Source organism: Deinococcus ficus (genome assembly GCF_003444775.1).
In the GTDB taxonomy this organism is placed as follows: domain Bacteria; phylum Deinococcota; class Deinococci; order Deinococcales; family Deinococcaceae; genus Deinococcus; species Deinococcus ficus.
The window spans coordinates 469,232-580,018 of sequence record NZ_CP021081.1; the positions used below are offsets into that span (position 1 = coordinate 469,232).

A 110,787-nucleotide genomic window follows, 5' to 3' on the forward strand; every position below is an offset into this window, starting at 1 on the left:
GATCGGCCGGGGCCGGCGGTTCATCGGCGGGGTCCTGGCGACGGGCGCGCAGGTGAGCGCGGACGCGCTGTTCGCCCGGGCGGCGAAACTGCCGCGCATCACGCTCACGGCGCCCGGCTCGGCGATCGGGAAGAACACCACGCACGCGTTGCAGTCCGGGCTGGTGTTCGGGTACGCGGAGATGGTGGACGGTTTGCTGCGCCGCATTCAGGCGGAATTGCCCGGCCCGGCCGTGAACATCGCCACCGGGGGCTTCTCACGCACGGTGCAGGGGTTGTGCCGCGAGATTCACCATTACGACGACACGCTGACCCTGCGCGGCCTGGTGGAGATGTGGGCCAGCCGCCCTGGGCGCTGAGGGGGATGGGCTCAGGTCAGCTGAGGGTGCACTGGTAGGTGCGGCCGTCCAGGTCGAAGCGCATGCCCAGCACGCGGCTGAGGCTGATCAGGGCGTTCATGGTCCATTCCTCGAACACCTCGCCGCGCGTCATGTACTGGTCGTAGTAGCGGTTCAGCACCGGGAGTTTGCGGGCGACCAGCACGCTGCGCAGCGCCGGTGTGTAGTCCACGCGCGCCACCCGCAGGCGCCGGCCCACGCGGGTCATGTACACCCGCGCGGCCAGGTCGGCTTTCTCCGGGGCGCGGCAGGTGACGCGCTTGAGCACGTTCAGCGGCGTGCCCTCGGGCACGAAGGTTTCCACGTACATGGGCGCGGCCTCCTGGGCCCGGGCGCTGCCGGGCAGGGCCGGCGGGAGCGGCAGGGTCAGGGCCAGCAGCGCGAGCAGGGAGTGCGGGGCGCGGCTCATGCCCGAGCATACCGTCCGGCCGGGGGCGACCGGTGAGCGGCATGAAAAACCCTGCCCCGGTCGCGTCCGGGGCAGGGGAGAGGGGGGGTCAGTTGAACAGTTCGGCGATCTGGAAGCACAGCCAGCCCAGGGCGATGCACACCGGGATCGTGAAGATCCAGGCCTGCACGATCCGCCCGGCGACCTGCCACTTGACTTTCTTGAAGCCCTTGGTGGTGCCCACGCCCATGATCGAGCTGCTGATGGTGTGGGTGGTGCTCACGGGAATGCCGAGGCGGCTGGCGGTCTCGATGATCAGGGCGGCGCTGGTTTCGGCGACGAAGCCGTCCACGGGTTTGAGGTCCACGACCTTGAAGCCCATGGTCTTGATGATCCGCCAGCCGCCCAGGGCCGTGCCGGCGCCCATGGCGGCGGCGGCCGAGAGAATCACCCACAGCGGCACGATCTCGATGGTGGTGTTGTAGTACGCGGCCAGTGCGAAGGTGATGATCCCCATGGTCTTCTGCGCGTCGTTGCCGCCGTGGCTGAAGGCCATGAAGGCCGCGCTGAAGATCTGCAGCCAGCGGAAGTTGCGGGTGACCGCCCGGGGCCGCATGCGCCGCAGGACCACCCAGCTGAGGATGAACATCAGCACGATGGGCACCAGGAAGCCCAGCACGGGGCTGGTGAGCAGACCGGTAATGGTCTTCTCCACGCCCTTGGGAATGATGATGCCCCACCCCCCGGCGGCGACGCCGGCGCCCACCAGGCTGAAGATCAGGGCGTGGCTGGAGCTGCTGGGCAGGCCCTTCCACCACGTGAACAGGTTCCAGAAGATCGCGCTGACCAGCGCGGCGCCCACCAGTTCCAGGGTGGCGTACTCCTGCGGGACGATGTCCTTGCTGATGGTCTTGGCGACGGCGGTGCCCATCAGGGCGCCGACGACGTTCAGGATGGCGGCCATGGCAATGGCCTGCGCCGGCGTGAGCACCTTCGTGGCGACGCTGGTGGCGATGGCGTTGGCGGTGTCGTGGAATCCGTTGATGAAGTCGAAGGCGAGGGCCAGGGCGACGACGACGATCAGGCCGAGCAGTGAGGCTTCCATTCAGTGGGCCTCAGGCGTTCTTCAGCAGGATGCTGGCGACCGTCTTGACCACGCGCTGGGCCTGGTCGGTCGCGTCTTCCAGCAGCCGCACGATCTCGCCGCTGCGCATGGCGGCGATCATGGCGGGCACGTCCTGCACGCCGTCGTACAGCGTCCGCTCGACCTGGTCGGCCAGGGCGTCGCCCTCGTCTTCCAGCGCGCGGATCTCCTTCTCGATGCGGCGCAGGTCGCCCATCTTGCTGTGCGAGTCCTCGATCAGGGGCATGCCCTGCGCGAGCAGCGCGCACTGCCGCTCGGCGATCCGGGCGATCTGCACCATTTCGGGCATGGGGCGCGCCAGGCGGTAGAGGCTGAGCTTGACGGCCGCTTCCTCCATGTCGTCCACCAGGTCGTCCAGTTCGCCGTTCAGGCTGATGATGTCCTCGCGGTCGAAGGGCACGATGAAGGACTCGGCCAGCAGGTCCGTCACCTCGCCGCTCAGGCGGTCGCCCTCGTGCTCCAGGTCCTGGATGCGCTGCACCTTGGCGTCCACGTCGGTGTAGTTCTCCAGCAGGTCCACCAGGGCCTGGGAGGTGGCGTGGGCGTTGCGGGCCATCGCGGCGAAACGCTCACTGAACTTGTGGTTTTGCGGCATGAATTTTGACAAGACCATGACAATCCTCCTGATTCTTCCCCCGAATGTCATGGCAATGTCAGGACACCCGGGCCGGGAAGCAGCGGGAGCCGGACCCGGCCGGCCTCCCGCGCGCTGCACACGTACTGTATCCCCCCTCGGCCGGGCCGGCTCTCCCCCCGCCGGGGGGCCGGGGGAGGCGCGGCTCAGGGCACCCGGACGGGCTCGGTGAAGGTCGCGCGGCGCTGCTGGGTGTCCGCGCCGATGGTGTTCGCGCCGGCCGGGGTGCTGCCGGCGTCCGGGATGATGTCCCCGGCGCCGTAATTGTCCCCGCCGAAGATGCCGCCCACCACGCCCACGCCGCCGGCGGGCGGGCCGCTCAGGCCCAGCGCCGTCCAGGGAATGGCGAGTTCCACGGTCTGCGCCGGCAGGCTGCCGGTGGCCGCGAACTGGTAGGCCGCGCCGTCCACCTGGGACACGGCCGCAGTGCTCTGCACCGTCCACAGCTGCGCCTGCTCGCCGCCGTACCGGGCGATGAAGGCGTCCACGCCAGGAATGCCCCCGGTGAAGGTCGCCGCGCGCGGCCAGGCGTTGAAGCCGTCCGCGGCCGTCGCGCCGCCCGCGCCGGTGTCCAGGTACAGGATCGCGCTGTTGCCGTCCACGCGGTACGTGTACGCGAGGTACAGGTACGTGGCGTCACTGTCGGCCTGCAGGGTCAGCCAGTTGTTGTTGTCCCCGAACACCCCGGCCGCCGGGCTCTGCACGTTCACCTTCGGGGCCGTCCAGTCGCCGAGCTGCCCGTCGATCACGTACCGGCTGGCGGTCACCGGGCGGGTCAGGGCGAAGTCCACGCCGGTCGCGGGGGCGGTCACGGTGCGGCCCGCGTCCGCGAAGCTGGCCGCCGACGCCCGGAGCGTCTGCTCACCGGCCGGGCTGAGCAGCGTGTACGTTCCGTCACTGAAGGTCAGGGCATAGTTCAGGTTCGGGTCGGCCGTGGTGGCCTCCACCAGCGCGTTCGCCAGCGGCTGCCCGGCGCCCGTCACGGTGCCCTCGATGGTGGCAGCCGGGACCGGCACCGTGATGAAGTCGTACGTGCCCGCGTACGTGGTGTCCGGCGCGCCCACGATCAGGCTGCGGTCCGGCTGGCCGGGGCCCTCGTACCCGCTGTTCCTCGCGCCGGCCGCGTCGTTGCCGAACTTGAACTTCACCTCGCGGAACAGCGGCAGGTCGATGTCCGTCTTCCAGACCCCGCGGCTCACCTGCGTCATCGGGTATTCCACCTGGCTGCCGGTGTCGAAGCGGCGCAGTTCCACCGGGCCGTTGCCCTGGCTGCGGGCGTCCACGGTAAAGGTCACCTTCGCGGTGTACTGCGCGCCCGGCGTCGCCGTCACGGCCGCGCCGCGGCTCTCGGCGCCCTGCGCGTCCACCGTCACCACCCGGAAGGTCGTGGCCGCGCCATTCGGCAGGCCCCGCACCAGGTAGCTGCCCTGCTCGCGGCCCAGCGGCGCGAAGTTCAGCAGCCGCTCGGTGCCGCCCGCGGTGCTCGCGTAGATGCGGTATCCGGTCACGGCCGCGTCGGTGCTGGGCGTCCAGGACAGCCGCGCGGCGCTGTCGCCGGGCTGCGCGGCCAGGTTCTGCACCTCCGGCAGGGCCGGGTTCACGGTGCCCACGCTGCCGCTCCCGGCCGGGGCGGTCACCGCCAGGGCTGTGCGGGCCGGCACGGTCCCTACCAGCTTCCCGCCCTCCACCTTCAGGCCGTGCGTGCGCCCGGTCACCTCGGTCAGGGCGGTACCCGCGAAGGTACCCAGCAGCGGAATCCCGCCGCCCGGCAGGCTGGCGAGGTCCACGGCCGCGTCCCCGCCGTTCACCACGAACACCACCGGCTGCCCCGCCGCGCCCGTCACGCCGCTCACCACCCGGCGGTAGGCCAGCACGGGCGCGCCGCCGTTCGGACGCCACAGTTCCTGCTGCGCGCCGCGCGTCAGCGCCCGGAAGGTCCACCGGGCCCGGGCCAGGGCGCCCAGACGCTCGTCCAGCGCCGAGGCGCCCAGCTGCGAGAAGTCCATGTCCTGCCGGTTGCTGTTCTCGGTGGTCTGGTTGTACGGGTCGCCCTCGCCCGGCTGGGCGATCTCGGTGCCCTGCCACACGCTGGGCGTGCCGCGCGAGAAGTACATCGTGGACAGCGCCAGGTCCAGCCGCTCCACCGCCTGTGCCCGGGTGCCGCCCCGGGAGGTGACCTCGTTCACGAAGCGCCGCACGTCGTGGTTGTCCACGAAGGTCGTCAGGCGCGTCGGGTCGCGGTACGCGCCGTCCTGCGCGAACACGTCCGCCACGCGGTCCAGGTTCCCGCCCGCGCTGCTCAGGTGGTCTTTCATCGCGAAATACAGCGCGAAATCGAACACGCTGGGCGACCCCAGCTCATCCATGAAGCGCGCCAGGTACGCGGGGTTCCCGTCGAACACCTCGCCCACCGACCACAGCTTCGCCGGGTCACCCACGCCGCCCGCCGCGAAAAACTGCGTCCAGTAGCTGTCCGGCACGTGCTTCATGGTGTCCAGGCGCAGGCCGTCGATGCCGGTCGTGTCCCGCCAGTACTTCACGAAGCTGTTCAGGTACGCCGTGACCTCCGGCAGCTCCTGCTTGAAGTCCGGCAGGCCCGCCAGCGGGCAGTCGGTGACCGGGGACGTGCTCGCGGCGCACTCGGCGTCGGTGTGGAACCATCCGGGGTTCGTCTTGGTGAGGGTGGCGCCGTACCCGGCGTGGTTCACCACGATGTCCTGAATCACCCGTATGCCGTTGCGATGCGCGGCCTGGATCAGCGCCTTGTACTCGTCCAGGGTGCCCAGGTGGGGGTCCACCTTGAAGAAGTTCTCGGCCCAGTAGCCGTGGTACCCGGCGAAGGCCTTGCCCTGGTTCAGGCCGTCCCCGGCGGTGATGGCCGGCACCTGCAGCACCACCGGCGTGACCCACAGGGCGGTGAAGCCCATGCGCTTGAAGTAGCCTTCCTCGATTTTGGCCTTGAGGCCCGCGAAGTCCCCGCCGTGCCACGCGAGGGGGTTGCTGCGGTCGGCGACGTCCCCGGCGTCGCGGTTCGGGCCGTTGTCGTTGGCGGGGGTGCCGTTGGCGAAGCGGTCGGTCATGGCAAAGTAGATCGTCTCGTCCCGCCAGTCGCGGGCCAGGGGGCCGTCGGGGTCGGGCGTGGGGGCGGGGGCGCAGGCGGCCAGGGACAGCGTGAGCAGGGCGAGCAGGCCGGGACGGGCCACAGACTGGAAGCGCTTCATTTCCGGGATCACTCCTTCGGCCAGGGGCGGCGCGGGCCTCATCCCCCGCGGCCACGTCCGGTTCCGGCCGGATGAATTGTCAAGCAACCCCCAGTATGCGCCCGTCAGCACGGGCTCCAAATCCGTTCAACCTTCCTGATCCGTTCATTCATGCCCGGCCCGCACACCGTCAGCGCGCTGACGGTCCCCGCCCGCCCCGCCCGCCTACCCTGGGGCATGAAAGCCACCTGGAACGGCACGGTCATCGCCCAGTCCCCCGACACGGTCGTCGTGGAAGGCAACCACTACTTCCCCGCCGACAGCGTGAACCCCGCCTACCTGCGCCCCAGCGCCACGCACACCATCTGCCCCTGGAAGGGCGAGGCCAGCTACCACACCCTGGTCGTGAACGGCCAGGAGAACCCGGACGCCGCCTGGTACTACCCCACGCCCAAAGACGCCGCGCGGCAGATCAAGGGCCGCGTCGCCTTCTGGAAGGGCGTGCAGGTCAGCGAGGACTGAACGGCGCCGCCCACCCTTCGGGAAGGGCCACGCCGGCCAGCTGCGCCGCCAGCCGGTACGCGGTGCTGAGGCCCAGTGTGTCCGCCTGCGGGCCGCCCAGCAGCAGGTGCACGCCCGGCGCGACCTCCCCGTGCCAGGGCAGGCCCGCCGGGTCGCCGTGCGGCAGGGCCAGCCAAGCGCCGGGTACGTCCGCGAGGCTCCGGCCGGTCTCCAGCGCGTCCGTGCCCAGGGCTGGCAGCACCTCCAGGGCGGAGACGAGGTCCTCCAGCGTCTCGCGGCGCAGGCCGGTGGGCACGCCGGTCAGCTGCCCGCCCTGCGGCGCGTAGCCGTGCGGGTCACGGTGATGCACGGGCGGGATGATGGTGACCCCGCCGCTCTGCGGGCGCAGCGTCAGGCCCGCCGCGTGAAGCACGGGCGTGGTGTCGGTGGTGGGCACGTTCAGGCGCGGCGTCTGCCGGTACGCCCGCGCGTGCCGGGTGTGCACGCCCAGGCCGTGCTCGGTGGCGTGTGGGCCGGCCGCGCCGAGCGCCACCACGACCCGCGGCGCCCGGACCTCGTGCGTCTCGTGCGTCACGATCTGGTGCGTGTTCGTGACCGTCAGCCGTTCCAGGCACGCGCCGCCCGGGATCAGGCTCGCGCGGGTGTTGAGCAGCAGGTCCGCGCCGGCCCGCACCGCCGCCTGCCCGGCCGCCAGGGCCAGCGCGCCCGGCCGGTACGTGAACGCCTCGTGCACGGCCGCGCGCGGCGCCCCGGCCGGGTCCACCACGCCGGCCAGCTCCGGGTGACGGGCCAGGACGGTGGCCGTGTCCTCCTCGCCGTCCTGGCCCAGGCTCAGCAGCGTCCGGGCCTGCCCCCCGGCCCCGCCGAAGCGGCCTTCGAGCTGCGCCCGCTCCCACTGGGCCTCGGCGTGTCGGGCTTCGGGCAGACCCGCCAGGGTCCAGAGGCCCGGCGCGAGGATCGTGGCGCCGTCCTCGTTCGGCAGGCCGCCCTCCTCGACCAGCAGCACCCGCCACTCGGGTTTCAGGTCCCGCAGGAAAAGCGTGACGGCCGTGCCCATGCGGCCGGCGCCCAGCACCAGCACGTCCCAGCTATCCGGCGTGAAGGGCTGCCCCACGTGCGCCCAGACCTGTCCCGCAGTGGCCGGGGCCATACCCGGCGTGTGCCCTGTCATCCCCGCATGATGCCGTCCCGGCGGGGAGTTCTCACGCGCCTGTCAGACGGCCGGATTCACGCGAAGTTTATACTTGCTGGCGTCATGCCCGTCCGCAACCCACTGCCCGGCCGCGCCGCCCTGCCGCTTCTGGCCCTCACGGCCGGGCTGGCCCACACCGCCCCGGCCCACGCCGTGACGCTGCGGGTCCTGGTGTCCAGCGGCGAGCAGGTCACCCTGAAAACCCCCGTGCAGACCCGCGCACCCCAGACCACCCCGGACCTGTCGGCCCCCGGGCTGCCGGCCGCGCCGGCCCCCGTGACCTTCACCACCTGGAAGGTCGGCGTGCTGGGCGGCAAGAAGGGCGGGAACCTCACCCTGAACGGTCAGGACGCCGGGAACACCACCCTGTACCTCGCGCCCACGCCCGGCAGCGTGGTGGAGATCAGCGGCAGAAGCTACCGGGGCGGCGTGCTGCTGCGCTCCCTGGACGGCGGCGTGCAGGCCATCAACGTGGTGGACCTGGAAGACTACCTGCGCGGCGTCGTCCCGGCCGAGATGCCCGCTTCCTGGCCCGCCGCGGCCCTGCAGGCGCAGGCGGTGATCGCCCGGACGTACGCGGCTGCGCGCGTGAACCCGGCCGTGCCGTACGACACCTGCGCCACCGAAAGCTGCCAGGTGTACCAGGGCGTCGCCGCCGAGAAGCCCGGCAGCGACGCCGCCATCCAGGCCACCGCCGGGCAGGTCATCGCGTACGGCGGCAAGGCGGCCACCACGTACTTCAGCAGTGACTCCGGGGGCTTCACGGCGTCCGCGAAGGAGGCCTGGAACATGGACCTGCCGTACCTGCCCGCCAAACCCGACCCGTTCAGCGTCGGGCCGCGCTCCCGCTGGCAGCTGGACCTGCCGGCCGCGAAGGTGCAGGAGCTCGCCGTGAAGTACGGCGCGAAGATCGGGACGCTGCGCGCCGTGACCGCCTCCCGCGTCAGCGAGTCCGGGCGGCCCAGCGAACTCACCCTGACCGGCAGCGCCGGCACGCACCTGATCCAGGGCGCCAAGGCCGGCGGGTTCATCCGCGCGCTGGGCGCCCCGAGCAGCCGCGTGAACCTGGGCATGCAGGGCGGCACCCTGACCCTGCAGGGCGCCGGCGCCGGGCACGGCGTGGGCCTGTCGCAGTACGGGGCGCTGGGCCTGGCGAACGCCGGGTACGACGTGCTGCACATCCTGGGCTTCTACTACCCGGGCACCCTGCTGAGCCGCCTGGCCGCCGCGCCGCGCGCCGATACGCCCCTGCTGGCGCGCACGCCCACGGCCGCCCCGGCCGTGCAGCGCCCGGCGCTGCATGCCGGCACCGCCCTGCCGGCCCTGCCCGCCAGCCCGCTGCTGGCCCGCGCGGCGCGCGGGACCGCCGAATGAGGGCGCTGCGGGCCCTGACGTCCCGCCTCGCGCTGCGGGCGCGGCCGCTGCTGCTGGCGGCCGGGCTGCTGGGCGCCGGCCTGTTCGGGCTGGCCGAGGCGCGCACCGTGAAGATCGTCAGCGCCGACACCCTGGAACTCAGGCAGGTGGATGGCCAGGAACTCGTGGTGATCACCGGCGAGGTCGTGGAGCTCCGCGTGGACGACGACGTCGTCAAGGCCCGCCGCGTCGAGTACAACCGCACCCGCCGGACCCTCACGCTGGTCGGCGCGGCCAGCTACTACAACGCCGCGGAAAAGCAGACCCTGACCGGCGAGAACCTGATCGTGAGCCTGGGCGACGAGCAGATCAGCGGCGAGGACGTCCTGATCAGCGACGCCGTGCTGGAGATCCGCGGCGCGGAAGTGGACCGCATGCCCGGGCAGATCCGCGCCAGCAGCGGGTACTTCACCACCTGCGCCCGCTGCGGGCGCACCGTGAACGACTTCGCGTTCCGCGCCGAGAAACTCATCGTGTACCCCGGTGACCGGCTGGTCGCGTACCGGGTGCAGGTGCTGATCCTGGACGTGCCGGTGCTGTTCCTGCCGGTGTTGGTCCTGCCCCTGAACGAGGAGGACCGCCAGCCGCGCTTCAGCGTTGGCCAGAGCGCCCAGGACGGCTTCACGGCCCTGGCCGACCTGCCCTTCAGCATCGCGGACAACACGCTGGGCACCACCCTGCTGCGCTTCTACCAGAACCGCAGCCCCAACTTCGGGGTGGGCGTGGCCCTGCGCTCGTACGCGCCGCAGCCCTACATCGACCGGCTCACGCTGTACACGCTGCTGAACCCCAAGCCCCTGAACCCGGACGGCACGCAGAACCCCGGAATGGACCTGGACCTGAACTTCAGCGTGACCGGCCGCTTCGCGCTGCCCAGCGCCGAGAAGGACGGCACGTACACCCTGCAGGTGGACCGCCGTGACATCGGCCTGGCCGAGACCGACCCCCTGAAGGGCGTGACCGACATCCGCTTCGGCGTGCATGCCGAGTACCCGCGCTTCACCGCCGACCTGAACTACGTGGACCGCTTCAGCCCCCGGCCCATCACCGGGCCTGGCGCGGTCAGCCTGGGCGGCACGGTCCTGCGGCAGCCGGAACTGATCATCGACCCCCGGCCGTACACCTTCGGGAACTTCAGCCTGGACTTCCGGGTCAGCGCCGGGCAGTACACCGCCGCCAGCAACCCCCTGTCCCGCAGCGCGCTCAGCCAGGGCCTGAACATCACCACCACCCGCCTGGAGGAAACGCACGACCTGAACTACACGGCCACGCCCTGGCGGGACGCGACCTTCAGCGTGCGCAACACCTTCACCGGCCGCTACTACGGCACCGGCGCGCGCACCGTGGACCTGAACCTCACCGCGAACCTCACGCAGCGCTTCAACGTCACGAACACCCTGAGCCTCAGCGCCGGGTACCTGCGCCGCGAGGGCACCAGCCCCTTCCAGTTCGACGCCATCAGCGGCCGGCTCCTGAGCGCCCCGGTCGCCCTGACCCTCAGCACCGTCCCGCTGAAGAACACCACCTTCGGCGCCACGTACAGCTACGACCTGTTCCGCCCCTGGGAGGAGCAGCGCCTGGCCTTCAACGTGGGCGTGACCGGCCCGCCCCTGAGCTTCAGCAGCGCCCTGAGCTACCAGCCGGTCACCGGCGTGATCGAGAGCTTCACGTACGACGTCACCCTCAGCGACCCGGAAGCCGGCACGCCCAAGGTCACGCCCGCCCGGCCCGCCACCGAACCCGCCGCGCCCGCCCGCATCGAGTACAGCAGCCGCTGGGCCGCGCCCCGCCTTACCCTCAATGCCCGCGGCGGGTACACCAGCGCGCAGGGCCCGCAGCCCTTCACGCTGACCGCCACCGTGACCGGCGAGGACCGCACCGACAACGTCAGCGCGTATCTCGTGCACGACCTGATCACGCCCGGCCTGCGCGAGTTCGGCGTGCGCTTCAACCTCAGCCCCGCCGAGGACGTCGTCCTCAACCCCATCCTGGTCACCGGCAGCGAGGCGTTCATCCTGGAACCCGCCGCGCGCATGGTCGGCACGTACACCGCGCTGTGGCGCGGCGAGTACCAGTTCCGCCACACCCACGACCTGCTGATGGTGACCCCGGAAGGCAGCCGCAGCAGCGGCACCATGACCTTCTCCGTCGGCACCGTGGACGGCCGCGCCACCGCCTGGAGCGTCACCTACGGCGGCGCGTACGACCTGCGCCGCACCGGCTTCATCGCCCCCACCCTGGACGCCGTCGTGCGCACCGACTTCGGCCTGCCGGGCGCCGGCCGCACCCTGGGCCTGCGCACCATCGTGGCGATCCCGGGCCTGGACCAGCCGCGCCTGGAAGTGCGCCGCGCCGAGGTGCAGACCGCCTGGCAGTTCGGCAGCCGCGCCGCCCTGAGCGCGAACGTGGTGTACAACCGCACCCGCACCGGCACGTACCCCGACGACACCGCCACCGAAACCCTCACCCTGGCACCCCTGCGCGTGGCCTTCGCGTTCGGCCGGGTCGAGCAGCCGGACGTGTACCTCACCGCCCGCCTGGAACAGACCTACACCTGGGTGAACGGCATCCGCACCGACACCAGCCCCATCACGCCGGTGGTGGGCGTCATCCTGAACCGCTGCTGCTGGGCGGCCTCCGCCGAGGCCGACTTCGCGCAGGGCCGCTACCGCCTGGCGATCGGCCTGCCCGGTCAGAGCTTCTACCCGCTGCTGGACCTCGTGGACGGCACCTTCCGCTTCCCGCTTCTCACCCAGCCGTGACCCCCACCCCGGAGGTGCCCATGCCCCACCCAACTCCCGCCTGCCCGCGCCTGCTGGGCCTCACCGCGCTGCTGGGCGCCCTGCTCACCGCCTGCACCGGCACCACCGAGGACCTCCCCGTGATCCGCCTGGCCCTCCTGACCGACGGCGGCCAGACCCTGCGCACCCTCACGCCCGGCCCGGAAAGCGCCGCGAACACCGACGACGCCACCCTGCCCATTCAGAACGGCGTGAGCGTGGACGTGCTGGCCAACGCCACCCGCTACGCCCTGACCCGCCGCGCCGGCATCGAGGCCCGCCCCGCACCCAATACCCCGCCCGCCGAGGGGCAGGCCTTCACCGCCCCGCCCGCCGCGCAGTTCCCGGCCGGACCGTGCTTCACGGCCGTGGCCCTCAGCGCCGGCCGGGACCGGCTGCTGGCCCTCAGCGACTGCCCGAACGACGTGCAGCGCCTCGCCCTGTACCGCGCGGACGGCAGCCTCGTGTGGACCGCGCGGCTCCCCGTGTACCTGCCACCCTCCGGTCAGGAGGACGTCCCGCCCGTGCGGCTGGCGGTCCTGACCGGCCCCGGCACGGAACTGGGCGTCGTGGCGCGGCCCGTGCTGGGCGGCGGCAGCGAGGTGCTGCGCGTGGCCCCCGCGCAGGTCGGGAGCCTGGTCGCGGACGTGGTGAGCACCGTGAACACCCCGGTGATCCGCGACCTCGCCCCGTACGCGGGCGGCGTGGTGGCCGCCACCGACACCGGCCTGCAACCCCTGCGGGACACCGGCGCCCTGAACCCGGAAGCGACCCTGCGCGCTTTCGGCACCACCCGGTACGACCGGGTGTGGAGCGTGCCCGTGGGCGGCACCCCGCTGCTGGCCGCGTGGCGCAGCAACATCCGCGCCGGCACCACCTCCCAGCCCCTGCGGCTCTGGGACGGCCGCGCCACCCAGACCGACAACTCCGCCGCCACCGTGGACGCGTTCGTGGCCGACCTGCGCGACGTGACCGTGGACCCCCAGGGCTTCCTGTACGCCCTGACCGCCACCACCCTGACCCGTTACGACACTGCGCTCGGGCTGGCGCAGGGCAGCTGGCGGTCCCGGCTGCTGCTGTCCGGCCTGACCGACGCCCGCAGCGTCACCTGGGTGCTCCCCTGAGGTCACCAGGCCGGATCAGCCGTTCCTGACCCTCACCTGCGGCGGGCCCAGCAGCGCCAGCAGCAGCGCCGGGACCGCGCCCCGCGCCCCCAGCACCGGCGGCCCGCCCCGCACCAGCAGCGTGATCACCACCCCGCTTCCCGGGTGAAAGCCCAGGGCCGCGCGGGTGCCGCGCGCCACCCCGTCGTGCCAGCGGACGTCCCCGGACACCAGCCAGCCGGGCGCCACGCCGCTCAGGTGCGCCGGGCGCGGCCGCGGGTGGGTCACCTCCGCCCAGTGCAGGCCCGCCCGGCCGTCCAGGTGCGCCTGCCCGAACCGCAGCAGGTCCGCGGCTGTGCCGTACAGGCCCCCCGCGCCCGCCAGCGGCCCGAAACCGGTCACGGCGGTGGGGCCTAGCGGCCCGGTGGGGCGCACCACCCCGGGCGGCGGGGCCAGCGTGAGGCCCGGCAGGCCCAGCGGCCCCGTGACCAGGCGCGCCAGGGCCCGTCCGTACCCGGCCGCGCTGGTCGCCTCCCCGGCCGCGTGCGCGCAGGCCAGGGCCAGCAGGCCGGCGCCCAGGTTCGAGTACACCAGCCGCCCGGCCGCGCGCAGGTTGGCCCAGCGGGCGGCGCTGGCGATGACGTCCGCGGCGCTCATGCCGCCGTAGGGGTCGTGGTACCGCGTGAAGGTCGTGACCATCGCCCGCGCCGGATGCATCGGCAGGCCCGCGGTGTGGGTGGCCAGCGCCCGCGGCGTGAGGGCGCCCGGCAGGCTCCGGAACGGGCCCCCCAGGGCGCGCAGCGGCGCGTCCCAGGCCAGGGCGCCCTCGCGCACCAGCGCCCCGGCCAGCGCGGCCGTGACGGGCTTGGTCACGCTCGCCAGCTCGAACACGCCGTCGGCCGGGACACCGCCCAGCGGCACGAGCACGCTCTCGTCGCCTCGCGTCATGCCCAGCACGCCGCCCCGCGCGTACACCGCCCCCACGGCCGGCAGGTCCGGGCCCACGTCGCGGCCCAGCAGGCGGGTCAGGTCCGGCTGCGCGGCGCGCAGGGGATCACGGCGGAACATGCCCGCAGCGTACGCCCCCACCCCGGCTCGCCGCCCCGGCCGGTCCCTTCACGAATGGCCCTGCGCCGCTTTCCTGATCCCCCGCCGCTTGACATGGCGGGCTGCGGCCCTTAACCTTCTCTCCGCTGGTCCGCCAGCCGCAGTCTCAGAATGGTCCGGTAGTGTAGCGGTTAGCATATCTGCCTGTCACGCAGAAGGTCGCGGGTTCAAATCCCGTCCGGACCGCCAGAAAGAGAGAACGAGACCCCACCGGGGTCTCGTTCTTCCTGTGCGGCCCGCCCGGACTTGCGCCATCTGGCCGATGCCCGCCCCGGCCGCCCTGAGGGACACTGCGCGGCATGCCTTCCCCCGACTGGCCCGCCGACCCGCAGCAGCTCCGCCTGGAGGTGCACGCCCTGCGGGACGCGCTGATCGCGGCGCTGGACGCAAGGGTGCCGGCACAGGCGGTGCGGGGCGTGTACTTCAAGGGCAGCGCCAGCAAGCCCTGGTACGCGCCGCTGGATTACGTGCCGGAACTCTCGGACCTGGACCTGCACGTGTGGTTCCACGACGACGCGGCCCCCGCGTGGCTGGCGCGATTCCGGGAGGCCGTGTTCGCGCTGGAGTTCGCGCAGGACGCCGAGGACCGCTTCTTCCAGGCGTGCCCGGCGCCGCTTCACATGCCGCGCCCCCAGCTGCTGCTGCTGAACGGGGTGGCCCTGAGCGGCTGGACGCGGTCGCACGTGCAGGTGCTGCGCGGCGAGCCCTACCCCGGCGCGGAGGCGACCGCCACGGAGGACCGCGCCCGGCTGCTGGAGGTGAGCGCGCAGGCGGCCGGGCTGGGCCTGGACCTGCTCGACAAGGTGGGGCCGCAGCTGTGGACGGCGCTGCGGCAGCTGAACTGGCGGGTGTCGCCGCTGCCGGCCCGACTGCTCAGCGCCGCCGGGGCGGGCCCGGGGGTGTGGCACGCGCCGCGCAGCGTGCTGCTGGCCGACCTGGACGCGCGGGCGCTCGGGGCCGTGGCGGATGAACTGCGCGCCTACTACGCGCACACCTGGGCGGCCTTCGAGACCGGCTGGCGCGACGCGGCCCTGATGCGCCGGGCCGTGCTGCACGCCCTGGAGGCCCTCCGGCAGGCGGCGCGGGCGGTGGATGGGGGAGAAGGGGGGAACGCTTAACGCTTTTTTTTCGCTGCGTGGCGTATCATGCGCCCCGGTTTCGCACGGCGTCCGTGAGCAGTGTCTGTTCCGAACCCCGCGCACGGCGAGCCTACCCCTGCCCCGGAGGACGCCTGCACATGACGACTGTTCCTGACCCCAGCTTTTCCACTGTTGACGCCGCCGAACTGTACCAGGTGCCGAACTGGTCCGGCGGCTGGTTCCGCGTGTCCGACAAGGGCCAGGTGGAAGTCACGCCCAGCCCCGGCCTGCACGCCCCCCTGCGCGCCATCGTGGACGAGATCGTCGAGCGCGGCGAGAGCCTGCCCGTCATCCTGCGTTTCCCGCAGGTGATCGCCGGGCGGGTCAAGCACCTGAACGAGGCCTTCCAGAACGCCATCCAGGAGTACGGCTACAGCGGGCACTACCAGGGCGTGTTCCCGATCAAGGTCAACCAGCGCCGCATGGTCGTCGAGAGCGTGGCGGCCGCCGGGTACGACTACGCGCACGGCATGGAGGCCGGCAGCAAGGCCGAGCTGGCGCTGTGCCTCGCGCAGCGGATGCACCCGGACGCCTTGCTGTGCTGCAACGGCTTCAAGGACGACGGGTTCATCAAGCTGGCCCTGTGGGGCCGGACGCTGGGCAAGAACGTCGTGATCACCATTGAGAAGTTCACGGAACTGGACCGCATCCTCAAGCAGGCCAAGGCGCTGGGCGTCAAACCGGTGGTGGGCGTGCGCTTCAAGCTGCACGCGCGCGGCTCCGGCCAGTGGGAGGAGAGCGGCGGGGACCAGGCGAAGTTCGGCCTGAACGCCTACGAGCTCCTGCGGGTCGTGGAGCGCCTGAAAGAGGAGAACATGCTGGACAGTCTGGTGATGCTGCACACCCACATCGGGTCGCAGATCACCGACATCCGCCGCGTGAAGGTCGCCGTGCGCGAGGCGGCGCAGACCTACGCCGGCCTGATCGCCGCGGGCGCCGACCTGAAGTACCTGAACGTCGGCGGCGGCCTGGGCGTGGACTACGACGGCTCCAAGACGACCTTCTACGCCAGCATGAACTACACCGTCAAGGAGTATGCCGCCGACATCGTGTACACCGTGCAGGAGGTCTGCAAGGCGCGCGAGGTGCCCGAACCCGTGCTGGTCAGCGAGTCCGGCCGGGCCCTGACCGCGCACCACGCCGTGCTGATCCTGCCGGTCGTGGACGTCACCGGCCCCACCCGCAACCTGGAAGCGCAGGAGATCGCCGAACCCGGCGAGGACAGCCACCAGATCGTGCGGGACATGTACGAGATCCTGCAGAACATCAGCATGCGCAACTACCGCGAGATGTACAACGACGCGGTCGGCGACAAGCAGACCCTGCACAACCTCTTCGACCTGGGCTACGTGACCCTGCCGGACCGCGCGACCGGCGAGGCGCTGTTCAACGCCATCCTGCGCAAGATCGCCAAGCTCATCCAGAGCGAGAAGTACGTCCCGGACGAACTGGAGGACCTGCAGAAGGTCCTGGCGGACAAGTACATCTGCAACTTCTCCCTGTTCCAGAGCCTGCCGGACAACTGGGCCATCCAGGCGCTGTTCCCGATCGTGCCGCTGGACCGCCTGAACCAGAAACCCACCCGGCAGGCCACCCTCGTGGACATCACCTGCGACAGCGACGGCAAGATCGAGAAGTTCATCGACCTGCGCGACGTGAAGGCCACCCTGCCCCTGCACGAGCCCGGCGACACCCCCTACTACCTGGGCGCCTTCCTGATGGGCGCCTACCAGGACGTGCTGGGCAGCGCGCACAACCTGTTCGGGAAGGTCAGCGAGGCGCACGTCACCGTGCGGCCCGGCGGGCGCTTCAACATCGACCTGTTCGTGCGCGGCCAGAAGGCCCGGCGCATGATCGAGTCCATGGGCTACGAGGAACCCATGCTGCGCGACAGCATCGAGGACCAGGCCGACGCCGCCATCAAGAAGGGCACCCTGACCGACGAGCAGGAACACGAACTCCTTGAGGACTACGGCGAGGAACTGCTCGGGTACACCTACCTCGAATACGAGAGCTGAACCCCATAAGTGGCCCTGCGGCGCGCCTGACCTCCGGGTCTCGTGCGCCGCCTTGCACGTGCCCGGGCCCGGCATGTGAGGGCCGCGTCAGAGTCCGCGTGCCACACTTGAACCGTGCTCCGCTTTCCGGTCCGTTCAGCGCCCCTCCCCTCCGCCTCCCCCTGAACCCATGACCGCTGCCCAGGACCCCACCCCGACCCCCCCGGCCTGCCTGCTGCACCGGGCGCAGGCCGCCCGTGCCGACTGGCTGAGCGGCACGCACGACCTGCACCCCTTCGCGGCCCTGTTGCAGGAAGCGCGCGACCTCGGGGAAGAACACCTGGAGATGGAGATCCTGTCCCTGTACAGCCGCTGCCTGGGCGAGCAGGCCGGGGACGTGGCCGTGCACGCCCTGTACGAGGACGCCCACCGCTACGCCCGCGCGCACCTCACCCCCACCCGAGGCGGGTACCGGCTGGCCCGCACCCTGAACGCCCTGAGCACCGTCGAACGCCGCCAGGGCCGCCTGGACGAGGCGATGGCCCACGTGCTGGAGGCGCACGAGTACGCCCGCCAGCACGGCGACCTGGAACTGCGCTTCCTGATCATGAACAACCTGGGCGGGTTCCTGCAGTACACCGGCGACGACCGCCACGCCCTGGCCCGCCACGAGGAAGCGTACGACCTCGCCTGTCAGCTGGGCCGGGTGCGCTACCGCTGCATCAGCCTGACCAACCGCATGATCAGCGCCGCCCGCCTCGGCGAGCACGAGGCCGTGCAGGCCCTGCACGACGAACTCGAGGCCTGCCTGAGCGACCCGGCGCTGACCCAGGACCCCCGCGAATTCCGCTCCCGCGCCGCGCTGGCCCTGCACCTGAGCCTGCACGCCCAGCAGCGCCCCCGGGAGGCGCTGGCCTGCACCGACCGCGGCCTGGCCTGCATCGCCGGGGACGAGGCCGGGGCGGGCCGCATCGCGTCGGAATTGCACTTGGCGCGCGCCGCGAACCTGCGGCAGCTCGACCGGCACGCCGAGGCCCTGACCGCCGCTGAGACCGCCCTGAAGCTCGCCGAGGCGCGGCAGGAACCCCTGGACCAGCTCGCCGCGCACGAGGAACTCAGCCGCCTGCACGAGCAGCTCGGGGCCCCGGTGCTGGCCCTGGCGCACCTGAGGTCGCACCACACCCTGCAGCAGGCCCGGCAGGAACAGCAGCGCCGCGCGCACCAGCACGCCCTGGACGCCGACCTGCGCCTGCACCGCCTGGAGATGGAGATCCAGCTGGCGCACGGCCGCAACGACGAACTGCAGCGCGCCAACCGCGAACTGCAGCGCCTGCAGGACGAGCTGCGCACCCGCATCACGCACGACTCGCTGACCGGTCTGCTGGAACGCGAGGCCTTCCGCGCGCAGGTGAATGCCCACCTGCAGACCATGCCTGCCCACGCCCAGGCGGCCATGCTGTTCATCGACCTGGACAGCTTCCGCGCCATCAACGACCTGTACGGCCACCAGGTCGGGGACCTGCTGCTGCGCGCCTTCGCGGAGCGGCTGGTGGCCGCCACGCCCCCAAACGCGCTGAGCTCCCGGCTGGGCGGGGACGAGTTCATGGTGTTCCTGCCGTCCCCCATGACCGAAGAGAGCGTGGAGCACCTCGCCGCGGGCCTGCTGGGCGCGCTGCGCGAACCGTACCGCGCCGCCGGGCGCCTGATCGAGATGGGCGCGTCCCTGGGATACGCCCTGGCCCCCCGCGACGCGCACACCGCCGCCACCCTGCAGCGCCAGGCGGACCTCGCCATGCACCACGCCAAACGCAGCGGGCGGCACGTGCTGAACTTCACGCCGGAAATGCAGCGCGAGCGCGACGAGCGCCTGTACCTGGAACGCGAACTGCAGGGCGCCCTGGCCCGCGACGAGTTCACTCTGCACTACCAGGGCCGCTTCGGCCTGCCGGCCTGCGGCCTGGCAGGCTTCGAGGCGCTGCTGCGCTGGGACCACCCGGTGCAGGGACGGATCAGTCCGGACAAGTTCATCCCCCTGGCCGAGCGGTCCGGGCTGATCCTGCCGCTGGGCGCCTGGGTGCTGCGCCGCGCGTGCGAGCAGGCGGTCACCTGGAACTTCCCCGCGCGGGCCCTGAGCATGTCCGTGAACGTCTCGGCGCTGCAGTTCGAGCAGCCGACCTTCGTCCAGGACGTCCGCGCCGCCCTGCAGGAAACCGGCCTGCCCGGCGCGCAGCTCGTGCTGGAACTCACGGAAAGCATGCTGCTGCGCGACCTGGGCCTGGCCCGCCAGCACATCCAGGCCCTGCGGGAACTGGACGTGCAGGTCGCCCTGGACGACTTCGGGCAGGGCTACAGCAGCCTGAGCGTGCTGCAGGACCTGCACTTCGACCACCTGAAGATCGACCGGGCGTTCATCCGCAGCGCCAGCACCGCCGACCCCGAGCAGAGCGGCGGCAGCCGCAACGCCCGCACGGTGCTGGAGGTCATGCTGCACCTCGCGCACCGCCTGAACATCCACGTCACCGCCGAGGGCGTGGAGACCGAGGAACAGCTGCAACTGCTGCACGAACTCGGCTGCGATGACGTGCAGGGCTTCCTGCTGGGCCGCCCGGTGCCCGCCACGGCCGCCGGCGACCTGCTCGGCCCGCTGCCCTGAAAGGAGCCGGGGGCGCCCCGGTCTCCTTTTCCGGCGCCCGCATCGGCTAGGCTGTGCCGTATGTCAGACGCACCACTCACGCTGGAAATCGAGAAACTGGTCGCCGGAGGTCTGGGGCTGGCCCGTGACGAGTCCGGCGTGATCCTCGTTCGCGGGGCCCTGCCCGGCGAGCGCGTGACCGTCCGCGTCCGCACCGGCCGCGGCGTGCGCCAGGGCGAGGTCATCGAGATCCTGCGCCGCAGCCCCGACCGGGTGGACCCGCCCCACGGCACGGCCCTCCCCACCGCCGACCTCGCGCACGCCACTTATGAAGCGCAGCTCGCCTTCAAGAAAGCCTTCGTGGAAGAAGCCCTGACCCGCATCGCCAAGGTCCGGCACGGCGTGAACGACACCGTCCCCAGCCCGGAAGCGTGGCACTACCGCAACGCCGCGCAGTACCTCGTCACCCCCCAGGGCCTCGCGTACCGTGAACGCCGCGGGAACGACCCCCTGGTCGTCGGACAGGACCCGCTGGTCATGCCGGCCATCCAGGCCGTGGTGGACCGCCTGGACCCCGCCCTGCTGGACCCCGCCACCGAGATCGCCTTCCGCGCCAGCCGCCTGACCGGCGAGGTCGTCGCCGCGATCATCGGCAGCGGCGAACCCCGCGCGTACCTGCGCGCCAGCGACCACCTGATGGACGCCGGCGTGGTCGGCGTGTCCCTGGCCCAGCCGGCCGGGCGGCGCTTCAGCGCCGGCGTGCAGCTGATCGCCGGGGAACGCGACATCCTCGAACAGTTCGGCGACGTGCAACTGCGCGTCTCGGCCACCGGCTTCGCGCAGGTCAACCCCCAGGCGGCCGGGCTGGCCTACACGCACGCCGCCCGCCTCGCCGGGAAAGGCGACCACGCCGTGGACCTGTACGGCGGCTCCGGCGCCATCGCCCGGCACCTCGCGCGGAACTTCCGCCGCGTCACCGTGCTGGACTCCGCGCAGGAAGCCCTGGCCCGCGGCCGGCAGGACGTGGAAAAAGCCGGCGAGTCGAACGTCACCTACCGCCACGGGGACGCCGCGAACTTCAGCGAACTCGGCACCGACGTGATCGTCGTCGACCCCCCCCGCGCCGGGCTGGACGAGGAAGCCCGAGACCAGATTCACGCCAGCACCGCCGACCGCCTCGTGTACGTCTCCTGCGACCCCGCCACCTGGGCCCGCGATGTCGGCGACCTCGTGCGGCGCGGCTGGAAACTCGGCGAGGTCACCCCGCACGACTTCTACCCGCAGACCAGCCACGTGGAGATCGTCAGCGTCCTGAACCGCTGAGCCCAGGAACGCGGGCGGAGGTCACGCCGTACCGGGAAGTATGCGACCCCCGCCTGGAGCCGACGTCTTCCCCTCTTTCTCCCCGCGTTTCCGGACAAAGCTCTCCCGGCGCTGGCGGACCGGCGCCCTCCTGGGCGGTCTGGCGGTGACCGGCCTGCTGAGCGGGTGCACGTCGGCAGAACAGGTAAAGAAGGACCGGCAGGCGCAGACGCAGCGCATTCAGGCCACCCGTTACCGGCAGCTGTGTGTGGCGGCCATCGAGCGTTACCGCGTGGCGGATGGCCGCTCCGGTCAGGACCTCTCCCCGCTGAACGACCAAGGGTGTAGCTCCCCGCTGCTCGCTCCTTTCGGCGCGGTGCAGGAGCGGGCGGCCACGGTGCAGGACAGCCGCATTTCCATCGATCCGGAGCGCCTGAGCGACTACACGGTCCGCATCACGGGGCTGGACGGGCAGGCGTACGTGTACCGCGACGACGGGAAACGCGCTGCGGCTTTGCAGGAGGCGGCTGAGTCTCTGCCGCTCGATGAACCGGTGGACGCCGGCGGCGGCCAGCGGCCCGAAGCAGAGTGAAGTCCTGACCCATTATCCAAAGCGCCCTGGATCCCGGTTCAGGGCGCTTTCGGGTTCACGCTCCAGGCCGCGGCAATGGCGGCGTATCCATCAGGGTCAAGGGCCTTCAACGCAGCCGGGGTGTTGGGCGGCGCCTTGTCCTTGGTCAGGCCGAAATAGATCTCGCTGAGGGTCGCGAAGTATTCGCGCGGGTTGCGGTCGGCGTAATGATCGCTGGTCAGGTCGTCGCGGTACAGGCGGGCGGCGTGGGCCCGGTCATAGGCCGCCTGGATGGCAGGGCTGGCGAAGTTGAACTTCAGGTCCTCGAAGGCGTGGGCGAACTCGTGCAGCATGAGCGTCGGGTGCCCGGCGTGGCTCTGGATCAGCGTGCTGGGGTGCGGAACGGTGATGGCGCCCACATCGCGGGGCACGCCTTCACGCAGGACTGTCCAGGTGTACTGAAGGGACCTCCATGGCAGGAAGCGCCCCCGGTAGTAGGCGAGGTATTCGTTGCCAACACGCATGCCGTCCGAGTCCCGTTCCCAGTCCGGATCAAGTTCCAGGTAGATCGGCGTTTCTTCCCGCAGCAGGCGCACGTGCGGTGCGGGCAGCGTGCGGCTCACCAGGGCGAGCTGTTCGTCCAGGCGCCACTCCAGGCGCTCCATCAGGTCGGGGTGGTCCTGCAGTTCCGGCGAGACGAACAGCTGAAAGCCCTGCAACGTGCGGGCCTCGTATCCGAGCGCAATCGGGTTCGGGGCCCGCAGGCGTTGCGTGGCGACGCCGGCCGCGCTGAGCAGGGCGAGGGCCGAGAGGGGCAGGAGAAGGCGGAATCGGCGGCTCATTGTCACCGGGTACGACGTGAGGAACGCGGTCGTTCCCCTCGGGTAGGCTCGGGGCATGCTGAGGGTGCAGGTGCTGGGTGAGCCCGGCGGGGACAACGCGCTGTTCGTGACTGCCGATGGGGGGCAGGGTCTGACCCGGCTGCTGCTGGATTGCGGCGGGCGCACCGTGGACGCCCTGCCGTTCGGTGAGGTGCAGCAGATCGATCACCTGCTGTTCTCGCACCTGCACATGGATCACGTGGCGGGGTTCGATGCGTTTTTTCGCGTGAACTTCGAGCGGACCGCGCGGGAGAATCATTTGTGGGGCCCGCCGGGTGCGGCGCGCATTCTCTCGCACCGGTTCCAGGGGTTCTGGTGGAATCACGCGCCGGACCTGCGGGGCACGTGGTTCGTGCACGAGGTGGGGGAGGGGGCGGTGCAGTCCTTCCGGTTCGAGGCGCACGAGGCTTTCGAGGTCCAGCACGAGGCCGGGCGGCGGCCGCACGACGGGGTGATTCTGTCCACGCCGCAGGTGAGCGTGCAGGCCGTGTCGCTGCGGCACCAGGGCGTGAGTCTGGGTTTCATCCTGCGCGAGCCGGAGCGGGTGAACGTGAACGCGGCTGCGCTGGCGGCCCTCGGGGTGCCGGGGGGGCGGTGGCTGGCGCAGCTGAAGGCCGGCGTGACCGGGCAGCTGGACGTGAACGGCGTGCTTCATGACGCCGCAGAGCTGCGCGCCCGGCTGTTGCAGAGCGAAGCCGGGGAGAGTGCCGCTTACTTCACGGACTTCCTGCTGGACGAAGGGGAAGTGCAGCGGCTCGCGCCCCTCCTGAGGGGCGTGCAGACGCTGTACGTGGAGGCGCAGTACGCGCCTGCGGACGCGGCCCTGGCCGCCCGGCACCACCACACGACGGCCGTGCAGGGCGCGGCCCTGGCGCGCGCGGCGGGCGTGCAGGCCCTCGTGCTGCTGCACGTCTCCCGCCGCTACGACCCTCCGGCGTGGCAGGCCATGTTGCGGGCGGCTCAGGAGGTCTTTCCTGCGGCGCGGTTCCCGGACGGCTGGTTCCGCGGGTCCTGAGGGGCCGAGCATGAATGCGGCCTGAACCCCGACTGACAGGCAGCGGACCGGGGCGGGTGCAGACTGGGCGCAATGCGAATCCAACCCTATCGGTGTCTCCGGCAGGCCAAGAGCGAGTGGCGCGTGAAGTACGGGTGCCGCAGCAACGGGGGACGCACCGGGCGCGTGATGGTCAGGCGGACCCGGCGCCGGTAGGCCCGCGGTCGGCCAGCCGGAACAGCGCGCCGGCCGGGGTGTGCGCGCAGGCCACCTGACCGCCCGCGCGGCGGGTACGATTCGGGCATGAACCACACCCGCACCTGGACGGACATGTACGGCAGCGCCTGCGCCAGCTTCGAGGGCCGCGCCGGAGGCCACACCTGGCTGGTGGCCGCGCCGCCCGATCTCGCGGCCGCCGTGCCCGCCCAGCTGGAGGGCGTGGACGGCAAGGGCACCGTGGAGCTGCTCGTCCACGAGGGCCTCACGCCGCTGCTGGCCACCGCGCGGGAGATGCAGCCCCGCGGCGTGCTGATCGTGGCGCCCGAGGCCTTCCAGGCCGGCCCGGCCGTCACGGTGGAGGCCCGCACGGTGGAACACGCGGAGAACGCCGCGTACCAGGAGGGCGGCGCGTTCCCCGCCTGGACCGCCGCCGGGCCCCAGAGTGGCTCGGCGCAGGGCGAGTGCCCGGCCGCGAGCGCGGTGGCCTCGCTGGACCTGCCGGTGCGGCTCGCCACGCCCGGCACGGTGCGGGAGGTGCTGGAAGCCTGGATGGACGCCACGCCCCACGGCCGCTGAGTGCCGTGACCATTCGGGCCGGGCGGGGCGGGGTACACTCCGCCGCGTGACGGCCCCCGCTGCCCCTCTTCCGGACCAGGTGGTGCGGCACCTGTACGTGCACGTGCCCTTCTGCCCGAGCATCTGCCCGTACTGTGATTTTCACGTTCTGACCCGCCGCGCCGGGATGGTCGAGGCGTACCTGGCGCGGCTGGAGCAGGAGGCGGCCGAACTGGCCGGGCAGTACGACGTGCAGCTGGACACCGTGTACGTGGGGGGCGGCACGCCCAGCTTCCTGCGGGACGCCGAGATCACGCAGCTTGCGCGCAGCGTGCAGCGGCACCTCGGCTGGGGCGGCGTGGAGAACACCCTGGAAATCAATCCGGGTACGGTCAGCGCGGACCGCGCGGCGCTGTGGCGGGACCTGGGCTTCACCCGGGCGAGCGTGGGCGTGCAGAGCCTGCACGATCCCACCCTGAAGTTCCTGGGCCGCACGCACGACGCGCAGCAGGCCCGCCGGGCCGTGCAGACCCTCACGGCCGCGGACTTCCGCGTGAGCGGCGACCTGATCACGGCCGTGCCCGGTCAGCCGCTGGAGGCCGACATTCACGGCCTGGTGGACCTGGGCGTGGGGCACGTGAGCGCCTACACGCTCACCATCGAGCCCGGCACTGAGTTCGCGCGGCGCGGCGTGACCGTCCAGGAGGACGACGAGCGCGCCGGCTTCGAGCGGACCGAGGAACTGCTCTCGGCGCGGGGCTTCACGCGTTACGAGGTCAGCAATTACGCCCTGCCCGGGCAGGAGTCGCGTCACAACCTCGCGTACTGGCACGGCCGCACGTACCTGGGCCTGGGGCCCGGCGCGGCGGGGCATTACCCGGCGCCGGCAGGCCGCGGGCTGCTCACCACGCGCCGCACCAACCCGCACCTGCACGACTGGCTGACCGGCGCGGCCGGGGAGACGCTGCCGGTGGACGCGGTGGAGTACGTCACGGACGCCCTGTTCATGGGTCTGCGCCTGCGGGAGGGCCTGGACCTGCGGGCCCTGGCGGCGCGCAGCGGCGTGGACGTCGCCGCGCGGTACGCCGCCGTGATCGAACGGAACGTCCGGCGCGGCCTGCTGACCCTGCACGGCGCTCAGCTGCGGGCCACGCCGGACGGCTGGTGGGTCCTCAACCGCGTTGTCGCGGAATTTCTGGACGAGGACGGCTGAGCGCCCCGCGCGGCCGAATTCACCATTCCCGGTTGTCAGTCCTGCGCGTCCATCTATCCGGTCAGGTCAGTGGCGGACCCGGTAGACTGCCCCCATGACCAAGTCCTATGACTTTGACGTGCTCGTCATCGGTGCCGGCCCCGGCGGGTACCACGCCGCCATCCGCGCCGCGCAGCTGGGGCTCAAGACCGCCTGCGTGGAACGCGAGGCGGTGGGCGGCGTGTGTCTCAACTGGGGCTGCATCCCCACCAAGGCCCTGCTGCACGCCGGCGAGATGGTTCACGAAAGCAAACAGGCCGCCGACTTCGGCCTGACCTTCAGCGGGACCAGCCTGAACATCGGCAAGCTCAACGGCTGGAAAGAAGGCATCGTCAAGAAACTCACCGGCGGCGTCTCCGGCCTGTTCAAGGCGAACAAGGTCACCCTGCTGACCGGGCAGGCGTCCTTCGTGGACGACCACACCGTCAAGGTCGGTGACCAGACTCACACCGCCGCGAACATCATCATCGCCACCGGCAGTGAGCCCGCCACCCTGCCCGGCATCACCGTGGACCAGCAGGTGATCGTGGACAGCACCGGCGCCCTGAACGTTCCCGACCCCATCCCCGGCCGCATGCTGTGCATCGGCGGCGGCGTGATCGGCTTCGAGTTCGCGCACATCTACAACAACCTCGGCAGCGACGTGAAGGTCATCGAGTTCCTTCCCACCGTCATCCCCGGCGCGGACACCGACGCTGTCGCCGCGTTCCGCAAGAGCATGGAAAAGCAGGGCATCAAGGTCGCCACCCAGACCAAGGCGAACAGGGCCGAGAAGAAGGCCGACGGCGTGCACGTCGAACTGGAGGACGTCAAGACCGGCGCCAAGACGGTGGAGGTCTACGACCGCGTGCTCGTCGCCATCGGCCGGCGCCCCCGCACCGACGGCCTGAACCCCGAGAAGGCCGGCGTGACCGTCACCGACCGCGGCTTCATCCCCGCCGACCGCAAGCAGCGCACGAACGTCCCCCACATCTACGCCATCGGCGACGTCGCCTCCAACCCCATGCTGGCCCACAAGGCCATGAAAGAGGGCCTGGTGGCCGCCGAGGTCATCGCCGGCAAACCCGCCGAACAGGACGCCGTCGCGATCCCCGGCGTGGTGTACACCAGCCCCGAACTGGCCTGGGTGGGCCTCACCGAAGCCGAAGCGAAGGAAAAAGGCTACGAGGTCAAGACCGGCAACTTCCCCTTCGCTGCCTCCGGCCGCGCCATGACCCTCCAGAGCACCGACGGTTTCGTGAAGATGATTGTCGAGAAGGACACCGACCTGCTTCTCGGCGTGCACATCGTCGGGCCGCATGCCAGCGACATGCTCGGCGAGGCCGGCCTCGCCCTGGAGATGGCCGCCACCGCCACCGACATCGCCCTGACCATCCACGCCCACCCCACCCTGGGCGAGAGCGTCCTGGAAGCCGCCGAGGCCGTGCACAAGCAGGCCATCCACATCGTCAACCGCTGAGTACCGCAGGCCGGGTCCGCCTGTCCCATCGGGGCAGGCGGGCTCTGCATTGCCGCGGCCTTACTCGGGCGGCGTGTCGCGGGTCAGGGCGATGTGCAGGAAGTAGTTGTCGTCGTTCGGGTCCTCCGACTGCTCCTGGAACGCCTCCAGCACCACCGCCATCAGGGCGTCCGCGAGCCGCTTGGCCTGCCGGCGGTTCAGGCGGATCAGCCCGAAGGTGTCCAGCGGCAACTGCTGCCGGATCTCCTCCGGCAGCGCGGCCTGGGTGGGGAACGGCGAGGGCACCAGTTCCTGGCGCAGCAGGTTGTTGCCGTCCACATAGATGCGGATCATCCAGTCCTCGGAGATGCGCTGGTACTGCTGCGTGATGGAGTGGCTGAGGCGGTCGGTGCCCGGCTGGTTCATCTGCGCGATCACGGCGTCCAGCGGCGCGGTGCGGCTGAGGTCCACCATGAATTCCGCACTGACCGCCTGGTACGTGTGGGGTTTGCGCTCCCCGACCTGCCGCAGCAACCCCAGGTCCACGAAACGCCGCACCCAGTACGCCAGCGCGCTGGGGCTGCTGCGGGCGTACCTCGCGGCTTCCGGGATGGTCATGGGCCGGGCCATGAACGGCGCGAGCAGCCGCGCGCGGGAGAAATCCAGCAGGACCCGGCCGGCTTCCGAATCCAGTAGTGTGGCACCTGCCATTCTCAAACTCTACAGGCGTTTTTTTTTCGGACGGGCGCTAACGTATGCGCAGCAGTCCAGCACCCCACGGAGGACCGATGATGAACCGCCGCACCCTACTGCGCTCCGTACTGCTCCTCTGCCTGTGCGTCTCCACGGTGGACGCCACAGACAGCTCGGCGGCATCCGGTTACCCCGGCTGGATCTGCCACATCCTGAACTGCGCCGTGACCCCCTGACCCCACGCCCCTGAGCGTTCCGGCTCCACCCGGACCGGACCGCACTGGGAACCGCTGAGACATCGTCTTCTTCCGCCTTGCTCCCGCTCTCACCCGTTCTCTCCGCCTCAGCGCGGCATGCCCCTGGCGAAAGCCAGGGGTGTGTTCGTGTGGGTCAGGGCACCTCCGCGGTGCCGGCCGCCGGCTCGGGAGTGGGGCGGCGCAGCACGCGGTCCATGCGGCTGTGCTGACGATCCAGCTGCGCGGTCCGGTCCGCAGCGGCGCGGCGCAGGAACCAGGCGCTCAGGCCGGAAGCGACCAGGGACAACGTGACCATGATCAGCAGCGGTTTCTGCTGCGCGATCACGGTGCGGTCCAGCGCGGTGGACACCGTTTCGGCCTTGGGGTGCGGGGCGTCGATCAGCACCATCGGGACCAGCAGCAGCCCGGCCATGAGCAGCAGCGCGGTGAGCAGGTGCCAGCTGCTGTTCAGCTGGCGGAAGAGCCGCTGCAGCCGCCCACTCCCGGACCCGGCGGTCCAGGTCAGGGCCTCGGCCGTCCAGCGCGTGAAGCGGCCCACGGCCGTCCACACCAGGAGCAGGGCCGGCAGGCCCAGCACGGCCGTGAGCAGCAGCCCCAGGATGGCCCGGGCCCGGCCATCGAAGTACCCGGGGGTGGTCACGGCCTGCCACTGCGGCACCACAAGCACCAGCGCCACGATCAGGGTCGTCAGGCGCAGCAGCCACCCCGCCCCGGCCAGGGCAGCGCGGACAGGTGCCGAGGGGCGCGCGGTCCACGCGGCGGCTGTGAGCGCGAAAAGGGCGCCGGCCGCGGTGAAGCCGGCCAGCCCGCGCAGCATCAGCAGGTGGGTCCGGATCTCGCCGGGGGAGAGGTTGGGCGTCTCCGGGTTGACGGGGGTGCTGAGCAGCGGCTGCAACTGGCCCAGGAAGGCCAGGAGCAGGGCGCAGCAGGCGAGCAGGGCGGCGCCGGGCAGGCCGACCTTCAGGGCGGAGGACATGCGCCGAGTATGCCGCCAGGGATGCGGAGCGGGGGACGCATCTGCGGTCCCGGCGTGGGGCAGCCGTTAGGGGAGGGGCGTCCGGCCAGGGGTGGACACGGGCCCCGCGGTCGGGCCAGGTTCCTGTGCTCTGCGCGGGGCGCCCCGTACACTGCGGGCATGGCGACTTCCCTCTCGGACCGGCTCTCCACCGAACTCGCGGGCCTGCGTGACGCGGGCCTGCTCATCTCCCCGCGCGTGCTGGAGGCCCCGCAGCGCGCCCGCACCCGCGTGGACGGCCGCGCGGTCGTGAACCTCGCCAGCAACAACTACCTGGGCTTCGCCGACCACCCGAAACTCAAGGCCCGCGCGCAGGAGTACCTGGAAAAGTGGGGCGCCGGGGCGGGCGCCGTGCGCACCATCGCCGGCACCATGCAGATTCACGAGGACTTCGAGCGGCAGATCGCGGCGTTCAAGCACACCGGCAGCGCGCTGGTCCTGCACAGCGGCTTCACCACCAACCAGGGCGTGCTGGGCGCACTGCTGCAGGAAGGCGACCTGGTCGTCAGTGACGAGCTGAACCACGCCAGCATCATCGACGGGCTGCGGCTGACGAAAGCGACCCGCAAGGTGTTCCGGCATGCCGACCCGGCCGACCTGGAACGCGTGCTGCGCGAGAACCCCACCGACGGTCTGGTGATGGTCGTCACGGACGGGGTGTTCAGCATGGACGGCGACGTCGCCCCGCTGGATGAACTTGTGGCGGTCGCGCGGAAGTTCGGCGCGGTCACGTACGTGGACGACGCGCACGGCTCGGGCGTGATGGGCCCGCAGGGCAGCGGCACGGTGCATCACTTCGGGTTCGAGTACGCCGACGACGTGATCCAGGTCGGCACGCTGAGCAAGGCCTGGGGCGGCGTGGGGGGCTACGCAGCCGGGCACGGGGACCTGCGGCAGCTGCTGATCAACCGCGCGCGCCCGTACCTGTTCTCGACCGCCATGGCCCCTGCCACGGTGGGCGCGCTGGCCGCCGCGCTGGACGAGGTGCAGGCCGATCCCAACCTGATGGAGCGCCTGTGGGACAACACCCGCTTCTTCAAGGCGGAACTGCACCGCCTGGGCTTCGACACCATGGGCAGCGTGACGCCCATCACGCCCGTGGTGTTCGGCGAGGCGCCCGCGGCGTTCGAGGCCAGCCGCCGCCTGTTCGACGAGGGCATCTTCGCGGTGGGTCTGGGCTTCCCGACCGTGCCGCGCGGCAAGGCCCGCATCCGGAACATCGTGACCGCCGAGCACACCCGCGCGGACCTGGAGCAGGCCCTGGGCGCGTATGAGAAGGTCGGCCGGGCGCTGGGCATCATCTGAAGGGCCCCACACGGGCAGGCGGGGCGCGCGCCCTATCATCCTGGGCATGACCAACCGGCCGCCCGTGGGCGACAGACAAGACAAGGGGGCGCAGGTGCAGGCGATGTTTGCCAGCATCGCGCCCCGCTACGACCTCCTCAACCGCGTGCTGAGCCTGGGCGTGGACCGCTCCTGGCGCCGCGCGGCCGTGACCGAGGCCCTGGCGAAAAGCCCCGCCCGGATCCTGGACGTGGCGACCGGCACCGGCGACTTCGCGCTGGAACTCAAGACCCGCGCCCCGCACGCGCAGGTGGTCGGCAGCGACTTCGTGCCGGAAATGCTGGAGATCGCCCGCGGGAAGGCCGCCGCCCGCCACCTGGACGTCCAGCTGGAGCAGGGGGACGCCCTGAGCCTGCCCTACCCGGACGGCAGTTTCGACGTGGTGACCTGCTCGTTCGGGTTCCGGAACTTCGCGGATTACGCCCGCGGCCTCGCGGAGATGTGGCGGGTGCTGGCGCCGGGAGGGCGGGCCGTGATCCTGGAGTTCCCGCCGCCCGCCCCGGGCCTGTTCGGGCTGCTGTTCCGCTTCTACTTCCGTCAGGTGCTTCCGCGGATCGGGGCGCTGGTCAGCGGGAACGGCGGGGCGTACACGTACCTGCCGGAAAGCGTGCTGGCCTTCCCCGACCCGGAACGCCTGGCCGGGCTGATGCGCGCCACGGGGTTCCGGACCCGCTACCGCCTGCTGACCTTCGGAATCGCAGCCATCCACGTCGGCGACAAGACCTGAGCCTCCCCGCGCTTGACATGGAAGGAGAAGTCCTGTACACTTCTCCTTCTGGTCAGTTGCTTGACCATGCAGGCCCAGCATGCGGTTGCGCAGCGGGCCCCTCCCGGGTGACCGGGGAAGGCAGTGCGAATCTCACGAAGTACCGCTGCACTTGAGGGAGACGCCCACCTCCAGGATAAAAAACGGGCGTGCGACTGGCAGAATGCGGCAAGACCCGCAGCGCCGGACCACACAGGAGACCTTTGCGGGTCTCCTTTCTCATGTCGGTAAGGGAAAACAGTACTGATAATCCCCTTCTGATGGGCCCGCTGGACCCTGAGACGATCCCGTCCATGCCCCCACTGGCTGGTCTGATGGGGGTGTCATTTCCAATGTGGCTCACACTTCGCTGACGTGAGAAGTCTAAACTCCATGAGGTTTTTTCAATTTAGAGTGTGTTCAAGGAGAACCTCATGTCTAGCCAGCAGGGCCGACAGGCCCCTCAGCCGCCCCGTGCAGACCGCCCTCCGTACCGCGCCCCCCAGGTCACCAACCTGGGCCCCTGGGCCCAGCTCACCCTGGCCTACTCCGTGCCTATCGTGCCCCCCGCCGGAGGCCCCCAGTGACCCTGCGCACCAACACCCTGCTCCTCGCCGGCCTGCTCACCCTCAGCGCCTGCACCACCAGCCCCACCCCCCCCACACAACCCCAGACCGGCGCCAGCACCAAAGCGGCCCTCGGCGTATACGAACTCAGCCTCAGCGGCGACGGCAAAACCGCCAAGCAAGCCAGCGTCCGCGCCCAGGCCAACGAGGTCGGCGGCCTGAGCTTCCAGAGCGTGCAGTACGGCTACACCGTTGACAGCCAGAGCAACTCCACCGTCGCCTACGCCACCTTCGACGTCACCAACAACAGCGGCACCGACATCACCGCCCCCACCCTCGTGCCCATCGACACCGCCGGCACGGGCGGCACCGTCGGCTACACCGCGTTCCGTGAACTGAAAACCTTCGGCGGCGCCGACGCCTCCAGCAAGGCCGCCGGCCTCACCTACACCCAGGGCACCAACCAGCAGGGCCACACCACCCCCCTCGTCGCCAGCCTGGACAGCGGCAGCATCACCGGCATCAACACCGGCACCACGCAACTCGCCGGCACCGCCCGCAGCGGCTGGGTCATGCCCGCCCTCACCAACGGCGCCACCGGCCGCGTCACCGTCGCCATCCGCATCCCCGGCACCGACGCACAACAGAACCCCTTCTCCTTCAACATGGTCTTCACCGTCGCCGACAACGTGCCCCAGACCAGCACCCTGACCAACATCGGCACGGTGCAGGGCGCCACTCCCAGTGGGGACGCCCCGGCTGCCCTGACCGGTACCCAGACGGTGGAAGGGGTCATTACGGCCTACTACCCCAAACTCAGCGGTTTCTTCGTTCAGGAAGAAGGCATGGACGCCGACGCCGACCTCACGACCAGCAACGGCGTCTTCGTGTACTGCAACACCGCCTGCCCCACGGACCTTCAGTCTGGGGAACGGGTCCGCGTGACGGGCACCATCGCGGAATACAACAAGGGCACCCAAATGGCTTCCCCCACCATCACCCGCCTGATGGCTGGCCTCGCCCTGCCGGACGCGATCACTGTGACCCTGCCTGTCGTGGATACGCAACTGGAACGCTACGAAGGTATGCGTCTCACGTTCCCGGAAACCCTGACCATCACGAACAACTACCCCTACGGTCAATACGGTGAACTGGGCCTTTCCAACGCCGGACGCATGTTCAACCCCACGAACGGCAATGCCGCCAGCACCGCACAGGCCCAGATCCTGCTCGACGACGGCGTGAGCAACTCCTACCCCAACCCCCTGGCCTACCTGAGCAGCGAGAACACCCGCCGCACCGGCGATACCATCACGGGCCTGAACGGCATCTGGCACACCATCGCCAACCTGCCCATGCTGGAACCCGAGGGCACGGTCAACTTCCAGAGCGTGAACACCCGCGCCGGCAACCTCACGCCCAAAGATGTGGGCGGCACCCTGAAAGTCGGCGGCGCGAACGTCCTGAACTACTTCACCACCTTCGGCAGCCGCGGCGCGAACAACGCCACGGAATTCGCCCGCCAGCGTGCGAAGACCGCCTCCAACCTGGTGGCCCTGAACGCCGACGTCCTCACCCTCATGGAAGTGCAGAACAACGGTGACACTGCGCTTAACGACCTCGTGGCCGCTCTGAACGAGAAGGCCGGCGCCGGCACCTACGCCGCGATCCAGACCAGCACGGTCGGTACCGACGAGATCAAGGTCGCCATCATCTACAAACCCGGCAAAGTTACCCCCGTCGGCACGTACCAGCTCGACACGGACAGCATCCACTCCCGCCCGCCCGTCGCCCAGACCTTCCAGGACAACACCACCAAAGGCGTATTTACGGTGGTGGCCAATCACCTGAAGAGCAAGGGGTGCAGTGGCGCGACTGGCGCCAACGCCGACCAGGGCGACGGTCAGGGGTGCTGGAACGCCCTGCGCGTACAGCAGGCCACGCAGCTCTTGAACTTCGTCAACACGCTGAAAACCAGCACCGGCGACCAAGACGTCATTCTGATGGGCGACTTCAATGCATACGGTGCTGAGGATCCCATCAAGACGATTCAGAATGGCGGCTTTGAAAGCCTCAACCTCCGTATCCCCGCCGAGGACCGTTACAGCTACCAGTTCAACGGCACGTTCGGATATCTCGACCACGCCCTGGCCAGCAGCAATCTGAGCGCGCAGGTCACCGGCATCACCGAGTGGCACGTCAATAGCGACGAACCCATTGCCGCCGACTACAACACCGATGACGGTGCCGTGGATCTCTTCGACCCCATGACCCCCTTCCGCGCCAGCGACCACGACCCTGTTCTGGTGGGCCTAAACCTGAACGCTGACACGATTGTCACCCCTCCCCCTGCTCCGACCACTAGTCTCAGCGCCAACCCGACTACCCTGAGCGTCACGGCGGACGGAACCAGCAGCGCTAGCAGCACCGTCACGGCCAACACCCAGAACTACAACGGGGCTGACCTCGCCATCACCACCAGCAACGCGGCGGGCCTGAGCGTTACCACCTCCTCCGCCACTGTGGCCCCGATCGGCACCTTTACGGTGACTGTTAAGGCCCCTGTTGGCACGACATCCGGCAGTTACCCGGTGACCGTCACCACAACCGGCGACAACGGTCTGAGCGCCAGCACCACCATCAGCGTGACCGTTACCGCCGCGCCCACCACTGGGCCTGTGAACCATCTCGTGATCAGCCAGGTCTACCCGGGCGGCGGCGGTGGCAGCGCCACAGCTTCTTACAAGAACGATTACGTGGAGGTGTTCAACCCCACCGGCCAGAGCATCAATCTGACCGGCTACAGCCTCCAGTACTACTCCGCTGCGGGGACCACCACCAGCAATACCTTTAACCTAAGTGGGACCCTGACCGCCGGACAATACCTGCTCGTGAAGACGGGTCAGGCCGGCACGGGGGGGGCAGACCTGACCGGTGCGGACCTCACGACCACCAACCTGAGCATGGGCGGAAGCGCAGGTAAGATCGCGCTTGTTCAGGGCACAGCTGCCGTAACCTCCACCGATGCCAGCATCGTAGATGCCGTCGCCTGGGGATCGGTGACCTCCCCGTACGAAGGAACGTACAGCACTGCCCCTACCGTTGCCCAGGCACTGTTCCGCCTGCGGAACGGCTGCCAGGACACCAACAGCAATGCAAGTGACCTGACCATTCAGGCCACGGCGCCGCGTAACAAGAGCACGCCCGTCAACGTCTGCGCGACCCCCTGAACTCTCTGCACTCAAGACCGCCCTCAAAGGAGGGCGGTTTTTCTGTTCTTACGCGTTGGGTGATGTGCTTGGGATCGAGACTGATGGTCAGGCTGGTAAAAACTAGAAGACGAACTGCTGTAACAGGGACGTTGAGAGCGGGAACTTGCCGATTTTCAGGATGTAATGCCGCCTGCTGGACCAAGCTGACGCTCCACTTCGTCCAGCAGGCCTTCCCGACCCGTTCCCCTAATGTGCAGATGACGAATCACTGGGCTGATGGCATGTGCAGTGGCATGCTGGCCGGTAAGCGTGAGGGGCAGGCCGCTGGCCTCCCAGACAAGTCGAGCAACATGCGCGGCAGGGATTTCTATAGGCTGGCCCAGGAACAGAAGGGCCTCCAGAGCTGCGGGTTCCCGGGTGCGACTGAGGCTCAGGAGGTGTTTCCCATACACGTCCGTGCCCTGGGTGTGTGGCAGCAACTGCGGGGCGAACCGTTCCAGGCTGTCGCGGTAGGCGCGCAGCCAGCGGTCGAGGCCGTGCACACGGCGGGTTCCGGGGTGTAGCCAGGTCTGGTCCTCGGCGAGGATGGTGTAGCCGAGGCCGGCGAGGCGCAGGGCGGCGGTGCTTTTGCCGGCGCCGCTGGGCCCGGTGATGCTGACGGCGCGGCCATTCAGGGCGGCGGTGCTGGCGTGCAGGGGGAGCCAGCCGCGGGCGCGGTGCAGTTCGGAGAAAAGGAGCAGCGCGGTGAGTTCGGAAAGCTCCGGGGTGCGGAGGGTGAGGGTGGCGTGGCCGGGGGTGAGGTGCAGGAGGGCTGGGCCGATCTGCACCTGATCCTTGGTGGTGTGCAGGGCCGTGGTGGCGTTGGAGACGGTGACGGTCCGTTCGGGAGCGGTGAGATCGGGGAAGTCGGCCACCTGCACCGTGACGGGGTATGGGGATGGCGTGCCGGAATGGGTTTCCCAGCGGTCGCGCAGAGCGGCCTCCAAGTGATCTGGCAGTATGCCGGTGTCGAGGGTGAGGTCCAGGGAAGTCCAGGTGCTCACGACCGGGTGATCAGGTGCCGGGCTTCCAGACTGGTCAGCAGGGCGTGGACGTCCGCCTGGGCCTGCTCATGGGGGAGGCCGTACTCGCCTTCGAGTAGGGCGGTCAGGTCGTTTTCGGGGGCGGGGAGGGCCTGCCAGAGGAGGCGGCCGGTGTCGTTGAGGCTGAACATCTCGCTGCTGGCCGGGTCGAGCAGCACGAGTTCGTCGCCGAGGTCGGTGACGAGGACATCAGGAACGGCGGACCACATGCGGTCAGGGTAGCGTCCCGGCGTCAGGCAGGCGTGCCCGCAGGGTGCCTATGAGTTCGGCGGGCGTGGCGTGGGCGGTGTCCAGGCGCAGGACGGGTGCGGTCCACGGTTCGTAGTGGTGTGCGGCGGCCTGCACGTCGGCCCAGGTGGGCGGGGCCCAGCGGCCCGCGTGGGTGTCGGGGGCGGTGTGGCGGGTTTCGACGCGGCGGCGGTGTTCGGCCGGGTCGGTGCAGGTGACTTCCACGTTCACGAGGGTCGCGCCGGCCCGGGCGGCCACGTCGGCCCAGGCTTCACGGGTGGCGGTGACTGGGTTGACGAGGTCCACGATGACGGGGAGGCCCGCGCTGAGCTGGTCGGCGGCGACGGCGTACAGGGCGGCGTAGCCTTCCACGGTCACGCGGTCCAGGCCGGCGTTCAGCAGGGCGGCTTCCACGCTGTCCACGCGCAGGTGGGCGGCGCGCAGGTCCCGGGCGAGGGCGCGGGCCAGGGTGCTTTTGCCGGTGCCGGGCAGGCCGGAGAGGACGATCAGCATGCGTGCAGGCTACGGCGCCGGGCGGGGTAGGTGACCGTCTAGACCTCTGGGCGGAACGGCTGAACAAGGACCCCTGTATAGGTATGCATGGGCGGGTACGGTGGGACTCATCGCCCGCAGCAGACGGGCGGGGTGCGTGTCGTCTGGGGGTGCAGGGATGAAGCATGATCACAAGCGGGCCGCCCCGAACGACGGGCCGCCCATCACCGCGAACACCATGAACACCGAGCTGGCGCAGGCCGCGGCCGCCGGGCTGTACTCCGGCGCGGAGCATGACGCCTGCGGCGTGGGCATGGTCGCCCACATCCGGGGCGTGAAGTCGCACGGGATCGTCGCGCAGGGCCTGAAGATCCTGGAGAATCTGGACCACCGGGGCGCGGTGGGCGCCGATCCGCTGATGGGCGACGGGGCCGGCATCCTTATTCAGATTCCGCACGAGTTCTATGCAGCGCAGATGCGCGCTCAGGGCGTGGAACTGCCACCCCCCGGGGATTACGGCGTGGGCATGATCTTCCTGCCGAAGGAGATCGCGTCCCGCCGCGCGTGCGAGCAGGAACTGGAACGCGCCACTCGCGCCGAAGGGCAGGTTGTGCTGGGCTGGCGAGACGTGCCGGTGAACCGTGACATGCCCATGAGCCCGGCCGTGCGCGAGAAGGAGCCGGTGATCCGGCAGATCTTCATCGGGGCCGGGCCGGACACGCTGGTGCCGGACGCGCTGGAACGCAAGCTGTACGTGATCCGCCGCCGCGCCAGCAACGCGATTCTCGCGCTGAACTTCACGCACGGTGCCGAGTACTACGTGCCCAGCATGTCGTGCCGCACGGTGATCTACAAGGGCCTGCTGCTGGCCACGCAGGTCGGCGAGTATTACCTGGACCTGCAGGACGACCGGGTGGTGTCGGCGCTGGCGCTGGTGCACCAGCGCTTCTCCACGAACACCTTCCCGGAGTGGCGCCTGGCGCACCCGTACCGGATGGTGGCCCACAACGGCGAGATCAACACCGTGAAGGGCAACTTCAACTGGATGCGCGCCCGCGAGGGCGTGATGCACTCGCCGGTGCTGGGCGACGACCTGAAAAAGCTCTACCCCATCTCCTTCGAGGGCGAGAGCGACACCGCCACCTTCGACAACGCGCTGGAACTGCTGACGCTGGCCGGGTACCCGATGGCGCAGGCGGCCATGATGATGATCCCGGAAGCCTGGGAGGGCAACACCCTGCTGGACGACCGGCGCCGGGCGTTCTACGAATACCACGCCAGCATGATGGAGCCCTGGGACGGCCCGGCCGCGATGGTGTTCACGGACGGCCGGCAGATCGCCGCGACCCTGGACCGCAACGGCCTGCGTCCCGCGCGGTACGTGCTCACCCGGGACGACCTGGTGGTGCTGGCGTCCGAGGTGGGCGTGCTGCCCGTGCCGGAGTCGCGCATCGTGAAGAAGTGGCGGCTACAGCCCGGAAAGATGTTCCTGATTGACCTGGAGCAGGGCCGGATCATCGAGGACGACGAGCTGAAGATGCAGTTCGCGTCCGCCAAGCCCTACCGGCAGTGGGTGGAGAACACGAAGTTCCGCCTGGACGACAGCGACGAGACCGGCACGGTCGGCGAGTTCGACGAGCCGCTGCTGAGGCGCCAGCAGGCTTTCGGGTACACGCAGGAAGACCTGAAGTTCCTGATGGGCCCCATGGCCAAGACCGGCGAGGAAGGCATCGGCAGCATGGGCAACGACAGCCCCCTGGCGGTGCTGTCCGAGCGCACGAAGCCGCTGTTCCATTACTTCCGGCAGCTGTTCGCGCAGGTCACCAACCCGCCCATCGACCCCATCCGCGAGTCGGTGGTGATGAGCCTGGTGTCGTACGTGGGCCCGCGTCCGAACCTGCTGGACGTGAACGCCGTGAACCCCCAGATGCGCCTGGAGGTCGAGCAGCCCATCCTGGACTTCGACGACATGGCCCGCGTGCGCGCCATCAGCGAGCACACCCGCGGCAAGTTCCGCGCCTTCGACCTGGACATCACGTACCCCGCCGAGTGGGGCGCGCGCGGCATCGAGGCGAAACTGGCGACCGTGAACGCCTGGGCGGTGGACGCCATCGAGAACGGGCACAACATCATCGTGATCAGCGACCGCCGCGTGAACGCGGAGCGGGTCGCGATTCCCAGCCTGCTGGCCCTGAGCAGCATCCACCACCACCTCGTGAAGAAGGGCCTGCGCATGCGCGCTGGCCTGATCGTGGAAACCGGCGACGCCCGCGAGGTGCATCACTTCGCGGCGCTGGCCGGGTACGGCGCCGAGGCCATTCACCCGTACCTCGCGCTGGAAACGCTGGTCAGCCTGCACCGCCCGGTGCCGGGCCTGCCGGAACTCGCGGAGGTCACGCCGGAGAAGGCGGTCGCGAACTACATCAAGGCGGTCGGCAAGGGCCTGAGCAAGATCATGTCCAAGATGGGCGTGAGCACGTACATGAGTTACTGCGGCGCGCAGCTGTTCGAGGCGGTGGGTCTGCAATCCGAATTCGTGAACAAGTACTTCTACGGCACGTCCAGCCAGGTGGGCGGCATCGGCGTGTTCGAGGTGGCCGAAGAGGCCCTGCGCATGCACGCCGCCGCCTTCCGTGACCCTGACCAGGTGCCAGGCAACCCGGCGCGGGGCGACCTGGACGCCGGCGGCGAGTACGCCTGGCGGGCCGGCGGCGAGGAGCACCTGTGGACGCCGGACGCCATCGCGAAACTGCAGCACAGTGCGCGCAGCGGTTCGTACGCCACGTACGAGGAGTACGCCCGGATCATCAACGACCAGAGCCGGCGGCACATGACCCTGCGCGGGCTGTTCACCCTGAACACCGCCGGGCTCACGCCCGTGCCGCTGGACGAGGTGGAGAGCGCCGCGGAGATCGTGAAGCGCTTTGCGACCGGCGCCATGAGCCTGGGCAGCATCTCCACCGAGGCGCACACGTCCCTGGCGATCGCCATGAACCGCATCGGCGGCAAATCCAACACCGGCGAGGGCGGCGAGGACCCCGCGCGGTACGAACGGGAACTGCGCGGCGAGGCCATCGGGGCGGGGGAGAGTCTCACTTCGGTGCTCGGGCAGGGGCCGGACGGCACGCGGCGCGTGGAGGTGGACTTCCCGCTGGAACCCGGCGACAGCCTGCGCAGCCGGATCAAGCAGGTGGCGTCCGGCCGCTTCGGGGTGACCACCAATTACCTCGTCAGCGCCGACCAGATCCAGATCAAGATGGCGCAGGGCGCCAAGCCCGGGGAGGGCGGGCAGCTGCCCGGCGGGAAGGTCAGCGAGTACATCGGGTTCCTGCGGCACAGCGTGCCCGGCGTGGGCCTGATCTCCCCGCCGCCGCACCACGACATCTACAGCATCGAGGACCTCGCGCAGCTGATCCACGACCTGAAGAACGTCAACCCGCGTGCGGACATCAGCGTGAAGCTCGTGTCGGAAGTCGGGGTGGGCACCATCGCGGCCGGCGTGGCGAAGGCCAAGGCCGACCACATCGTGATCGCCGGGCATGACGGCGGCACGGGTGCGAGCCCCTGGAGCAGCATCAAGCACGCCGGCACGCCCTGGGAACTGGGCCTGGCGGAAACGCAGCAGACCCTGGTCCTGAACAGATTGCGTGACCGGGTGCGCGTGCAGACCGACGGGCAGCTCAAGACCGGCTGGGACGTCATGGTGGCCGCGCTGCTGGGCGCCGAGGAGTTCGGGTTCGCGACCGCGCCGCTGGTCACGCAGGGCTGCATCATGATGCGCAAATGCCACCTGAACACCTGCCCGGTCGGGGTGGCGACCCAGGACCCCGCCCTGCGCGCGCGCTTCACGGGCCGGCCCGAGCACCTGATCAACTACCTGTTCTTCGTCGCGGAGGAGGTGCGCGGGTACATGGCGCAGCTCGGCATCCGGCGCTTCGACAACCTGATCGGCCGCAGCGACCTGCTGGACACCCGCGCCGGCATCGAGCACTGGAAGGCGAGCGGGCTGGACTTCAGCCGCGTGTTCTACCGCCCGGACGCCGGGGACGCCGCGCCCCGCCAGATGGTCACGCAGGACCACGGCCTGGACCGCGCGCTGGACCTGAGCCTGATCGAGAAGTGCCGCCCCGCCATCGAACGCGGCGAGAAGGTGCACTTCCTGCAGGACGTCCGCAACGTGAACCGCACCGTGGGCGCGATGCTGAGCGGCGAACTGATCCGCGCCCGCCCGCAGGGCCTCCCGGACGGCACCGTGCACATCCAGATGGAAGGCAACGGCGGGCAGAGCTTCGGCGCGTTCCTCGCCCCGGGCCTCACGCTGTACCTGATCGGGGACGCCAACGACTACACTGGCAAGGGCCTCAGTGGCGGAAGAATCGTGGTGCGCCCCACCATCGAATTCCGCGGCAAGGCTGAGGAGAACATCATCGTCGGGAACACCTGCCTGTACGGCGCCACCGCCGGCGAGGCGTACTTCCGCGGCGTGGCCGGCGAACGCTTCGCGGTGCGCCTGTCCGGCGCGAAAGCCGTGGTGGAAGGCACCGGCGACCACGGCTGCGAGTACATGACCGGCGGGACCGTGGTCGTCCTGGGCCGCACCGGAAGGAACTTCGCGGCCGGCATGAGCGGCGGCGTGGCCTTCGTGTACGACGAGGACGGCACCTTCGCGCAGCGCTGCAATCAGAGCATGGTCAGCCTGGAACGCGTGCTGCCCGACGACGAACAGATGCAGGCCGCCCACCCCCGCACCCTGCACTTCGGGCAGAGCGACGAGGCGCACCTGCGCGGCCTGATCGAGGAACACCACCGCTACACCGGCAGCGCCCGCGCCGCGTACCTGCTGGACCACTGGGACGCCGCCCTGAAGCACTTCGTGAAGGTCATGCCCCACGAGTACCAGCGCGCCCTGCGCGGCCGCGCCCGCACGCCCGACGCCCCCGGCCAGCCGGCCGGTCAGGGCACCCTCACCCCCTGAGTCACGCACGGAGAGAGCAATGAGCAAGATCACCGGTTTCCTGGAGCAGCCGCGCGTGAAGGAGGCGTACGCCCCGCCCGCCGCCCGGTTGAAACACTACCGCGAGTTCGTCACGCCGCTGGACGCCCCGCAGGCCCGCCGGCAGGCGACCCGCTGCATGGACTGCGGGATTCCGTTCTGCAACAACGGCTGCCCGGTGAACAACATCATCCCGGACTTCAACAACCTCGTGTACCAGGACGACTGGCGCGCGGCGCTGGACGTGCTGCACCGCACGAACAACTTCCCGGAGTTCACGGGCCGCATCTGCCCCGCGCCGTGCGAGGCGGCCTGCGTGCTGAACATCGACGGTGACCCGGTGGGCATCAAGAGCATCGAGCTCGCCATCATCGAGCGCGGCTGGCAGGAAGGCTGGGTGGCGCCGCAGCCCCCGGCCGTGAAGACCGGGAAGCGCGTGGCCGTGGTGGGCAGCGGTCCGGCCGGTTTGAGCGCCGCGCAGCAGCTTGCCCGCGCCGGGCACGACGTCACGGTGTTCGAGAAGAACGACCGCGTGGGTGGCCTGCTGCGTTACGGCATCCCGGACTTCAAGCTGGAAAAGGCGCATATCGACCGCCGGGTGGCGCAGCTGGAGGCCGAGGGCGTCACCTTCCGCACGGGCGTGCTGGTGGGCGCCTGGGACGAGAAGAGCCGCGTCACGAACCTCAGCCGCGAGACCGTGACGCCGGACGCCCTGCGCGCCGAGTTCGACGCGGTGCTGCTGGCCGGCGGCGCCGAGGTGCCGCGCGACCTGCCGGTGCCGGGCCGCGACCTGGACGGCGTGCACTTCGCCATGGAGTTCCTGCCGCAGCAGAACCGCGTGAACGCCGGCGACAAACTGAAAAAGCAGCTGCGGGCCGACGGGAAGCGCGTGATCGTGATCGGCGGCGGCGACACCGGCAGCGACTGCGTGGGCACCAGCAACCGGCACGGCGCCCTGAGCGTCACGCAGTTCGAGGTGATGCCCCAGCCGCCCGAAATGGAAAACCGTCCCCTGGTGTGGCCGTACTGGCCGCTGAAGCTGCGTACCAGCAGCAGCCACGAGGAGGGCGCCGTGCGCGAGTTCGCCATTGCCACGACCGCCTTCACCGGCAAGGGCGGCAAGGTCACCGGCCTGAAGACCGTGCGCATGGAACTGCGGGACGGCCGGTTGCAGGAAGTGCCCGGCAGCGAGGAAACCCATGAGGCCGACCTGGTGCTGCTGGCCATGGGCTTCACCAACCCCATGGGCCCGGTGCTGGACGCGTTCGGCGTGCAGAAGGACGCGCGCGGCAACGCCCAGGCCAGCACCGACGAGGACGGCGGCTACGCCACCAGCGTGGACGGCGTGTTCACCGCCGGGGACATGCGCCGCGGGCAGAGCCTGGTCGTGTGGGCGATCCGCGAGGGCCGGCAGGCGGCGCGCAGCATTGACACTTTCCTGATGGGCCGCAGCAGCCTGCCGCGCTGAGCGGCGGGCGTCAGTCCTCCTCGGCGGGCAGCTCCTCCCCGCGCATCAGCCGCTCGAACTGCTGCGTCAGCTTCTCCGGCGTGACCCGCGCGCCGCCCATCCGCTTCGGGCCGGCCGGGGTGTGCAGCAGCAGCGTGGGGTACCCGGGCACGGGCAGAGTCTTGCGGCGCTCGAAGCCCGCCTGCGCCTCGGCCAGCACGGCCGGGTCGGTGGCGTCCTGCGCGGCCTGCTCGGGGTCCAGGTGCAGGTCGCGGGCCACGCCGGCCAGCACCTCGGGCCGGGCGAGGTCCAGGCCGTCCACGTACCACGCCTTCTGCAGGGCGTGCGCGATGTCCAGCGGGCGCTCCGGCGCCTGCCGCCGGAGCGCCCAGAAGGCCACGGCGGACACCGTGGAGTCCAGCACCGTGCTGCCCTCCCGCACCGCCGCGCGGAAGTCGTCCCCGAACTGCGCGCCCGTCATCTCCGTGACCCGCTCGGCGCCTTCCAGCACGCGGTCCTTCTGCCCGACCGGCACCACCCGTTCCCCCACCAGCATGCCGGCCGGCAGCACGTCCACGCTCAGGCGGTCCCTGTTCGCCTCGGCGAACTCACGCAGGGCGTCCCCGAAGGCCCAGCACCAGATGCAGTACGTGTCGGTGACGTAGGTCAGCTGCGCTTTGTCCGTGGCGGTCATGCCGGCCAGTCTGGCACGCCTTCAGTTGCTCACGGGCGCGCCGCCCGCGCGGTGCAGGGTGTTGTCCGCCCACAGGTACCGGGCGGCCAGGGTGCGGTACGGCCGCCACAGGTCCAGCACCTCGTACGGCTGCGCGTTCGGATGCAGCCGGCTCAGCCCCTGCCGCAGGCCCAGGTCCCCGATGCTGAACACGTCCGGGCGGGCCAGCGCGAACATCAGGAACATCTCCCCCGTCCACCGCCCGATGCCCGGCAGCGGCAGCAGTTCCGTGATCACCTGCTCGTCCGGCAGCTCCGAGAGCCGCGCGAAATCGATCCGGCCGCTGTGGGCGGCCTCGGCGATGGCCTTCACGGTCCGCACCTTCGCCCACGACAGGCCCAGGCCGCGCAGGTCCTCCCCCTCCGCGGAGAGCAGCGTGTCCGGCGTGACCTCGCCCAGGTGCGCCACCACGCGCGCGTGGATGCTGTCGGCGGCCTTCACGCTCAGCTGCTGTCCGGTCACGTTCCGCACCAGCGTCCCGAACGGGTCCGGCGTGGGCGTCAGGACCGCCAGGTCCCCCACCCGGGCGATCACCTCCCGCATCACCGGGTCGCGGCCCAGGTGCGCGGCGGCGTCCGCGTGGTGCCGCAGCGGCGGCAGAGGAGCAGGGGACGCGGCGGAATCGGGCATGCCCCAGCTTACGCTGCCGGCCCTGGGGCGCGGCCCGCAGCGTCAAGGCCACCTAAACGGCGGCCCGGCCCGCCGTCCGGCCCGCTGGGGGAACATAGCCCCATGCCCCGCCCCCTTCCTGCCCTGCTGCTGGCCGCCCTGCTGGGGGCCGCGTCCGCCCAGATCCGGGTGGGCAACGTGATCATCTCCCCGCCCGGCCAGACCCCACCCCCCCGCACCGGCGGCGCGCCGAGCGCCGCGCCCAGCCCGGGAGTGCCGGCCGGCATGCAGGAGGTGCGCGGCACCCTGACCGGCCCGGCCGCCGCGCGCCTGCCCGCCGGGGCGCAGACCACCGTCACCGTGCAGGACGCCGCGCCCGGCCGCGCCGCGCCGCTCGTGAACGTGAACTTCCGGATGAGCCGGCTGCCGAACACGTACATGGTGTACTTCAGCCCCGGCCGCCTGGGCGCCGGGAAACGCTACGTGGTCACCGCGATCGTCCGTGACGCCCAGGGCCGCACCCTGTACCGCGGCGTGGCCGACCTGGGCCCCCGCACCGGCAAGCCGCTGACCGTGAACCTGCGGCTGCAGCCCGCCCGCTGACCCACGCCGGCCGTCAGCGGCCGACCTGCAGGGCGCGGTCCACCAGCGTGCGCGTGAAGGTGTTCAGCGGGTACTCCAGCGCCTCGTCCAGCGTCACCCACGCCCAGGCCTCGATCTCCTCGTTCGGGGTGACGGCGTGCGTGTCCGCACTGGCGAAGTAGTCCACCAGCAGCAGGTGCGCGGGCCGCCAGAACTCCTCGCTCAGCACGGCCTCCTGCGTCTGCGCGTACAGCACGTCGAAGAGCTCCAGGCCGACCTCCTCGCGCAGTTCGCGTTTCACGGCGTCCACCAGGGTCTCGCCCCAGTCCACCTTGCCGCCCGGCACGCCCCACGCGCCGCGCCATTTCGTGGTGCGGACCAGCAGCACCCGGCCGTCCGGTCCCCACACCAGCGCCCCCACGCACACCACCGGTTTTTCCATGCCCACAGCCTAGACTGCCGGCGCGGGCCGGCGGTACCGGGTCACAGCCAGGGTTTCTTGCCGATCAGGTACTCACGCTGGAATTCCGCGTCGGATTTCGTCAGCAGGATGAGTCCCTCGACCAGCCCGAACACGCCCAGCGCCGAACTGACCAGCATCGCCAGCGGAATGGTCAGGGCCAGCCCCACGATGAACAGCAGCGTGCCCAGCACCAGCGCCACCACCCACGTGCCGATGTGCAGGCCCAGCAGCGTCAGGCCGGGCGTGGTCATGCCCAGGTAGAACTTGTGCACGCCGAACGCGCCCAGGAAGATCGCCAGCAGGCCCGCCACCAGCCGCTTCTGCCCCACGTCCCCCAGGGCCACCGGCGCGTCCGGGTGGCCGTAGCGGTCCAGCGGCTGCGTCGTCAGTGGCGGGGTGGGCACGGCCTCGCCCCAGGCGTCCGTGCGCGGCGCCCAGGGGTCCGGCACGTCCGCCACCGGCTGCGGCACATGCCCCTGCGGCGCGGAGGCCCGCTGAGGGGTGGGCACGGCCGGGTTCTTCACGTGTCCGCCGGTCGCGCGCGCCACCCAGTCGTCCGGGTCGAAGCGGGAGCCCTGCGGAATCGGCAGGTCGTCCGGCAGGCGCAGCTCATCGGCCGGGTCCGGCGTGAGGGGCGCCGCGGTGGGGGCGGGCGCGGGCGGCGTGAGGTCCGGCGTGACCGGCGGCCGGGTGGGCGCCGGGGTCGGCGTTCCGGCGCGGGAGGCGTTCAGGACGTCGTCCACCCAGGCGGGCGCGTTGCCACTCGGGGTCCGCTCGTTCCCGGACGGGCCGCCGGCCCCCCCGGACTCGGGTGCATCAGACTTGGTCATGCCCCATTGAACCACTCCGGCATGCGCCGGGGCGTCCACCTAAAGTCAGGGCCCGCCCGGTGCCCGGCCGCGCGCGAGCAGCACCGGCACGGGCACCGTGACCGGCCCGGCCCGGAACAGCGGCGCGAGGTCGTGCAGGTGCGCGTCCCGCAGCCGCGTGACCGTCCCGGCGTCCAGGGTCCGCAGCGGGTCGCCCTCCAGGCCCGCCTCGATGTCCGCCCAGCGGGCCTCCGCCGACGGCACCACGTACGGCAGGGGAGCCACCCCCGCCTCCACGGCCACGAACCCGGCCGCGCGCAGCAGTTCCAGGGCCGAGGCCACGTCCGGCACGCGGCCCAGCGGGGGAGAGGCCGGCGTCAGGCCCTCCCCGGCCAGCCGCTGGCGCCACAGGCCCGGGAAGTCGCCCAGCAGGCCCCGCCCGAAGGTCGTGAACGCCACCTGCCCGCCCGGGCGCAGCACCCGCCGCCACTCGCGCAGCGCCTCTTCCATGTCCGGCATGAAGAACAGCCCGGCGCCGCAGGTCACCACCTCAAAGGTGGCGTCCGGAAAGGGCAGGGCGCCGGCGTCCGCCACCTGAAACTCTGCCCGGCCGGCCGCGCGGGCCTGCGCCACGCGGACCATCTCCGGCGAGAAATCGGTGCCCACCACGCGTCCCGCCTGCCCCCGCGCCGCCACGCCCAGCGCGACCTCGCCGGTGCCGCAGGCCACGTCCAGCACCGCGCCGCCGGCCGGGACCTCCACCTGCGCCGCCAGGTGCCGGGCCGCCAGCGTCAGGAAGCCCAGCCGGTCGTAGCTGGCCGCCACCCGCCCGAACAGCGCCCGGTTGCGCTCTGCGTGCCCTGCCCCGCCCGTGTCCGTCATGCCCTCAGCGTACCCGTGCACAAGGAACCGCCCCGGCCGAGGAGGCCGGGGCTGGAACAGGGGGGGCCTGCTCAGGTCCGCTCAGACCTTGCGGTCGGCGTCCATCAGGTCGCGGTCGGCCTGGTCGTTGTTCATGTTGGCCTTGGCGCGGTCCTCGGCGGCCAGGGCGTCATGCTTGGGGTTGCCGGTGACGGCGCCGGCGACCTCGTGGCCCATGGCGCGCAGGTGGTCGGCGCCCTCTTCCAGCTTGTTGCCCGCGGCGCTCGCCACGTCGCCCGCCGCGCTGCCCACGCGGGTCGCGCCGCCAGCCACCGCAGCCCCCGCGCCGGCCACGCCCGCGCCGCTCACGTAGGAGCCGTTGTGGCGGCGCACGGCGGCGTCCAGCACGTCGGACGGCACGTGCTCGTCCACGGCCACGGCGCGCCCGCCGCCGCTCACGCTGGTGTGCATGTGGTCGTAGTCGGCGTCGTCCACGGCGTACCCGTCGGCAGCGGTGCGGCCGTCGGCGTTCTCGTCAATGCCCATGGCGCCGCCGGTGGCGCCCACCGCCGCGCCCACGCCGGAACCCAGCGCGGTCATGCCCAGAATCACCGGGAGAGCCAGGCCGCCGCTGGCGACCACGGCGCCCGCACCCAGGATGCCGGCGGCCGCGCCGACCAGCGCGCCCACGCCGGTGCCCTTCACGGCGCCGGCCCCGGCGTCCTCCGCCCCGGCGCCCGCGTCGCCGGCGTAGGTGTCGTTGCTGTAGGTGTCGGTGGTCATGCCGCTGCGGCGGGTCACGTTCGTGGTGCCCACCTCGGGCCGCACGACGCCCTGGCTCTGCAGGTCGGCGATGAAGGCGTCGGCGTCGGCCACGGTCGGGAAGACAATATGTTTCATGCCTGTCATTGTTCCGGCCGCCTGAAGTCCCGGTGTGAGAGGACAACCGTGCAATCCCCACCCTTCCCGTAACCAACCCATAACTTCCTTCACGCAACCCCGGTCCACGCTCAGGCCACGGTGGGTGCCCGGGCCGTCAGGTATACTTGTCCGTTGCTGCGGCCTGCCCGCGCCCTCCTGCGCGGCCCGGCCCGCTGATTCTCTCCTCACGCCCACGGTGCCCGCACCGTTCAAAGGACGCCATGACCCGAACCCGCCGCTCCACCCCCGACCGCTCCCCGGCTGACCCGGCCCGTTCCGCACCGGACCGCAGCCCCGCCGCGCCCCGCGCCGCCACCGGCCTGCCCCTCCAGGACCTCACCCAGTGGCCCACGCTGCTCGGCGGCCGCACCCCCACCCCCGTGCAGGCCGGCGCGATTCCCGCGCTGCTGGCCGGGCGGGACGTGATCACCACCGCCCGCACCGGCAGCGGCAAGACGCTGGCCTTCCTGATCCCGGCCGCGGCGCGCGGTATCGGCCTGAGCGAACCGCGCGGCATCCGTCCGGAAGTGCTGATCATCACGCCTACCCGCGAACTCGCCGTGCAGATCCGCGACGTCGCCCGCGAACTCGGCCTGCGCGCCGGGCGCATCACGGGCGGCATCACCCCCGGCCAGACCCGCACCGAGGCGAGCGGCAAGGGCGTGATCGCCGGGACCCCCGGGCGCCTCAAGGACCTGATCGGCAAGGGCGAGCTCTCCCTGGCAGGCCTGAAATACGTGGTGCTGGACGAGGCCGACGAACTGCTCTCCCTGGGCTTCCTCAAGGACGTGGGTGACATCCTGCGGTCCGCGCAGCGCGCCGCGCCGCAGCAGCTGCAGCTCGCCATGGCCAGCGCGACCTTCCCCGCCGCGATCCGCAAGGTCGCCGAGACGTTCATGCACCACCCCGAGCGCATCGACATCGCACCCGACCCGCAGACCATCACGCAGGAGGACGAGGACATCCTGGGCGGCGCGACCGGCGCCACGCACCTGCTGGTGAACACCAACCGCAACGACGTGCTGGACGTCACCGCCACCCACACCCGCGACGCCCTGAAAACCCCGGGTGGCTGCGTGGTGATCTTCTGCCGCACCAAGCACATGGTCAAACGCCGCGCCGAACAGCTGCAGGCCATGCTGCCCGGCGAACTCGTCAGTCCGCTGCAGGGCAACATGGACCAGAAGAAGCGCGAGAAGACCATGCAGCAGCTGCGTGACGGCGAGTCCCGCGTGCTGATCGCCACCGACATCGCCGGGCGCGGCATCGACCTGCCCGAGGTGCGCGTGGTGATTCACATGGACGTGGCCGCCACCGCCGAGGACCACGTGCACCGCTCGGGCCGCACCGCCCGCGCCGGCCGGCCCGGCACGAACCTGGTGCTCCTGATTCCCGAACAGCGGCAGCTGTGGCAGAACGTCCGCCGCGCCCTGCCCGAGGCCCTGCACCCGCCCCTCACCCGCGAGGAAAAGGACATCGACCGTGAGATCCAGGAAAAGCAGGGCGGCAACCGCGGCCAGGGCGGGGGTGGCCGGGGCGCCCAGGGGGGCGGCCTACGCCCGGCGCAGGGCAGCAACCGGGGGCAGCAGGGCGGCCGCAGTCAGCAGGAGCGGGGCCAGGGCGGCCACCAGGGCCGCGGGGGCCAGGGGGGCGGTCAGCGTCCCGCCCGTGACAGCCAGGCCCGGGACGGCCAGTCCCGCGGGGCCCGCCCGGAGCGGGGCGCCACGCTGGAGCGCATGACCTTCGACGCCCCGGACTTCTCGTCCTCGGGCAGCCGGGACCGCAGTGGCCCGGCCTCAGGGACCGGCGCCGGGCGCGTGGGACCCCGCCCGGCCCGCCGCCGCCGCTGACCCAAAACCCGACCACGCGCCCGCCCCGCCCGCCTTGCCGGCGCGGGGCGTTTTTTTGCGCTGCTGCTTGCCCCCGGTGGGGGCAGGCGGGGCCGACGTCCTCACGTTCAGGCGGTAGACTGCCCGGCACATGGAATCGAAGGTCATCGTCGTCACTTCAGGCAAGGGGGGCGTGGGCAAGACCACGACCACCGCGAACATCGGGGCGGCGCTCGCCAAGCTGGGCGAGAAGGTCGCCGTCATTGACGTGGACGTCGGCCTGCGCAACCTGGACGTGGTCATGGGCCTGGAATCCCGCGTGGTGTTCGACCTGATCGACGTGCTGGAAGGCAAGTGCCGCATGAACCAGGCCCTGATCCGCGACAAGCGCGTGGAGAACCTGTTCCTGCTGCCCGCCTCCCAGACCCGCGACAAGGACGCCCTGGACCCCGAGGTGTTCAAGGGCGTGATCCGCCGGCTCATCGAGGAAGACGGCTTCAACCGCATCCTGATCGACTCCCCGGCCGGCATCGAGTCCGGCTTCCGCACCGCCGCCGCCCCCGCCGAGGGCGCCCTGGTGGTCGTGAACCCGGAGGTGTCCAGCGTCCGTGACGCCGACCGCATCATCGGGCTGCTGGAGGCCGCGCAGGTCAACGACATCCGGCTGGTCATCAACCGCCTGCGCCCGAAGATGGTCGCCAGCGGCAACATGCTGTCCGAGGCCGACATCCTGGACATCCTGGGCGTGAAACCCATCGGCATCGTGCCCGAGGACGAAGGCATCATCGTGAGCACGAACGTGGGCGAGCCGGCGGTGCTGGGCCGCACCAAGGCCGGCGAGGCGTTCATGGCGACCGCCCGGCGCATGAAGGGCGAGGACGTGCCGTACCCGAAGTTCGAGGAGAAGAGCGGCTTCATGGAAGCGCTGCGCCGCCTGTTCGGAGGGGCCTGACATGTTCTCCTGGCTGAAAAAGGGCCGCAGCAAGGAAACGCTGAAAGACCGCCTGGAACTGGTCCTGGCGTACGACCGCGCGCAGATCCCGCCCGGCAAGGTGGACGCCCTGCGCAACGACCTGCTGGAGGTCGTCAAACGCTACTTCCCCACCGGGAACAGCAGCGTGGAGATCGAGCAGCGCGGGGACATGGTGGTCCTCATGGCGAACATCCCCCTGGACGAACAGCAGCCCAAACGCTGAGACCGTGAGGCTCGCGGTCCTGGGAGACGTGCACGGCAACGCCTTCGCGCTGGAGGCGGTGCTGGCCGACGTCCGCTCCGCGGCGCCGGACGCCCTGTTCAACCTGGGCGACACCGTGTGGGGTGGAGCGGACCCCGCCCGCGCCTGGGCGCTGCAGCAGGAATTCGCCCCGCCCACCGTGCGCGGCAACACCGACGAGACGCTGGCCGTATGGCACGCGGACCGCGGGCAGGTCTGGCAGGACTGGCTGCGGCCCCTGCTGCCGGCCGAGCTGCCTGCCCGGCTGGGCGCCCTGCCCACCACCGCCGAGGTCGCAGGCGGGGAGGTCCTGCTCGCGCACGGCACCCCGCACAGCGCCTGGACTGCGCTGTTCAGCGCGGACGGAGGTGGCGTGCCCCTCCCACCCCGCGAGATCGCGCAACGCGTGCAGGGGTGGCCCGGCGCGCGTGTGGTCGTGGTGGGCCATACCCACACCGAACAGGTCGCCACGCACGGCGGCGTGACCTTCGTGAACGCCGGGTCGGTGTCCCGCCAGCCGCGCGGCACCGACCCGCACGCCCGCTGGGTGCTGCTCGAACGGCGCGCCGGGGCCTGGAACGTCACGTTCCGCCGCGTGCCGTACGACACGGCCACGGCCGCCTGCTGGGCGCGCCAGCACTGCCCGCTGGGCGAACAGGAAGCGGCCCTGCTGCTCGGCCCGCCCTGACTCCGCGCGGCCCGGTCGGCTGTGACCTTTCCCCACTCTGGATTCACCCGCGCGGCTTACGCTGTGCGGGTGATGTGCTTGAGTGGCCCCGGTGGCGTGTGTGGTGATCGGCCTTGAAGTACGACGTGCGGTTTCCGACGGTGGTGCTGGCGCTGCTGGTGATCGGCCTGATGACGGTAAGCACGGCGGCGCTCTCGCCGCGTGCGCCGAGCGGCATCTTCGTGAAGCAGATCGCGGGCGTGTTCCTGGCGGCGGTGCCCATCGGCGTGATGTGGTGGGCGGGCCGGGACCGCATCTACAAGTTCGCGCCGTACCTGTACGGGCTGGCGCTGCTGATGCAGGCGAGCACCTTCGTGATCGGCAAGGAGGTGAACGGGCAGCGCAACTGGATCAGCCTGGGGCCGCTGCAGTTCCAGCCGCTGGAGATCCTGAAGTTCACCCTGATCCTGATGCTGGCCCTCACCCTGCGCGCCGGGTACCGGGGCCTGCCCACGTACGCCCGGGCGCTGGCGGTGTTCCTGCCGGCGGTGGGGCTGGTCGTCCTGCAGGACTTCGGCGGCGCGATGGTCCTGAGCGTGATGTTCGGGCTGATGCTGCTCGCCGCCCGGATTCCCTGGTGGCACGCTGCGCTGGCCGTGCTGGCCGTGGCGGTGGCGGTGCCCACGGTGATGTACCCGCACCTGGAACCGTACCAGCAGAAGCGCCTGACGATCTTCCTGGACCCCTACCAGGACCCGCGCGGCGCCGGGTACCAGGTCATCCAGAGCACCATCGCGGTTGGTTCGGGCGGCGTGCAGGGCAAGGGCTACCAGCAGGGCACGCAGTCCCACAACGGCTTCCTGCCCGAAGCGCAGACGGACTTCGCGTTCAGCACCTGGGCGGAGGAACAGGGCCTGGTGGGCGGCGCAGCCGTGCTCGCGCTGTACGGCTTCCTGCTGTGGGGGCTGGCGGGCATGGCGGCCGAATCGCCGCGCCTGCAGGACCAGATTCTCTTCGCGGGCGTGCTGGCGCAGATCGGGTTTCAGGTGCTGGAGAACATCGGCGCGGCCCTGAGCGTGCTGCCGCTCACCGGGATCACCTTGCCGCTGATCAGTTACGGCCTGAGCAGCCTGGTCAGCACGCTCAGCACCCTGGGGCTCGCGTACGTGGTGTACCGCGACCGGTACGACGGGAGCATCTGAGGTGCCGGCCTTGACCGGCAAGGTCGCCCTGGTGACCGGGGCGTCCCGGGGGCTGGGGCGCGCCGCGGCGCTGGAACTGGCCGCCGCGGGCGCTTTCGTGATCGGCACGGCCCGCAGCACCCGAGCGCAGCCCTCCCGCCCGGACCGGCCCGACCTGACCGTGGACACTACCCTGGACGCCATTCACGCGGCCGGCGGGATGGGCGAGGCGGTGCGCTGCGACCATACCGACCCGGCGCAGGTGGAGGCCCTGATGACCGGCATCCGGGCGCGGCACGGGCGGCTGGACATCCTGGTGAACAACGCCTGGGGCGGCCACGACGACCCGGGCGTCCCCGGCGGCGGGGCCGAGGTGTGGGACGAACCGCTGGCGCAACTGAGGAGCATGTTGCTGGCCGGGGCGTACAGCGATTACGTCACCGGCCTGCTGGCGCTGCGGCACCTGATGGGCCCCGCCGGGCAGGGCGTGATCCTGACCACCACATACCACACGGACGAGCCGCCCGGCTGGCTGCCGTACGAGGTGAGCAAGGCCGCGAAGAACCGCCTGACGTACGTGCTGGGCGAGAAGCTGCGCGGTGCGGGGATCGCGTGTGTGGCGGTGTCGCCGGGCTGGATGCGCACGGAACTGATGCTGGAGCACCACACGCCGGAGGAACTGGCCGGTCAGACGGAAACGCCCCACTACGCCGCGCGGGCCCTGGTGGCGCTGGCCGCCGACCCGGACGTGGCGCGCCACACCGGCCGCGTGCTGGATGTGGGGGACGTGGCACGACTGTACGGGGTGACAGACGTGGACGGGTCGCAGCCGCAGTGGCATGCCGAGCACCGCGGCGGGCCCCAGGACGCGTAAAGCCGCGCGGGAACGACAGGCACCGCCTGCACCGGGCCGGGGCAGTCTGCCGCGCCGGACGTGTGGGTGTTGAGGCCAGTCTGAATTTGTCCACGGCTGTTCTCATCTATGGGTCTGCGGTGAGTGAGGGTCAAATTTCGATGCAAATGCGAGGAATGTCGCCCTGAACGGGTTTTACAGTCGCTTTTGGGCCTGAGGACGTCCTTGTCAGGGACGGATGTCCTCCCCCATATGGGGGGCGCGGACAATGTCTGCATCGTCAGAAATAGAGACTCTGTAAAATACCGCACAAGTCTGCGTGAGGCCATGACTCATGGCCTCACGCTGGCCCCTTCCTAGACTCTTGACACAACGGCGACGCTCTTCCAGACGACCAGTTTCGCTCCCGTTGAAGACCTCAAGGGGGGCTGTGAATCTCGGCGCGTAATCGGTCACCTAAGCGCTGAAGGGAGCCAGTGGTGAGACCGCCCCATCAAGGAGATGGCATGCGCCACGACACGATTTACGCCATGATCCCGGCTTGCAGGGCCGGGCAGGACAAAACCGGGATTTCAGAAACCGCTCAGCTTTCTCATTCTATTCTCCTGACTGCCTCAGGCCGGAGGAGCGCATGAGCGTCGCCCAGATCACCCTGTACGTGATCGTGGCCCTGCTCGTCACGAAGGCCGTCCTGACCATTGTCCTCGCCCTCTACCACCTGCGCGTGCAACGCCAGCGGCAGGCCCGCAGCGCCGCTGCACCCCTGCCCGGCGTGACCGTCCTGATCGCCGCGTACAACGAGGAAGTCGGCATCGCCGACACGCTCAGCTCCGTGCTCAGCCAGGATGTTCCCCAGTTGCAGGTCATCGTGGTGGACGACGGCTCACACGACCGCACCGCCGAGATCGCCCGGCAGTTCGCCCACCAGGACCCCCGCGTGCTGGTGCTGCAGCAGCCGAACGCCGGCAAGGCCGCCGCCCTCAACCACGCCATCCGCTACGCCCAGCACCCCGTCAGCGTCAGCGTGGACGCCGATTCAGCCCTCGCGCCCGGCACCCTGGCCCGCCTTGCCGCGCACTTCAACGACCCGCGCGTCGGTGCCGTCGCAGGGGACGTGAAGGTCGCCGGGCCCGCCACGCTGCTCACGCAGCTGCAGGGCATCGAGTACAGCGTCGGCCAGCACCTGGACAAACGCGCCCAGGACGTGCTCGGCGCCGTGAGCGTGGTCCCCGGCGCGGCCGGCGCGTACCGCACCGAACTGATGCAGAACCTGGGCGGCTACAGCAGCGACACCCTGACCGAGGACATGGACCTGACCTTCAGCATCGCCGCGGCCGGCTTCCAGGTCCGCTTCGAACCGGACGCCATCAGCTACACCGAGCCGCCCACCAGCGTGCGCAACCTCTGGAAGCAGCGCATGCGCTGGATGTACGGCACCTTCCAGTGCATGGGCAAGTACCGCCACGCCGTCCTGAACCCCCGCGCCGGCCGACTGGGCCTGCTGATCCTGCCCTACACCCTGGTGTACGGCCTGACACTGGGCGGCGCCGGTCCCCTCTTCGACCTGATCGCCCTGAGCGTGCTGCTCAGCCACTCGGTGACCGACGTGCTGGTGCCGGTGCTGCTGAACTTCGCGACCGACTTCGCCGCGGTGGCGCTGGCCCTCGGCCTGGGCCGGCGGTCCTGGCACGGCCTGGCGTACACGCCCACGCAGCGGCTGCTGCTGCGGCCCTTCGTGTTCGCGGTGATCGCCATGACCTGCGTGTCCCTCCTGCGCCGCCGGGACGTCACCTGGAATAAACTGCCGCGCGTGGGACTGCACCTGAACCCGGCCGCGCCTGACGCCCCGACCGTGCCCGCCGTGATCACCGCGGCCGCCACTGCCGCCCCGCTGCCCGAGCTGGCCCCGGCCGCCCTGGCGCCCACCCCGGAGTACGCCGCTTGATCCCCCGGGCCCTCCTGCTCACCCTGACCTTCACCCTCGGCACTGCGCTCGGCTCCGGCCCGGCGCAGGCCGCTTCCTGCGGCATCTTCGGCCTGACCGTGCCCAACCCGCAGGTGCTGGTGGCCCTGGAGAAAAAGGCCGGCTGCACCTTCCAGCACGTCCGCTGGTTTCAGGACTGGAACCAGCCGTTCAACCAGGAGTACGCCCGCCTGCTCTCCCAGAAGGGCCGCACGCTGGACCTGTCCTGGCAGCCGCGGTACGTGAGCAAGGGCAAACTGGTGGGCGTGCCGTACCGCGACATCGCCGCCGGGAAGCACGACCGGTTCATCACGCAGTTCGCGCGGGACATCAAACGCGGCGGCAAGACCGTGTCCATCAGCTTCGCGCCGGAAATGAACGGCGACTGGGGCGTGTACCAGCTCACCAGCAAGAACACGCCCGCGCACTTCAAGCAGGCCTGGAAGCGTATCGTGCACATCTTCTGGCGCGAGAAGGCCCCGGTGCGCTGGGTGTGGACGCCGAACATCCTGTACCCGACCGCGCTCAGCAGCTACCGCGAGCTGTACCCCGGCGACGGTTACGTGAACGAGATCGGCCTGGACGGGTACAACTGGGGCACCACCAACCCCTGGAACCGCTGGAAGACCTTCGCGCAGACTTTCGACGAGTCGTACGTGGCGATCAAGCAGATCACCTCCAAGCCCATGCAGCTGGGCGAACTGTCCAGCGTGGAGAAGGGCGGGGACAAGGCCCAGTGGATCCTGGATGCCTGCCGGCAGCTGCCGAAGTACGCCCGGGTGAAAAAGGCTTTCTGGTTCCACATCAATGACGGCCGGGTGGACTGGCGCCTGACCACCAGCCTCGCGTCCTTGCAGGCCTTTCGCCGCTGCGCGCCCGGCACGGCGCTCAAGTAGGGGAGAACCAGGCCGGCGGGGGACACATCACCATCAATACGACGATCTGGACTGCGGTCCAGGTCGTCGGCTTCATTAAGGGACTATTGAGGGAGGCCCCACAATATTGAGGCTTCATGAGCGCTTAATCTGTCATTACCCTGAAAGCGGGGTGAAGGCACACTAAGCGCAGCGAGGCAACCGCCGCAGGACCTGGGTTGCTCCGCGATAAAGGCAAAGCCGTCGCAAGGCGGTGACGCAAAGCCACGGGACCCCCAGGGTCAGCCGGGCCACCGAACGGAGACCGCCCATGCTGAACAAGCTGACCAAACGCACCGCCGCCCTGCTCGGAACCGCCCTGGCCCTGATGCTCAGCGCCTGCGACACCACCCGTGCCCCCAGCGCCAGCACCACCACCGACGCCGTCACCACCCAGGCCCGCCCCAAGCCCACCACGACCACCGGCACCAAATGGGTGGAGACCTTCGACCGGCTGGACACCAGCCGCTGGGTCGTGTCCAGCTGGGGCGGCTTCTGGCAGCAGAGCGGCCTGAGCGGCACCTTCACCCCCCAGAACGCCGCCGTGAACGGGAAGGGCCAGCTCGTCCTGACCCTGAAGATCGAGGCCTGCGCCGCCGGGCTGTGCGCCCAGGCCGGCGAACTGCAAAGCCAGCAGCGCATGGGCTTCGGCCGCTACACCTACCGCATGCGCGCGGCCAGCACCAGCAGCGACCCCGCCGTGACCGGCACTGCCCAGCCCGGCAACATCAGCGGCGCGTTCAGCTACTACCAGGACAGCACCACCGAAATCGACGTGGAAATCGAGGGGCACCGCAGCAGCACCCTGAACGCCGCCGTGTGGAAGGGCCTGGACACCAAGTCCTACGCCGTGCTCCCCACCGGCAGCAACCTCGCGCAGGGCTTCCACGACTACACCTACGAGTGGCGCTCCGGCCGCATCACCTACTTCATCGACGGCGTGAAGGTCTGGGAAACCACCCAGAACGTCCCGCAGGCCTCCGCGCACCTGATGCTGAACGTGTGGCCCACCCTGACCAACGCCTGGGGCGGCGAGGCCAAACCCGGCACGGTGTACATGCTGGTGGACTCCGTCACCTTCGAACCCTTCTAAAGGAACGTATTTTTCGCGCCGCATGTCACTGGACATGCGGCGCGTTTTCCTGCTCGGCCGGACTTACTGGAAGAGGCGACGGTACGCGCCGTACCCCTGAGCTTCCAGTTCACTGACCGGCACGAAGCGCAGCGCCGCCGAGTTGATGCAGTACCGCAGCCCGCCCTGATCGCGGGGACCATCCGGGAAGACGTGCCCCAGGTGCGAGTCTGCCACCTGCGACCTCACCTCGGTGCGGGCGTACCCGATCTTGTAATCCGTGTTCTCCTGCAGGGTCACGTCCGGGATGGGCCGCGTGAAGCTGGGCCAGCCGCACCCGGCGTCGTACTTGTCCAGGCTGGAGAACAGCGGTTCGCCGCTCACCACGTCCACGTAGATGCCCTCCTCGGTGTGGTCCCAGAACTCGCCCGTGAAGGCCCGCTCGGTGCCCTCGTGCTGCGTGACCTGGTACTGCATGGGCGTCAGCTTCTCCCGGAGTTCCGTGTCGGAGGGTTTCTGGAAGGAGCCGGGCGTGAACGGGGCCGTGTCAGGTCGGGTCATGCCGGCAGTGTACGGACGGCGCCCGGCCCGGAACCGTGCGCCAGACCAGAAACTCACCCCATGAAGCGCCCGTGAGCGCCCGCGGCCCTGCCCGCTTCATGAGCCCGCAGGTGCCGATCGGTGGGCGGCTCACAGGAACACCCCGTTAAATAAAGCCAGGATGAACCGAGTCGCCCGCGCCTCCCTGCTTCTGCTTCCCCTGCTCCTCGCCGCCTGCGGGCCGGGTGCGCCTGCCCCGGCACCCACTCCACCGGCGCCCACGCCCGGGGGCACGTTCGCGGCGCGGGTGCTGGCCCTCACCAACACCGCCCGCGCCCAGGCCCGCACCTGCGGCACGGACGCCTACGCCGCCACCACCCCCCTGACGTACAGTGCCCAGCTGGAGCAGGCCGCGCAGGCCCACGCCGCCGACATGGCCGCCCGGAACTACTTCAGCCACACCAGCCCCGAGGGCGGCACCGCTGCCGACCGCGTGACCGCCACCGGGTACGTCTGGCGGCAGGTCGCGGAGAACATCGCCGCCGGACAGACCAGCCCGGAGGAGGTCGTGGCCGGCTGGCTGCGCAGCCCCGGGCACTGCGCGAACATCATGGCTCCGGGCCTGAAGGACCTGGGCGTGGGGTACGCCTACGCGGGGGGCAGCAGGTACGGGCACTACTGGGTGCAGAACTTCGGCACCCGCCACTGAGCCCCCTTCCGCAGCCGGAAACATCAAGCCCGGCCCGTGGACACGCAGTCACCGGGCCGGGCTCAGGTGCGCTTACAGCGGGATGTTGTCGTGCTTCTTGTACGGGCGGACCTCTTCCTTGTCGGCCAGCATCTCGAAGGTCTGAATCAGGATGCGGCGGGTGTCCTCGATGGCGATCACGTCGTCGATGTACCCCTTCGCGGCGGCGATGTACGGGTTGTCGAAGGTTTCCTTATACTCGGCGACGAGTTCAGCCCGTTTGGCGGCCGGGTTCTCGGCTTCCTTGATCTCCTTGCGGTACACGATGTTCGCCGCCCCCTCGGCGCCCATCACGGCGACCGTAGCGGTGGGCCAGGCGTACACGGCGTCGGCGCCCATGTCGCGGCTGTTCATGGCGAGGTACGCCCCGCCGTAACTCTTGCGGCAGATCAGGGTGACCTTGGGCACGGTCGCCTCGGCGTACGCGAAGAGCATCTTGGCGCCGTGCCGGATGATCCCGCCGTACTCCTGCTGCACGCCCGGCAGGAAGCCGCTGACGTCCACCAGGGTCAGGATCGGCACGTTGTAGCAGTCGCAGGTGCGGATGAACCGTGCGGCCTTGTCGGACGAGTCGATGTTCAGGGACCCGCCCATGTTCTTGGGGTTGTTTGCGACGATCCCGATGCTCTGGCCGTTGAGCCGTGCGAAGCCCACCACGATGTTCTTCGCCCAGTCCGGCTGGATTTCCATGAATTCGCCGTCGTCCACGAGGTCGCGGATGACCTCGTGCATGTCGTACGCGCGGCGCTGGTCGGGCGTGATCACGCTGAGCAGCTTGTCGTTGCGGCGGTCCACGGGGTCGGTGCACTCTACGCGGGGCGCTTTTTCCCGCGCGTTCTGCGGGAGGTACCCGAGCAGGTCCTTCACGCCCTGGATGACGGCCTCGTCGCCGTCCAGGGCAAGGTGCGCCACGCCACTCCTGCGGGTGTGAACGTCCGCGCCGCCGAGCTGATCAAAGCTGACTTCCTCGCGGGTGACGGTCTTGATGACGTCCGGCCCGGTGATGAACATGTAACTGGTGTCCTTGCTCATCAGGATGAAGTCGGTCATGGCCGGGCTGTACACCGCGCCGCCCGCGCAGGGGCCCAGGATCGCGCTGATCTGCGGTACCGCGCCGGAGTAGATGCTGTTGCGGTAGAAGATCTCCCCGTACCCGGAGAGGCTGTCCACGCCCTCCTGGATGCGCGCGCCGGCACTGTCGTTCAGGCCGATCACGGGGCAGCCGGTCTTGGCGGCCAGGTCCATGATCTTCGTGACCTTCATGGCGTTGCGTTTGCCCAGACTGCCCCCCAGCACCGTGAAGTCCTGCGAGAACACGAACACCTGCCGGCCGTTGACGGTGCCGGAGCCCGTCACCACGCCCTCGCCGGGGGATTCCACGCCGTCCATCAGGCGGTTGCGGGCGTGCTGCACGAAGGTGCTCATCTCCAGGAAGCTGCCGGGGTCCAGGAGTTTGTCGATGCGTTCGCGGGCGGTGAGCTTGCCGCCCTCGTGCTGTTTCCTCACGCGCTCCGGGCCGCCGCCCGCCTCCACGTAGGCGCGTTTTTGCTCCATCTTGGCGATGAGTTCCTGCAACTCCAGGGCGGGTTGTGTCATGCCGTTAATGTAGCCAAATCCACCGGGACGTTTTGCGCCGCTCGGACGCGCCTGGAGGGCCGGTGTCCAGTCTGGCAGGATTGGCCCTGGCCCCCGCGCCCGGGTCAGGCGCATAGGGGAGAGGCCGGGGCGGGGTGGGGGCCGGGCGCTATCCTGCCGGGCATGTCCTACCGCGCGGTCATCGGCCTGGAAGTTCACCTGCAACTCAAGACCCGGTCGAAGATCTTCAGCCCCTGCCCGCAGGAGTACCACGGCGAGGGCCCCAACACCTTCACCGACCCGTTCACGCTGGGCCTGCCGGGCGCGCTGCCCACCCTGAACCGCGCGGCGGTGGAGCTCGCCATGATGTTCGGCCTCGCGCTGCACTGCGACGTGAGCGGCTTCACGCAGTTTCACCGCAAGAACTACTTCTACCCGGACGCCCCGAAGAACTTCCAGCTGTCTCAGTACGACCGGCCCATCGCCCGGGACGGGCACCTGGATGTGCCCCTGCCGGATGGAACGGGGGGCCGTATCCGCATCAAGCGCGCGCACCTGGAGGACGACGCCGGGAAACTTACGCACCCCACGTACGCCCCGTACAGCCTGCTGGACCTGAACCGCGCCGGCAGCAGCCTGCTGGAAATGGTCACGGAGGCCGACATCCAGTCCCCGGAGCAGGCCCGGGCATTCCTGGAGAGCGTGCAGGCCATCGCGCAGGCGCTGGGCGTGTCGGATGCCGCACCCGAGGAAGGCAAGATGCGCTGCGACGTGAACATCAGCATCCACAAGGACGGCCAACCCTGGGGCACCAAGGTCGAGGTGAAGAACCTCAACTCCTTCCGCAGCGTGGAGCGCGCCATTGCGTTCGAGGCGGCCCGGCAGGCGAAGGTGCTGGACGCCGGGGGCCGCATCACGCAGGACACCCTGGGCTGGGACGAGGGCGGGCAGCGGACCTTCCTGATGCGCACCAAGGAAGGAGAGGCCGATTACCGCTACTTCCCGGAACCGGACCTGCCGCCCCTGGACATCACCCCGGAGTGGATCGCGGCGGTGCGCGCGCGCATGCCGGAACTGCCCGAGTACAAGCGCGAGCGGTACCTTGCGGCGGGCGTGCGGGCCGCAGACGCGCAGACCCTGAGCCACAGCGTGCCCCTGTCGCGCTTCTACGACGCGGCGCTGCGCGAAGGTGCGGACGCCCAGCCGGTCGATGCCCAGAAGCTCGCCAACTGGCTGCTCACGGACGTGTCCGGGCACCTCGCCGCGCAGGGCACCGCCCTGGACGCCTCGCCGCTGCGGCCCGCGCATCTGGCCGCCCTGGTCCGCCTGATCGATGCGGGCACCATCAGCGGGAAGATCGCCAAGGACCTCCTTCCGGACGTCATGCAGGGCCACGACCCGGCGCAGCTCGTGCAGGACCGCGGCCTGAGCGTGGTCACCGACACGGCCGCCATCGACGCGGCCATCGACGCGGCCATGCAGGCCGACCCGGCGACCGTGGAGAAGGTCCGCGCCGGGAATGCCAAGGCCATGAACGCCCTGTTCGGCCCGGTCATGAAGGCCATGGGCGGGCAGGCGAAACCCGAGGTCGTGCGCGAACGCCTGCAGGCCAAACTGGGCCTGTGACCCTCCCGCCCGGCAACCCCTGGCGCGCCCCGGCCCTGGCGGCCCTGGCCGCGCAGGTCGCCTCGCTGTTCCTGCTCAGCGCGTACGCCGCCGCGACCGGCCGCGGGGTGTTCGTGTGGCTGGGCGTGGTGGAAACGGCGCTGGCCGGCGTGGTGCTGTGGTGGTGGACCGCCCTGCTGGGCCGGGTCCTGCGCGGGCAGGCGGTCCCGGACACCGACGGCACCTGGCGGTCCCTGGCGCTGCTGTACCCGTGGCTGACCGCGCTGCGCGGCGCGTCCTGGCTGGCGGTGCTGCTGGCCGTGCTGGGCGGCGGCGCGCCCGAGGCGAGCGCGCTGGGCCTCACGGCGCTGCTCACGCTGTGGGCGGCGTCCATCCTGGCGGGGAACGCCGTGTACGGCAGCCTGCTGCGCCTGACCCTGGACCCCGCCAGCCAGTCGGCGCGCACCCGGCTGACCGACTGGCTGAACGTCGCCGCCGCCCTGAGCCTGGGGATGGGCGTGGCGAACCTCGTGCCGCTGCCCGGCTTCAGCACGGCCCCCGGCCTCACGGACGCCCTGGCGTACGGCGCCGGCGCCGCGCTGGACGTCGCGGCGACCCTGCTGGCCTTTCAGGCCGTGCGGGCCGGGGCGGGCACCCCCCCCGACGCGGACTGAAGCCCCGCCCACCTTCATCCTTCGGTGGATTCAGCGCCCCTGGCCTTTCAGGGTATCCTCTGCCCCAGCATGCCGAAGCACCCGACACTTGTCTCCCTGGGCGACCTCGCCTGGGACGTCCTGGCCAAACCGGACACCATGCTGATGCCCGGCGGCGACACCACCGGCCGCTTGGAACTGTCCGGCGGCGGCAGCGCCGCGAACCTGGCCGTGTGGGCGCGCCGCGCCGGGCACCCGGCGGCGTTCGTCGGGAAGGTCGGCCAGGACCGCTTCGGGGAGATTGCCACCGCCGAACTGGAAGCCGAGGGGGTCGAGGCCCGCACGGTGAGCAGCGCCGAGCACCCCACCGGCGTGATCCTGGCGCTGATCGACCGGCTGGGGCAGCGCTCCATGCTCACCGGGCAGGGCGCCGACTGGGAACTGCTGCCCGAGGACCTGCCGCGCGACCTGCTGGCCGGGGCGCGGCACCTGCACCTCACCGCCTGGAGTCTCTTCCGCGATCCGCCCCGCGCCGCCGCGCTGGAAGCCGCCCAGGTCGCCAAGGCCGGCGGCGCCACCCTCAGCCTGGACCCCGGCAGTTTCCAGATGATTCAGCAGATGGGCCGCGACCACTTCCTGAAGATCGTGGACGACGTGCCCTTCGACGTGCTGTTCCCGAACGACGACGAGGCCCGCGCCATGAGCGGCAAACGCCAGCCGGACCGCAGCCTGGACTGGCTGCGCGACCGGTACCCGCACGCTCTGGTGGTCCTGAAGATGGACGCCGACGGCGCCCTGATCGAGGGGCCTGAAACGCCCCGCCTGCACGTCGCCGCCACGCACGACCGCCTGGTGGACGCCACCGGCGCCGGGGACGCCTTCGGCGGCGCCTTCCTGGCCGGCTGGCTGGCACACGGGGACGCCGGGCGCGCCGCGCAGCTGGCCGTGCAGGCCGGCGGGTGGGTGGTGTCGCGCTTCGGAGCGCGCCCGCCCGCCGACGCGGACCTCGCTGCCCGCCTGGGTGCCGCCCACGCGGGCCGCGCCCTGACGCCCTCCCAGCTGATCGACAAGGACGCCATGACCCAGCTCGCTGCCCGCCGGACCTCCGACCCTGACCTGCTCGCCGCCCAGGAAGGCCCGGCATGACCCGCCTGCAGGGCCGGGGAATGCCCGGCTGGGTGAAGGGCCTGCTGGCCCTGCTCGTGCTGCTGCTGCTGGCGGCCGGGGGCGCGGCGTGGTACGTGCGCAGCCTGTTCGGCCCGGCCGGCGGCGGGGCGTACACCCTGGAGGTCAAGCCCGGGGACACCGTGGCCGGCGTGGCCCGCACCCTGGAAGCGCAGGGCGTGGTGAAAAACGCCCGGGTGCTGCGTTACCTGATGACGCAGAACGGCGCGGCCTCCAAGCTCAAGGAGGGCATGTACGACCTCAAGGGCAGCATGAGCGCGCAGGAGATCGCGGACACGCTGGCCGGCCCGGCGCGCATTCCGGTGGTGAACGTGACCATCCCCGAGGGCCGGCGCGTCAAGGACCTCCCGGCGATCTTCCAGAAGGCCGGGTTCGACGCCCAGGCCGTTGCGGCGGCGCTGAACGACGCCAGCCTCAGCCCGCACGCGCAGGGCCGGCAGAAGAACCTGGAGGGCTTCGTGTTCCCCGCCACGTACGACTTCCGCCCCAAGGACAGCGCGCAGACGATCGTCAGGCGCCTCGTGGCGCGCATGGAGGAGGAATTCACGCCCGGCGACACCGCCCGCGCCAGGGCGCTGGGCCTGAGCGTGCGCGACTGGGTGATCCTGGCGAGCATGGTGCAGGCCGAGGCCGCCAACGACGCCGAGATGCCCGTGGTGGCCGGCGTGTTCCTGAACCGCCTGCGTGACGGCATCGCGCTGGGCAGCGACCCCACCGTCGCGTACGGCCTGGGCAAGGACCTTCCGGAACTCGACCGCCCCGCCGGGGACTTCAAGGTGGACACGCCCTACAACACCTACACCCGCATGGGCCTGCCCACCGCGCCCATCAACAACCCCGGCCGGGCCGCGCTGCAGAGCGTCCTGAACGCCAAACGCCAGCTGGCTGACGGCCGGGACGCCCTGTACTTCCTGCACGCCCGCGACGGGAAGATCTACGTGAACCACACCTTCGCCGAGCACCTGCGCGACAACGAACGGCACCGCTGAGCACAGCGTGGAGGCCCGCCCCGATCATCCCGGGGCGGGCCTCCTTGTGGGCTTACCCGCCCAGGTAGGCGTGCAGCACGCGCTCGTCGTTCAGCAGCTCCGGGCTGTCCCCGTGGAAGGTCATCTGCCCGGCCTCCAGCACATACGTGCGGTGGCTGCTCTGCATGGCGAGGCGCGCGTTCTGCTCGACCAGCAGGATGGTGGTGCCCTGCTCGTTCAGCTCGCGGATGATGCTGAAGATCTCCCGCACGATGATCGGCGCGAGCCCCAGGCTGGGTTCGTCCAGCAGCAGCAGCCGGGGGCGGCTCATCATGGCGCGGGCGATGGCGAGCATCTGCTGCTCCCCGCCGGAGAGCGTGCCGGCCAGCTGCGCGCGGCGCTCCCCGAGGCGGGGGAAGCGCTCGTACATCCGGGTGATGTCCTGCCGCACGCCGGCCGCGTCCCGGCGGGTGTACGCGCCGAGTTCCAGGTTGTCCTGCACGCTCTGGCGGGCCAGCACCTGCCGCCCTTCCGGGCTCTGCGCGATGCCGAGTTTCACCGCTTCGTCCGGCGGCAGGCGGGTGATGTCCCGCCCGGCGAAGCGGACCGTGCCCGCCACGGGCCGCAGCACGCGGCTCACGGCGCGCAGGGTGGTGGTCTTGCCGGCGCCGTTCGCGCCGATCAGGGTCACGACCTCGCCCTCTTGCACGTGCAGGGTGAGGCCGCGCACAGCCTGGATGGCGCCGTAGTTCACGCTCAGGTCCGTGAGTTCCAGCAGGGGCGTCCCGGTTCCCGTCATCATTCTCCTCCCAGGTACGCTTCGATCACCTTCGGGTCGCGCTGCACGGCGGCCGGGTCGCCCACGGCGATCAGCTCCCCGAAGTTCAGCACGGCCACCCGGTCGCACAGGTTCATGACCAGCGGCACGTGGTGTTCGATCACCAGCACGGTCAGGTCGAAGCGGTCGCGGACCTCGCGGATGAATGCGGTGAGCTGGCCTTTCTCGCTGGTGTTCATGCCGGCGGCCGGTTCGTCCAGCAGCAGCACGCGCGGTTCGGTCGCCAGGGCCCGGGCGATCTCCAGGCGGCGCTGGTCGCCGTAGCTGAAGTTCGCGGCGAGCTCCCCGGCGCGGCCGTCCAGGCCGACGAGGTCCAGCAGTTCCCAGGCGCGGCGCTCCACGTGGCGTTCCTCGGCGTGCGCGCGGCCCAGCACGCCCTGCACCAGCCCGGCGTGGGTGCGGACGTGCTGGGCGATCTTGACGTTCTCCAGGGCGCTCAGGCCGCGGAACAGGCGGATGTTCTGAAAGGTGCGGCTCAGGCCCAGACCCGCGATGCGGTGCGGCGCGAGGCCCGTCACGGTCTGCCCGCGGTAGCTGAGGGTGCCGCTGCTGGGCGGGGTGAGGCCGGTCATCAGGTTGAACAGCGTGGTCTTGCCCGCGCCGTTCGGGCCGATCAATCCGAAGATCTCGCCCTCGTGCACGTCGAAGCTCACGTTGTTCACGGCGATCAGCCCCCCGAAGCGGCGGGTCATGTTGCGGGCCTCCAGCACCACCGGGCCGGGCGTCACGGCGGCCGTCATGCCTTCACCTCCGGGCGGGGCAGGTCGGCGGGCCGCTGCGGGGGCGCGGGGCGGCGCAGGCGTTCCAGGGCGCCCACGATGCCCTGCGGCAGGTACAGGCTCGCCACGACCAGCACCAGGCCGTTGATGACCAGCCGCCAGTCGGCGAGGAAGCGCAGCAGTTCGGGCACTGCGGTGAGCAGCGCCCCGCCCACCACCGGTCCCCACACGTTGCGGCTGCCGCCGATCAGCACGAAGGCCAGCACGGCGATGCTGGCGTCGAAGGTGCCCTGCCGGGCGTTCCAGGAACTCAGCAGCGGCGCGCTCATGGCGCCCACGATGCCGGCCAGGACCGCGCCGATCACGAAGGCCAGGACCTTGTAGCGGGTGGGGTTCACGCCCATGGCGTCGGCGGCCAGTTCGTCCTCGCGGATGGCGCGCAGCGCGCGGCCCACCCGGCTGCGTTCGAGCTGACGGGCGAACAGCAGCGTGAGCAGCAGCATGGGCCCGAACAGCCAGATGAACTGCCCGCGGTCCTCGAATCCGAACGGCTGCGGCACGTTGAAGATCCCGATGGCGCCGCCGGTGATGGTGAGGTTCAGGGCCAGCACGCGCAGGATCTCCACGAAGGCGATGGTCGCCAGCGCCAGGTAGATGCCGCGCAGCCGCAGCGCCGGGATGCCCACCGCCAGGCCCAGCAGTGCCGAGAGGGCGGCCGCGACGAGCCAGGTCAGCACGAACATGCCGTTGCCCAGCGTGTCGCGCAGGCCGGCGAAGGAGGGGTTGGTGAGCAGGATCGCGGCCGTGTACCCGCCCAGCGCGTAGAAGCCGGGCGTGGCGAGGCTGAGCTGCCCGGCCTGCAGGGGAAAGTACAGGCTCAGGCCCAGCAGGCCCGCCTGGACCATCGTCACGATCAGGAAGCCGTAGGTGGAGATGAAGTCGCCCATGGTCAGTTACACCTTCTGAATGGCCGCTTTGCCCAGCAGGCCCTGCGGGCGCACGAGCAGGATCACGAACAGCAGCGCGAACGCCACCACGTCCTTGTATGCGCTGTAGTCGGCGGGCACGAAGGCTTCGGCCAGGCCGATCACCAGGCCCCCCAGCACCGCGCCCGGGATGCTGCCCAGGCCGCCCAGCACGATCACCGCGAGGCCCTTGAGGCCGTAGGTCACGCCGAAGTACGGGCCGGCCACGCCGAAGGCCGTGCCGACCAGCGTGCCGGCCAGCCCGCCCAGGAAGCCCGACAGGAAGAACGTGATCAGGATGAAGCGGTCCACGCTGATGCCCAGCAGGCTGGCGGTGCCGGGGTTCTCGGCCACGGCGCGCAGAGCCTTGCCGATCTTGGTGCGGCCGATCACGTACCCCAGCAGGGCCAGCATGACCAGGCTGACCAGGAAGATGATGACCTGCACGGTGCGGATCACCACGACCTTCTCCCCGATGTTCAGGGTCAGGGCCGGGCGGAACTCGCCGTAGGCGTTGCTGGGGAAGTTGTAGATCTCCGCGCCCACCAGCAGCTGGATCAGGTTCACGATGACCAGCGCCACGCCCAGGCTGCTGACCAGCGCGAGCAGCGGGTCGGCGCCGCGGGCGCGCATGGGCCGGAACGCGAGGCGCTCGATGACCACCGCGACCAGCCCGGCCAGGGCCGCCCCGATCAAGGTGGCGAGCCCGAACACGACCGGATTCCCGGAGAGCGGCGAGCCGTCCGGGAAGAGGTTGATGCCCTTGAGCAGGCCGTTGTTCTCAAACTGCCCGACGACCAGAGTGTAGGTGAAGTACGCGCCGAGCGTGAACACGGCGCCGTGCGCGAAGTTGATGATGCCCAGGATCGAGAAGACCAGCGTGTACCCGAGTGCGAAGATCGCGTACACGCTGCCGATCGCCAGGCCGTTCATCAGGTTCTGAACGAGTTGACTGAGTTCCACGGCGGCCTCCTTGCGGCTCAGAAGGGGGCCGTCAGCGGGTCATGCTGCTGACGGCCCCGGCGTGCACGGTGCTTACTTCAGGTACACGAAGCTGCCGTTCTTGGCGTCTTTCATCTTGATCTGCGCCACGTAGAAGTCCTTCTGGATGACCTCGCCTTCCTTGTCAAAGCTGATGTCGCCCAGCGGCGTCTTGTACTTGCCGACCAGGATCTGCTTGTTCAGCGCGACGCGCAGGTCGTCAAGGTCCCAGGTGTTCAGTTTCTTCTTGCGGTCGATGGCCCGCAGGGCCTCCACCATGACCTGCACGCCGGCGTAGGCCTGCGCGGCGAACTGGGGCGGATCTTTCTTGTACTGCGCGCGGTAGTCCTTGACGAACACCTGGTTGGCGGCACTGGGCTGCGCGGGGCTGTAGGCCTGGGCGATGATCACGCCGTCGCACAGTTTCTGGCACACGGGGAACATGTTGCTGGTGTTCAGGCCGTTGCCGCCCACGATCAGGCCCTTGAAGCCCAGCTGGCGCAGCTGCTTGACGAGGTTCCCACCGTCGGCCGCCAGGCCGCTGATGATGGCGAGGTCCGCGTCGCTGTTCAGCACGGCGGTGACCTGGGTGGTGAAGTCGGTGTCGGTGGTCTGGAACTTCTGCACGGTGGTCACGCTCAGGCCCTGGGCCTTGGCGGTCTCCTGGAAGGTGCCGGTCTCGGACACGGAAAACGCGTCGTTCTGGGCGTACAGAACGGCGACCTTCTTGATCTTGGGGTCCAGCTTCAGGGCCTGCTTCACGGCGTTCGGGGCGACCACGGCGATGGGGGCCGACACCCGCGCGATGAAGTCGCCGATCTCCGGGATGCCCTTGGCGGTGTTGCTGGGCCCCAGGACGGGAATCTTGGCGCGCTCGGCGATGGGGTCGGCCGCGAAGGCCTGCTGGGAGAGGGTGGGGCCGACGATCCCGACGACCTTGTCCTTGTTGATCAGGTTCTGGAAGGCGTTGATGGCGCCGTTCTCGTCGCCGCCGGCGTCCTGGAACACCAGCTTGAAGGGCGTGCCGTTGATGCCGCCGCGGGCGTTGAGGTACTTCTCGGCGAATTTCGCGCCGATGACCTGCTCCTGCCCCAGCAGGGCGACGTTCCCGGTCTGGGCCAGGGCGATGCCGATGGTGGGCGTGGTGACCTTCTGGGCGGCGGCGATGGTGATCAGGCCGGCGGTGATCAGGGCGGCTCCCTGGGTGATCCGTTTCATATGCCCTCCCTGGCTTCTCGGGGAAGCCGGTCGTCGTGCTGTGTGGTGCGGACACTATGGGAGCGGGTGAGGGCGAAGTCAAGAGAACCGCAAGGGGCGCCCGCCCTGTCAGGCACCTGTTCCTAGACAAGTGTCGGGCCGACCGGCGGGCCCGACCAGGACCGCGCACTTGTGCTGGCTTTTAACTTCATGGTACCTTTGCGTTTGGCTTGTATCAGGCCAGGAGGTTGCGTGGCGAGACGAAAGATGCCGGAACAGCGGGAAAAGAAGAAGAAAGACGAGTCCGACGCCGTCCGGGCCGAAGGGGTCGTGGAAGAGGCGCTGCCGAACACCACGTTCCGCGTGAAGCTGGACACCGGGCACGACATTCTGGCCTACATCAGCGGAAAGATGCGTATTCACTACATCCGCATCCTGCCCGGTGACCGCGTGGTTCTGGAAATCAGCCCCTACGACACCACTCGTGGGCGCATCGTCTACCGCAGGTAATCCCTGACCCCGGTACCCAACAGATTCCCCACCCGCCAAGGTGGGCGGGGGGTCGAGCGCTGCCAGGAAAGACTCCACGATGGGCAGTCTGGCTGGAAGGCGGCGCGAGGAGGAAGCAATGAAGGTTCGTAGCAGTGTCAAGAAGATGTGCGACAACTGCAAAGTGATCCGCCGCCATGGGCGCGTGCTGATCATTTGCTCCAACGTCAAGCACAAGCAGAGGCAGGGTTAATCATGGCGCGTATTGCTGGTGTTGACCTGCCGCGCGAAAAGCGCATTGAAATCGGCCTGACCTACATTTACGGCATCGGCCTGACCCGCAGCAAGGAAATTCTCGCCCGGACCGGCATCAACCCCGACACCCGCGTGAAGGCCCTGACCGAAGCGGAACAGAGCACCCTGCGTGAAGCCGTCGAGAAGACCTACAAGGTCGAAGGCGACCTGCGCAGCGAAGTCGGCCAGAACATCAAGCGCCTGATGGACATCGGCGCCTACCGCGGCCTGCGTCACCGCCGCGGCCTGCCCGTGCGCGGCCAGCGCACCAAGACCAACGCCCGCACCCGCAAAGGCCCGAAGAAGACCGTTGCCGGGAAGAAGAAGGCGACGAGGAAGTAAGCCATGGCGAAACCCACCAAAGGCAAAGCGCCCCGCCGCGCCCGCCGCAACATCAGCGCCGGCCGTGCCTACGTGCACGCCAGCTACAACAACACCATCGTCACCATCACCGACATGGACGGCAACAGCGTCGCGTGGAGCAGCGGCGGGACCATCGGCTACAAGGGCAGCAAGAAAGGCACCCCCTACGCTGCCCAGCTGGCCGCCGCCGACGCCGTGAAAAAGGCCCAGACCTCCTTCGGCATGAGCGCCGTGGACGTCATCGTGCGCGGCTCGGGTTCCGGCCGTGAACAGGCCATCCGCGCCATCCAGGCGTCCGGCATCGAAGTCAAGAGCATCATGGACGACAGCCCCGTGCCCCACAACGGCTGCCGCCCCAAGAAGAAATTCCGCGCCTGAGCGCAACGCGCGCGCCCACCTGCCCCGGTTCCGCTGTGCCAGGCACATAAGCTGCACCCACCAGCGAGGAACCGGGCCCCAGAGGGCCGCAGACCCGGCCTGGCACACGCCTGACGCCGCATAAGGAGAGCAACACATGGGTCGTTTCCGTGGTTCCATTACCAAACTCAGCCGCCGCGAAGGCATCAACCTCGCGGAAACCGAGAAAGTCCAGAAGTACCTGGACAAGCGCCCCTACGCGCCCGGCCAGCACGGCCAGCGCCGCGGCCGCGGCCGCCCCAGCGACTACTCGGTCCGACTGCGTGAAAAGCAGAAACTCGCCCGCCTCTACGGCATGGGTGAAAAACAGTTCCGCAACCTCTTTGAAGAAGCCACCAACGTTCCCGGCGTGACCGGCACCGTGTTCCTGCAGCTGCTGGAACGCCGCCTGGACAACGTCGTGTTCCGCATGGGCTTTGCCAGCACCCGCCGCCAGGCGCGCCAGTTCGTCGGTCACGGCCACATCTTCGTGAACGGCAAGAAAGTGGACATCCCCAGCTACCGCGTGAAGATCGGTGACGAAATCAGCGTCGCCGAAGGCAGCCGCAGCATGGGCTTCATCCAGGAGAACATGGAAGCGCAGAAGCGCCGCCGCGTCGCCCCCTGGGTGGAACTGGACGCCGACAGCTTCAAGGGCACCTTCAGCCGCCTCCCCGCCCGCGAAGACCTCGCTCTGCCCATCAACGAGAACTTCATCATCGAGTACTACTCGCGCTAAACCAGGAGGCCCCAGTGGACCAAAAGCGCCCTCAACTCAAGGCCCGCGTCGACGGCAACTACGGCGAGTTCGTCCTGGAACCGCTCACGCGCGGTTACGGCGTCACCATCGGGAACCCCATCCGGCGCATCCTGATGTCCTCGATCCCCGGCACGGCGGTCACCTCCGTGTACATCGAGGACGTGCTGCACGAGTTCAGCACCATCCCCGGCGTCAAGGAAGACGTCATCCAGCTGATCCTGAACCTCAAGGAACTGGTCGTGAAATTCCACGCCCCCGGCGCCAAGACCCTGACCCTGCGCGCGCAGGGCAGCGGGGTCGTGACCGCCGGCGCCTTCGAGGTCCCCTCGGACGCCGAGATCGTCAACCCTGACCTGGTCATCGCCAACCTCGCCGAGGACGGCAAACTGGTCATGGAAGTGCGCGTGGAAGAAGGCGAAGGCTACGTGCCCGCCGACAAGCACGCCACCAAGGACCGCATCAACAGCATCCCCGTGGACGCCGTGTTCAGCCCCGTGCGCCGCGTCGCGTACCACGTCGAGAACACCCGCGTGGGTCAGCAGACCGACCTGGACCGCCTGATCCTGCGGCTCTGGACGGACGGCTCGACCGGCCCCCAGGAAGCCCTGGACAAGGCCGTGGAGATCCTCCGCGACGAGCTGACGGTCTTCGGGAACGTCGAGGCCCTGCCGCCCGCCGCGCCCGAGTACGCGCAGCCCGTGTACACGCCCGCCCCCATGCCGGCCGGCAGCAGCGTGTACGACCTGCCCCCCACGCCCAGCAGCGTGAACCTCAACCCCGGCGACTACCCCGCCGAGCTGGACAGCCCCCGCGTGACCCTGGAAGGCCTCGGCCTGACCACCCGCGTGCTGCACAGCCTCAAGGAAGAGGGAATCGACAGCGTCGACGCGCTGTGCGCCCTGTCCGACCGCGACCTGAAAAAGGTGCCCGGCATCGGCGAGCGCAGCCTCGACGAGATCAAACAGCAACTTGCCCAGTTCGGCCTCGCCCTGCGCGACTGAACTGCGATTAAAGGAGACACACCATGCGCCACGGTAAAGCCGGACGCAAGCTCAACCGCAACAGCAGTGCCCGCACCGCCCTGGCCCGCGCCCAGGCGACGGCCCTGCTGCGCGAGGGCCGCATCCAGACGACCCTCACGAAAGCCAAGGAGCTGCGCCCTTTCGTTGAGAAACTGATCACCACTGCCAAGGGCGGCGACCTGCACGCCCGCCGCCTCGTCGCCCAGGACATCCACGACGTCGCCGTCGTGCGCAAGGTCATGGACGAAGTGGCCCCCAAGTACGCCGAGCGTCCCGGTGGTTACACCCGCATCCTGCGCGTGGGCACCCGCCGCGGTGACGGCGTCACCATGGCCCTGATCGAACTCGTCTGATCCCAGGCGACTGCATGCCCCCCGCCCCGGCGGGGGGTTCTGCTTTACCGCCTCATATGGCTCTATCCTGCCGGCACATGCCTCCTGAATTCACCGTGTCCGGCATCGTGAGCCGCCCCGCCCCCCAGGTTCACGAGGCGATCGCCGACCCGGCCCAGCTGAGCCGGTACTTCACGACCGGCGGCGCCCAGGGCCGCCTGGAGGCCGGTGCCACCGTCACCTGGGCCTTCGGGGAATTCCCCGGCGCCTTTCCGGTCACGGTGGTGGAGGCCGTGCCGGGGCGGCGGCTGGTGCTGCGCTGGGGCGTGCCGCCCGAGGTGGGCGCCGGGGAGACCACCGTGACCTTCGAGCTGAAGGAGGTCGCGCCGGGGCGCACCCAGGTGCAGATCACCGAGCGCGGCTGGCCGGACACGCCCGCCGGTCGCCAGGCGTCGTACGGCAACTGCATGGGCTGGTCCCAGTTTCTCAGCGCCCTGAAGGCGCACCTGGAGTACGGCATCAACCTGAGGGAGGGCATGTACGCATGAGCATCACCCCATTCCTGATGTTCCAGAACGGCGAGGCCGAAGAGGCCCTGAACTTCTACCTGCAGACCTTCCAGCCGGCCGAGCTGCTGAGCCTGCAACGCCACCCGGAGGGCAGCCCGGCGGCCGGGCAGGTCATGCTGGCCCACGTCCGGCTGCGCGGCCAGACGCTGGCCTTCTCGGACAGCAGCGTGCGGCACGCGTTCACGTTCACGCCCGCCGTGTCCCTGTACGTGACCTGCGAGGACGCCGCCGACATCCAGGCCCTGCACGATGCGCTGCTCCCGGGCGGCGCGGCCCTGATGCCGCTGGGCGACTACGGTTTCAGCCGGCAGTTCGCGTGGCTTCAGGACCGGTACGGCGTGTCCTGGCAGCTCACCCTGCCTTGAGCCGCGCGCTCCGCCTTTCCCACGCCGACATCCTGGACGCGCTGCACCGCGAGTACGGCCTGCCCCTGACCCGGCTGACGTACCTGAACGCCGGGACGGCCCACGCCTACCGCGCCGACGGCCCGGCCGGCCGGTACTCTCTGAAACTCCTGCCGGGCGGCGCGTACGGCGAGGCGATGCTCCGGCGGGTGCAGGCCGAGGTGCCCCTGCTTCAGGCGCTGCGACAGGAGGGCGTGCTGGAGCACCTTCCCCGCCCGCTGCTCACCTGCTCGGGCCAGGCGCTGTCCCGCGTGGGCCCGTTTCCGCTTCTGGTCACGGAATGGATCGATGCCCGCACCCTGGAGGGCGACTGGGCGGCGGCCCTGCAGGATCTCGCCGGCCTGCTGGGCCGCCTGCACGCCGGCACGGCCCGCGTGACCCGGCACCTGAACCGCCTGCCCGTCCCGCCCGAGGACTTCACCCTGCCCTTCCGGGCCCAGCTGACCCAGAACCTGCACCACCTGCAGGCCCGGCCGCCCGGCGGCCGGGACGGCGCGCGCGCCCTGCGGACCCTGCTCGCCCCCCACCACGCCACCCTGGACGCCCTGCTGGAGCAGGCTGCCCGCTTCGGGCAGGCGGCGCGGCGGGCCCGGCGACCCCACGTGCTGTGCCACACCGACGCGCACGGCTGGAACGTCATGCAAGGCGCCGGGGGCCAGCTGTGGCTGATCGACTGGGAGACGGCCCGGCTGGCCCCGCCCGAACACGACCTGGCGCTGCTGGGCGAGCACCTGCCGCGCGTGCTGCCCGCCTACGAGGCCGCCCGCGGCGCGCGCACGCCCCTGCACCTGGAGACGCTGTGCTTCTACTCCGCTCGGCGCGTGCTGGAGGACCTCGCCGTGGACGTGCAGTTCCTCCTGCATGACCACACCCGCCCCGCCGAGGCCGCCCACACCCTGGACATCCTGGAGGGGCACGTGCTGCCCGCCCTGCACCGCCTGCCTGCACGCCTGGAGGCGTGGCGGGCCCTGAGCGCCTAAGCTGGCCGGATATGACTCCGACACTGGTGATCGTGCCCGGCCTGGGCGGCAGCGGCCCGCAGCACTGGCAGAGCCTGTGGGAAACGAAGTTCGGTGGCGTGCGGGTGGTGCAGGACGACTGGGAGCACCCCACCCCCGCCGCCTGGACCGCGCGGCTGCACGAGGTGATCGAGGCCACGCCCGGCGACCTGGTGCTGGTGGCCCACTCGTGCGGCGTGCCCACCGTGGCGCACTGGGCCGCCCGGACCGGCGGGCACGCCCGCGTGCGGGGCGCGCTGCTGGTGGCGCCGCCCGACGTGGACCTCCCGCTGCCGGACTTTCCGGCCGTGGCGGCGCTGGCCCCGCAGCCGCTGGGGCCGCTGCCGTTCCCGGCGCTGGTGGTGAGCAGCGAGACGGACCCCTTCGTGACCCTGGAACGGGCGCAGGCCTTCGCGGAGGCCTGGGAGGCCGAGTTCATCACGGCCGGCGAGGCCGGGCACATCAACACCGACAGCGGGCACGGCGACTGGCCGGAAGGGGAGATCCTGCTGTCCGAGGCGCTGCACGCCTGGACGCCGCCGGACATCAGCCGCTTCTGAGCAGGACGAGAAAAGAGCACCCCCGCCGTGTGGAGGGGGTGCTCTTTGAACGTTGTGGTGAGGGGCCCTGCCCGTGACGGCAGGGCCCCTCACTGCTGTGGGTCAGCTCCGGCTGGCCCCGCTCCGCTTCAGTTCGCGGCGACGGCGAGGTGCTTGTCGAGCAGGGCCTCGAAGGCGCGCTTGGGCTGGGCACCGACCACGCCCTCGACGGGCTGGCCGTCCTTGAAGAGGATCAGGGTGGGGATGCTCATGACGCGGTACTGGCCCTGGGTCATGGGGTTTTCGTCCACGTTGACCTTGGCGATCTTCACGCGGCCCTCGTACTGGCCGGCGAGTTCCTCGATGACGGGCGCGATGATGCGGCAGGGGCCGCACCAGGGGGCCCAGAAGTCCACCAGGGTGAGTCCCTCGGCGGTTTCGGTGGTGAAGGTGCTGTCGGTGAGTTCGAGTGGCTTCATAGTCTGGATCATACGCTGCGCTCCGGTGGGGGGGATGGGGTGAAGGTGGGGATTTGCTCACCCAACCTTAGGATACCCCACGGGGGTACATCAGGCGCGAGACTGGGCAGCATGCCCACCCCCCCGGCCGCCTTCGACCGCGGCGTGACCCTCTTCAACGCCGGCCACTGGTGGGAAGCCCACGAGGCCTGGGAAGCCCTGTGGCTGCCCGCCCGGGGAGACGAGCGCGCCTTCTATCAGGCGCTGATCCTGCTGGCCGCCGCGCTGCACAAACGCTGGCACCACGGGTCCCTTACCCACCGCAACTACCACAAGGCCCAGCGCTACCTCCAGACCCTGCCGGACGAGTACCGCGGCGTGAACCTGCGCCAGCTCAGCGCCGACGTGTGGACCGCCCTGCACGATCCGGAGCGGCACCCCCGCATCCCGCTCTCCTGACCGGCCCCGCCCGGCGGGGGATGCCCGGCCCCAGGGGCCATCCGGTATCCTGCCCGTACCCCGTCCGCCCCCGGACGCTATTGACACCGCAGCACGACAGGAGACATCGGATGGAACGCATTGCCCTTTTCATTGACGGCGCCAACGTGTACGCCGCCGCCAAGCGGCTCGGCTGGAACTTCGACCACCGCAAGATCCTGGAGCACTTCGCCACCCAGGGCCGGCTGTACAACGCCTTTTACTACACCGCCGTGCCCTACCCCATCGACGACAAGCAGAAGCGCTTCACGGACGCCCTGACCTACATGGGCTACACGGTCCGCACCCGCCCGCTGCGCGAGGCGACCGACGAGAGCGGCCAGACGTACCGCCGCGCGAACCTCGACATCGAACTCGTCACCGACCTGCTCACCACCGAAGGGCAGTACGACGTGGCCGTGCTCCTCACCGGCGACGGCGACTTCGAACGGCCCGTAGAGGTCCTGCGCGCCCGCGGCAAACGCGTCGTGGTCGCCAGCATCCCCGAGATGACCAGCTACGAACTGCGCAACGCCGCCGACACGTACGTGGACCTCGGCAGCCTGCGCGACCAGGTGGAACGCCCCGGGTACCGCCTGCCCAGCGAGCAGCGCGACCGCGTCGACACCGGCCGGCCCTACTACGTCAACGCTCCCATGGACCAGGATGACCGCTGACCCGCCCGCGCCCCGCCGGACCGGGAAGGCCGGCAGCGGCAGACGGGGCGCCCTGCCCATCGCCCTGGACGCCGTCGGCGGCGACTACGGCGCCGCGCCGAACGTGGAGGGCGCCGTGCAGGCCGCCCGCGCCGGCGTGCCGGTGCTGCTGGTCGGGGAACGCACCCGCCTGCACGCCGAACTCGGCCGGCACGCCGGCAGCGGCACCCTGCCCATCGAGGTGGTGGACGCCCCGGACCTGATCACCATGGACGACCACGCCACCGACGTGCGCCGCCGCCCCGAGGCCAGCATCAACGTCTGCACCCGCCTGGTCAGAGAAGGCCGGGCCGCCGCGGCCGTCAGCATGGGCCACAGCGGCGCCACCATGACCTCGGCGCTGTTCACGCTGGGCCGCATCCGCGGCGTGGACCGCCCCGCCATCCTCACCCACCTGCCCGCCCAGGGGGGCTTCACGACCCTGCTGGACGCCGGCGCGAACACCGACGTGCGCCCCGCGTACCTGGCGCAGTGGGCGCAGCTTGCCAGCGTGTACCTGCGGGTCCTGGAGGGCCACGAGAACCCCACCGTGGGCCTCCTGAGCATCGGGGAGGAGGACCACAAGGGCAGTCAGCTCGTGCTGGACACCCACGCCCTGCTGCGCGAACTGCACGGCCAGGGCCGGCTGAACTTCCACGGGAACGTGGAGGGCAACGACATCTTCAAGAACACCACCGACATCGTCGTCACCGACGGCTTCACCGGTAACGTCGTGCTGAAACTCGCCGAGGGGGAGGCCAAGGTGCTGTTCGGCTGGGTGAAGGACGCCCTGACCCGCGACCTGAAAAGCAAGCTGGGCGCCCTGCTGGTGCGCGGCAGCCTGCGCAGCCTCGCCGAGCGGCTGGACCCCAGCACGTACGGCGCGAGCATCCTGATCGGCGTGCGTGGCCTGGCCTTCATCGGGCACGGGAAATCCGACGCGCGCGCCGTGAAAAACGCCCTGCTGCGCGCCTCCCGCGCGCACGAGGCGGACCTCGTGAGCCGCTTGGAAGCCGCCTTCGCCGAGCAGGCCGGCCCGGGCACCGTCGGATAACGTCCTCCGGTTCTCAGAGCGGTGCGTGGCAGACTGACCGGAATGCTGGAACAGCTCACCGAACAGTTTCTTCAGAGCATTCAGACGCCCCGCGCGTGGGTGGGCCTCGCCGTCACGCTGGTCGTCGCGTACGCGCTCTACCGCTTCGGGCGCACCCTGCTGCGCTCCCTGGAACGCCACCTGCCGGCCCGGCTCGTCTGGGGCCTGAAATGGGTGTGGCTGCTGCTGGTCGGCGTGGGCTGGCTGGCGGTCGCCGCGCACCTGCTGCAGCTCTCGGCCCTGCCGTTCCTGTACGAGTACGGGCAGGGCATCGCCGCGTGGTTCGGGCACAGCGCCGCGCAGACGCTGGTGGTCGTCGCCATCGCCTTGATCGCCTGGAACCTCGTGGGCGCCCTGGCCCACCGCATCGTCCCGGACGACGAGTTCAACCGCCGCACCGTGCGTGTGCAGACCCTCAAGGGCGTGATCGAAAGCACCCTGAAAGTCGCCATCGTGATCATCAGCGTGATCGCCGTGATCCAGTCCCTCGGCGTGAACGCCACCAGCCTGCTCGCCGGGGTGTCCGTGCTGGGCCTCGCGGTCAGCTTCGGCGCGCAGAGCCTCGTGAAGGACCTGTTCAGCGGGTTTTTCATCCTGCTCGAAGACCAGTACGGCGTGGGCGACGTGATCACCGTGAACACCGGCCTGCTCAGCGGCAACGTCGAGAAACTCAACCTGCGCATGACCGCCCTGCGCGGCCTGGACGGCACGCTGCACATCATCCCCAACGGGCAGATCAACACCGTCAGCGTGAGCAGCAAGGACTGGTCCCGGGTGGTCGCCACCGTGGACGTCACCTACAGCGCCAACCTCAACGACGCCCTGCGCGTCCTCAAGGCCGTCAGCGACGAACTGGCCGCCGACCCCGAATGGAAGCACTTCTTCCTGGACGCCCCGGACATCCAGGGCGTCACGCAGCTCGCCCCGGACGGCGTGACCCTGCGCGCCCTGTTCAAGGTGCAGCCGAAAAGCCAGTACGCGATCGGGCGGGAATTCAACCGCCGCATCAAGATCGCCATGGACCAGGCCGGCATCAGCATTCCCAGCCCGCAGCGCCACCTGAACTTCGGGGACGGCCCGGTGGAGATCCGGCTGGTGCGCGACCCCGTCCCGGCCCGCGCGCCCGGCAGCCCGGACAGCCCGGCGCCCGCCGCGGCCGCTCCCGGGCGCGTGCCCGGCCTGGACGCCGGGAAGGCCGCGCCGCTGCCCGAACAGGAACGCACCCAGGCGCCCATCACACCCAGCATGACCCGCGACGCCGAGGACGACCGCAGCTGAAGCCCGCTGACTTCTGAATGACGGCTCAATGAAAATCTCCCCGTCCGCCTCAGAGTTCCGTCAGGCTCGCTGGGTACAGTGCCCCCATGACCCCCGTGAAACCCCTGCTTCTGGCCGGCCTGGCTCTGGGCCTCAGCGCCTGCACCATCACCACCCGCCCCGCCGTGTACCTCACGCAGAGCGGCAGCAACCTGATCACCGACCTGCGCCCCGACCGCGGCGAGGGCAGCACCTACTGGGTGGGCGAACAGGTCCGCATCCGCCTGAGCACCCGCGCCGCCGGGTACGTCACCCTGGTCGCCCTGCAACCCAACGGCTACAGCAGCACCCTGGTCCGCAACGCCTACGTGCCTGCCGGCACCACCACGTTCCCCCGCGCGCAGGACGCCGCGTCCTGGACCGTCGCCCCGCCCCGCGGCACGCAGTACGTCCGCGCGATCTTCACCCGCGTGCGCCCCACCACCGACCTCGTGCTGCGCGGCACGTACGACAACGGCACCTGGAACACCGCCACGAACGCCTACGTGAACTCCTACGCCGCGCAGGACCGCGACGTGCAGGAAACGTACTTCTGGATCCGCTGAACTTCATCACCTGGAACGGGGGACGCCGCGGCGTCCCTTTTTCCTTTGGCCTTACCCTGAACGCCATGAGCCTGACCTTCCAGGAAGCGAGTGAGCGGGTGGACGCCTTCATCGGCCAGTTTGAGGAGGGGTACTTCCCGCCGCTGCTGATGCTGGCCCGCCTGACCGAGGAAACCGGCGAGATCGCCCGCGTGATCGCCCACCAGAACGGCAAGACCCCCAAGGCCGGCGAGGATGCCGGGGACCTGGAGATGGAACTCGCGGACCTGCTGTTCGTGATGCTGTGCATGGCGAACGAACGCGGCCTGAACCTGGAACGCGGCTTCGCCCGCATGATGGACAAGATCGACCGCCGCGACGCTGACCGCTGGACGAAAAAGACCCCGGACGGGCAAGCTGAGGGGCAGTCAGCCCTGGTCCGTGACCTCACCCGCCCTCCCGGAGACCCTGCCCTGACCGACGCCCGCTACCCCCTCGGCCCGATGCCCCTGGTGCAGTCCCTCACGCCCGCGCAGCGGAACGAGGCCCGCCGCGCCGTGGCCGCCCTGCCCGCCGCCCTGCGCGCCGCCGTGCAGGACCTCACCGACGCGCAGCTCGACACGCCCTACCGCGAGGGCGGCTGGACCGTCCGGCAGGTCGTGCACCACGTTGCCGACAGCCACCTGAACGCCTTCGTGCGCCTGAAACTCGCCCTGACCGAGCCGAACCCCACCATCAAGCCGTACGACGAGGCCCTCTGGGCGCAGCTGCCTGACACGCAACTCCCGGTCGGGGTGAGCCTGGACCTGCTCGGCGCGCTGCACACCCGCCTGAGCGCGCTGCTGGACAGCGTGACCGACTGGACCCGCCCCTGGACGCACCCCGCCACCGGCCAGACCTGGACCGTGGACTCCCTGCTCGCCATGTACGCCTGGCACGGCCAGCACCACACCGCGCACATCACCGCCCTGCGCGCCCAGCGCGGCTGGTAGCCCGTGCAGTACGGCCCGGAATTCCACACGCCCATCACCGACCGCGCGGCTGGCGTGGTCCTCCTGAACGCCGCCGGCGACATCCTGCTCGTGCGGGAACGCGGCGTGACGGCCCAGCCCGGCAAGGCGGGGCTGTGGCACCTGCCCAGCGGCACCGTGGAACCCGGCGAGAACCCCCAGGACACCGCCGTCCGCGAAGCCTGGGAGGAGGCCGGCGTGCGCGTCCGCCTGCTGAAATTCCTCGCGGCGTACCTGGGCCACTTCCCGGACGGCACGCCCGTCCTCCGGCACGCGTGGCTGGCCGAAGCGCAAACCGGCAGCACATACCAGCCGCAGTTTGGGCACGAGGTCACCGAGGTCCGCTTCGTCTCCCACCCGGAATTCCTGGCGCTGTACGACGCCGGGCTGATCCGCATGCACCACACCCGGCTCTTCTACGAGGACGCGTTGCGCGAAACCGGCCACACCTGACCCCCAGCGCCCCCGCAGCCCGGCCCCCGGAGCGCGGGAGCGCCGGGTATGCTGACCGCATGATCGAAGCCGACACGGACACCCTGCGCACCATCAGCTTGCTGCTCGTGGATGACCACCCCGTCGTCCGCAAGGGAACCCGTGAACTGCTCGAAGGCGAAAGTGACCTGCGCGTCATCGGCGAGGCCGGCAGCGGCGAGGAAGCCGTCACGCAGGCCCGCGCCCTGAAACCCGACGTGATCCTGATGGACGTCAGCATGCCCGGCATGAACGGCATCGAAGCGACCCGCGCCATCAAGGCCGAACAGCCCGGCGTGGGCGTGCTCGTCCTCACCAGCTACGACGACGACGCCTACGTCTTCGCCCTGCTGGAAGCCGGCGCCGCCGGGTACCTCCTGAAAAACGCCAGCGAGGACGACCTGCTCGGCGCCGTGCGCGCCGTCGCCGCCGGCGAGAGCGCCCTGCACCCCAGCGTCGCCCGCAAGGTCCTGGAACGCTTCAGCACCCACACCACCCCCACCCCCCCGGAAGACGACCTCAGCCCCCGCGAACTGGAGGTCCTGCGCGTGGCCGCCACCGGCCGCACCAACAAGGAAATCGCCCGGGACCTGGACATCAGCCCCCGCACCGTGCAGGTGCACCTCGCCAACATCTTTTCCAAGCTCGGCGTCGGCAGCCGCACCGAGGCCGTGCTCCACGGCATCAAACGCGGCTGGATCGACCCGAAAAGCCTGTAAGTGCTGCAGGCGCTAACCCTGGCGGAGTACGAGGCGCAGGTCGCCCGGCTGATTGGCCTGAGACTACAGGCGGTGCGCTACTACGAACTGCCGGGCGAGCCGGGCTGGAATGCCCACTTGAACTTTGACTCCTTGGACTACGGCCTGGACCTTCAAGGGGAGGACGGCCGGTGCTTCGGCCTGATCTGGGGACAGACCTTCGCCCAGTACGACGTCGCGGTGCTCTCCCACGCACTACTGCAAGAGCTTTCCTCGGCCACCTTCACTGACGTCTCCCTGGAAAGTCGCTGGGCGGACGTGACCGGTCAGGTCATCACGACCGTGATGGTGTCCTGGCAGTCAGGGTTCGAGCCTGATGGGGCGCCATACCCTGAGGCCGTTACCCTGCAGCTCACTTCGGGACAGCGGATTCATGTGGCGGCCCTTGAATTCCGTGATGAAACCGGCTGGATAGGCATGGCGGATCACCTCAGCGTGTTCTTCGACGACAGGGCCGCTGCCGCAGCCGGCCGGCCTGTGGCGTCTGCTACCTTCGCTTCATGAAGCGCAGTGTGCCGGACCTGATGAACAGCGAGTCGCCCTTGGTCATGGTGACCGCCTACGACTTCCCGGGTGGGAAGGTGGCCGAGGCGGCCGGGGTGGACCTGATCCTGGTGGGGGACAGCCTGGGCAACGTGGTGCTGGGGTATGACAGCACGGCGCCCGTGACGCTGAATGACATGATTCACCATGCGCGGGCGGTGAGGCGGGGCGCGCCGGACACGTTCCTGGTGGTGGACCTGCCGTTCGGGACGTACCACACGGGCGTGACGGACGCGATGCGCAGCGCGGTGCGGGTGATTCAGGAGACGGGCGCGGACGCGATCAAGATGGAGGGCGCCACGCCGGAAGTCGTGGAGGTCGTGCGGGTCCTGACGCGGAATGGCATTCCCGTGATGGGGCACGTGGGCCTGATGCCGCAGACGGCGACGGCGCAGGGGGGCCTGCGGGTGCAGGGCAAGGATGACGAGTCGGCCCGCCGGACGCTGGACGGCGCGCTGGCGCTGGCGGAGGCGGGGGCGTTCAGCGTGGTGCTGGAGGCCATCCCGGCGCGGCTGGCGCGGCTGATCACGGAGAAGCTGCCGGTGCCGACCATCGGGATCGGGGCGGGCGTGAACTGCGGCGGGCAGGTGCTGGTCACGCATGACCTGCTTGGCGTGTACGAGGGGGAGGAGAAGAAGATCGCGAAGCGGTACGCGGAGGTGGGGCGGATCTCGCGGGAGGCGATCACGCAGTACGCCTCGGAGGTCCGGGCGCGGGCGTTCCCCACCAGGGAGAACAGTTTTGTGATGAAGGATGACGTCCTGGACAAGCTGTACTGAACTCGGAGCGGGATGGGGGCGTCGGCGTGGGCCGGCGCCTCCTTTGTGTCTGTCTGGATTTAGGTGTCGCCATTTTGCGCCATCTATTGCTATTTAGCATAATATGGTGCAAGCTGGTGCCGGTTGACAGGAGGTGGCCGAACATGGACGAAGTGATGACCCTGGAAGATCTCGCCGCGTATTTGAAGATCAGTGAGACGACCGCCTACCATCTCGTTCGCAGCGGCGCCATTCCCGGCCGGAAGGTGGGCCGTGAGTGGCGCTTCCTGAAGCGGCGCATTGAGAACTGGCTGATGCAGGACAGTACAGACGACGCCACCGGCGAGAACGGCACCGTGCGACTCGACGCCCTGGGCGGCGAATTTCGCATCGAGAACGGCCAGGAGCAGATCGCCCTGTGGCTCCCCATGACCCGCGAGGAGAAGGCCGCGCAGATCGAGAAGGCGCAGCGGGACGGCGTGAACGTCAGCGACGTGGTGGCCGCGTACCTGCGTGAATGGGCCCGCACTGGCTGATCCAGGAAGCGCGACCGCCCTGACCTCGCCCCACCTTTCCCTGGAGACTCTGCATGCTGAACTGCACCTTTCCCGCCCTGGACACCCCGGGCTTTCCTTCCTACCTGTGCGCGCATCTGCTCTCCGGGCTGGGCAACAGCATGAACGTGATCGCCCTGAGCCTCCTGCTGTTTCAGCTGACCGGGAGTGTCGCGGCGCTGGCGGGCCTGTGGGCGGCGCGCGTGGCCGCCCGACTGCTGCTGCAACCCGTGCTGGGCGTGGCCGTGGACCGCTGCGACAAGAAGCGCCTGCTGGTCGTCACGCACCTGGGGAACGCCGGGGTCGCCGCCGCGTTCCTGTTCGTGAACGGGGAGACGCTGTGGCTGGCCCTGGCCCTGACCTTCGCGTTGCAGTGCCTGGACGGCCTGGCCGGCCCGGCCCTGGGCGCGGCCGTTCCTGGCCTGCTCCCGCGGGAGCAGCTGGCGTCCGGGAATGCGCTGCTGAGCCTGACCGGGAAGGTGGCCGGGTCCCTGGGGCCGGCCCTGGCGGGCGTGCTGTTCACCATGTGGGGTGCGGCGCCGCTGTTCGCGTTCAATGCCGTCAGCTTTGTGCTGCTGGCGGCCGTGATTGCCCGCCTGACCTTCCTCGCTCCGGCCCGGCCGGCACAGGCGGTGACTTTCTGGCAGGACTTCCGCACCGGGTGGCGCGTCGCCCTGGGGCACCCGCTCGTCCTGATGGTGTTGGGCGTGTCTCTGGTCAGCAACGCCGCCTGGCGGGCGCTGGAGATCACGCTGGTGCCCTGGGCGCAGGCCCTGAACGCCGGGGGGGTGTCGGCGTACGGTCTGCTGTTCACGGCCCTGACGCTGGGCGGGGTGGCCGGCGCGGCCCTGGTGCCCCACCTGCACCTGGAGGACCGGCCCTTCCGGAAACTGCTGTGGAGTTTCGGGTTGTCCGGCGTCCCCCTCGCCGTGGTCGGTCTGGGGCACAGTGTGCCCCTGGCGCTGGCGGCCATGTTCGTCTGCGGGGCGTTGCTGGACGTCGTGGGCATCACCACGACCACCACCCTGCAACGCAGCGTGCCGGGCGAGGTCCTGGGCCGGGTGTTCGCCGCGGTGAACGTCTCCGCCGCCCTGGGTGCCCTGCCCGTCCTGGCCGGTCTGGCGGGGCTGACTGGATGGGTGGGGGAGGCCGGGGTGATCGTGGGCGCCGGGCTGCTGTGCACCGCGGCGGCCCTGGGGCTGGGCGGGCGCTGGGCCCACCGGCGGGACCTCCCGAAGGCTCCGCTCATTGCAGGCTGAGGCGTAGCGCAGGGCGGGCACGGGGCGGCATGCTGGGCGCATGGCGCGTTCCCTTCCCGCTTCCCGCCCGTCCGCCCTTCAGACTGTGGCCCGCTGGCTGCTGGGGGCGGCCATGCTGACCGCCGGAACCGGGCACCTGACCACGCAGCGGCAGGAGTTCCAGGCGCAGGTGCCCACCTGGCTGCCGCTGGACAAGGACCTCGTGGTGCTGGCGTCCGGGGTGGTGGAGTTGGGGTTCGGGGCGGCGCTGCTGGCCCTGCCCCGGCAGCGGGTGACGGTGGGGTGGCTGCTCGCGGCGTTCTTCGTGCTGATCTTTCCGGGGAACGTGTCGCAGTACGTGTCGCGGCAGGATGCGTTCGGGCTGAACTCGGACCGGGCGCGGCTGATCCGGCTGTTCTTCCAGCCGGTGCTGGTGGCGTGGGCGCTGTGGTCCACCGGGGCCTGGTCGGCCTGGCGCGCCCGCCGCAGGTAAGAGACCCGCCCGGCAGCGTAACTGTGCCGGGCGGGTTCTGGTTCTGTTCAGCCCCGGGGTGCGGGGCGGGGCTTCAGGGGTACAGGCCGCGCAGGGCGCGCGCTTCGAGCACGCGGGTGCAGGAGACGATGTACACCGCGGTGCGCAGGGTCACGCCGTGCTGCTCCTTGACGTCCCACAGGCTGCGGAAGGCGTCCTGCATGATGCGGTCGAGGCGGTTGTTGATCTCCTCTTCGGTCCAGAAGAAGGAGCTGAAGTCCTGCACCCACTCGAAGTACGACACGGTCACGCCGCCGGCGTTGGCGAGCACGTCCGGGACGACCGTGATGCCCTTCTCGGCGAGCAGGTCGTCGGCGGCGGGGATGGTGGGGCCGTTGGCGCCTTCCACGATGAGTTTGGCCTTGATCTGCCCGGCGTTGGCCAGGGTGATCTGTTTTTCCAGCGCGGCGGGGACCATCACGTCGCAGTCCACGCTCCAGAACTCGTCGCGGGTGATCTCCTCGGTGCCTTCCAGGCCGGTGATCTTGCCGGTGGCCTTGAGGTGCGCCAGGGCCTTGGCGGGGTCGATTCCTTTCTCGCTGACGATGGTGCCGGTGACGTCCTGAATGGCGACGATCTTCGCGCCGGCGCCGTGGAAGATGCGGGCGGCGGCCTCACCGACGTTCCCGAAGCCCTGCACGGCGATACGGGCGCCTTCCATGGGCATGCCGAGTTTCTTCATGGCCTCGGCGCCGGTGACGAACACGCCGCGGCCGGTGGCGTCGCTGCGGCCCAGGCTGCCCCCCAGGCTGATGGGTTTGCCGGTCACGACGCCGGTCGCGGTGCGGCCCACGTTCATGCTGTAGGTGTCCATCATCCAGGCCATGGTCTGCGGGCCGGTGTTCACGTCGGGCGCGGGGATGTCCTTTTCCGGCCCGATGATCAGGCCGATCTCGCTGGTGTAGCGCCGGGTGATGCGCTCGAGTTCGGACTGGCTGTAGTTGCGCGGGTCGATGCGGATGCCGCCCTTGCCGCCGCCGTAGGGGAGGTTCACGGCGGCGTTCTTGATGGTCATCCAGGCGCTCAGGGCCATCACTTCACTCAGGGTGACGTCCTGGTGGAAGCGCACGCCGCCCTTGGCGGGGCCGCGGGAGGTGTTGTGCTGCACGCGGTAGCCCTCGAAGTGCGCGACGGTGCCGTCGTCGAGGTGCACGGGGATGTCCACGACCAGGATGCGCTTGGGGCGCTTGAGGGTCTCGACCCACTTGGTCAGGTGACCGAGGTAGGGGGTGACGCGCTCGACCTGTTCGAGGAAGATCTCGTACGGCCCGATGTTGTTCGGGTCGAGGTAGCTGGGAATCTGGTGTTTGATGGGGCTGTCGGGCGTGGTGACCGTCATGTGGCTTGCCTCCAGGCGGGAAGAGTGGCAGGGGCGGGGCGGGCGGAGCGGCTGGGCCGTGTCCCGGGCGGGTGGGGTTACGGGTACACGCCGCGCATCACGACGGCGTTGTTCAGGCGGTCCAGGGCCAGGACGTACGCGGCGGTGCGCAGGTCCGGCACGTTGCGGTCCTTCTGGGTGGCGAGCACGTCGTCCAGGGCGGCGTTCACGCGCACGTCGATGGCGGCGACGATCTCGTCTTCGGTCCAGAAGAAGTTGCTGGCGCCCTGCACCCATTCGAGGTAGTTCACGATCACGCCGCCGATGCTGGCGATCAGGTCGGGGATGACCTGCACGCCGCGGCCGGCGAGGTAGCGTTCGGCTTCGGGCAGGACGGCGCGGTTGGTGGCTTCCACGAGGAAGCGCGCGCGGACGCTGTGGGCGTTGCTGGCGTTGATGGTGCCGTAGTCGTGGGAGAGCACGAGCAGGCCCACGTCCAGTTCCAGCGCCTCGGCGGGCGTGATGTCGGTGCCGCCCGCGAAGCCGTGCAGGGTGCCCTGGGTGGCGTGGTGCTCGGCCAGCGCGGCGACGTCCAGGCCGCCGCTGGCGTAGGTGGCGCTGTCGGATTCGGACACGGCGACCACCAGCGCGCCGAGTTCGGCGAGGGTCTGGGCGGCGCGGCGGCCGGTGCTGCCGTGGCCGTACACGGCGACCGTCATGTTCTTCAGCGGCAGGCCCTGGGCGTCCAGGATGCGCTGCGCGATCACCACGGCGCTGCGGCCGCGGGCGTCCTTGCTGCGGTAGGTGCCGCCCAGCATCAGCGGCTTGCCGACGACCACGCCGGCCGAGGCCTCGCCGACGTCCTCGGCGAAGGCGTCGTAGATCCAGGCCATGATCTGCTCGTTCGTGCCGATGTCGGGCGCGAGGATGTCCTCCTGCTTGCCGATCAGTTCGACGAGTTCGCTGGTGTAGCGGCGGGTCAGGCCCTGGAGTTCATGCGCGCTGAGGGTTTCGGGGTCCACGTCCACGCCGCCGGTCGCGCCGCCGAGGGGCACGTCGGCCACGGCGGCTTTCAGGGTGGTGATGGCGGAGAGCACCTCGCACTCGTGGGCGTTCACCCCGGCGCGGTAGCGCACGCCGCCCATGCTGGGGCCGCGGGCGGTGCTGTGCACGGTGCGGTACCCACGGAACATGCGGACCGTGCCGTCGTCCATCCGCACGGGCAGGTTCACGCTGAGGGTGCGTTTGGGGTACTTGAAGTAGGCCAGCGACTGCTCCGTCACGGCGCAATGCGGCAGCGCCTGCTGGAGTTGTTCCATGAGGCCCTGCCAGTTGAGTCCTGATCCCCGCATTCGCTTTGATCTCCTTTCCGGTGGTGGCCTGACCGCAGTCCGGCACTCCGGGCTCAGGCGCCGGGCTGAGGGGTTGTGGGCTCAGCGCGGTTCGCCTGTCACGGGCCTCCGGCGTCCGGATGGCCTGTCTAGCTCTTGTCAACCGTCCCCGTTGTATCCGGGATTTGGGGGCGCGTCAACCCCTCTTCAATTGCGCTCCTGAGCCTGAACTCGGCACAGATATTGCGTTCAGGGTGCCTTCCGGGACATCTGTCTGGGGCGCGCTGCGGGATTGCGCCGCCCCCCGGGTTCGGGCGGCAAATCGTGCAGATTTCTCCCTGCAACATTTCAATTGTAATGCGTCAGATGAGAGCTTAGCGCGCCTCACCACCCCTCAGTGGGACCGGGCCCGCTCCCGCTCCGCCAGGGCCGCCAGGGCGTCCCGGGCCTCCGAACGCGGCAGGGCCTCCAGCGCCTGCGCCGCCAGCCCCGCCCGCCGCCGGATCTCCTCCCGCGTGCGCTCCAGCACCCCGCTCTCCCGCGCCAGCGCCCGCACCCGCTCCACGTCGCCCTCCTGCGCGGCCCGGCGCTCCAGCACGTCGCGCACCTCGTCCCCGTGCGGACCTTCCAGCAGGTACAGCAGCGGCAGCGTCGCCTTGCCCTCACGCAGGTCCCCGCCCACGGGCTTGCCGATCACGGCCTCCTCGCCCAGCAGGTCCAGCAGGTCGTCCTGCATCTGGAAGGCCATGCCGTACTCCAGCCCGAACGCCGCCAGCGCCTCCCGCACCTCCTCCGGGGCGCCCAGCAGCAGCGCCGGGCTCATCGCCGCGAGTTCCGTCAGGGCGGCCGTCTTGCCGTGAATCACGTTCAGGTAGTTCTCCAGCGTGTACTCCTGATACGCCGCCACCTGGAACTGCAGCACCTCGCCCTCGCAGATCACACTGGCCGTCTGCCCGAAGGCGTGCGTCAACGCCGCGCTGCCTGGCATCTGCGCCAGCAGCATCAGCAGGCGCGAGAGCATGAAATCCCCGCTCATCACGCTCACCACGTTCCCGAAGCGCCGGAAGGCCGTCACGTGCCCGCGGCGCGTGTCCGAGTCGTCGATCAGGTCGTCGTGCAGCAGCGAGGCGCTGTGCAGCAGTTCCACGCACACGCCCAGGTCCACCACATTCTTCCAGCCCACCCGCGCCGGGCTGGCGCCCAGCACCTGCGCGGCCAGGAACGCGATCATCGGCCGGGTCCGCTTCCCGCCCGCCGCGACCAGATCCTCACCGATCAGCTCGATGAACTCCACCCGCGAGCGCAGCACCTCGCGCAGCCGGTCCTCGAAGGCCGCGTCGGGCAACGCCACATTCCGGGTCTGAACCATGCGGGCAAGTATAGGGAAACCCCGCCGGGCGGAACGTACCCGCCCGCCCCAGGGGCGACTGGCGGCGTCCCCCACGCAGTGAAGGATTCAGGCGCCCGGGCGGCACGCCAGGCGGGGGACGAGAGTGGGGGCGTCCCTCGCACTGGCCCCTGACCGCATGGTAAAAACACGGTTATGGAAAGTGTCGTCGCTCTCTTCCGCGAACCTGCCCAGGCCCAGGGCGCCCTCGAAGCCCTCAAGGCCCGCGGCTTCGAACGCGACCACCTCGGTTTCGCCATGACCGACGTCGTCGCCCAGAACAGCGTCGCGCAGGCCACCGGCGTCAGCCCCGAACAGGGCCAGCCGGCCGGCAGCGGCGCCATCATCAAAGGTGGCCTGCTCGGCGCCGTCGCCAGCCTCGCCCTCACCGTGCCGGTGTGGGTGCTGCTCATGATCATCCCCGACACCCGCATCTACGCCGACGGCGGCCTGACCAGCATCCTGTTCGGCCTGATCGCCGGGCTGGGCCTGGGCATCCTGTTCGGCGCGCTGAGCGGCAGCGACCACGGCGACTTCGTGAACCTGCTGCGCCGCATGGGCGTGCCCGGCCCCCACGCCGAGAAGCTGTACGGCGGCGTGAAGAACGGCCACACCCTGGTCATCGCCCGCGACCCCAGCGGCCGGCGCGCCGACGAGGCCCTGTCCCTGATGCGCAAGTACGGCGCCCTGCGCCTGGAAGACGTGATCGGCGGCGGCCAGCTGCAGAGCGAGCGCCTGGGCCAGAGCGGCCACTGAACCCAAGCACCACAGGGGAGAGGGCGGTCCGGAATTCCGGACCGCCCTTCTCCTTTGCTTCTTATCTGCTCAGGCGGGCGAACCGGTCGCCTCGGCGGCCTGCCGCGCGGCCCGCTCGGCGTACTCGGCGGCGAACTTCTCCCGCAGGGCCTTCGCGCTGGCCTTGGGCACCATCTCGGAGACGTCCCCGCCGTAACTGGCGATCTCGCGCACCATGCTGCTGCTCACGAAACTCCAGCGGGTGGCGGCCATGATGAAGATCGTCTCCACCTCCCCGATCTGCCGGTTCAGGTGCGCGATCTGCAGCTCGTACTCGTAATCCGACACGGCCCGCAGCCCGCGGATGATGATGCCCTTGCCCTGCTGCGCCATGTAGTCCACCAGCAGGCCCCCGAAGGTGTCCACGCTGACGTTCGGCAGGTGCGCGGTCGCCTCAACCAGAATCGCCAAGCGTTCCTCCAGCGTGAACAGGTGGCGGCCCTGCTTGCGGGCGTTGTGCATGACCGTCACCGTCACGTGATCGAACATCCGTGACGCGCGGGTCAGGACGTCCATGTGGCCGCTGGTGATCGGGTCAAACGAGCCGGAGAACACGACGTTCATTCGCCGCCCACACTACCGCCCGCCTGCCCGCCTTGCCACTCCTCGTCCCGCCAGTACAGGGTCAGGGTGTTGCTCCCGTATGCCCGGACCTCCCGCGTGAATCCCGCGTGCTCCGGCAGGCTCAGACGGTCCGGGTGCTGGCACACCAGCAGCCCCCCGGGCCGCACCACGGCGCTTGCCAGCAGCGCCGCAGTCACGGCCGGCATGTCCGCCTCGTACGGCGGGTCGCTGAACACCACGTCGAAGGTTCCCAGGCGCGGCAGCAGCGCCAGCGAGTCTCCGCGCACCACCCGCGCCGGCAGGCCCAGCGCCCGCGCGTTCGCCTCCAATGCCCGCACCGCCCGGGGGTCCTTTTCCACCAGCGTCACGCGGTACCCGCGGCTGGCGGCCTCCAGGCCCACCGCGCCGCTCCCGCCGTGCAGGTCCACGAACGCCGGGAACGGCCCCGCCGGGGCGCGCGCCGCCAGCAGGTCGAACAGGCTCTTGCGCACCCGCGCGCCGCTCGGCCGGGCGCTGTCCGGCACCTGCAACGAGCGGCCCTTCGCCGTGCCGCCCAGAATCCGTACGCTCATCCTGCTCCCTTCACCGCCCCAGCGTACCAGGGGCCCGCCCCCAGCCCCCCGCGTTCCCCCGCGCTCCGGCGGGCCGCGTACAATGCCACGCATGACTGACCTGCCCGACCTTCCACCGGAGCCCGGCAGCGCGCCGGCCCTGCCCGCCGACCTGGAGCGGCACCTGGAAGCGCTCGGCGGGCAGCTCGTGTGGCGCATCGGCAAGGACGAACTCAGTGACGACGTGATCGTGCGCCTGGGTTACGCCAGCGCCACGCCCCGCTTCGCGCACCTGCCGCGCCTGCGCAGCGCCGGTGACGCCGAACTGCAGGAAGCGCTGAAAGAAAGCCGCGTGATCGTGGAGTGGGTGGACTGACCCCCCGACCGGACCTGCCATGATTCTCGACGCTGAACAGACCTTCACCCTGCCGCACCCCGGCCCGCACGCCGCCGCCCTGGCGTTCGTGCGCTCCCCGGCCCAGGCGCTCGGCCAGGTGCGCTTCCTGCGGGCGCTGAGTGCCGCGCCGGACGGCGTGCGCGGCGAACTCGTGGTGCCCCTGCCGGTCATGGGGGACGCTGACCTCCCCTTCCACAGCCGCCTGCACCTCACCCCGGACGGCGCCGAACTGCACCCCGAGCCCCTGGCCGGGGAGCGGGCCTGGATGGAGGTGCGCGGACAGGCGCAGGTGCCCGGCGACCCGGACGGGTCGGGCGCATACCCCCTCACTTTCCACTTCCGGTTCCGCGCGCACCTGACCCTCCCGGCCACCGAGGGCTGGGGCGGCGCAGCCTTCGAGAAGATGGTGCAGGCCGCCGCCGCCCGCACCCTGGACCGCGTGGCCCGCGAGCTGCCGGCCGGCATCGCCCGGGCCCTCCCGGGTTCCTGAGCGCAAAAAAACCTCCCCGGCCAGGGGAGGTTCTCGTTGGGTGCGTGCTCAGGCGTCGGCTTCGGGGAAGTTCAGCACCCGGGCGTCGCTCCACAGGCCTTCGAGGTCGTAGTACTCGCGGGCGTCCTTGGTCATGATGTGCACCACGATGCTCCCGCCGAACGCGAGCAGCAGCCAGCGTTCACTGGGGCCCTCCACGCTGGGGCGGGGCAGCCCGGCCTCCTGGGCCTTCTCGCGGATGTTCTCCTGCACAGCGTTCAGCTGCAGTCCGGCGGTGGCGGTGCAGATCACGAAGTACTCCAGGGTGCTGCTCACGTCGGTCAGGTCCAGGACCGTGACGTCCTCGGCGCGGCGTTCCCGGGCGGCGTCCACGATGGCCCGCAGCTGCGTGTGGACCTGCGCGTCGTGCTGGGCGTGCCGGTCCGGGGTGGTGATGGTCTTGTCGGTCATGGGGTCTCCGTGGTGGGTTGGGTGGGGGCGGTGAGGTCCGGCGCGCCGGCCGCGGCGAACGCGTCGCGCATGCGGGCCAGGGCCGGAAGGTGGTCACGGGCGTCGGCGGTCAGGTAGATGCCAATTTCACGCGGGCCAACCGGGAAGCGTTCGCCCTGCAGCCGGGGCAGGTTCAGTGCGCCGGCCAGGAACGTCGCCTCGGTCACGGCGTCCTGCGTGAACACCTGACTGGCCTCGCGGCTTTCCGGGATGGTCACGGTGGACACCTGAGCGTACCCCAGGGCCTTCAGGGCACGCTGAAGTGTTAAGCCCAGCTTCGCCCCGCTGGCGTCCTCGATCCGCACCCGGACGTCCGGCAGGGCGGTCGGGGTGGGCGCCTGCGCCCCGGCGTCCCCCCACACCGCCGCGAGCCGCTCACGGTTCACGGCGAGGTTGAAGGTGCCGGGAATGGGGTCGGTGGGCAGGGTCGCGAACGACAGCTTCATCTGCGGCAGGAAGGGCCGCATGGCCGTGAGCAGGTTGGGGTCCAGGTTGGTCTCCACGCCGTTGCCGATGCCGCCCAGGATGGTGGGCAGCGCCGCGAGGCCCTGCGCGGAGCGCAGGCGGGCAGCCAGCTGGGTCAGCGCCTGCTTCTGGTGGTCGATGCGGCCGTAATCGTCCCCGAAGCCCTTGCGGACCCGCAGGAACAGCGCGGCGTCCTTGCCGTTCAGGTGGTGCTCGCCGGGCGCGAGCTTCAGGTTCACGCCGGCCGCCTGATCCACCCACTCGATCCCGCCTTCGGGCACCGTGACGTCCAGGCCGCCCAGCGCGTCGATGACCCGCTCCACGTAATCGGTGCGGACGATCACGTAACTGCGCACCGGTTCGCCCGTGATGGTCTCTGCGGCACGCAGCAGCGCTTCCGGCCCGCCGGAGAAGTACTGGCTGTTCACCTTCTGCTCCGCGCGGCTGCGCTGCGGGTCGAACTCCCCGACGTTCGTGTCCCGCGGGATGCTCAGAACCGTGACCTGCGAGCCGTCCACCTTCACGAGCATCACCGTGTCGGTGTTCGGCGGCTGCGCCAGCCCGGTCCGCTGGTCCTGGTCTTTGCACGGCTGACGGTAGTAGCAGTACACGATGTCCCGCCCGGCCAGCAGCACGGAAAACCGCGGGGCCACGCTGCCCGCCGCCGCCTCCGGCGCGTACCCGCCGGTGCTCAGCAGCGCCAGGCCGCCCAGCGTCAGGCCCGCCAGGCTCAGCCCGAACACCTGCAGGGCCCGCAGGCCCGCCAGGCGCCGCCGGACGCCCAGCGCCGGCCGGTCCCCGCGCGGGTCCCGGAGGGCGTCAGGGCCGGTCAAGGCCGCCTGCCGGAACGGCGCGGGCGCGCGGCAGGGGAGGAGGGCGGGGCCGGGGGCAGCGCTTCGGCGCCGGAGCAGGCCGGTGGGGCAGAGGGGGGTACGGGCAAATCGGTGTCCTTCCTGGAGATGTCGGGGGTGCCGGCCGCGTGGCACGGCAGAGCGTGATAGCACGCCAGCGTGCGCGGATGCACCTGAATGCCGCGCCCCTGCAGGTACGTGACCTTCGAGACGATCGCGCGGTTCAGGGCCTCGTCCAGGTCCACCAGCGCCAGCTCGCGGATGTCGTGGTTCACGCCCCGCCCGGGTTCGGAGACGTCGGCGATGTACACGCACGCCGACACGCCGCCCCCCCCGCGCGGCCCGGTGGTGTGGTCCTCGACGGCCTCCAGTACGACCGGGTCGGTGTAGCCCCAGCGTTCGAGCAACACCCGCGCGGCCCGGCCGTGCAGGGCCAGCGGGTGGTGGGCGTCGATGTCGCACTCGGGCGGCGCGAGGCGCAGCAGTTCACTGTCGGGCAGGTCCCGGGCGATGTCGTGCAGGATGCCGGCCACGTACGCCCGCTCGGCGTCCAGGCCGTTGGTCAGGGCGATCTGGCGGGCGAGTTCCGCCACGCGCTGCACGTGCTCGAAACGGCGCGGGCGGACCATCAGCCGCACGCGCTCCTCCCATTCCAGCCAGGACGGCGCGGACGGGCAGGGCAGAAGGAGTGGCGCGGTCATCGAACCATGTGGCGTGAACCCCACATCATGCCGGCAAGTATACGCCCCGCAGCTGACGCCGGTCTGTTCCTGCGGCCCGCCCGGCCTCAGGGCGCGGCGGGGGAGGTGGGGGGGCGCGGGGCCGCGGTCCCCTCGGCCGGGCGGGCTTCCACGGTCAGGCGCACGGTCACGTTCTCCAGCGCCTGCGCGCCGGCCGGCACCTGCAGCCGCACCGGGGCGGTATAGGTGCCCACGCGGTACTCCACGCTGCCCGTCACCTCGCGCAGCCGCGCGAGCAGTTCCGGGTCGGCGACCAGGCGCACGCCGCTGGGCTGCACGCTGGCGGACGTCACCCGCAGGTTCGCGGGCGGCGGACTGAGCACCACCGTGACCGTCTTGACCGGCACCTCGCCGGAATCCAGGCGGGAGACGGTGGCGGTCGCGGGCATGGTCATCACGCCCTCCACGGGTTCGTTCTGGGCGTCCAGCGCGATCAGCGGCACCTCGGCGGTCGCGCCGGACGCCAGGACCACGGGGGTGTTCACCACCCGGCGGACCGTGGTGACCACCCGCGCCGGGCCGCTCACCTGCACCTGCGTGGGGCTGACCTGGAAGCGCGGCAGGCTGGACTCCGAGGGCGCCGCGACACTCAGCAGCACCGGCAGCGTGCGGGTCAGTTCGGTGTCCACGAAGCCCTGCACGCGCTCGGGTTCCAGGCGCAGCACCCGCGTGCCGGTCGGGGCGATCACGCGCACGTTCCGGGTGAAACTGCCTTCCGGCGCGCCGGTCACGTCCACCAGCGCCTCGATGCTGCGGCCGCTGAGCTGCCGCAGCCGGTCCGGGCGGCCCGAGAGCGTCACCCGCACCGATTCCGGCGTGAGGGCCGACGTGGCCCGCGTGCCGCGCCCGCCGGTGCTGTCCACCACCGTGACCGGCACGTCGTACCGCTGCTCCACGTTCGCCCGGCGGTCCGCGGTGGACAGCGACCACAGCGCCAGGGCCACCGCCAGCGCCAGCAGTTTCGGGCCGATGTTGTGCAGCGTGCGCTCCCGGGCGTAGCGGGGGTCCACCCAGCGCCGCAGCACCTGCCCCCAGCGGTCCAGGAGCGGCCCGCTCCGGCCGGGCGGCGTCACGGGCGCTCCCCGGCGTGCACCGTGGCCTTGGTCGCCCCGGGGGTGCCCTCGGGGGCGTCGGCGGCCGGCCTCTCCACCGCCCGTTCCGGCCCGCGTTCCAGGGTGGGGAAGGGCTCGGGGTCCACGGCGTCCAGGTCGTCGGTGCCGATCTGCGCCTCGTACACCAGACGCCGCAGCTGCTCGCGCAGTTCGGCGCCGTTCAGGTCCGGGCCGAGCTTCCCGCCCAGCGCCACGCGCATGCTGCCTCGTTCCTCGCTGACCACCAGCACCACCGCGTCCGTCAGTTCCGACAGCCCGATGGCCGCGCGGTGCCGGGTGCCGTAGCGGCGGTACGTGCCGTCACTGGACTGCAGCGGGAACAGGCACCCCGCCGCCACCACTCGCGAGCCCTGAATGATCACCCCGCCGTCGTGCAGCGGGGCGTTGCGGGCGAACAGCGCCTCCAGGAACGGCACGCTCACCACGGCGTCCAGGGTGACGCCGGTGGCGGCGTACTCGCCCAGCGGCGTCTTGCGCTCGATGGCGATGAGGGCGCCCGTCTTGCGCTCCGCGAGGCGTTCCATGGCGCGGGCCAGGGTTTGCAGCACGGCGCTGCCGTCGGTGCCCTCGCGTCCGCGGGGCCGGCCGACGCGCTCGAGGGCCGCCCGCAGTTCCGGCTGGAACAGCACGACCAGCGCGAAGAGCCCGACCGTGCCGGCGCGGCCCAGCAGCGTGCTGAGGGTGGTGAGGCCCAGCAGCTGCGCCGCGCCCCACACGGTGGCGAACACCAGGATGCCGCGCACCACGTTGAAGGCCCGGGTGCCGGCGACCAGCAGGTAGCCCTGGTAGATCAGAAAGGTCACCAGGGCGATGTCCAGCACGTCCTGAAAGGTGATCTGTCCGATGGGCGTGAGCATGGCGGCGGGGCAGCACTCCTTGGCGGGTCCGTGGCGCACGGGAAAGGGGAGCGGAGGCGCGGGGCGGGGGCCACGGCCGGAACGAACTGAACTTCGGTTCACTATAGGGCGTCCTGGGCGCGGTCCGGCGCGTGCCGCCACAGTCTGATCCGCACCTGATCCGGGCTGCGCCGGGCCAGGGAGGCCCGGGCATCAATGATCCTTCCCTTAAGGCCGCACGGGCCGTTTCTCCCCTTTAATTTTCATCCTGGACGGTATTCTGAAGATACCGGAAGTCCGGTCCACGACCCTCTCTGCTCGCCCCGGCCGCACCTCCGGCCCTGGCGTCTGTGTTCTGCACGGTCCCGCAATGCGGCCCGGCCTTTCGACCAGCTCAACCGTCACCCGCGTGACGACCCCGCACGGCCCTCATGGCCCGGCGCAGGGCGTTCCGTCCCTCATCCACACTCCATTTCACTTCTTTTCCGGGAGGAATCTCATGTCCCCACAGCGCACCGAACCGCCGCATGAACTCTCCTGCACCTGGGTGCCCGGCACCCTGGACATCGTCCGCGCCCGCATCGGCTCGCGCGTGATCGAGGTCACCAGCACCACCCTCGCCCGCGTGTTCGGCCCCCGCGCCCTGGACGACCTGTACCTCAAGGGCCGCGTGACCATGCCCGTCAGCCCGCAGCAGCTGTCCCTGCTCGCCTGACGTTCCCCCTGAAGGCCCGCCCCGCACGCCGGGGCGGGCCTTGTTGCGGCCGGCCCCGGCGTGTACCCTCACGGCGCTGCACTACCATTCGCCCATGACCACGCACGCACCCGGCCCGGCCGCCTTCACCCCGGACCTGCAGGCCATGATCGCCGACCTCGAACAGCTCACCCTGATCGAATCCCCCTCCAGCGACCCGGTCGCCGTGGGCCGCGTCATGGACGTCGTGGAGGGCTGGGCGCGCGACCTGGGCGCCACCACCCGCGCCCTGCCGGGCGGCACCCGCACCTTCGACTTCGGGCTGGACCCGGCCGCCAGACAGCCGCTGCTGGTGCTCACGCACGCCGACACCGTGTGGCCCACCGGCACGCTGGACCGCATGCCCTTCCGGCAGGACTCAGAGCGCCTGTACGGCCCCGGCACGTACGACATGAAGGCCGGCATCGTGAGCCTGTTCCACGCCCTGCGCGCCTTTCATGCCAGCGGCCACTGGCCGGCCGGGGGCGTGAGTGTGCTGCTCTCCCCGGACGAGGAGACCGGCAGTCACAGCAGCCGCGCTCATATCGAGGCGGCCGCGCACGCCGCCCGCGCCGCCCTGGTCGTGGAACCCCCGGTGTCCGACAGCCACAACCTGAAGGTGGGCCGCAAGGGCACCGGCACCTTCACCCTGACCTTCGAAGGCGTCGCCAGCCACGCCGGGAACCGCCCGGAACTGGGCGCCAGCGCCATCACCGCCGCCGCCGAGGCCGTCCTCGCCCTGAACGCCCTGGCCCGCCCGGAGATCGGCACGACCCTCAGCGTCGGCCTGATCCAGGGCGGCAGCGCCGTGAACGTGATCCCCGCCCACGCCCAGCTGGACGTGGACCTGCGCATCTCCACCCTGAGCGAGGCCGAGCGCGTGATTCGCGACGTGAACGCCCTGACGCCCAGCGACCCGCGCGTCACCCTGACCGTCAGCGGCGGCCTGAACCGCCCACCCTTCGAGCAGACGCCCGGCGCCGCCCGGCTGTTCGGGCAGGCGCAGGCCATCGCCCGGGACCTGGGCTTCGAGATCGGCGGGGAGATCGTCGGCGGCGGCAGCGACGGGAACTTCACCGCGCCGATCACGCCCACCCTGGACGGCCTGGGCGCCCCCGGGGACGGCGCCCACGCCAGCCACGAACACGTCCGCCTGGACCGCTGGCCCGACCACGTGCGGCTCCTGCACCGCCTGATGCTGGACGCCTGAGATGTTCGGCCTGTTCCGCCGCACCCCGAAAGCGCCCGCCGACCCCCACGTGAAGCAGGACGACGCGCAGACATTCCGCGTGCGCGTCCGCACGCGCCCGCACGGCGAGACCGTGGAAATCCGCTTCACGAAACAGGCCCACATCGCCGTGGCCGACGGCGGCGGGTACGTGTTCCGCAAGGGCGTGGTGTCCCCGCAGCATTTCGACCGTGGGGAGATCAGCGTGCACTTCGACGACCGCTACGCCGTGACCCACACCGAGGCCAGCGGCGTGGAGTTCATTCCCGTGCAGGACTGGGAGGACTGACCGGTCACCGACCACGGGCGCGGCGGTAAACCCAGCCGCGCCCATCGCCTTCTCAGGGCGCTACAGCGCCATCCACCCACCGTCCGCAGTGATCACCGCGCCGTTGATCATCCGAGACTCGTCCGACACCAGATAAAGCGCCAGGCTCGCGATGTCCGACGGCTGCAGGTACTGCGGAATCAGCTGCGCGAACGCCCCGGCCCGCTGCGCGCCCACCGGGTCCAGACGGTCCTGCGGCATGCTCTCGCCGATGTTCGTGGCGGTGCCGCCGGGCGCGATCAGGTTGCAGCGAATCCCGCGCTGCGCGTACTGCCACGCGGTGTTGCGCGTCAGGCCCAGCAGCGCGTGCTTGGACGTCGTGTACGCCGCCCCGGCCGCGCCCCCGCTCAGGCTGGCGGTGGAGCCCACGTTCACGATGCTGCCCCCCGGCGTCTCCTGCGAGAGCATCTGCTGCACCGCGCGGCGCATCGCGTACATCGGCCCGTGCAGGTTCACGGCCAGCACCCGCTCCCACACCTCGTTCGTGACGTCCCCCACGGCCGCCATGTAATCCATGATTCCGGCGTTGTTCACCAGCGCGTCCAGCCGCCCGAACTCCCGCACCGCCACGTCGATCACACCCTCAGCGACCGCCTGCTCGGCCATGCTGCCCTGAAACGGCACCACCGCCCCGCCCGCCGCCTGGATGCCCCGCACCGCCGCGTCCAGCCGCCCGGCATTCAGATCCGCCGCGACCACCCGCGCGCCCTCCTGCGTGAAGCGCTGCGCCATCGCCAGCCCCATCCCCGACGCCGCGCCCGTCACCACGATGACCTTGTCCTGCACCCTCATCGCCGGCCTCCAGCACCCGTCCCTCCCCCGGGCAGGCCAGCCGGACAGTCCGGCCGGCACCGGGACGGAAGGCGGATCACGCTGAGGCTACGCCCGCACCCCCGGGCAGCTGTCCCGCCCCCGTGGGCCTACTCCAGCACGGTCCGGACGCCCTCCTCAAAGGTCAGGGCGGCGGTGTCCTGGCGGGACTTCACGACGTTCCGCCGCCACGGCATCCACTCCGTGCGGCCGTCTGCCGAGCGCAGGAACCCGCGCTGCCCCACCTCCACCGTCCGCGCCGGCCCCTGCAGCAGCGCCGCCAGCCCCGCCCGGACCGCTTCCGGGTCCCGTAGTGGCCCGGTCAGGCGCGCGCCCGGCACCGCGTCCGGCACCTCGCCCTCCGTGCCGCGCACCAGCGCCGCCGGGTGCGGGCGGTACAGCTCCACCGTGAAACCCTCCAGTGCCAGCAGCGCCGCCGTGGCCTCCGCGACCGTCAGCGGGCGGCTGAAGGTCACGTGCACGTCCAGCTCGAACCCACGGACGCCCTTCTCGCTCATGACGGCGTGGGCTCCGCCGCCGCGCTGCGTTCCAGCAGCTCCCGGTGGCCCCGGATGTGCCCGGACACCATGCGCAGCCAGTCCAGCGCGTCCAGCTCGCCGTAGAAGGGATGCCAGTACGTCCGGCCCGGCGTTTCACACACCCCGGCTGCCCCCGCCACCAGCGCCTCGCGGTGCGCCGCCCAGCGCGCCTCCCAGTCCGCCCACGCGACCCCGTCCTCCGAGGGCAGGGAGGGCGCCGGGGCCTGACGCCGGCCGTCTTTCAGCACCCCGGGCGTCTGGGGCGTGGGCCGCAGTTCCCGGTCGGACGTCAGCAGCCGGAACAGCGGCACGATGCTGTCCCCGATCTTCATCACGTGCTCCAGCTCCTGCGCCGGGCTCCACTCCCGGCCCGGCTGCACCCGGGTCCAGTCGGCCTGCCGGGTGCGCAGGTGGGCTTCCAGCGCGTCCAGTTCCCGCACCAGCCCGGCGCGCACGTCGTCCGGCGTCTCACCCATCGCCCGGAGCACGCCCGGGTCCTGCAGAGGTTTCGTCATGCAGGGCAGTGTACAGGGGCCGCCCCGCGCGGCCCCACCATTTCAGCGGGCCAGTCCTGCCGCGAACCCCACCCGCGCCGCCCAACCGGGCCGGTCGATCAGCGGGTTGCGGTTCCCCTGCGCCGCGTGAATCGCCGCGTTGCGGTGCCGCTCCCAGTCGCCCGGCGGGTCCGCCGCATGCCACGCCAGCAGCGTGCCCAGCTCCTCCGGGCCGTACTGCCGGACCACCCCCGGGTACCGCAGCAGGAAATACAGCGTCGCGCGCGCCGCCGCGCCCTTCCCGCGCGCCGGTTCGAACTGCCCCGGCTCCCGCTTGCCGCAGTCGCCGCGCACCACCTCGCCGTAATCCGCGAAGTCCGCGTACGGCGTGTTTCCCCGGAAACTGTTGCAGCCGGGCTCACACGCGAACAGGTGGTGCAGGTCACCGCGCATCGGCTCCTGCTTCCCGAACCAGCTCTGCGGGACCACGTGCTCGCAGTTGTACGGCAGCGCCTCCTCCAGCGCCTCCACGTTCAGGTTCTCCCGCGCGGCCAGCGCCACCCGCCGGCCCTCCGTGAGCAGGTCCGCGGCGATGAATTCCTGCGGCGCGTGCTCCCGGCCGCTGTACAGGCTCCGCAGTTTCCCGTCCGGCCAGACGTCCACCACCGGGTACAGCCGCCGCGCCGGATCGTACGCCGGCCGGCGCTCATGCGTCCGCACGAGCAGCGCCGACAGGGCCGCAAACAGCGCCTCCGGGTCCGCCTGCGCGTCCACGCCCGTGTAGTACGCCTCCGCGACCTCCGCGTCCCGCGGGTCCAGGTACGCGCCCGGGGCCGGAACCGGCGTGGGTGCCGGGCCGGCCACCGGCACGCGCAACTGCACCGTCACCGGCAGCGTCACCCGGCCGTCAACGCCGGGCGTCACCGCGCCCAGGTCCAGCACCACGCCGGAGGCCCGCGCCGCCTCCGTCACCGGGGGCAGCGTGCCGCTCAGCACGCCCGCCACCAGGGCGTTTCCCTGCAGGTCCGCCCGCGAACGCAGGTCCTCCAGGATGCGGCTCACCCGCACGCCCTCGTTCGCGATCCAGTCGATGTCCGTGTCGGCGTCCCCGGGTTTCAGCGGGGTGCCGTCGCGCCGCAGCGGGCGGCCCTGCGCGTCCGTTCGCGGCACGCCGCTGTGGTGCAGCGCCACGACCTCCCAGGCGTCGTTGAAGACCGGGCTGCCGCTGCTGCCGGGCGCCGTGTCCGTCTCGTAATGCAGGAAGTCCGGCAGGCGGTCCACCAGCCGGTTCTCCCGCAGCGCCACCTGTTTTGGCTTGCCGCTCGGGTGCTGCACGATGCTCAGCGCCTCGCCCAGCACGTGCTTGTCCGCACTGCCGAAGCAGGGCAGCCACCCGAACGCCCCCGCGTCCCCCTTCACCGCCACCAGCGAGTAATCCAGCGGCGCGGACGTCACGAACAGCGCCTGCGGGTCCAGCTCGAACGTCGTCCGTTCACGCAGGGTCCCGTCCGGCTTCAGCTCGTAATCGAACTCGATCACGCTGAACTGCGCGGCCGCCATGCTGTCCAGCACGTGATGGTTCGTCAGGATGGTCCGCGCGCTGCACAGCCAGCCCGTCCCGAACCCCACCGTGCGGCCCCGGCTGTCCCGCAGCACGATCCGCCCCACCGCCCGCGCCGCCGTCCGCGCCAGATCCAGGTACGCCACGTTCACCAGATCGTTCGCGCCCAGCACCCGTTCCAGCCGGTGCCGGACGTCCTCCGGCAGCCGCGCCGCCACTGCCGGCAAGTCCTCCTGTCCCTCGACCAGCGCCTGCGCGTCCCCCAGCGGCACGCCCACCCGCGTCAGGCGCGCTTCCACCCGCGCCGGCGCCTCGGCCGCCAGTGGCCCGCCCGCGGTCAGGCGCTCCAGATTCACCGTCCGCTGCGGGTCGCGGCGGACGAAACGGGCCTGCGTGGCGGTCAGCACCTCAGGGGGAATGTCCATTCACTCACCCTAGCAGTCAGGTATGGACGTAAGAAGAGGATTTGAGTAAGTGCAAAACTTAATGCGCCTCTGCTGCGCAAGCGCTTCAATGCCAGGAGAGACTGCAGAAACAGTTCGCCTGCATGCCATGAAGACCATGCAGGCGGGCTGGAGTGACGATCAGGTCAGCGGACGGGTTGACCGATCACGGCCCGGCCGCCCATCAGCGGCTGCAGCGCCGCCGGGATGCGGATGGTGCCGTCGGCCTGCTGGTGGTTTTCCAGGAACGGCACCAGGATGCGAGGCGTGGCGATCCCGGTATTGTTCAGGGTGTGCGCGTACACGAGTTTGCCGTCCTCATCGCGGTAACGCAGGCCCGTCCGGCGCGCCTGCCAGTCGCCCAGGTACGAGCAGCTGTGCGTCTCGCGGTACTTCTCCTCGCTGGGCACCCAGGTCTCGATGTCGTACATGAGGACCTTCCCGGCCCCCATGTCGCCCGTGCAGTTCTGAATCACGCGGTACGGCAGTTCCAGCGCCTGCAGCAGCGCCTCGGCGTTGCCGAGCAGCGTCTGGAACCACTGCATGCCCTCCTGCTCGTCGGCGCGGCACAGCACGTACTGCTCGACCTTGCGGAACTCGTGCACGCGGATCAGGCCCCGCACGTCCCGGCCGGCACTCCCGGCCTCGCGACGGAACGCGCCGCTGATCGCCGCGAACGTCAGCGGCAGCTGCTCGTGCGAGAGCTGCTCCCCGGCGTACAGGCTGTTCACGGGCACTTCCGCCGTGCCGGCCAGCATCAGCTCGTCGCCTTCCATCTTGTACACGGACTCCTCGTCGCCGGGGAAATGCCCACTGTTCACCAGCGTCTCCGGGCGCACCAGGGCCGTGGTGCTCAGCGGCGTGAAGCCCCGCGCGGCCAGGAACTGCATGGCGAACATCTGAATCGCCATTTCCAGCAGCGCCGCGTCCCCTTTCAGCAGGTAGCTGCGGCTGCCGGACACCCGCGCCACCCGCTCGAAGTCCGCCCAGCCCTGCTTTTCAAGCAACTCCACCTGATCCCACGGCTGGAAGTTGAACTCGGGCAGCGTCCCCTCACGGCGCAGCTCCACGTTCTCCGAGTCGTCCGCGCCGACCGGCACGTCCGCGTGCGGAACCTGAGGCACGCGCAGCAGTAGCTGCCGCAACTGGTCCTCATGCGCCCGCAGGGCCGGTTCCAGACCCTTGAGCTCCTCGCCCAGGTCCTTGCCCTTCTGAATCAGCGCCGGGCGGTCCTCGGCACTGGCCTTCGGGACCAGCTTCGCGTTCGCGTTGCGCTCGGCCTGCAGGGACTCCACCCGCTGCTTCAGGGCCGTCAGGTCACGGTCCAGGGTCAGCACCTCATCCAGGTCCAGCGGCGTGCCCTTGACCTGAATGGCGCGGCGCACCGCGTCCGGGTTCTCACGAATGAAACGGAGGTCCAGCATCAGTCCGCCTCCACCGTGCGCGGCACGCGAATCTGGCCGTCCTGCGTCTCGGCCGCCAGGGACAGCGCCACCGCCTGCGGGAACACCTCGCCGGGCTCATCCTCGCGCAGCACGTTCACCAGCGTCACCGGCCGCTGCATTTCCGCCACGCCGTCCGTGTCCACACTGGACAGCTGCTCGAAGTACCCCAGGACCTTGTTCAGGTCGGCCGTCATGGCCTCCCGCTCCCCCGGGTTCAGGTGCAGCCGCGCCAGCGCTGCCAAATGATCCAGCTCCGCCACATCAATCATGCCCCGGAGTATACGAGGGGCAGGCTGTGATGCCCGGCCTACTCCTCCGCACCCGGAACATCTGGTGCGCGGAAACTCTGGAGGGTCTGCCGCACCTTCCACGGATCAAGTTCAAGCGTACGCTGGTCCTCCTGCCAGTCCCAGGAGATGCTCACCGTGCCCATACGGGCCGTTCCCCCGGTCCCATGAAACCAGAATCGGATGTCCCCGACCTGCCCGGACTGGGGCAGCTCATCGTTCCAGATGCGGTCCAGCGTGACCGGTCCATAGGTTTGCGCCAGACGGCCAAGGAGGTGCCTGACCTGCGTCTCGTAGGCCTGCACCTCCTCCCGGGTCAGGGACCCGCTCACCAGTTCAGTCCTTGCTTTCGGGGCTGCCTTCCTTGACGGTCATGATGCTCAGGCCGGCGTCCACGTAGATGGTCTGGCCGGTCACGCCGGTGCTCAGGTCGGAGAGCAGGAACAGGGCCAGTTTGCCCACTTCCTCGGGGGTGGCGTTGCGGCCGAAGGCGGCGTTGCGGGCGCCCTTGTCGTACAGGCCGCCGAAGCCGGGGATGCTGCGCGCGGCGATGGTGCGCATGGGGCCGGCGCTGATGGTGTTCACGCGGATCTCGCGGTCGCCGAGGTCGGCGGCGAGGTAGCGGGTGGCGGCTTCCAGCGCGGCTTTCGCGACGCCCATGACGTTGTACTTGGGCACGACCTGCCGGGAGGCGTGGTAGGTGAGGCTGATGATGCTGCCGCCGTTCGGCATCAGGGGTTCGGCGTGCCGGGCGGCGGACACCAGGGTGTAGGCGCTGACGTTCAGGGCCGTGTTCCAGTCGTCGGCGGTGGTGTGCAGGAAGCGGCCTTCCATGGCGGTGCGGGGCGCGAACGCGATGCTGTGCACCAGGACGTCCAGCGTGCCGAACTCGGTGCTCACGCGCTCGAACAGGGCGGTCATGTCGTCTTCGCTGGTGGCGTCGGCCTGCTGGATCCACGTGCCGGGGTGGGGCGCGGTGAGTTTTTCCAGTTCGCCCCGCAGGCGCTCACCCTGGTAGCTGAAGCCCACGCGGCAGCCGGCAGCGAGAAGCTGCTGCGCGATGGCCCAGCCGAGGCTGCGGGAGTTGGCGACGCCCATCACCAGGGCGGTCTTGCCGGACAGGTCGAGTGTGATGCTCATCTGCGCTGAATGTAGCAACCCCGCCGGGGGGGCGTTGATGCGGGTGCAGGTTTCCGATCGGGGCGCGTGTGAAGTTCCCGGGCGGCGCGGCGGGCCGCGGGGCGTCAGAATGTGGTGAGAGATGGCTGGAAATACTGAGCTTCTGATGCTGCATGCCCCCCACCTGTCGGCCCGGCACGCCTTCACCACCCGGGCGGGCGGCGTGTCGGCCGGGGCGTTCGCGGGGCTGAACCTGGACGACCGGGCGGACGACCCGGCCGCCGTGCAGGAAAACCGCCGGCGGCTCGCTCAGGCCCTGGACTTCCCCGAGGGCGCTTTCGCGCGGCTGAACCAGGTGCACGGCACACAGGTGCAAGCCGTCACGGCGCCCGGCGTGTGGGAGGGCGACGCGCTGGTGACGGCCACGCCGGGCGTGCTGCTGGCGATCGGCACGGCCGACTGCTACCCGCTGCTGCTGGAGGACCCGGTGGCGGGCGTGGTGGGCGCGGCGCACGCGGGCTGGAAGGGCACAGTGGGGCTCATCGCGGCGCAGACCGTAGAGGCCATGACGATTCTGGGCGCCGAACCGGCGAACATCCGCGCGGCGGTCGGGCCGGGCATCTGCGGAGAGCGGTACGAGGTCGGCGCGGACGTCGCCCGGCAGTTCCGCGAGGCGGACCTGGGGGACTTCGTGCTGAACGTCGGCGGCCGCACGCACCTGGATCTCGCCGGAGCGAACCGCGCCGTGCTGCGGCGCGCGGGCCTGCCGGACGCACAGGTGTGGGTGTCGGGCCGCTGCTCCACCGAGCCGGACTTCTACTCGTACCGCCGGGACGCCGGCACGACCGGCCGGATGTGGGCCGTGATCGGCCTGCCCGCCCGGAGCGCCGGGGGAGCGCCGTGAGCCTCCTGAAGCCGGGCGACGTGCTGGCGCACTTTTCGGACATCACGCCGGAATTCCTGGCTGCGCGGGGCCTGCGGGGCCTGCTGCTGGACCTGGACAACACCCTGGTGCCGTACGGCAGTTACGCCGACGAGCACGACATGGCCGCCTGGACGCACGACCTGCGCGCCGCCGGCATCCGCCTGTACCTGCTGAGCAACGCCACGTCCCGCCGCGCGGACCTGTGGCTGTCCCGGCTCGGCTTCGACGGGGTCGGCATGGCCGGCAAACCCCACCCGCGCGCGTACCGCCGCGCCGTGGGGAAACTCGGGCTGCGGCCCGAGCAGGTGGGCATGGTGGGCGATCAGGTGTTCACGGACGTGCTGGGCGGTAATCTGGCCGGGTTGCACACCATCCTCGTCCGTCCGCTGGCCGACAACGCGCTGCCGCACACCCGCGCCGCCCGGGTCCTCGAAGGCCTGGTGCTGCGCCGCTACGGGCATGCCTGGAACAACTGGGAGCGGCCGTGAGTGCCCCCCTGCTTCCCGGCGTGGCGCCTCCCGGCCGCGCCTTACCCTGCTGGCCCCCCACGCTTTCCTGCTCACCCACTCCCCTGACTTTCCTGGAGGAACACGATCATGGCTCTTTCTATCGGTGACCGGCGCCTGGGCGCCATCCTGCTCGAACAGGGGTACATCAACGACACGGACCTGCAAAAAGCCCTGTCCCGGCACGCCGAGGTGGGGGGCCGCCTCGCGGACGTCCTGATCGACACCGGCCTCGTCGCCGAGAAACGCATCGCGCGGGCGGTGGAGGAAGCGCTGGGGATTCCGCTGGTGAACCTCACCATCGTGAACCCGGACGTGGAGGCCCTCAAGCGCGTGCGCGCCGAGACGGCCAGCACCCACCACGCCTTCCCGTTCGCGGTGGAGGCCGGGAAGCTGCGCGTGGCCCTGGTGGATCCGCTCTCCACCGTGAGCATCGAGGCGCTGGAAGACGACAGCAACATGGACATCGAGGTGTACCAGGCGCTGCGCAGCCAGATCCAGTGGGCGATCGCCACGCACTACCCCGAACTGAACCTGCCGGTCCCCGAGGCGGACGAGGCGCTGGGCGGCTCCCCGGTGGAGGAACGCATGGGGGACCGGCTGGTCTCCCGCGGCCTGATCACGAAAGAGCAGTTGCAGGCGGCGCTGGACGTGCAGGCGCAGACCGGGGACCTGCTGGGCGTCACGCTGGTGTCGCAGAAGGCCATCACCGAGGAGCAGCTGTACGAGTCCCTGGCCGAGCAGTACGGGTACCCGTTCGTGCACAACCCCCGGGACTTCAACCCGTCGCAGGAGGTGCTGGGCTGCATGCTCCGCGCCGACGCGCTGCGCCTGAACGCCGTGCCGGTGGACGACTCGGTGCTGTCCGTGACGGTCGTGACCAGCGACCCCACCAAGAAGGACGACATTCAGGCCGTGGTGGGCCGCCCGGTGAGCCTGGTGCTGACCCGCCCGCGCGACCTGGAGAACATGATCGAGCGCCTGTACCCGCAGCGCGGCCGGCTGGGCGAGGCGATGGTGAACGAGGGTGTGCTCTCCCGCGAGCAGCTGCGCGAGGCGCTGCAGGTGCAGGCCCGCGAGGGCAAGGTCAAGCCGCTGGGCGAGGTGATCATGGAACTCGGCTTCGCCGAGGAAGGCGAGATCAGCTCCGCGCTGGAAAAACAGAACTCCGGCGGGGGCCGCCTGGAGGACACGCTGGTGCAGTCCGGGAAGCTCAGCCCGGAGATGCTGGCCCGCTCGCTGGCCGCGCAGCTCGGCTACGATTTCCTGGACCCCATCCAGAACCCGCCGGACGCCGGGGTGATCAAGGAGATTCCCGAGCAGACCGCGCGGCGCTACTCGGTGATCCCGGTGCGCTACCAGGGCAACGCGATCGTGATCGCCATGAAGGACCCGCGCAACGTGTTCGCGCTGGACGACCTGAAACTCCTGACCGGGCGCGAGGTGATCCCGGCCGTGATGGCCGAGAAGGACATCACCCGCCTGATCGAGCGGTACTACGGCAGCAACGACATGGCCGCCCTGAACGAGCAGCTCAGCCAGGGCGGGAAGAAGGAAGCGGCCGAGGAGGTGGACCTCTCCGCCGGCCTGGACGACAATGCGGTCGTGCGCGTGGTGGACAGCCTGATCCGCGAGGCGGCGCTGCAGGACGTCAGCGACATTCACATCGAGCCGAGCGAGACGGCCGTGCGCGTCCGCTACCGCATCGACGGCGTGCTGCGCGAGCAGCCGCCCCTCCCGAAGGCCAGTGCGGCCAGCGTGCTGGCCCGCATCAAGATCCTGGGGCACCTGGACATCAGTGAGCGCCGCGTCCCGCAGGACGGCCGCGTGCGCTTCAAGAAAGGCAGCATCGACATCGACCTGCGCCTGTCCACGCTGCCCACGGTGTACGGCGAGAAGGCCGTGATGCGCCTGCTGCAGAAGGCCAGCAACATTCCCGAGGTGGAACAGCTGGGATTCAGCGATTACAACATGCAGCGCTACAGCGACGTGATCCAGAAACCCAACGGGATCTTCCTGGTGACCGGCCCCACCGGGTCCGGGAAGTCCTTCACGTCCTTCTCGACCCTCAAGCGCATCGCGGTGCCGGAGAAGAACACCACCACCATCGAGGACCCCGTCGAGTACGAGATTCCCGGGATCATCCAGTCGCAGGTGAACAACACCGCCGGCCTCACCTTCGCCCGCGCGCTGCGCGCCTTCCTGCGTCAGGACCCGGACATCATCTTCGTGGGGGAAATCCGCGACCAGGAAACCGCGAAGATCGCCGTGGAAGCGGCCCTGACCGGCCACCTGGTGCTCGCCACGCTGCACACCAACGACGCGCCCGGCGCGATCATCCGCCTGGACGAGATGGGCGTGGAGCCCTTCAACATCAGCGCGTCCGTGGTGGGGGTGCTCGCTCAGCGCCTGGTGCGCCGCGTGTGCCAGGAGTGCAAACAGCCCACCAACGCCGACCCGGACGTCCTGCGCCGCCTGGGCATCACGGAAAAGGACATCCAGGGCGCGCACCTGATGCGCGGCGCCGGCTGCCCCCGCTGCGGCGGCACCGGGTACAAGGGCCGCATGGGCATCCACGAACTGATGGTGATCGACGAGCCCCTGCGCCACGCCATCGGGTCTGGGAAGACCGCCAGCGAGATCAAGGAGGTCGCCCTCACGCAGAGCGGCATGAAGACCCTCCGGCAGGACGGCATCGAGAAGGCCCTGGAGGGCCGCACCACCCTGGAAGAGGTCCTGGCCGTCACCAGCAACTGAGCCCGCCCCGCTCGCCCGGCCCTCACCGGGAGTTCATCACAGGTCCGCCCCGCCGCACCCCCTACACTGCGCGTAGCCCCCTCACCCCGGCGCTCCCCCGGCGCCCCACCCCA

Annotated in this window: 111 protein-coding genes, 1 tRNA gene, 1 pseudogene and 1 riboswitch (1 of these 114 running past the window's edge); of the genes and pseudogenes, 69 read left to right on the forward strand and 44 right to left on the reverse strand. The window is 70.5% G+C overall.

All coding sequences use genetic code 11. The annotated features are described in order from the left end of the window. Positions 1 to 358 carry the 3' portion of a type III pantothenate kinase gene (locus DFI_RS02335; RefSeq protein WP_022800288.1) on the forward strand. The gene continues 428 nt to the left of window position 1, outside the view, so the window shows 358 of its 786 coding nt (coding positions 429-786); its start codon lies off the left edge, out of view; it ends in the stop codon at positions 356 to 358. Positions 359 to 374: 16 nt separating this feature from the next. On the opposite strand, the gene DFI_RS02340 is transcribed toward DFI_RS02335, so the two are convergent. The 4 genes from DFI_RS02340 to DFI_RS02355 form a co-directional block, all read right to left on the reverse strand. Then, the gene (locus DFI_RS02340; RefSeq protein ID WP_022800287.1) at positions 375 to 806 is read right to left on the reverse strand and encodes a hypothetical protein; all 432 of its coding nucleotides are present in this window, start codon (positions 804 to 806) and stop codon (positions 375 to 377) included. 88 nt (positions 807 to 894) lie between these two features. Further along, positions 895 to 1,890: an inorganic phosphate transporter gene (locus DFI_RS02345; RefSeq protein ID WP_027463318.1), complete on the reverse strand. Its 996-nt coding sequence runs from the start codon at positions 1,888 to 1,890 to the stop codon at positions 895 to 897. Positions 1,891 to 1,900: 10 nt separating this feature from the next. Beyond that, on the reverse strand, positions 1,901 to 2,542 hold the full coding sequence (locus DFI_RS02350) for a DUF47 domain-containing protein (protein WP_022800285.1): 642 nt from the start codon (positions 2,540 to 2,542) through the stop codon (positions 1,901 to 1,903). 167 nt (positions 2,543 to 2,709) lie between these two features. Further along, complete coding sequence (locus DFI_RS02355; protein WP_027463319.1) at positions 2,710 to 5,784, reverse strand: alpha-amylase family glycosyl hydrolase; 3,075 nt, start codon at positions 5,782 to 5,784, stop codon at positions 2,710 to 2,712. A gap of 216 nt (positions 5,785 to 6,000) precedes the next feature. Here DFI_RS02355 and DFI_RS02360 point away from each other — a divergent pair, with 216 nt between their 5' ends. Beyond that, entirely contained in the window at positions 6,001 to 6,285 is a 285-nt protein-coding gene (locus DFI_RS02360) for a DUF427 domain-containing protein (RefSeq protein WP_027463320.1), read from the forward strand. Here the strand turns inward: DFI_RS02360 and DFI_RS02365 are convergent. Continuing rightward, positions 6,272 to 7,435: an FAD-binding oxidoreductase/lyase gene (locus DFI_RS02365; protein WP_027463321.1), complete on the reverse strand. Its 1,164-nt coding sequence runs from the start codon at positions 7,433 to 7,435 to the stop codon at positions 6,272 to 6,274. The two genes, DFI_RS02360 and DFI_RS02365, sit on opposite strands and share 14 nt — an antisense overlap. A 105-nt stretch (positions 7,436 to 7,540) precedes the next feature. Here DFI_RS02365 and DFI_RS02370 point away from each other — a divergent pair, with 105 nt between their 5' ends. Genes DFI_RS02370 through DFI_RS02380 form a run of 3 tightly spaced genes read left to right on the forward strand, consistent with a single transcriptional unit; the run spans position 7,541 to position 12,794 of the window. Further along, positions 7,541 to 8,851 (forward strand): SpoIID/LytB domain-containing protein, encoded by a 1,311-nt coding sequence (locus DFI_RS02370; protein ID WP_081425881.1) that lies wholly within the window; start codon positions 7,541 to 7,543, stop codon positions 8,849 to 8,851. Then, complete coding sequence (locus DFI_RS02375; RefSeq protein WP_027463322.1) at positions 8,848 to 11,652, forward strand: hypothetical protein; 2,805 nt, start codon at positions 8,848 to 8,850, stop codon at positions 11,650 to 11,652. Before DFI_RS02370 ends, DFI_RS02375 begins: the two co-directional genes overlap by 4 nt. A 20-nt stretch (positions 11,653 to 11,672) precedes the next feature. Further along, entirely contained in the window at positions 11,673 to 12,794 is a 1,122-nt protein-coding gene (locus tag DFI_RS02380) for a hypothetical protein (protein ID WP_051307939.1), read from the forward strand. A 15-nt stretch (positions 12,795 to 12,809) separates the two neighbouring features. Here the strand turns inward: DFI_RS02380 and DFI_RS02385 are convergent, their stop codons facing one another. Next, positions 12,810 to 13,841 carry a serine hydrolase domain-containing protein gene (locus tag DFI_RS02385; RefSeq protein ID WP_027463324.1) on the reverse strand — a complete coding sequence of 344 codons (1,032 nt, stop codon included), beginning with the start codon at positions 13,839 to 13,841 and terminating at the stop codon, positions 12,810 to 12,812. A 152-nt stretch (positions 13,842 to 13,993) separates the two neighbouring features. Between DFI_RS02385 and DFI_RS02390 the strand changes: the two genes are divergently transcribed. The 6 genes from DFI_RS02390 (at position 13,994) to DFI_RS02415 (ending at position 21,542) form a co-directional block, all read left to right on the forward strand. Further along, a tRNA-Asp gene (locus DFI_RS02390) sits at positions 13,994 to 14,069 on the forward strand. A gap of 110 nt (positions 14,070 to 14,179) precedes the next feature. Then, complete coding sequence (locus DFI_RS02395) at positions 14,180 to 14,998, forward strand: hypothetical protein (RefSeq protein WP_043778489.1); 819 nt, start codon at positions 14,180 to 14,182, stop codon at positions 14,996 to 14,998. Between the two features lie 119 nt (positions 14,999 to 15,117). Then, entirely contained in the window at positions 15,118 to 17,037 is a 1,920-nt protein-coding gene (gene speA, locus DFI_RS02400) for a biosynthetic arginine decarboxylase (RefSeq protein ID WP_022800276.1), read from the forward strand. 169 nt (positions 17,038 to 17,206) lie between these two features. Next, positions 17,207 to 19,669, forward strand: a complete 2,463-nt coding sequence (locus DFI_RS02405) for an EAL domain-containing protein (RefSeq protein WP_051307924.1) — start codon at positions 17,207 to 17,209, stop codon at positions 19,667 to 19,669. Between the two features lie 60 nt (positions 19,670 to 19,729). After that, the gene (locus DFI_RS02410; RefSeq protein WP_027463325.1) at positions 19,730 to 20,971 is read left to right on the forward strand and encodes a class I SAM-dependent RNA methyltransferase; all 1,242 of its coding nucleotides are present in this window, start codon (positions 19,730 to 19,732) and stop codon (positions 20,969 to 20,971) included. Between the two features lie 145 nt (positions 20,972 to 21,116). After that, positions 21,117 to 21,542, forward strand: coding sequence for a hypothetical protein (locus DFI_RS02415; protein ID WP_027463326.1), 426 nt, complete (start codon positions 21,117 to 21,119; stop codon positions 21,540 to 21,542). A gap of 38 nt (positions 21,543 to 21,580) precedes the next feature. Here DFI_RS02415 and DFI_RS02420 read toward each other — a convergent pair whose 3' ends face one another. Further along, complete coding sequence (locus tag DFI_RS02420) at positions 21,581 to 22,363, reverse strand: hypothetical protein (protein WP_027463327.1); 783 nt, start codon at positions 22,361 to 22,363, stop codon at positions 21,581 to 21,583. 55 nt (positions 22,364 to 22,418) lie between these two features. Here DFI_RS02420 and DFI_RS02425 point away from each other — a divergent pair, with 55 nt between their 5' ends. From DFI_RS02425 to lpdA, 4 genes are all read left to right on the forward strand, one after another. Continuing rightward, entirely contained in the window at positions 22,419 to 23,417 is a 999-nt protein-coding gene (locus tag DFI_RS02425; RefSeq protein WP_027463328.1) for an MBL fold metallo-hydrolase, read from the forward strand. A gap of 282 nt (positions 23,418 to 23,699) precedes the next feature. After that, positions 23,700 to 24,191 carry a hypothetical protein gene (locus DFI_RS02430; RefSeq protein WP_027463329.1) on the forward strand — a complete coding sequence of 164 codons (492 nt, stop codon included), beginning with the start codon at positions 23,700 to 23,702 and terminating at the stop codon, positions 24,189 to 24,191. Positions 24,192 to 24,237: 46 nt separating this feature from the next. Continuing rightward, a complete protein-coding gene (hemW, locus tag DFI_RS02435) occupies positions 24,238 to 25,383 on the forward strand; it encodes a radical SAM family heme chaperone HemW (RefSeq protein WP_027463330.1) in 1,146 nt (381 codons plus the stop codon). A gap of 94 nt (positions 25,384 to 25,477) precedes the next feature. After that, positions 25,478 to 26,881 (forward strand): dihydrolipoyl dehydrogenase, encoded by a 1,404-nt coding sequence (gene lpdA / locus DFI_RS02440; RefSeq protein ID WP_022800270.1) that lies wholly within the window; start codon positions 25,478 to 25,480, stop codon positions 26,879 to 26,881. A gap of 60 nt (positions 26,882 to 26,941) precedes the next feature. Here the strand turns inward: lpdA and DFI_RS02445 are convergent, their stop codons facing one another. Both DFI_RS02445 and DFI_RS02450 read right to left on the reverse strand, forming a co-directional pair. Next, positions 26,942 to 27,571: a helix-turn-helix transcriptional regulator gene (locus DFI_RS02445; protein ID WP_027463331.1), complete on the reverse strand. Its 630-nt coding sequence runs from the start codon at positions 27,569 to 27,571 to the stop codon at positions 26,942 to 26,944. 372 nt (positions 27,572 to 27,943) lie between these two features. After that, positions 27,944 to 28,786 carry a hypothetical protein gene (locus DFI_RS02450; RefSeq protein WP_027463332.1) on the reverse strand — a complete coding sequence of 281 codons (843 nt, stop codon included), beginning with the start codon at positions 28,784 to 28,786 and terminating at the stop codon, positions 27,944 to 27,946. A gap of 159 nt (positions 28,787 to 28,945) precedes the next feature. On the opposite strand from DFI_RS02450, the gene DFI_RS02455 reads away from it, so the two are divergent. The 3 genes from DFI_RS02455 to DFI_RS02465 all read left to right on the forward strand — a co-directional run bounded on the left by DFI_RS02455 (position 28,946) and on the right by DFI_RS02465 (position 34,710). After that, positions 28,946 to 30,130: a BioF/Kbl family PLP-dependent acyltransferase gene (locus DFI_RS02455; protein ID WP_027463333.1), complete on the forward strand. Its 1,185-nt coding sequence runs from the start codon at positions 28,946 to 28,948 to the stop codon at positions 30,128 to 30,130. A gap of 46 nt (positions 30,131 to 30,176) precedes the next feature. Beyond that, complete coding sequence (gene ubiE, locus DFI_RS02460) at positions 30,177 to 30,896, forward strand: bifunctional demethylmenaquinone methyltransferase/2-methoxy-6-polyprenyl-1,4-benzoquinol methylase UbiE (protein WP_027463334.1); 720 nt, start codon at positions 30,177 to 30,179, stop codon at positions 30,894 to 30,896. A gap of 601 nt (positions 30,897 to 31,497) precedes the next feature. Further along, positions 31,498 to 34,710 (forward strand): ExeM/NucH family extracellular endonuclease, encoded by a 3,213-nt coding sequence (locus DFI_RS02465; protein ID WP_027463335.1) that lies wholly within the window; start codon positions 31,498 to 31,500, stop codon positions 34,708 to 34,710. A 155-nt stretch (positions 34,711 to 34,865) separates the two neighbouring features. Here DFI_RS02465 and DFI_RS02470 read toward each other — a convergent pair whose 3' ends face one another. From DFI_RS02470 to DFI_RS02480, 3 genes are read right to left on the reverse strand one after another with little or no spacing between them, the layout of a single operon-like run. Further along, a complete protein-coding gene (locus DFI_RS02470; protein WP_155864564.1) occupies positions 34,866 to 35,678 on the reverse strand; it encodes a hypothetical protein in 813 nt (270 codons plus the stop codon). 53 nt (positions 35,679 to 35,731) lie between these two features. Then, entirely contained in the window at positions 35,732 to 35,983 is a 252-nt protein-coding gene (locus DFI_RS02475) for a PqqD family protein (protein ID WP_027463337.1), read from the reverse strand. 4 nt (positions 35,984 to 35,987) lie between these two features. Next, entirely contained in the window at positions 35,988 to 36,515 is a 528-nt protein-coding gene (locus DFI_RS02480; RefSeq protein ID WP_027463338.1) for a P-loop nucleotide/nucleoside kinase family protein, read from the reverse strand. 217 nt (positions 36,516 to 36,732) lie between these two features. Here DFI_RS02480 and DFI_RS02485 point away from each other — a divergent pair, with 217 nt between their 5' ends. After that, the gene (locus tag DFI_RS02485) at positions 36,733 to 41,469 is read left to right on the forward strand and encodes a glutamate synthase-related protein (RefSeq protein ID WP_051307941.1); all 4,737 of its coding nucleotides are present in this window, start codon (positions 36,733 to 36,735) and stop codon (positions 41,467 to 41,469) included. Between the two features lie 19 nt (positions 41,470 to 41,488). Beyond that, the gene (locus DFI_RS02490) at positions 41,489 to 42,955 is read left to right on the forward strand and encodes a glutamate synthase subunit beta (protein ID WP_027463339.1); all 1,467 of its coding nucleotides are present in this window, start codon (positions 41,489 to 41,491) and stop codon (positions 42,953 to 42,955) included. 10 nt (positions 42,956 to 42,965) lie between these two features. Here the strand turns inward: DFI_RS02490 and DFI_RS02495 are convergent, their stop codons facing one another. Continuing rightward, positions 42,966 to 43,628, reverse strand: a complete 663-nt coding sequence (locus DFI_RS02495; RefSeq protein ID WP_043778491.1) for a DsbA family protein — start codon at positions 43,626 to 43,628, stop codon at positions 42,966 to 42,968. Between the two features lie 21 nt (positions 43,629 to 43,649). Beyond that, positions 43,650 to 44,297 (reverse strand): DNA-3-methyladenine glycosylase family protein, encoded by a 648-nt coding sequence (locus DFI_RS02500; RefSeq protein ID WP_043778493.1) that lies wholly within the window; start codon positions 44,295 to 44,297, stop codon positions 43,650 to 43,652. A gap of 102 nt (positions 44,298 to 44,399) precedes the next feature. On the opposite strand from DFI_RS02500, the gene DFI_RS02505 reads away from it, so the two are divergent. Continuing rightward, complete coding sequence (locus tag DFI_RS02505) at positions 44,400 to 44,879, forward strand: YbaY family lipoprotein (RefSeq protein WP_027463340.1); 480 nt, start codon at positions 44,400 to 44,402, stop codon at positions 44,877 to 44,879. Between the two features lie 13 nt (positions 44,880 to 44,892). Here the strand turns inward: DFI_RS02505 and DFI_RS02510 are convergent, their stop codons facing one another. From DFI_RS02510 to DFI_RS02525, 4 genes are all read right to left on the reverse strand, one after another. Beyond that, positions 44,893 to 45,300 carry an NUDIX domain-containing protein gene (locus DFI_RS02510; RefSeq protein ID WP_022800257.1) on the reverse strand — a complete coding sequence of 136 codons (408 nt, stop codon included), beginning with the start codon at positions 45,298 to 45,300 and terminating at the stop codon, positions 44,893 to 44,895. Positions 45,301 to 45,341: 41 nt separating this feature from the next. After that, on the reverse strand, positions 45,342 to 46,151 hold the full coding sequence (locus DFI_RS02515) for a TM2 domain-containing protein (protein WP_027463341.1): 810 nt from the start codon (positions 46,149 to 46,151) through the stop codon (positions 45,342 to 45,344). 45 nt (positions 46,152 to 46,196) lie between these two features. Then, positions 46,197 to 47,012, reverse strand: a complete 816-nt coding sequence (locus DFI_RS02520; RefSeq protein WP_051307927.1) for a class I SAM-dependent methyltransferase — start codon at positions 47,010 to 47,012, stop codon at positions 46,197 to 46,199. 81 nt (positions 47,013 to 47,093) lie between these two features. Beyond that, the gene (locus DFI_RS02525) at positions 47,094 to 47,891 is read right to left on the reverse strand and encodes a hypothetical protein (RefSeq protein ID WP_338030630.1); all 798 of its coding nucleotides are present in this window, start codon (positions 47,889 to 47,891) and stop codon (positions 47,094 to 47,096) included. Between the two features lie 242 nt (positions 47,892 to 48,133). Between DFI_RS02525 and DFI_RS02530 the strand changes: the two genes are divergently transcribed. From DFI_RS02530 to DFI_RS02570, 9 genes are all read left to right on the forward strand, one after another. Further along, positions 48,134 to 49,762: a DEAD/DEAH box helicase gene (locus tag DFI_RS02530; RefSeq protein ID WP_051307929.1), complete on the forward strand. Its 1,629-nt coding sequence runs from the start codon at positions 48,134 to 48,136 to the stop codon at positions 49,760 to 49,762. A gap of 130 nt (positions 49,763 to 49,892) precedes the next feature. Then, on the forward strand, positions 49,893 to 50,693 hold the full coding sequence (minD, locus tag DFI_RS02535; RefSeq protein ID WP_027463343.1) for a septum site-determining protein MinD: 801 nt from the start codon (positions 49,893 to 49,895) through the stop codon (positions 50,691 to 50,693). A 1-nt stretch (position 50,694) separates the two neighbouring features. Then, positions 50,695 to 50,937 carry a cell division topological specificity factor MinE gene (minE, locus tag DFI_RS02540; protein WP_022800251.1) on the forward strand — a complete coding sequence of 81 codons (243 nt, stop codon included), beginning with the start codon at positions 50,695 to 50,697 and terminating at the stop codon, positions 50,935 to 50,937. Positions 50,938 to 50,941: 4 nt separating this feature from the next. After that, positions 50,942 to 51,643 carry a metallophosphoesterase family protein gene (locus tag DFI_RS02545; protein ID WP_027463344.1) on the forward strand — a complete coding sequence of 234 codons (702 nt, stop codon included), beginning with the start codon at positions 50,942 to 50,944 and terminating at the stop codon, positions 51,641 to 51,643. Between the two features lie 125 nt (positions 51,644 to 51,768). Beyond that, a complete protein-coding gene (locus tag DFI_RS02550; RefSeq protein ID WP_229829636.1) occupies positions 51,769 to 52,824 on the forward strand; it encodes an FtsW/RodA/SpoVE family cell cycle protein in 1,056 nt (351 codons plus the stop codon). A 1-nt stretch (position 52,825) separates the two neighbouring features. Next, positions 52,826 to 53,677: an SDR family NAD(P)-dependent oxidoreductase gene (locus DFI_RS02555; RefSeq protein WP_051307931.1), complete on the forward strand. Its 852-nt coding sequence runs from the start codon at positions 52,826 to 52,828 to the stop codon at positions 53,675 to 53,677. Between the two features lie 610 nt (positions 53,678 to 54,287). Next, positions 54,288 to 55,601 (forward strand): glycosyltransferase family 2 protein, encoded by a 1,314-nt coding sequence (locus tag DFI_RS02560; RefSeq protein ID WP_051307932.1) that lies wholly within the window; start codon positions 54,288 to 54,290, stop codon positions 55,599 to 55,601. Beyond that, positions 55,598 to 56,515 (forward strand): glycoside hydrolase family 26 protein, encoded by a 918-nt coding sequence (locus DFI_RS02565; protein WP_027463345.1) that lies wholly within the window; start codon positions 55,598 to 55,600, stop codon positions 56,513 to 56,515. Before DFI_RS02560 ends, DFI_RS02565 begins: the two co-directional genes overlap by 4 nt. A gap of 202 nt (positions 56,516 to 56,717) precedes the next feature. Further along, positions 56,718 to 56,792, forward strand: a riboswitch (cyclic di-GMP riboswitch). A gap of 12 nt (positions 56,793 to 56,804) precedes the next feature. Then, positions 56,805 to 57,626 carry a glycoside hydrolase family 16 protein gene (locus DFI_RS02570; RefSeq protein ID WP_027463346.1) on the forward strand — a complete coding sequence of 274 codons (822 nt, stop codon included), beginning with the start codon at positions 56,805 to 56,807 and terminating at the stop codon, positions 57,624 to 57,626. Between the two features lie 63 nt (positions 57,627 to 57,689). On the opposite strand, the gene msrB is transcribed toward DFI_RS02570, so the two are convergent. After that, positions 57,690 to 58,166: a peptide-methionine (R)-S-oxide reductase MsrB gene (msrB, locus tag DFI_RS02575; RefSeq protein ID WP_022800244.1), complete on the reverse strand. Its 477-nt coding sequence runs from the start codon at positions 58,164 to 58,166 to the stop codon at positions 57,690 to 57,692. A 160-nt stretch (positions 58,167 to 58,326) separates the two neighbouring features. On the opposite strand from msrB, the gene DFI_RS02580 reads away from it, so the two are divergent. Beyond that, the gene (locus DFI_RS02580; protein WP_027463347.1) at positions 58,327 to 58,854 is read left to right on the forward strand and encodes a CAP domain-containing protein; all 528 of its coding nucleotides are present in this window, start codon (positions 58,327 to 58,329) and stop codon (positions 58,852 to 58,854) included. Between the two features lie 72 nt (positions 58,855 to 58,926). Here the strand turns inward: DFI_RS02580 and DFI_RS02585 are convergent, their stop codons facing one another. Then, a complete protein-coding gene (locus tag DFI_RS02585) occupies positions 58,927 to 60,489 on the reverse strand; it encodes an acyl-CoA carboxylase subunit beta (RefSeq protein WP_022800242.1) in 1,563 nt (520 codons plus the stop codon). Between the two features lie 162 nt (positions 60,490 to 60,651). Between DFI_RS02585 and gatB the strand changes: the two genes are divergently transcribed. From gatB to mltG, 4 genes are all read left to right on the forward strand, one after another. Next, positions 60,652 to 62,094, forward strand: coding sequence for an Asp-tRNA(Asn)/Glu-tRNA(Gln) amidotransferase subunit GatB (gatB, locus tag DFI_RS02590; RefSeq protein ID WP_027463348.1), 1,443 nt, complete (start codon positions 60,652 to 60,654; stop codon positions 62,092 to 62,094). Next, entirely contained in the window at positions 62,091 to 62,747 is a 657-nt protein-coding gene (locus DFI_RS02595) for a hypothetical protein (RefSeq protein ID WP_022800240.1), read from the forward strand. Before gatB ends, DFI_RS02595 begins: the two co-directional genes overlap by 4 nt. 69 nt (positions 62,748 to 62,816) lie before the next feature. Then, positions 62,817 to 63,872: a carbohydrate kinase family protein gene (locus DFI_RS02600; protein ID WP_081425883.1), complete on the forward strand. Its 1,056-nt coding sequence runs from the start codon at positions 62,817 to 62,819 to the stop codon at positions 63,870 to 63,872. Then, the gene (gene mltG, locus DFI_RS02605; protein WP_027463349.1) at positions 63,869 to 64,900 is read left to right on the forward strand and encodes an endolytic transglycosylase MltG; all 1,032 of its coding nucleotides are present in this window, start codon (positions 63,869 to 63,871) and stop codon (positions 64,898 to 64,900) included. The genes DFI_RS02600 and mltG overlap by 4 nt, the downstream gene beginning before the upstream one ends. A 52-nt stretch (positions 64,901 to 64,952) precedes the next feature. Here mltG and DFI_RS02610 read toward each other — a convergent pair whose 3' ends face one another. The 5 genes from DFI_RS02610 to DFI_RS02630 all read right to left on the reverse strand — a co-directional run bounded on the left by DFI_RS02610 (position 64,953) and on the right by DFI_RS02630 (position 69,600). Then, on the reverse strand, positions 64,953 to 65,678 hold the full coding sequence (locus DFI_RS02610) for an ABC transporter ATP-binding protein (protein WP_022800237.1): 726 nt from the start codon (positions 65,676 to 65,678) through the stop codon (positions 64,953 to 64,955). Further along, complete coding sequence (locus tag DFI_RS02615; protein WP_027463351.1) at positions 65,678 to 66,457, reverse strand: ABC transporter ATP-binding protein; 780 nt, start codon at positions 66,455 to 66,457, stop codon at positions 65,678 to 65,680. Before DFI_RS02615 ends, DFI_RS02610 begins: the two co-directional genes overlap by 1 nt. After that, positions 66,454 to 67,383 carry a branched-chain amino acid ABC transporter permease gene (locus tag DFI_RS02620; protein WP_027463352.1) on the reverse strand — a complete coding sequence of 310 codons (930 nt, stop codon included), beginning with the start codon at positions 67,381 to 67,383 and terminating at the stop codon, positions 66,454 to 66,456. The genes DFI_RS02615 and DFI_RS02620 overlap by 4 nt, the downstream gene beginning before the upstream one ends. Before the next feature lie 6 nt (positions 67,384 to 67,389). After that, on the reverse strand, positions 67,390 to 68,364 hold the full coding sequence (locus DFI_RS02625) for a branched-chain amino acid ABC transporter permease (RefSeq protein ID WP_027463353.1): 975 nt from the start codon (positions 68,362 to 68,364) through the stop codon (positions 67,390 to 67,392). Between the two features lie 72 nt (positions 68,365 to 68,436). Then, on the reverse strand, positions 68,437 to 69,600 hold the full coding sequence (locus tag DFI_RS02630) for an ABC transporter substrate-binding protein (protein ID WP_022800233.1): 1,164 nt from the start codon (positions 69,598 to 69,600) through the stop codon (positions 68,437 to 68,439). A 246-nt stretch (positions 69,601 to 69,846) separates the two neighbouring features. On the opposite strand from DFI_RS02630, the gene infA reads away from it, so the two are divergent. From infA to DFI_RS02685, 11 genes are all read left to right on the forward strand, one after another. Beyond that, the gene (infA, locus tag DFI_RS02635) at positions 69,847 to 70,089 is read left to right on the forward strand and encodes a translation initiation factor IF-1 (RefSeq protein ID WP_022800232.1); all 243 of its coding nucleotides are present in this window, start codon (positions 69,847 to 69,849) and stop codon (positions 70,087 to 70,089) included. A gap of 118 nt (positions 70,090 to 70,207) precedes the next feature. Then, positions 70,208 to 70,321 carry a 50S ribosomal protein L36 gene (rpmJ, locus tag DFI_RS02640; protein ID WP_081425885.1) on the forward strand — a complete coding sequence of 38 codons (114 nt, stop codon included), beginning with the start codon at positions 70,208 to 70,210 and terminating at the stop codon, positions 70,319 to 70,321. A gap of 2 nt (positions 70,322 to 70,323) precedes the next feature. Beyond that, positions 70,324 to 70,704, forward strand: coding sequence for a 30S ribosomal protein S13 (gene rpsM / locus DFI_RS02645; protein ID WP_022800231.1), 381 nt, complete (start codon positions 70,324 to 70,326; stop codon positions 70,702 to 70,704). A gap of 3 nt (positions 70,705 to 70,707) precedes the next feature. Further along, entirely contained in the window at positions 70,708 to 71,103 is a 396-nt protein-coding gene (gene rpsK / locus DFI_RS02650; RefSeq protein WP_022800230.1) for a 30S ribosomal protein S11, read from the forward strand. A 136-nt stretch (positions 71,104 to 71,239) separates the two neighbouring features. Continuing rightward, a complete protein-coding gene (rpsD, locus tag DFI_RS02655; RefSeq protein ID WP_022800229.1) occupies positions 71,240 to 71,860 on the forward strand; it encodes a 30S ribosomal protein S4 in 621 nt (206 codons plus the stop codon). Positions 71,861 to 71,874: 14 nt separating this feature from the next. Next, positions 71,875 to 72,882 carry a DNA-directed RNA polymerase subunit alpha gene (locus DFI_RS02660; RefSeq protein WP_022800228.1) on the forward strand — a complete coding sequence of 336 codons (1,008 nt, stop codon included), beginning with the start codon at positions 71,875 to 71,877 and terminating at the stop codon, positions 72,880 to 72,882. 23 nt (positions 72,883 to 72,905) lie between these two features. Further along, positions 72,906 to 73,256, forward strand: coding sequence for a 50S ribosomal protein L17 (gene rplQ / locus DFI_RS02665; RefSeq protein WP_022800227.1), 351 nt, complete (start codon positions 72,906 to 72,908; stop codon positions 73,254 to 73,256). Positions 73,257 to 73,333: 77 nt separating this feature from the next. Beyond that, positions 73,334 to 73,783 carry an SRPBCC domain-containing protein gene (locus tag DFI_RS02670; protein WP_027463354.1) on the forward strand — a complete coding sequence of 150 codons (450 nt, stop codon included), beginning with the start codon at positions 73,334 to 73,336 and terminating at the stop codon, positions 73,781 to 73,783. Beyond that, on the forward strand, positions 73,780 to 74,169 hold the full coding sequence (locus DFI_RS02675) for a VOC family protein (protein WP_027463355.1): 390 nt from the start codon (positions 73,780 to 73,782) through the stop codon (positions 74,167 to 74,169). The genes DFI_RS02670 and DFI_RS02675 overlap by 4 nt, the downstream gene beginning before the upstream one ends. Then, positions 74,166 to 75,188, forward strand: coding sequence for a phosphotransferase enzyme family protein (locus DFI_RS02680; protein WP_027463356.1), 1,023 nt, complete (start codon positions 74,166 to 74,168; stop codon positions 75,186 to 75,188). The genes DFI_RS02675 and DFI_RS02680 overlap by 4 nt, the downstream gene beginning before the upstream one ends. An 11-nt stretch (positions 75,189 to 75,199) precedes the next feature. After that, entirely contained in the window at positions 75,200 to 75,766 is a 567-nt protein-coding gene (locus DFI_RS02685) for an RBBP9/YdeN family alpha/beta hydrolase (RefSeq protein ID WP_027463357.1), read from the forward strand. Positions 75,767 to 75,894: 128 nt separating this feature from the next. On the opposite strand, the gene trxA is transcribed toward DFI_RS02685, so the two are convergent. Continuing rightward, complete coding sequence (gene trxA, locus DFI_RS02690) at positions 75,895 to 76,224, reverse strand: thioredoxin (protein ID WP_022800222.1); 330 nt, start codon at positions 76,222 to 76,224, stop codon at positions 75,895 to 75,897. A gap of 111 nt (positions 76,225 to 76,335) precedes the next feature. On the opposite strand from trxA, the gene DFI_RS02695 reads away from it, so the two are divergent. From DFI_RS02695 to DFI_RS02760, 14 genes and pseudogenes are all read left to right on the forward strand, one after another. Continuing rightward, positions 76,336 to 76,662, forward strand: coding sequence for a DUF309 domain-containing protein (locus DFI_RS02695; RefSeq protein ID WP_027463358.1), 327 nt, complete (start codon positions 76,336 to 76,338; stop codon positions 76,660 to 76,662). Between the two features lie 110 nt (positions 76,663 to 76,772). Further along, positions 76,773 to 77,357: a LabA-like NYN domain-containing protein gene (locus DFI_RS02700; protein WP_027463359.1), complete on the forward strand. Its 585-nt coding sequence runs from the start codon at positions 76,773 to 76,775 to the stop codon at positions 77,355 to 77,357. Continuing rightward, entirely contained in the window at positions 77,347 to 78,429 is a 1,083-nt protein-coding gene (plsX, locus tag DFI_RS02705) for a phosphate acyltransferase PlsX (protein ID WP_051307934.1), read from the forward strand. Before DFI_RS02700 ends, plsX begins: the two co-directional genes overlap by 11 nt. 42 nt (positions 78,430 to 78,471) lie before the next feature. After that, positions 78,472 to 79,746, forward strand: a complete 1,275-nt coding sequence (locus DFI_RS02710; protein ID WP_027463360.1) for a mechanosensitive ion channel family protein — start codon at positions 78,472 to 78,474, stop codon at positions 79,744 to 79,746. An 86-nt stretch (positions 79,747 to 79,832) separates the two neighbouring features. Then, on the forward strand, positions 79,833 to 80,330 hold the full coding sequence (locus tag DFI_RS02715) for a DUF4384 domain-containing protein (protein ID WP_043778498.1): 498 nt from the start codon (positions 79,833 to 79,835) through the stop codon (positions 80,328 to 80,330). 65 nt (positions 80,331 to 80,395) lie between these two features. Next, positions 80,396 to 80,716, forward strand: a pseudogene (locus DFI_RS20675) (nucleotide pyrophosphohydrolase); the annotation flags it as partial. A gap of 66 nt (positions 80,717 to 80,782) precedes the next feature. Continuing rightward, a complete protein-coding gene (locus DFI_RS02725) occupies positions 80,783 to 81,301 on the forward strand; it encodes a YfiT family bacillithiol transferase (protein ID WP_027463387.1) in 519 nt (172 codons plus the stop codon). Between the two features lie 3 nt (positions 81,302 to 81,304). Further along, a complete protein-coding gene (locus DFI_RS02730; protein WP_027463362.1) occupies positions 81,305 to 81,772 on the forward strand; it encodes a Nudix hydrolase in 468 nt (155 codons plus the stop codon). Positions 81,773 to 81,831: 59 nt separating this feature from the next. Then, positions 81,832 to 82,509, forward strand: coding sequence for a response regulator (locus tag DFI_RS02735; RefSeq protein WP_022800213.1), 678 nt, complete (start codon positions 81,832 to 81,834; stop codon positions 82,507 to 82,509). Then, positions 82,510 to 83,052 carry a hypothetical protein gene (locus DFI_RS02740; protein WP_027463363.1) on the forward strand — a complete coding sequence of 181 codons (543 nt, stop codon included), beginning with the start codon at positions 82,510 to 82,512 and terminating at the stop codon, positions 83,050 to 83,052. Further along, positions 83,049 to 83,870: a 3-methyl-2-oxobutanoate hydroxymethyltransferase gene (panB, locus tag DFI_RS02745; RefSeq protein ID WP_027463364.1), complete on the forward strand. Its 822-nt coding sequence runs from the start codon at positions 83,049 to 83,051 to the stop codon at positions 83,868 to 83,870. The genes DFI_RS02740 and panB overlap by 4 nt, the downstream gene beginning before the upstream one ends. 143 nt (positions 83,871 to 84,013) lie before the next feature. Then, positions 84,014 to 84,385: a helix-turn-helix domain-containing protein gene (locus tag DFI_RS02750; RefSeq protein ID WP_027463365.1), complete on the forward strand. Its 372-nt coding sequence runs from the start codon at positions 84,014 to 84,016 to the stop codon at positions 84,383 to 84,385. Between the two features lie 53 nt (positions 84,386 to 84,438). Next, entirely contained in the window at positions 84,439 to 85,662 is a 1,224-nt protein-coding gene (locus DFI_RS02755) for an MFS transporter (RefSeq protein ID WP_027463366.1), read from the forward strand. 40 nt (positions 85,663 to 85,702) lie between these two features. Next, positions 85,703 to 86,134, forward strand: a complete 432-nt coding sequence (locus DFI_RS02760; RefSeq protein WP_027463367.1) for a DoxX family protein — start codon at positions 85,703 to 85,705, stop codon at positions 86,132 to 86,134. Positions 86,135 to 86,207: 73 nt separating this feature from the next. Here DFI_RS02760 and DFI_RS02765 read toward each other — a convergent pair whose 3' ends face one another. The 3 genes from DFI_RS02765 to DFI_RS02775 all read right to left on the reverse strand — a co-directional run bounded on the left by DFI_RS02765 (position 86,208) and on the right by DFI_RS02775 (position 90,191). Further along, on the reverse strand, positions 86,208 to 87,512 hold the full coding sequence (locus DFI_RS02765; protein WP_027463368.1) for a Glu/Leu/Phe/Val family dehydrogenase: 1,305 nt from the start codon (positions 87,510 to 87,512) through the stop codon (positions 86,208 to 86,210). 77 nt (positions 87,513 to 87,589) lie between these two features. Further along, on the reverse strand, positions 87,590 to 88,843 hold the full coding sequence (locus DFI_RS02770; protein WP_022800206.1) for a Glu/Leu/Phe/Val family dehydrogenase: 1,254 nt from the start codon (positions 88,841 to 88,843) through the stop codon (positions 87,590 to 87,592). Between the two features lie 373 nt (positions 88,844 to 89,216). Next, on the reverse strand, positions 89,217 to 90,191 hold the full coding sequence (locus tag DFI_RS02775; RefSeq protein WP_022800205.1) for a polyprenyl synthetase family protein: 975 nt from the start codon (positions 90,189 to 90,191) through the stop codon (positions 89,217 to 89,219). Positions 90,192 to 90,365: 174 nt separating this feature from the next. Between DFI_RS02775 and DFI_RS02780 the strand changes: the two genes are divergently transcribed. Continuing rightward, positions 90,366 to 90,965: a hypothetical protein gene (locus tag DFI_RS02780; RefSeq protein ID WP_022800204.1), complete on the forward strand. Its 600-nt coding sequence runs from the start codon at positions 90,366 to 90,368 to the stop codon at positions 90,963 to 90,965. 69 nt (positions 90,966 to 91,034) lie between these two features. On the opposite strand, the gene coaD is transcribed toward DFI_RS02780, so the two are convergent. Together coaD and DFI_RS02790 are read right to left on the reverse strand one after the other, a co-directional pair. Continuing rightward, a complete protein-coding gene (gene coaD / locus DFI_RS02785; RefSeq protein WP_022800203.1) occupies positions 91,035 to 91,568 on the reverse strand; it encodes a pantetheine-phosphate adenylyltransferase in 534 nt (177 codons plus the stop codon). Beyond that, positions 91,565 to 92,140: an RsmD family RNA methyltransferase gene (locus tag DFI_RS02790; RefSeq protein ID WP_022800202.1), complete on the reverse strand. Its 576-nt coding sequence runs from the start codon at positions 92,138 to 92,140 to the stop codon at positions 91,565 to 91,567. Before DFI_RS02790 ends, coaD begins: the two co-directional genes overlap by 4 nt. 91 nt (positions 92,141 to 92,231) lie before the next feature. On the opposite strand from DFI_RS02790, the gene DFI_RS02795 reads away from it, so the two are divergent. Together DFI_RS02795 and DFI_RS02800 are read left to right on the forward strand one after the other, a co-directional pair. Then, positions 92,232 to 92,495 carry a DUF3248 domain-containing protein gene (locus DFI_RS02795; RefSeq protein WP_043778501.1) on the forward strand — a complete coding sequence of 88 codons (264 nt, stop codon included), beginning with the start codon at positions 92,232 to 92,234 and terminating at the stop codon, positions 92,493 to 92,495. 19 nt (positions 92,496 to 92,514) lie between these two features. Next, entirely contained in the window at positions 92,515 to 93,006 is a 492-nt protein-coding gene (locus DFI_RS02800; RefSeq protein ID WP_027463370.1) for a DUF3809 domain-containing protein, read from the forward strand. A 48-nt stretch (positions 93,007 to 93,054) separates the two neighbouring features. On the opposite strand, the gene rsfS is transcribed toward DFI_RS02800, so the two are convergent. The 5 genes from rsfS to cdaA form a co-directional block, all read right to left on the reverse strand. Further along, a complete protein-coding gene (gene rsfS / locus DFI_RS02805; protein ID WP_022800199.1) occupies positions 93,055 to 93,456 on the reverse strand; it encodes a ribosome silencing factor in 402 nt (133 codons plus the stop codon). After that, the gene (locus DFI_RS02810) at positions 93,453 to 94,793 is read right to left on the reverse strand and encodes an LCP family protein (protein ID WP_244940300.1); all 1,341 of its coding nucleotides are present in this window, start codon (positions 94,791 to 94,793) and stop codon (positions 93,453 to 93,455) included. The genes rsfS and DFI_RS02810 overlap by 4 nt, the downstream gene beginning before the upstream one ends. After that, complete coding sequence (yqeK, locus tag DFI_RS02820; protein WP_022800197.1) at positions 94,790 to 95,512, reverse strand: bis(5'-nucleosyl)-tetraphosphatase (symmetrical) YqeK; 723 nt, start codon at positions 95,510 to 95,512, stop codon at positions 94,790 to 94,792. The genes DFI_RS02810 and yqeK overlap by 4 nt, the downstream gene beginning before the upstream one ends. 86 nt (positions 95,513 to 95,598) lie before the next feature. Then, positions 95,599 to 96,624 carry a CdaR family protein gene (locus DFI_RS02825; RefSeq protein ID WP_244940301.1) on the reverse strand — a complete coding sequence of 342 codons (1,026 nt, stop codon included), beginning with the start codon at positions 96,622 to 96,624 and terminating at the stop codon, positions 95,599 to 95,601. After that, positions 96,621 to 97,520, reverse strand: coding sequence for a diadenylate cyclase CdaA (gene cdaA, locus DFI_RS02830; RefSeq protein WP_027463372.1), 900 nt, complete (start codon positions 97,518 to 97,520; stop codon positions 96,621 to 96,623). The genes DFI_RS02825 and cdaA overlap by 4 nt, the downstream gene beginning before the upstream one ends. A gap of 478 nt (positions 97,521 to 97,998) precedes the next feature. Between cdaA and DFI_RS02835 the strand changes: the two genes are divergently transcribed. The 3 genes from DFI_RS02835 (at position 97,999) to DFI_RS02845 (ending at position 99,749) form a co-directional block, all read left to right on the forward strand. Then, a complete protein-coding gene (locus DFI_RS02835) occupies positions 97,999 to 98,214 on the forward strand; it encodes a hypothetical protein (RefSeq protein WP_022800194.1) in 216 nt (71 codons plus the stop codon). Positions 98,215 to 98,308: 94 nt separating this feature from the next. Further along, positions 98,309 to 99,442 (forward strand): M20 family metallopeptidase, encoded by a 1,134-nt coding sequence (locus DFI_RS02840; RefSeq protein ID WP_051307935.1) that lies wholly within the window; start codon positions 98,309 to 98,311, stop codon positions 99,440 to 99,442. 1 nt (position 99,443) lies between these two features. After that, a complete protein-coding gene (locus DFI_RS02845; RefSeq protein WP_027463374.1) occupies positions 99,444 to 99,749 on the forward strand; it encodes a hypothetical protein in 306 nt (101 codons plus the stop codon). A 60-nt stretch (positions 99,750 to 99,809) separates the two neighbouring features. Here DFI_RS02845 and DFI_RS02850 read toward each other — a convergent pair whose 3' ends face one another. The 8 genes from DFI_RS02850 to DFI_RS02885 form a co-directional block, all read right to left on the reverse strand. Beyond that, complete coding sequence (locus tag DFI_RS02850; protein WP_027463375.1) at positions 99,810 to 100,580, reverse strand: SDR family oxidoreductase; 771 nt, start codon at positions 100,578 to 100,580, stop codon at positions 99,810 to 99,812. Positions 100,581 to 100,708: 128 nt separating this feature from the next. After that, positions 100,709 to 101,116, reverse strand: coding sequence for a hypothetical protein (locus tag DFI_RS02855; protein WP_022800190.1), 408 nt, complete (start codon positions 101,114 to 101,116; stop codon positions 100,709 to 100,711). Continuing rightward, positions 101,113 to 101,652 carry a DinB family protein gene (locus tag DFI_RS02860; RefSeq protein WP_027463376.1) on the reverse strand — a complete coding sequence of 180 codons (540 nt, stop codon included), beginning with the start codon at positions 101,650 to 101,652 and terminating at the stop codon, positions 101,113 to 101,115. Before DFI_RS02860 ends, DFI_RS02855 begins: the two co-directional genes overlap by 4 nt. Before the next feature lie 42 nt (positions 101,653 to 101,694). After that, positions 101,695 to 103,617, reverse strand: a complete 1,923-nt coding sequence (locus tag DFI_RS02865) for an endonuclease (protein WP_027463377.1) — start codon at positions 103,615 to 103,617, stop codon at positions 101,695 to 101,697. 164 nt (positions 103,618 to 103,781) lie between these two features. Further along, positions 103,782 to 105,059: a serine--tRNA ligase gene (gene serS / locus DFI_RS02870; RefSeq protein WP_027463378.1), complete on the reverse strand. Its 1,278-nt coding sequence runs from the start codon at positions 105,057 to 105,059 to the stop codon at positions 103,782 to 103,784. Then, positions 105,059 to 105,349, reverse strand: coding sequence for an Asp-tRNA(Asn)/Glu-tRNA(Gln) amidotransferase subunit GatC (gene gatC / locus DFI_RS02875; protein WP_022800186.1), 291 nt, complete (start codon positions 105,347 to 105,349; stop codon positions 105,059 to 105,061). Before gatC ends, serS begins: the two co-directional genes overlap by 1 nt. Positions 105,350 to 105,387: 38 nt before the next feature. Further along, positions 105,388 to 105,699 carry a DUF6896 domain-containing protein gene (locus tag DFI_RS02880; RefSeq protein ID WP_027463379.1) on the reverse strand — a complete coding sequence of 104 codons (312 nt, stop codon included), beginning with the start codon at positions 105,697 to 105,699 and terminating at the stop codon, positions 105,388 to 105,390. Positions 105,700 to 105,703: 4 nt separating this feature from the next. Continuing rightward, the gene (locus DFI_RS02885; RefSeq protein ID WP_027463380.1) at positions 105,704 to 106,507 is read right to left on the reverse strand and encodes an enoyl-ACP reductase FabI; all 804 of its coding nucleotides are present in this window, start codon (positions 106,505 to 106,507) and stop codon (positions 105,704 to 105,706) included. A gap of 121 nt (positions 106,508 to 106,628) precedes the next feature. Here DFI_RS02885 and pgeF point away from each other — a divergent pair, with 121 nt between their 5' ends. The 3 genes from pgeF to DFI_RS02900 all read left to right on the forward strand — a co-directional run bounded on the left by pgeF (position 106,629) and on the right by DFI_RS02900 (position 110,674). Next, complete coding sequence (gene pgeF, locus DFI_RS02890; protein WP_027463381.1) at positions 106,629 to 107,390, forward strand: peptidoglycan editing factor PgeF; 762 nt, start codon at positions 106,629 to 106,631, stop codon at positions 107,388 to 107,390. Beyond that, the gene (locus tag DFI_RS02895) at positions 107,387 to 107,899 is read left to right on the forward strand and encodes a YqeG family HAD IIIA-type phosphatase (RefSeq protein WP_027463382.1); all 513 of its coding nucleotides are present in this window, start codon (positions 107,387 to 107,389) and stop codon (positions 107,897 to 107,899) included. The genes pgeF and DFI_RS02895 overlap by 4 nt, the downstream gene beginning before the upstream one ends. A gap of 108 nt (positions 107,900 to 108,007) precedes the next feature. Further along, on the forward strand, positions 108,008 to 110,674 hold the full coding sequence (locus DFI_RS02900) for an ATPase, T2SS/T4P/T4SS family (protein WP_022800181.1): 2,667 nt from the start codon (positions 108,008 to 108,010) through the stop codon (positions 110,672 to 110,674). The last annotated feature ends 113 nt before the right edge of the window (positions 110,675 to 110,787 follow it).

Coding starts and splice junctions, on each gene's coding strand:
- DFI_RS02340 (WP_022800287.1), bottom strand. CDS start 806: ATGAGCCGCGCCCCGCACTCCCTGCTCGCGCTGCTGGCCCTGACCCTG.
- DFI_RS02345 (WP_027463318.1), bottom strand. CDS start 1,890: ATGGAAGCCTCACTGCTCGGCCTGATCGTCGTCGTCGCCCTGGCCCTC.
- DFI_RS02350 (WP_022800285.1), bottom strand. CDS start 2,542: ATGGTCTTGTCAAAATTCATGCCGCAAAACCACAAGTTCAGTGAGCGT.
- DFI_RS02355 (WP_027463319.1), bottom strand. CDS start 5,784: ATGAAGCGCTTCCAGTCTGTGGCCCGTCCCGGCCTGCTCGCCCTGCTC.
- DFI_RS02360 (WP_027463320.1), top strand. CDS start 6,001: ATGAAAGCCACCTGGAACGGCACGGTCATCGCCCAGTCCCCCGACACG.
- DFI_RS02365 (WP_027463321.1), bottom strand. CDS start 7,435: ATGGCCCCGGCCACTGCGGGACAGGTCTGGGCGCACGTGGGGCAGCCC.
- DFI_RS02370 (WP_081425881.1), top strand. CDS start 7,541: ATGCCCGTCCGCAACCCACTGCCCGGCCGCGCCGCCCTGCCGCTTCTG.
- DFI_RS02375 (WP_027463322.1), top strand. CDS start 8,848: ATGAGGGCGCTGCGGGCCCTGACGTCCCGCCTCGCGCTGCGGGCGCGG.
- DFI_RS02380 (WP_051307939.1), top strand. CDS start 11,673: ATGCCCCACCCAACTCCCGCCTGCCCGCGCCTGCTGGGCCTCACCGCG.
- DFI_RS02385 (WP_027463324.1), bottom strand. CDS start 13,841: ATGTTCCGCCGTGATCCCCTGCGCGCCGCGCAGCCGGACCTGACCCGC.
- DFI_RS02395 (WP_043778489.1), top strand. CDS start 14,180: ATGCCTTCCCCCGACTGGCCCGCCGACCCGCAGCAGCTCCGCCTGGAG.
- speA (WP_022800276.1), top strand. CDS start 15,118: ATGACGACTGTTCCTGACCCCAGCTTTTCCACTGTTGACGCCGCCGAA.
- DFI_RS02405 (WP_051307924.1), top strand. CDS start 17,207: ATGACCGCTGCCCAGGACCCCACCCCGACCCCCCCGGCCTGCCTGCTG.
- DFI_RS02410 (WP_027463325.1), top strand. CDS start 19,730: ATGTCAGACGCACCACTCACGCTGGAAATCGAGAAACTGGTCGCCGGA.
- DFI_RS02420 (WP_027463327.1), bottom strand. CDS start 22,363: ATGAGCCGCCGATTCCGCCTTCTCCTGCCCCTCTCGGCCCTCGCCCTG.
- DFI_RS02425 (WP_027463328.1), top strand. CDS start 22,419: ATGCTGAGGGTGCAGGTGCTGGGTGAGCCCGGCGGGGACAACGCGCTG.
- DFI_RS02430 (WP_027463329.1), top strand. CDS start 23,700: ATGAACCACACCCGCACCTGGACGGACATGTACGGCAGCGCCTGCGCC.
- lpdA (WP_022800270.1), top strand. CDS start 25,478: ATGACCAAGTCCTATGACTTTGACGTGCTCGTCATCGGTGCCGGCCCC.
- DFI_RS02445 (WP_027463331.1), bottom strand. CDS start 27,571: ATGGCAGGTGCCACACTACTGGATTCGGAAGCCGGCCGGGTCCTGCTG.
- DFI_RS02450 (WP_027463332.1), bottom strand. CDS start 28,786: ATGTCCTCCGCCCTGAAGGTCGGCCTGCCCGGCGCCGCCCTGCTCGCC.
- DFI_RS02455 (WP_027463333.1), top strand. CDS start 28,946: ATGGCGACTTCCCTCTCGGACCGGCTCTCCACCGAACTCGCGGGCCTG.
- ubiE (WP_027463334.1), top strand. CDS start 30,177: ATGACCAACCGGCCGCCCGTGGGCGACAGACAAGACAAGGGGGCGCAG.
- DFI_RS02475 (WP_027463337.1), bottom strand. CDS start 35,983: ATGTGGTCCGCCGTTCCTGATGTCCTCGTCACCGACCTCGGCGACGAA.
- DFI_RS02480 (WP_027463338.1), bottom strand. CDS start 36,515: ATGCTGATCGTCCTCTCCGGCCTGCCCGGCACCGGCAAAAGCACCCTG.
- DFI_RS02485 (WP_051307941.1), top strand. CDS start 36,733: ATGAACACCGAGCTGGCGCAGGCCGCGGCCGCCGGGCTGTACTCCGGC.
- DFI_RS02490 (WP_027463339.1), top strand. CDS start 41,489: ATGAGCAAGATCACCGGTTTCCTGGAGCAGCCGCGCGTGAAGGAGGCG.
- DFI_RS02495 (WP_043778491.1), bottom strand. CDS start 43,628: ATGACCGCCACGGACAAAGCGCAGCTGACCTACGTCACCGACACGTAC.
- DFI_RS02500 (WP_043778493.1), bottom strand. CDS start 44,297: ATGCCCGATTCCGCCGCGTCCCCTGCTCCTCTGCCGCCGCTGCGGCAC.
- DFI_RS02505 (WP_027463340.1), top strand. CDS start 44,400: ATGCCCCGCCCCCTTCCTGCCCTGCTGCTGGCCGCCCTGCTGGGGGCC.
- DFI_RS02510 (WP_022800257.1), bottom strand. CDS start 45,300: ATGGAAAAACCGGTGGTGTGCGTGGGGGCGCTGGTGTGGGGACCGGAC.
- DFI_RS02515 (WP_027463341.1), bottom strand. CDS start 46,151: ATGACCAAGTCTGATGCACCCGAGTCCGGGGGGGCCGGCGGCCCGTCC.
- DFI_RS02520 (WP_051307927.1), bottom strand. CDS start 47,012: ATGACGGACACGGGCGGGGCAGGGCACGCAGAGCGCAACCGGGCGCTG.
- DFI_RS02525 (WP_338030630.1), bottom strand. CDS start 47,891: ATGAAACATATTGTCTTCCCGACCGTGGCCGACGCCGACGCCTTCATC.
- DFI_RS02530 (WP_051307929.1), top strand. CDS start 48,134: ATGACCCGAACCCGCCGCTCCACCCCCGACCGCTCCCCGGCTGACCCG.
- minD (WP_027463343.1), top strand. CDS start 49,893: ATGGAATCGAAGGTCATCGTCGTCACTTCAGGCAAGGGGGGCGTGGGC.
- minE (WP_022800251.1), top strand. CDS start 50,695: ATGTTCTCCTGGCTGAAAAAGGGCCGCAGCAAGGAAACGCTGAAAGAC.
- DFI_RS02560 (WP_051307932.1), top strand. CDS start 54,288: ATGAGCGTCGCCCAGATCACCCTGTACGTGATCGTGGCCCTGCTCGTC.
- DFI_RS02570 (WP_027463346.1), top strand. CDS start 56,805: ATGCTGAACAAGCTGACCAAACGCACCGCCGCCCTGCTCGGAACCGCC.
- msrB (WP_022800244.1), bottom strand. CDS start 58,166: ATGACCCGACCTGACACGGCCCCGTTCACGCCCGGCTCCTTCCAGAAA.
- DFI_RS02580 (WP_027463347.1), top strand. CDS start 58,327: ATGAACCGAGTCGCCCGCGCCTCCCTGCTTCTGCTTCCCCTGCTCCTC.
- DFI_RS02585 (WP_022800242.1), bottom strand. CDS start 60,489: ATGACACAACCCGCCCTGGAGTTGCAGGAACTCATCGCCAAGATGGAG.
- gatB (WP_027463348.1), top strand. CDS start 60,652: ATGTCCTACCGCGCGGTCATCGGCCTGGAAGTTCACCTGCAACTCAAG.
- DFI_RS02600 (WP_081425883.1), top strand. CDS start 62,817: ATGCCGAAGCACCCGACACTTGTCTCCCTGGGCGACCTCGCCTGGGAC.
- mltG (WP_027463349.1), top strand. CDS start 63,869: ATGACCCGCCTGCAGGGCCGGGGAATGCCCGGCTGGGTGAAGGGCCTG.
- DFI_RS02610 (WP_022800237.1), bottom strand. CDS start 65,678: ATGACGGGAACCGGGACGCCCCTGCTGGAACTCACGGACCTGAGCGTG.
- DFI_RS02615 (WP_027463351.1), bottom strand. CDS start 66,457: ATGACGGCCGCCGTGACGCCCGGCCCGGTGGTGCTGGAGGCCCGCAAC.
- DFI_RS02620 (WP_027463352.1), bottom strand. CDS start 67,383: ATGGGCGACTTCATCTCCACCTACGGCTTCCTGATCGTGACGATGGTC.
- DFI_RS02630 (WP_022800233.1), bottom strand. CDS start 69,600: ATGAAACGGATCACCCAGGGAGCCGCCCTGATCACCGCCGGCCTGATC.
- infA (WP_022800232.1), top strand. CDS start 69,847: ATGCCGGAACAGCGGGAAAAGAAGAAGAAAGACGAGTCCGACGCCGTC.
- rpmJ (WP_081425885.1), top strand. CDS start 70,208: ATGAAGGTTCGTAGCAGTGTCAAGAAGATGTGCGACAACTGCAAAGTG.
- rpsM (WP_022800231.1), top strand. CDS start 70,324: ATGGCGCGTATTGCTGGTGTTGACCTGCCGCGCGAAAAGCGCATTGAA.
- rpsK (WP_022800230.1), top strand. CDS start 70,708: ATGGCGAAACCCACCAAAGGCAAAGCGCCCCGCCGCGCCCGCCGCAAC.
- rpsD (WP_022800229.1), top strand. CDS start 71,240: ATGGGTCGTTTCCGTGGTTCCATTACCAAACTCAGCCGCCGCGAAGGC.
- rplQ (WP_022800227.1), top strand. CDS start 72,906: ATGCGCCACGGTAAAGCCGGACGCAAGCTCAACCGCAACAGCAGTGCC.
- DFI_RS02670 (WP_027463354.1), top strand. CDS start 73,334: ATGCCTCCTGAATTCACCGTGTCCGGCATCGTGAGCCGCCCCGCCCCC.
- DFI_RS02675 (WP_027463355.1), top strand. CDS start 73,780: ATGAGCATCACCCCATTCCTGATGTTCCAGAACGGCGAGGCCGAAGAG.
- DFI_RS02685 (WP_027463357.1), top strand. CDS start 75,200: ATGACTCCGACACTGGTGATCGTGCCCGGCCTGGGCGGCAGCGGCCCG.
- trxA (WP_022800222.1), bottom strand. CDS start 76,224: ATGAAGCCACTCGAACTCACCGACAGCACCTTCACCACCGAAACCGCC.
- DFI_RS02695 (WP_027463358.1), top strand. CDS start 76,336: ATGCCCACCCCCCCGGCCGCCTTCGACCGCGGCGTGACCCTCTTCAAC.
- DFI_RS02700 (WP_027463359.1), top strand. CDS start 76,773: ATGGAACGCATTGCCCTTTTCATTGACGGCGCCAACGTGTACGCCGCC.
- plsX (WP_051307934.1), top strand. CDS start 77,347: ATGACCGCTGACCCGCCCGCGCCCCGCCGGACCGGGAAGGCCGGCAGC.
- DFI_RS02710 (WP_027463360.1), top strand. CDS start 78,472: ATGCTGGAACAGCTCACCGAACAGTTTCTTCAGAGCATTCAGACGCCC.
- DFI_RS02715 (WP_043778498.1), top strand. CDS start 79,833: ATGACCCCCGTGAAACCCCTGCTTCTGGCCGGCCTGGCTCTGGGCCTC.
- DFI_RS02735 (WP_022800213.1), top strand. CDS start 81,832: ATGATCGAAGCCGACACGGACACCCTGCGCACCATCAGCTTGCTGCTC.
- panB (WP_027463364.1), top strand. CDS start 83,049: ATGAAGCGCAGTGTGCCGGACCTGATGAACAGCGAGTCGCCCTTGGTC.
- DFI_RS02750 (WP_027463365.1), top strand. CDS start 84,014: ATGGACGAAGTGATGACCCTGGAAGATCTCGCCGCGTATTTGAAGATC.
- DFI_RS02755 (WP_027463366.1), top strand. CDS start 84,439: ATGCTGAACTGCACCTTTCCCGCCCTGGACACCCCGGGCTTTCCTTCC.
- DFI_RS02760 (WP_027463367.1), top strand. CDS start 85,703: ATGGCGCGTTCCCTTCCCGCTTCCCGCCCGTCCGCCCTTCAGACTGTG.
- DFI_RS02765 (WP_027463368.1), bottom strand. CDS start 87,512: ATGACGGTCACCACGCCCGACAGCCCCATCAAACACCAGATTCCCAGC.
- DFI_RS02770 (WP_022800206.1), bottom strand. CDS start 88,843: ATGCGGGGATCAGGACTCAACTGGCAGGGCCTCATGGAACAACTCCAG.
- DFI_RS02775 (WP_022800205.1), bottom strand. CDS start 90,191: ATGGTTCAGACCCGGAATGTGGCGTTGCCCGACGCGGCCTTCGAGGAC.
- DFI_RS02780 (WP_022800204.1), top strand. CDS start 90,366: ATGGAAAGTGTCGTCGCTCTCTTCCGCGAACCTGCCCAGGCCCAGGGC.
- coaD (WP_022800203.1), bottom strand. CDS start 91,568: ATGAACGTCGTGTTCTCCGGCTCGTTTGACCCGATCACCAGCGGCCAC.
- DFI_RS02790 (WP_022800202.1), bottom strand. CDS start 92,140: ATGAGCGTACGGATTCTGGGCGGCACGGCGAAGGGCCGCTCGTTGCAG.
- DFI_RS02795 (WP_043778501.1), top strand. CDS start 92,232: ATGACTGACCTGCCCGACCTTCCACCGGAGCCCGGCAGCGCGCCGGCC.
- DFI_RS02800 (WP_027463370.1), top strand. CDS start 92,515: ATGATTCTCGACGCTGAACAGACCTTCACCCTGCCGCACCCCGGCCCG.
- rsfS (WP_022800199.1), bottom strand. CDS start 93,456: ATGACCGACAAGACCATCACCACCCCGGACCGGCACGCCCAGCACGAC.
- yqeK (WP_022800197.1), bottom strand. CDS start 95,512: ATGACCGCGCCACTCCTTCTGCCCTGCCCGTCCGCGCCGTCCTGGCTG.
- cdaA (WP_027463372.1), bottom strand. CDS start 97,520: ATGCTCACGCCCATCGGACAGATCACCTTTCAGGACGTGCTGGACATC.
- DFI_RS02835 (WP_022800194.1), top strand. CDS start 97,999: ATGTCCCCACAGCGCACCGAACCGCCGCATGAACTCTCCTGCACCTGG.
- DFI_RS02840 (WP_051307935.1), top strand. CDS start 98,309: ATGACCACGCACGCACCCGGCCCGGCCGCCTTCACCCCGGACCTGCAG.
- DFI_RS02845 (WP_027463374.1), top strand. CDS start 99,444: ATGTTCGGCCTGTTCCGCCGCACCCCGAAAGCGCCCGCCGACCCCCAC.
- DFI_RS02850 (WP_027463375.1), bottom strand. CDS start 100,580: ATGAGGGTGCAGGACAAGGTCATCGTGGTGACGGGCGCGGCGTCGGGG.
- DFI_RS02855 (WP_022800190.1), bottom strand. CDS start 101,116: ATGAGCGAGAAGGGCGTCCGTGGGTTCGAGCTGGACGTGCACGTGACC.
- DFI_RS02860 (WP_027463376.1), bottom strand. CDS start 101,652: ATGACGAAACCTCTGCAGGACCCGGGCGTGCTCCGGGCGATGGGTGAG.
- DFI_RS02865 (WP_027463377.1), bottom strand. CDS start 103,617: ATGGACATTCCCCCTGAGGTGCTGACCGCCACGCAGGCCCGTTTCGTC.
- serS (WP_027463378.1), bottom strand. CDS start 105,059: ATGCTGGACCTCCGTTTCATTCGTGAGAACCCGGACGCGGTGCGCCGC.
- gatC (WP_022800186.1), bottom strand. CDS start 105,349: ATGATTGATGTGGCGGAGCTGGATCATTTGGCAGCGCTGGCGCGGCTG.
- DFI_RS02885 (WP_027463380.1), bottom strand. CDS start 106,507: ATGAGCATCACACTCGACCTGTCCGGCAAGACCGCCCTGGTGATGGGC.
- pgeF (WP_027463381.1), top strand. CDS start 106,629: ATGGCTGGAAATACTGAGCTTCTGATGCTGCATGCCCCCCACCTGTCG.
- DFI_RS02900 (WP_022800181.1), top strand. CDS start 108,008: ATGGCTCTTTCTATCGGTGACCGGCGCCTGGGCGCCATCCTGCTCGAA.